Origin of the sequence: Ochrobactrum sp. AN78 (genome assembly GCF_029909885.1) — a bacterium.
GTDB classification, from domain to species: domain Bacteria; phylum Pseudomonadota; class Alphaproteobacteria; order Rhizobiales; family Rhizobiaceae; genus Brucella; species Brucella quorumnocens.
The window spans coordinates 57672-173014 of sequence record NZ_JASAMU010000003.1; the positions used below are offsets into that span (position 1 = coordinate 57672).

Sequence of the window (115343 nt, forward strand, 5' to 3'; positions counted from 1 at the left end):
TCTGTCCGAAGAAGCTGATCTGCCAGTTGCGGGTAAGGCCGATGGTCTGGTTGCCGTGGCAATTGATCCGCTTGATGGGTCCGGCAATGTTGGTCTTGGCGCACCGCTTGGCACCATTTTCTCGATCTTGCCTGCAGATACGGCGGAGCCTTTTCTCCAGCCGGGTAATCGCCAGATTGCAGCAGGCTATGTGTCGTTCGGTAACTCGGTTGATCTCGCTTTGTCGGTTGGCGAAGGCGTTATCTTTGCAACGCTCGATCCGGTCAGCGGCATCTTCCAGATCACCCGCAAGAATGTGACGCTTCCTGAGCACACGTCCGATCTCGCTTATAATGCATCCGTTTATCGTCATCTCTCGGCTGGCATGAAGGCCTATGTCGATGATTGCTACAACGGCAAGGACGGCCCGCGCGGACGCAATTTCAATATGCGCTGGTTGGGTGCAGCTGTCGGCGACATGCATCGCATCTTGCAGCGCGGCGGCATCTTCTTCTACGTAGACGATGCGCGCCCGGGCTATGAAAAAGGCCGTCTACGCCTCGTTTATGAAGCCAATCCGATTGCTTTCCTCAGCCAGCAGGCTGGTGGCAAGGCGACCAACGGTTCCACACCGATCCTCGACATCGTCCCGGAAACCTATCACGAGCGCAGTGCGCTGGTGTTCGGCGTCGCGGAAGAAGTCGACGTTCTCGGTGAGTATTACGCGCGTTCGCGCAACTAATTAGGAGATATTAACATGGCGCGTATTACGCTGCGGCAATTGCTCGACCACGCTGCTGAACACAGCTATGGCGTTCCGGCATTTAACATCAACAACATGGAACAGGCACTCGCCATCATGGAAGCGGCGGATGCGACCAATGCACCGGTAATCCTGCAAGCTTCGCGCGGTGCACGTTCCTATGCAAACGATATCATGCTGCGCCACATGATGGATGCAGTCACAGAAATCTATCCGCATATTCCGGTTTGCGTACATCTCGATCACGGCAATGAAGCTGCTACTTGCATGACTGCAATTCAGGCAGGCTTTACCTCCGTCATGATGGACGGCTCGCTCAAGGCTGACGGCAAGACGCCTGCTGACTGGGATTACAACGTCTCGGTTACGCGTCAGGTCAGCGAAATGTCCCATCTGGGTGGCATTTCGGTCGAAGGTGAGCTGGGTGTTCTCGGTTCGCTCGAAACCGGCATGGGCGAAGCAGAAGACGGCCATGGTGCGGAAGGTCAGCTGTCGCATGACCAGCTTCTCACCGATCCGGATGAAGCTGTGAAATTCGTGCGTGAAACCAAGGTCGATGCACTGGCAATCGCTATGGGCACTTCGCACGGCGCTTATAAGTTCAGCCGCAAGCCCGACGGTTCAGTGCTGGCGATGAATGTGATCGAAGAAATCCATCGTAAGCTTCCAAACACGCATCTTGTCATGCATGGTTCGTCTTCGGTGCCGGAAGATTTGCAGGAAATCATCAACAAGTATGGCGGCAAGATGAAGCCAACCTGGGGTGTGCCTGTTGAAGAAATCCAGCGCGGTATCAAGCATGGCGTGCGCAAAATCAACATCGACACCGATAACCGCATGGCGCTGACGGGCCAGATCCGCCGCGTGTTGCAGGAAGATCCGAGCGAGTTCGATCCGCGCAAGTATCTCAAGCCAGCAATGGCGGCGATGACCAAGCTTTGCAAGGATCGTTTCGAGCAGTTCGGCACCGCTGGTCATGCTCAGTCAATTCGTCCGATCCCACTTGCGGATATGGCCAAGCGTTATAGCGATGGTTCGCTGGACCCGAAGTTCAGCTAAATCCATTCGCTTAAAAGCAAAAAAGCGGCGGGGAAACCCGCCGCTTTTTTGTGTTTCAAAGTGTCCGAAAATCAGCGCTTGTTGTACTTGGCGTCGACTTCGTTGATCGCATCAACATTGCCAGCCGAACGGCCGTTTTCGTCAAAGGTCTGGGCAAGGAACGCATCAGCAATGGTCTTTGCAACTTCCGAACCGATAACGCGTGCGCCCATGGTGATGATCTGCGCGTTGTTGGAGAGTGCTGCACGTTCTGCCGAATAGGTGTCGTGGGTCAGCGCTGCGCGGATGCCCGGAACCTTGTTGGCTGCAATGCAAACACCGATACCGGTGCCGCAAACGAGAATTGCGCGGTCATAGGTTCCGTCGAGAACTGCGGATGCTACGCGGTCCGAGAGGGTGGCGTAGAACGCATCTGCGCCAGCGTCCGTGTGGGAGATTTCGGATACTTCAAAGCGATCCTTGAGATGATCGGCAAGAACCTTGGCCAGACCTTCACCGGCGCTATCGCCTGCTACTGCTACTTTCATGGGGGAGACTCCTTTAATTGGATTGAATCTGTCTGGCGCACTTGTCCAGAATGTCGAGATAGCCTTCCACGTTCCATGCCGAACGGCCAATGAACAGGCCGTCGATATGCGGGCAGGCAATGAGTTCTTCGCAGTTGTCGGGATTGACCGAGCCGCCATAGAGGCAAGGCACGCGACGACCAAGGATACCTTCTGCAACAGCAATAATTTCGGCCTGGCGGGCATCGGCGTAATCTGCCGAGGCTGGAATGCCATTTTCACCAATCGCCCAGACAGGCTCATAGGCAAACAGGATTTCAGCTTTTTTCTGTTCGTCCGAAAGCTTGAAAAGTGCGCCGCGCACTTCTTCAGCAAGCACTTCCGCAGCGCGTCCGCTTTCGCGGTCTTCGAGCGTTTCACCAATGCAGATAAGCGGGATCAGGCCGTTACGCACGGCTGCTTCAACCTTTAGGCCAACAGTTTCATTGGTTTCACCGAAATGTTCGCGACGCTCGGAATGGCCGAGTTCGACGATATCGAGATTGCAATCCTTGAGCATCAATGGCGATATTTCGCCGGTCCATGCGCCCTGATCAGCCCAATGCATGTTCTGCGCGCCGACCTTGACGGATGTTTCCGACAAGATTTCCTTCACTTCACGAACATAGGTAAAGGGTGGAATGACAAAGCGCTGAATGTCCGCTGAACGACCAGCATCGGCCTCTTTCAGTACGGTCGCGAAAACGCGTGCTTCCGCAAGCGTCTTGTTCATTTTCCAGCTCGTACCAACCCAGAATTTGGCCAAGAATTTGGACATGCTCGAATGCTCTTTCTTATCGTGTTTTATTCTGCAATTGTCAGTTTGATGCCTGCCGGCTCAAGTTCGGCCACAAGTACATCGCCCGGTGATTTATCCGTAATGATGGCATCAAAATCGCCAAGGTCGGCCATCACATGCAAGGCCGTGCGGCGAAAACGCTGATGATTGACCAGCAGGCATGTGCGGGTTGCCGACGCAGTCATGGCGCGCTTGGTACGGACGACGTTTTCATCCATATGGTAGACGAGACGTCCATTGACCGCAGGCGCGGAAATGAAGGCAATATCTGCGCTGAGTTTTGACAGGGCTTCTTCGGTCAGTAGGCCAAAGAACGCATTGAACTTTGCCGAAAATACGCCGCCGAGCGCGATCAGATTGATGCCGCCTTCGCCCTTGAGATTTTCGATTATGACCGCATTGTTGGTAATCACCGTCAGCGGACGCTTTTCAATCAGCATACTGCCAAGAACTGCGGCGGTTGATCCATCATTGATCATGACGGTCATGCCGGGCTCAATGAGCTCCAGAGCGGCGCGGCCCATCTCAATCTTGGCTTCATTGTCCTGCTGAACACGAAAGCGGAAATCGCTCTCGAACTGAGAGCCGGCATCCATAGTCGCCCCACCGCGCACTTTGCGCAGCACGCCGGACTCTTCAAGCGAATCCAGATCACGATGAATGGTCATCTTGGAGACTGCAAAACGCTCGGAAAGATCATCGAGATCGACTGCATGATTTTCAATCAGCAGATTGATGATCGCCTGTCTTCGTTCGTCGCGTTTCACGGAATTTCCGATCTCAGAACATGTTTGTTTATCGCACAAACTTAAATCACAAAATCACAAAACAATCCATATAAAATGTGATTTTGTGATATTTTGTTGATCGATGTTTATCGAGCCGTTTGCTAATGCAGAAGTATCCTTGCAGTGCGTTCATCCGTGATGAGGCCATAAAGACGACCGCTTTTCAGTACAGCGCGAATGGCTTCTGCCTTTGAAAGACCGCCTGCCAGACCAATGATGCGGCTCATATCGGCGTTTTCAACCGACGCAGCAATGGTTCGGGCCGTCAGCCCGGTTTCAAGACGCGTGCCATTGCTATCAAAGAAGTGACCAAGCATTTCGCCGACGGCACCACGCTCCGCGATCTCTTCCATTTCGGAGAGGTCGATCACACCGGAAGTGACGAGCTGTGCATGGGCATCGACTGTGCCTATACCGACGATTTTCAGCTCTGCACGGCAGCCCATTTCGAAAACGCTGGTCACGCCCTTTTGCGCCAGCAGCACTTCACGGTCTTCCGCAGTATTGGCGAAGAATGGCACCGGCATCACATAGGCTGGCCTGCCGGTCTTTTCAGCGATGCGGTGCATCACGTCATGCGGGTTAGCAGCAAAATTTCTGGTAAGGCCACCGAGCAGCGAGACGAACTGCAAATCCTTTGCGCCAACACGTGGCATGTGATTGACCGCCGCAGAAAGTGTGCGACCGTGACCAAGGCCGATCACCTCGTGATCGCCATGCTCGATTTCGCGACGCAGAAATTCTGCACCGGCATTGCCGAGCGATAGAAGAGGTAAGGCTTCTTCACCGAGATCAGGCGCGACTTCGCAATATTCGAGATTATATTTTTCTGCGAGCCGATTTTCGAGGTCGATACATTCGGTGATGTCACCGTCGATCGTCACTTTGACCGCGCCGTCAGCGACCGCCTTGGCAATAAGACGGTGTGCTTTTACGGAAGGTATTCCAAGCCGCTTTGCCACTGCAGACTGTGTCATCCCGGCGACGAAGTGAAGCCAGGCTGCACGAAGGGCTAAGGAATCGTCTGAATCTGCCATTTTCGCGCTGCCTGCTCCCGATTCTTTATATTTTTCCTATGCTTATATCTTCAGGTCCGCAGCGCCCGTGTCAATGTGCGGGGCCCAGAAGGCCACACTTTCCGCAATCTGTGGAATAACTTCACGGTCGTTCGGCTCACGTTCCTTGAACGACAGCTCAAGGCAGATTTCATTGTCCACCGCACCACCTTCGGCAAAGGCTTTGAGCAGCGGCTCCGGCTGAATGCGGCCCTTGGCGTTGAAAGCTGCAGTGAAAGGACGATGACCGCCCTTGTCCATCAGGCTCTGCTTGATGTGAATGATCGGCGAGACCTTGGGCACTGCTCGCGCCCATGCATAGGGGTCGAAATCATCCGGGTTCGACGAGGTCACATCGCCATGATCAATATCGGCCATCATCCACATCGGGACTGCCATATCGGCGGCGGTGAGACGGTCCTGAAGCTTGATGCTTTCCGCTATAGTATCGCCAAATTCGCGGCCAATGCTCATTGGCTCCCAGAAGACATAGTCGAGTCCGGCTTTCGCAGCATGTTCCGCCACCTCGGCCCAACAGTCGATTGCGGTTTTGATCAGGTCTTCACGACGGATTGGATCGTCAAAATCTTTGTAAGTGAAAATCGCAAACTGCGTGCCGACTGACTTGCCGCCGAGATCACCGATGATATCGGCAAATGTCTTGAACCAGTCGACATAATAACGGCGCACTTCTGCATCCGGGTGGCCGAAATGGTTGAGACGACCATAAGGGCCGGTCATGCCGGATGTGACGCGAACGCCAGTGCGCTGCAGCGCCTTGTCCATATCGCGGGTGAGGCGACGAATGGTTGACGCCTGCCAGCTTGGATTGATGAACTCATGTGTCAGCTGGAGGTCGCGCAGGCGCAGATCACGCGCAACCGTTTCGATCAGATCATCCGGCTCTGCAAAGCGGTTCACAAGTGGATTGGTATTGAGCGATAATGTCAGAGCCATGATAACCTCAAGCAGAAACTTTGGCGTTGTCGAACCATGCGATGAAAGCAGCGCGTTCGGCTTCGGTCAGGTGCAAATAATGTTTGGTGCGGCGATAGAGAATGTCATTTGCCGTCTTCGCCCATTCTTTGGCTACCAGATAGCGAACTTCTGCTTCGTAAAGATTGCCGCCAAAATGCTTACCAAGGCCCGCAAGATCACTCACGCCAATGACAATGTCTTTTGTTCGCGCACCATAGAGGCGTCCATAATGCTGGACCAGCTTGCGCGGCATCCATGGATAGTTGTCACGCAGGCTGTTGGCGAAGGTTTCGTAATCCGCATTTGGAATTTCGCCGCCCGGTAATGGCGCGTCATGCGTCCAGTCGCCGCCCATTTTCGGGAAGATGTGCTTGAGGCGATGCATACCGCGCTCTGCAAGCTCGCGGAATGTGGTGATCTTGCCACCAAAAACGTTGAGCAATGGCGCGTCGTTGGTCTCATCCAGATCAAAAACATAATCTCGCGTAACGGCGGAAGGGTTGCCCTTGCCATCGTCAAACAGCGGACGCACGCCAGAGAAGCTATGCAGCACGTCTTCGCGGCGCAGCTTTTCCTTGAAATAGCGATTGACTGCGGTGAGCAGGTAATCAATTTCTTTTTCGTCTGCGCTGACGTCTTCGGCGCGGCCTTCATAAGCGATGTCAGTGGTGCCGATGAGCGCCTTGTCGCCTTCATATGGATTGATGAAGATCACGCGCTTGTCGTGGTTCTGAACCAGGTAGGCATTCGCACCCGACCAGAACTTTGGCACGATGATGTGGCTACCCTTGACCAGGCGCACATTGCGCGAAGAATTCGAACCAGCCACATTGGTGATAACGTCAGTAACCCACGGACCTGCGCAATTGACGATGCAGCGCGCGCGGAAGCTGCGCACTTCGCCGGTATCCCGGTTCTTGGTTTCGATAACCCAGCCGCCTTTTTCGCGACGCGCGGACGTAACCGGCGTGCGGGTCAGAATGGTGGCACCTTTTTCGGCGGCACCTACTGCATTGAGCACGACGAGACGGGCGTCATCGACCCAGCAATCTGAATATTCAAAGCCCCTTGTATATTGATCAAGGATCGGCGTGCCTTCCGGGTCGCGCTTCAAATCTAGCGTGCGGGTGCCGGGTAGCTTTTTGCGACCACCGAGATGATCGTAGAGGAACAGGCCGAGGCGTACCAACCACGCCGGGCGATCCTGCGGGCTGTGCGGCAGAACAAAGCGCATCGGCCAGATGATATGCGGTGCGGCATTGAGCAGAACTTCGCGCTCGATCAAAGCTTCGCGAACCAGACGGAATTCGTAATATTCTAGATAGCGCAGGCCACCATGCACAAGCTTGCCGGAGCGGGAGGAGGTACCTTCCGCGAGATCGTCTTTTTCCGCCAGCACAACCTTGAGGCCGCGCCCAGCCGCATCGCGAGCTACACCCGCGCCATTGATACCGCCGCCAATCACAAACAGATCGTAGGTTTCCGGTTCAGCCATCTCATGCTCCTTCGGATGCCGGAACTCCGGCAAAATAATATGTAATTACAGCCGATTGTCGAATTATCTGTCGGCTGCAAGCTTGTCCCAGATGGGCGCCAGAGCTAGTCGGGCGTCCTTATAGGCGGTGAAAAGCTCTTCATAGCGCTGTGCCTGCGCGGCATCAGGCGCTTCGCCCGATCCGAGCAGAGGCGCGACCCATTCTGCGATGCAATCATCCATGCAAGGATAAGCGCCGATTGCGACAGCGGCCATCATTGCAGCGCCTGCAGCCCCCGCTTCTTCGCGCGAGGAGACACGAACCGGCGCATTGACTGCGGCGGAAAGCGTGCTGCGAAGCGCACGTGAACGTGCAGCACCACCTGTCAGGCGCAGTTCCGCTGGCATGCCGCCCATGGCCGCATAACAATCGCGTGTTGCCATGCCGAGACCTTCAACGACCGAGCGCACCAATTCAGGGAAACGGTCGCGGCTTGAAAGGCCGATAAAGCCCGCACGGGCAAAAGCGTTGACGAAAGGTCCGCGTTCTCCAGCTTCGGAAATATAAGGATGATAAAGCAACGCGCCGGGGCGGCTCATATTGAACCACTCATCAAGGCGGGGAATCAGATCGTTCAAGCTGACTTTTTTGTCTGCGGTCGACATGAGATCGGCTGCAATCTGCAAAATCCAGTCGATATTGATCGTCGCGCCCATATTGGTCTGAACCTGGGTGACAATACCCGGGATTGGCAGCGCAATCACATAACCCGTGCCTTCGGCATTCAGGTGAATGTCGGCAACTGGCTTTGCGCGCATATGCACGCCCGTCGATCCGATAGTCGAGCAACCGGCATCTGCGGTGCCGCAATAAACGCCAGCGCCAAGAGCCGTCATGACCATATCAACATAGCCGAGACTCACCGGCGTACCGGCCAGAAGACCAGTCGCAGCGGCCGCTTCGGGGGATAGCGGATGCTGTGTCAGAGTGCCGTCCACGATTTCGGGCAGCAGACCACGGCGCTTTTTCAGACCGAGCGCTTCAATAACCACATCGTCATATTGGCGATTGCGGAAATTTCCGAATGTGAAACTGGCTTCCGAAGGGTCTGTGGCGCGGACGCCGGTGAGATTGAGATAAAGCCAGTCCTTGCAGTGAAGGGCGACTTCGGCATTATCGAGCAGTTCCGGCACGAAACTGTCCATATGCGCCATTTGTGTGCCTTGCTGGCAGGTATTGAGGCCGGTTCCGGTCGCTTCAAAGCGCGCGCGGTTCATCGGGCCTGCTGCAAGTTTTGTAACAGTATTGGCGGCGCGCGCGTCGAGCCAGATCCAGGCATCGCCAACCGGCTTATTGTCGCGACCAACAAGCCATGTGCCGTCACCCTGACCGGTGACGGAAATAGCGGCAGTGCGCTCGCTTAAGCCGGGAACTTTTTCTGACAGGCCGCGCAATGCGCTTACGCAGTCTTCCCATGTCTGGGACAAAGACTGAGTCGCGGCACCATGTTCTCCGGTTTCGTATGTATTGCGGACAGCCGCCGATTCCAGTTGACGACCGCTAAGATCGAACGCCACTGCCTTGACGACGGATGTGCCCGCGTCGATACCGATGATTATATCACCCTTACCACGCATGACTGAAATACGCTTTCCCAAAGTGCTCATTCAGGGACATTTGGATTCCTCCCGCGACTATAATTCTGTCGCTCGCGGCTCTTATTTTAATGAAAAAGAGCTGTTGCGTATGATCGAGATAACATAACGGTATCGAACTGTCTGTAAAATTTTCGTGGGTAAGCATTTTTTTTCAACAAAAGGTGATTGCCACGAAATTCTCGACCTGCAATTTCGCTCTTTCTTATATGGTTTCGTCGGTATTACGGCAGCGATTATGAGGTAGAAGAAAGTTATGTATATGTTTTTAAATGATAAATTTAGATAATCCCGGTGTGGGCGAAGTTGTATGGAAACAAAGTCGGCTCGCTGTACTCATCATCTAAGGCTGTCTTTTGACGATGGATTCCCTTGCCTTATTGTGAGTTTTTGGACTGCAATTGTTCAAAATGGGGCGAGTTTCAAAAACAGCTGATTGACAGATATTGGTGTTTATAACATGATTATTGAAGTTGATAACATGCCGCTATCATAGCATATGGTTGCGGCGCATCTGTTTCCAAGCTGCGCGGAGGGTCGGAGCCAGGGAACTATGTGGAGGTCGTTATGATTGAATTTCTCACTCCCATGGCCGCCTGTGCGAAAATCCGTTTAGCCGTCGCTGGCCGGGTGCCTTATCGCGGGTGCAGTTTACAAGCGGTGTAAGTTCCGCCGCGTAATCCGTTTTTTACAACGACAATCCGGCAGAATTTGCTGAAGGCGTTTGATTATGAGTACACAAGCTAATCAAGTTTCACAGAAGCCAGCCAAGCTGAACCGCGCAGTCCTTTGGAGTGTGGTCGCTGCGGTGGTGGTTGTCGGTGCGATTGGATTTGACACCAAGGTCGTGAAGATCGGTTCAGATGCCGACGTGCGCCAGCAGGCCTTCTCCCCTGAAGCCTACGGCGCTACGGAATTTCCGAAAGTTAAGGCAAGCGTTGAAGAGCGCGCTGCCGATGCAGTTGAAGTTGGCACCGCACTTGCTGCTGACAAGGATGCCGCCGGCAAGAAGTATGGCGTTGGCAGTGTGAACCCGGTCATTTCGATCAAGTTCACGGGCACCGTTGAAGAGCGCAAGTCGAACTATAATGTCATCAAGGTCGATGGTTTCCCTGAAGGCATGGCAATCCGGGTCCAGACTGGTCCGGCCGTAAATGGTACTGATTTGCGCGATGCAACTGGCACGATCGAATTTGGTCAGTTCAAGAATCAGATCGAATTCCAGAATGCAGGTTCTGCTCTCAACAATGAGATGAAGAAGCAGGTTCTCGAAGGTGTTGACGTCAACAATCTCGTTGGCAAGACAGTGTCGGTGACGGGCGTTTTCAAGCTGGTCAATCCGAAGAACTGGCTGGTTACCCCAGTGGGGTTTGAAGTAAAATGACACTTCAGACCAAAATTGAAGGCAAGCACGGCGAAGTCGTTCTTTCCGCACATGACGTAGCCAAGGCTTATGGGCGTATCAACGCGCTTAAGGGTGTGAATTTCGAAATCCGTCGCGGTCAGGTCACCACGCTTTTTGGCGAAAACGGTGCTGGCAAGTCGACGTTGATGAAGGTTCTGTCGGGTGTTATTCAGCCGACCTCTGGCACGATTATTCTCGATGGTGAGCCGGTTTCGTTCAATTCCTCCTCGGAAGCGCGCGATCGCGGTATTTCGATCATTCACCAGGAACTGAGCCTCGCGCCCAATATGAATGTGCGCGACAATATCTTCATGGGTCGCGAAATTCGCGGTTCAACCGGTGTCAATTTTGCGGAAGAAGAACGCCTGACCCGCGAACTTCTGACAGAACTCGAAGAAGATATCGATCCGCTCACGCCTGTCGAAGAGCTTCGTCTCGGCCAACAGCAGGTCGTCGAAATCGCACGTGCACTTTCGGTCAATTCCCGCATTCTGATCATGGATGAGCCGACTTCGGCGCTCAGTGCATCGGAAGTTGAAGTGCTGTTCAAGGTCATTCGTGATCTGACAGCGCGTGGCGTGGCGATTGTTTACATTTCTCACCATCTCGAAGAAGCCCTGCAGATCACCGATCATGCCGTGGTGCTGCGTGATGGTGCGATGACCGCTTATGCACCGCGTGCTGAGATTGATCTTGAATGGATCGTTCGCAACATGGTGGGCGAGAACTTCGATCTCGGTTCGCCTCCGACCGGCTACGAATGGGGCGATGTCGCTCTCTCGGTTGAAAACCTCACAGTTCAAGACCCAACAGGCGGCGATTTCGCACTTGTCGATAATATGTCGCTGAAAGTCCGCGCTGGTGAGATCGTCTGTATCTATGGCCTGATGGGTGCCGGTCGTACCGAGCTGCTTGAAACTGTTGCAGGACGTCTCAAGGCCAGTGCTGGTAACATTCTTCTCAAGGGACAGGATGTGGCTGGCCTCACGATTGCTCAGCGCATTGACAGAGGCCTGGTCCTGGTCCCGGAAGATCGTCAGCGCGACGGTCTGGTGCAGACCATGACGGTTGGCCGAAACCTTTCGCTTGCAAGCATTGGCGAAATGACGAAAGGCCTTTTCACGTCAACGAAACGTGAGAAGAACATCGTCGATCAGTCGATTAAGAACGTTCACATCAAGACGGACGGTGGCGACGCCGCAATCGGATCGCTCTCAGGCGGCAACCAGCAGAAGGTCGTTATCGGCAAGATGCTGGCGACTGAGCCAAAGGTCATTCTGCTGGATGAGCCAAGCCGCGGTATCGACATTGGTGCGAAGGCCGAAGTGTTCAAGCTGCTGGCTGAAAAGGCCAAAGACGGACTTGCGGTCGTCTACACGACATCTGAAGTCGGCGAATGCCTCAGCATCGCTCATCGTATCATCGTTATGCACCGTGGACGCATCTCAGCCGAATTCGGTTCTGATGTCTCCAAGGAAAAGATCATGGCCGCCTCGGGCGAGTCCCTGGTTGGTCACTAAAGCATTTCCAGCAAAAGTGCGACGCGGTTTTGCGTTGGATAATGCGAAAAATGCCAGAGCATAATCCTGAGACGTCGTTCGACTTTTCAGACAAGGTTATGGGTTAAAACAAAGAGTTAGAGCATCGGTTCGGTCTTACCGCCCGCAAATGCTGTTGATTATGGAGCACTGATAGAATGTCAGTCACGAGCACAAAAGAAAAGGCGGCGTCCACTGGGACAAAGCGCAAAACCAGCATCGTGCATTTGCTGCTCGAAGGCCGTGCGTTCTTTGCGTTAATCGCGATTATTGCGGTCTTCTCGTTCCTTTCGCCTTATTATTTTACAATCAATAACTTCCTCATCATGTCATCGCATGTGGCCATTTTCGGCCTGCTGGCAATTGGCATGCTGCTGGTTATCCTCAATGGCGGTATCGATCTTTCGGTCGGTTCAACACTCGGTCTTGCAGGTGTTGTTGCTGGCTTCCTGATGCAAGGTGTCAATCTTCCGGAACTGGGTATTATTCTCTATTTCCCGGTTTGGGCGGTTGTCCTCATCACCTGTGCTTTGGGTGCATTTGTCGGTGCCATCAACGGTGTTCTGATCGCTTATCTGCGCGTTCCGGCCTTCGTGGCAACGCTCGGCGTACTGTATTGCGCGCGCGGTGTGGCACTTCTGATGACTAATGGTCTCACCTACAACAATCTCGGGGGGCGTCCCGAACTCGGTAATACCGGCTTTGAGTGGCTCGGCTTCAATACGCTTTTTGGTGTGCCGATCGGCGTGCTTGTACTGGCTGTTCTCGCCATCATCGTTGCAGTCGTGCTGAACCGCACGGCATTTGGCCGCTGGCTCTATGCGTCCGGTGGTAATGAACGCGCAGCTGAACTTTCCGGCGTTCCGGTCAAGCGCGTACAGATCTCGGTCTATGTGATCTCTGGTATTTGTGCCGCAATCGCTGGTCTGGTTCTGTCTTCACAGCTGACTTCTGCAGGCCCAACCGCCGGCACCACTTACGAACTGACGGCAATCGCCGCAGTCGTAATCGGCGGCGCAGCACTGACGGGTGGTCGCGGTACCATTCAGGGTACGCTTCTGGGTGCTTTCGTTATCGGCTTCCTCTCCGATGGCCTCGTGATCATCGGTGTATCATCCTACTGGCAGACTGTTTTTACCGGTGCGGTTATCGTGCTCGCAGTTCTGCTCAACAGCATTCAATACTCCCGGCGTTGATAATTACGGCTCCGCCCACCGTTCCGGGCGGAGCTGGTTCTTCGGGGGTATCGAAAGGTTCCAAGACGGCGATATCAGTTTGAAATTTCGCCCACTGGAAATGGTAACGCCGGGCAACCGGCATAACTCAACGATAATTTTTACGGGAGTGAGACATGTTTAAGAAGGGTATGCGCGTTCTGTTTGCTGCTGCTGCAGCACTGCCGCTTATTGCCAGCTCGGCTTGGGCCGAAGGTCTGATCTCAATCGTGGTCAACGATCCTTCGAACCCATACTGGTACACCGAAGGGGAAATCGCCAAGAAGACCGCTGAAGGCCTCGGCTATTCTGCTGTTGTTGGCGGCCACAAGGGCGACACCAACACCGAAAGCAACCTGATCGACACCGCGATCACCAACAAGTCGGTCGCGATCATTCTTGATCCGGCCAATGCTGACGGCTCGGTTGGCGCAGTCAAGCGCGCTGTTGCAGCTGGCATTCCAGTGTTCCTCGTAAACGCTGAAATCAATCAGGAAGGCCTTGCAAAGGCACAGCTCGTTTCCAACAATGCACAGGGTGCTGCACTTGGTGCAACGCAGTGGGTTGAGAGCGTTGGTGAAGAAGGCAAGTATGTTGAGCTGTTCGGTTCGCCGTCGGACAACAATGCCGCCACTCGTTCGAACGGCTATGAAACCGTTCTTTCGCAGTACCCAGACCTCGTAAAGGCTGGTCAGGATGTTGCCAACTGGAACCGTACTCAGGGTCACGACAAGATGCAGGCTTTGCTTCAGGCAAACCCAGACATCATCGGCGTTATCTCCGGTAACGACGAAATGGCTCTCGGTGCAATCGCTGCTCTGAAGAAGGCTGGCAAGCTGGATAAGGTTAAGGTTGGCGGTTTCGACGGTTCGCCCGACGCTGTTGCGGCCATCAAGGCCGGTGAACTTCAGTACACCGTTCTGCAGCCAGTTGCGATCTTCTCGGAAGCTGCTGTCAAGCAGGCCGACAACTTCATCAAGACCGGCAAGACCGGCGTTGACCAGGAAAAGCAGCTTTTCGATTGCTTCCTGATCACCAAGGACAATGTAGACAAGTACACTGCTCCTTTCGTTCTTGAACAGTAAGACCTGACAAGATGGGGCGCGGGCTTGATCCCGCGCTCCACTCCGCATTTTTCGTACCGATGCTATGAATCGGGACCGGTCAATAAACTGAGCGGGCTGGGGACGAGTGGTAAGCATGGTCACAAGCAACAAAGCAAGCATAGACAACCTGATGACAGAGCAGGTGCCGAACGATAGCCGGCACGCACGTCAGTTGGTTCGCCGCCAGCAGATTGCTGAAATGATTATGTCCGAAGGATCGGTAAGGATCGAAGATCTGACCGAACGTTTCGGCATCAGCCTGATGACTGCGCACAGAGATGTTGACGAACTCGTCAGTCGCGGTCTGTTTCGCAAGGCGCGCGGCGTTGTTTCCGCAGCACCGACTAGCCTTATTGAAGCGAGCGACCTCTATCGCGTTGCGCGTCAATCCGAAGAAAAGAAACTGATTGCTGAAGCCGCGATGCAGTTCGTAGAGCCCGGTCAGGCCATTTTCTTCGATGACTCAACAACTGTCCTTCAAATGGTTCCCTATCTTGCCGACAAGGGACCGCTGACGGTCATTACCAATTCGCTGATCCTGATGAATGAAGTGCGCGACATGAAAGATGTCACGCTGCTCGGTCTCGGTGGTCAACTTTATAACTGGTGCAATGCCTTTGTCGGCGGCATGACGATCCATGAAATCCGCCGTCTGCGTGCCGATGTGGCTTTCATTTCGATCTCGGCGATTATGGACGATCTGCTGTTTCACCAGTCACCCGAAATGGTTGAAACCAAGCGTGCCATGCTGGAAAGCGCTGCAAAGCGCGTGCTGTTGACCGATCACACAAAGTTTGAGCGCCGGGCGCTGCATAATTTTGGTGCGCTGAGTGATTTTGATGTCGTAATTGTCGATGACAAGACTCCGCATGAACATATCGAACGCATGCAGTCGCAGAACATCAATGTGGTTATCGCCAGTTCTGGCGGAACAAGAGAATAAGCCTCAGTACTTCATCGCATACATATCAGGAAATACGATCCATGCCGTCTCTGTTGGGAATTGATAGCGGACTGACCGTCACCAAAGCCGTATTGTTCGATATTGATGGCACAACGCTTTCTGTCGCCCGTCGCCGTGTTGCGCAATCCTTCCCGCGCCCACGCCATGTCGAGCGCGATATGGATGAATTCTGGAATGCAACTGCCGATGCAATTGCTGAAGCACTCGCAAAAAGTGGACGCCCTGCATCTGACATTCTAGCCATTGCCACCACCGCCCATGGTGACGGCATCTACATGCTCGATAGGGATCGCCGCCCGCTTGGTAAAGGCATTCTGTCGCTGGATAGCCGTGCCGTTGATGTGGCTGAGCGCTGGGTGAACAGCCCTGTCGCAGAACAGTCGATTGCGATCACCGGTCAGCTGCCGCACGCCTCTGCACCGTCCGCCATTCTGGCCTGGGTTAAGGAAAATGAGCCTGAACGCTATGGGCGCATCGGGCATGTCATTGCCTGCAAGGATTGGCTGCGTTTCTGCCTGACGGGCGAAGTCGGCACTGATCGTACCGAGGCATCGACGTCTTTCACTGATTACAAAACGCAAGACTATTCGAAAGACGCGCTCAAACTTTTCGGCCTCGAGGCACTTTGGGATGCGCTGCCTCCCATGTCGCGTTCGGATGAGATCATTGGCGGTGTTTCGCAAGAATGCGCAAACCGTACCGGGCTTGTTGCTGGAACACCTGTTGTTGGCGGTCTACATGATGTCACTGCGTCGGCATTGGGTGTGGGCGGTCTTAAGATCGGTACGGTTGCGGTTGTGGCTGGCACCTATTCGATCAATGAAACGCTGTCGTCCAAACCAAATGTCGACAAAAGCTGGTTCTGCCGCAATGGGATTGCACCCGGCGAATGGAACAACATGTCCATTTCGCCTGCTTCCACGGCAAACTACGATTGGTTCCTCGACAAGCTCTGCCCGGCAGAACGGCGTGAAGCGGAAGAAACCGGTCGGTCAATCCACGATATGCTGCGTCCGGAGATCGATGCTGCTTTGGCCAAGCCGTCGACAGCGCTATTCCATCCTTATTTGTTTGGCTCGCCATATGGTGCGATGGCAAGCGGCGCGTTCTTCGGTCTTCGCGGCTGGCAGGAACGTGGCGATATGCTGCGCGCTGTTTGGGAAGGCATTGCCTTCAACCACCGCATTCATGTCGATCATCTGAAAGAAGGCTTTGCAATTTCCGCAGCGCGCCTCACAGGTGGTGTTTCGCGCAGCCCGTCATTCGCACAGATGTTTGCCAATGTGCTGGGTATGCCGGTCACAGTCACTGAAACGGATGAAGCGGCTGCATGGGGGGCTGCTCTATGTGCAGGCAAGGGCGCGGGCGTTTTCACAGATGTTTATAGCGATCCGCGCGATCTTGATGCAATTGGCCGGACCTACACACCGGATGCGGTGCGCAGCGAGCAGTATGAAAAGCGCTATGCGCTGTTCAGGGAAATCGCATCTGCACTTGGACCGATCTGGCCCAAGATCGACGCCTTAACAGATTGAAATATGCCGCGCTCGTTTGCGCGATGACGATGTAAAGACAGTGAAATGAACGATTTCGTAAACAGCGCCCAAATGAAGAACCGTATCAGCCAACTCGAAGCTGACGGTGTTGATGTGCTCATTCTGGGCGCAGGCATCAATGGCGCGGGTCTCTATCGCGATCTGAGTGAACAGGGCGTGAGCTGCTTGATCGTTGATAAGGGCGATTTTGGTTCCGGCACGAGTGCTGCCCCGTCACGCCTCATTCACGGGGGTCTCAAATATCTCGAAACCGGTGAATTCGGTCTGGTTGCTCAATCGACGGTCGAGCGTAATATCCTGTTGAAAAATGCGCCGCATAATGTCCAGCCGCTGCCGACCTTTATTCCGGTTTTCTCGTGGACCAAGGGCATTACCGCTGCACTCAGGACTTTGTTTGGCTCAACCACCGCTCCACGCAGCCGTGGCGCTGTGCTGATCAAAATCGGTCTCGGGCTTTACGATTATTTTGGTGCGCGTGAACGCGTTATGCCAAAGCATAATTTTCTCTTCAAGAAGAGTGCCTTGAAGGAAATGCCCTATATGACCACGTCTATCGTTGGGGGTGGCATTTATTATGATGCATGGGTGAGTAAGCCGGAACGTCTGGTTTATGAGCTTGTCAGCGACGGCGTGAAAGCCAATCCAAAGAACGCAGCGGCCAATTTCAGCTCCATTGTTGCGGCCAGCGACGGCGCAGTGAGCTTTGAAGGGCCGGATGGTGCTGCTTTCACGGTGAAGCCAAAGATCGTCATCAATGCTGCTGGTCCGTGGATCGATCATGTCAACGCGGCGCTTGGTAAAGAAACCAAGATGATCGGCGGCACCAAGGGGTCGCATATCCTGATCGATCACCCGGAACTGGTCAAAAGTCTCAAGGGCCGCATGATCTATTTTGAGGCGGATGATGGTCGTATCTGCCTTGTCTATGATTATCATGGTCTGGCGCTGGTCGGTTCGACGGATATTCCGGCAAACAATCCGGATGAGGTTTTCGCGGAAGACAAGGAAATCGATTACTTCATCGAAAGCCTGCGTTCGCTGCTGCCGAAGCTGAAGTTCGATCGCAGCCAGATCGTCTACACATATAGCGGCATTCGCCCGCTGCCTGCCTCCAATGCGTCGGAACCGGGGCTTATCAGCCGGGACCACTCCGCGCCGGTTATTGAGCCGGATGCAGGCCGTCCGTTTGCGATCATTTCGCTGGTTGGTGGTAAGTGGACGACGTTCCGCGGTTTCGCGGAAGAAGTGGCAGATACGGTACTAAAGCGTTTTGGTCGCGAGCGTCTCAAATCAACCCGCACTTTGACCATCGGCGGCGGCAAGGATTACCCGACTGATGACCGGGCAAGCGCCGCATGGGTGGCGAAACACGCCAAGGAAACCGGGCTTGCAGCCGAACGCGTCGAGACACTTTTGCAGCGCTACGGCACGACTGCCTTGCCGATCATTCAGGACGAAGCCAAAGTTGGCGTTACACTTCTGCCTGACACAGACAGCATAAGCCGTGCGGAAATTGCGTGGATTGCGCGCAATGAGCTGGTCGTTCATCTCTCCGATGTAGTATTGCGACGCACGACGCTGGCGATTGATGGCGCGCTGTCGAATGCCAATCTGATCGCAATTGCTGATATCCTTGGCATTGAATTTGGCTGGGATGCTGCACGCAAGGCGCAGGAGCTAGAGCTTGTTATTGCTGAGCTTTCAAAACGCCACGGCATGAAGCTTGGCGAGCAGCCAGCGAAACGCCGCTAGAGCAGGGTGCATGTCGTTGTCCCGAAACCGGTTCCCACTTTTGGGAAACATGCTTTAAAATATTCAAGTCAAATTGATAAACGCCGGTCATTTGATCGGCGTTTTGCTATTTCTTTGCAAGGTCACGACGCTATCTTATGCGCTGACAGGAGAACGCTATGGAAATCAAAAGAAATGGATCGACACCATCCGGTGTTGGCCCCGCAGACTGGTTTACGGGCCAGGTTCGCATTGATCCGTTGTTTTCGCCCAATGATGCACGGCGTGCTGCCGCAGCAACAGTTACATTTGAGCCGGGTGCCCGCACTGCCTGGCACACGCATCCGCTCGGACAAACGCTGATTGTTACTTCTGGATTAGGCCTGGTGCAGCGCGAAGGCGGTCCGATTGAGGAAATTCGACCCGGCGATGTTGTCTGGTTTGAACCGGGTGAAAAGCATTGGCACGGCGCGTCGCCACAAAATGCGATGAGCCATATCGCAACGCAGGAACAGCTCGACGGCAAGGTTGTCGACTGGATGGAGCATGTGACGGACGCTCAATATCCGAGTGTCTAAATGAACAAACGGGCCATTGGCCCGTTTTTTAGATCGCGCCCGACTGCACGCCATAGGGCGGCAATGATATAATCTTGCTGCCTGCAACCACTACGTCCTGTTGATGCGATGTGATATTGACCAGCCAGACCTTCTCTTCCACCGCCATTGCCAGAACGCCCGATGGACGCGAAGATTGGCACGGCTTGAAGTTTTTCCCGGCAAGCTGTGCAAGCACTTTTACAGCATTGAACAAAGGGCGCTTGCCGCCAGCAACTGTCGGTTCGTTTTCGCCCGCAACAAGCCCGAACGGGCCGGTGAGGGCGGAGAGTGTCAGGCTATCGAGGCCAGCATTCAGCACAGATATGGCATATGCCATTGCAAAGCTTTCCGCGAATTTTCCATTATGGCGCGGATCGCGATTGGCCATCGCAATGCGCTTGCCATTCGGGTTTTCCATCGTCCTGCTGCCATAAGGGTTCTGGCGCATGGGGATAGTCGACAGCCCGATGCGATAGGGCTTGTCGCCGTAGATTGCGCGCACCGAACGGGTAATGAAAGGCAGCGCCTCCAGTGTTTGCATGACGCTCAGGTCGTCGGCTGCATGGACAATCGGATTGGTGCAGTGAGTGACAAAATCAATAAGCTCGCCCGGAACGCGCTTGCGATTAAGTTCGGTGAAATAGCTCAGCATTCCGCCGCCAAGCCGCACATTCGGGAAGGCTGCTCTTGCTGCGGCATAAACATCTTCAAGCGGCGGGCAGGGTGGCCATTCACTGCCGGGCGGTGTTGACTGCCGATCTATAGCCGGTGAAACAATAATTGCATCCGGCTTAAATCCGGCGACTTTCATGTCTGCTGCAATCTCGTTCATTTCCTCGATCAGAGACTTTGCGCAAGGCAATGCAATTTCAAGCGAAACGCGCCCTTCATGTCGAGCTGCAAGAGCTGCAAAGTAGATGAAAGCTGATCCATCGTGTCCGGCCAAAGGATCGTAATGAAATAACAAATCCTGCGGGGCTATTTCCTGAAGTAGCTCTGTTGCAGCTAAACTGGCCTTGGCTTCTTTTGGCGTGATGATGATGCCGATATTTGGCATCCTGCCGCTTAGGTCGCCGAGCGTGATGCTCACCGGCTCCGCATTCGTGCCCGCTTGTGACGCTGCTTTGCGTGTATCGCGAATACTGAGCACGATGCGCTGATGCTGAGGCTTGGAGGCTTCGATCTGGTAAGGCCATGGCAAAGCCAGCGGACGCACATAGGTCTTGTAAGATGCATCAGACCAGTTGCGCTGGTCTTCCATCTCAAAAGTATCGCCTTCCATACGGCACTCGGCTGAAACGCCGGAGATAACCTCATGGGTGATAGCGCGCATGTCCATAAGAGGCTGCCATGGCTCGATCAGGTCGGGCAAATGGGTTTCGTTGAGCGTTCCATCGACGTACTCGACGCTAACAGGCGAGCCTGCCACGCCGACGATTGGATGCAGAATGCAGAAGCCGCAACGGTTGGTTTCAAAGCCTGTCGCTGTATTCGCTACGGCATCAAAAGTGAGCGTACCGCCAATCTCTGCCTGAATGCGAACATCAATGGTGAGTTGGGTCGCATCCGGTCCTTCGCAACGTGCCTGATAGGTGACGATAAAGCCGCTGTCGTTTTGCTCAACATTCAGATCATGGATTTCCGGGTTGTAGGTTCCCCAGTCTTGATCCCGCACCAGATAGGAAACAGCGCGCAGAACCTCGACGCCATCATATTTGATGGTTCGTAGATTGCCATCGCTCAGATCAACCGAAAGCAAACCTGCCTTGAGATGCTGAGGCGGGGTTTCAGCTTCACGAGTGCCATAAAGCAGGAAGGGATCGGCACTGTTCATTTTAGCAATGCCGTCACATCAACACGATTACCGCTGGCCGCACTGTCATAGGCGGCTTCGACAAGCGCGAAAGTCTTGAGATTATCCGCACCCGATGTCGAGGTTTCTTCGCGAGTTTCCAGCTTGTCCACCCAATGCTGCTGAATGGCAAAAACGCTTTCCTGAATATTGTGCCATGGACGTGAGGCCCATGAGAGCAGTTTTGGCGAAACATCGGAAACTGTGGTGCCGTTCGGCGTAATCACCTCAAGGCGATAGCCCCGATAAAGACGGATCGAGCCTTGCGTGCCATCGAGCTCAATAAGCGTTTCCGGGAAAGGATCGGTTTCGAGCTTGGTGGCATAGCTTACGTCGACAATGGAGGTAGCATCATTTTCATGATCCATAAGAATGGTCGCTACGTCCTCGCCCTTGATTTTCGGGTTGACGCGCTTGGTGCGTGCAACAAGGCTGGTCACATCACCCAGAATAAAGCGCGCAATATCAAGCGTATGAATGCCTAAGTCTTCAATGATGAAACGTTCACCCTCTGCAAGATAAGGCTGGCCAGAAAACACGTCGAAGCCGGAGCGGAAGGAGAAACGTCCCCAGAATGGCGTGCCGATGACACCACTGTCGAGTGCCTTGCGCACTGCCTGAATAGGCGTCTGCCAGCGGAAGTTTTCATGCACCATAAGCGGAATACCTGCTTCATCGCAGACCTTCACCATGGCCTTTGCATCATCAAGCGTTTTGGCAAAAGGCTTCTGGCAGATTGCTGGCACCTTGTGCGCAGCCGCAAGTTCCACCAGCACACGATGGCTTGAAACCGTGGTGGCGATATCGACAAAATCGATGCCGCCATCTGCAAACAGCGCCTCCGCATCCGTGTAGCGGCGTTCGATCCCAAACTGGTCGCCGACAATCTTCAACCGCTCAGCATCGCGGTCGCAGATTGCCACGATCTTGGCACCCGAAACGTCATTCCATGCATGCATCTGGTTGATTGCGAAGAAACCGCAGCCGATCAGAGCGCCATTCAATTCTGCCATTTTTAACCCGCTTTTGCCATTTGCATGAGTGTAACGCGCTGCTGGAGGCGGCGCTGTGCCTGATCGACCACCACGGCAATGATGATGACAAGGCCCTTGATGACCATCTGCCAGAAGGACGATACGCCCATCATGACCAGACCGTCGGAGAGAATACCGATGACGAATGCACCGATGATTGTGCCGCCAATGGTGCCGCGTCCGCCTGACATCGAAGTGCCGCCGAGAACGGCTGCTGCAATGGCGTTCAGCTCGAAGGAGTTGCCAGTTGCCGGATGCGATGACATCAGTTCGGACGAGATGATAAGCCCGGCGATTGCAGCACAGAAGCCCGAAAACATATAAACGAACATCTTTACGCGGTCGACGCGGATACCCGACATGCGTGCCGCACGTTCATTGCCGCCGACTGCGAAAATCTGGCGACCAAGCGGCGTGTATCGCGCGATATAGGCCGCGGCCAAAGCGACGACGATCAGAATCCAGATCGATACCGGAAGACCGAGAATGCTACCCGATCCGAGGAACGCGAAGCCGGTTGTGCCCAGGTCTTCGCGGCCTACAAGGTTCGGGAAGGTCTGGCCGTCCGAGGATAAAAGTGCCAGGCCGCGCGCCACATACAAGGTGCCGAGTGTCGCGATGAACGGCGCGACATTCAATTTGGTGATCAACAGCCCGTTTATGAAGCCAACCGCGACACCAACGGCCAGTGTGATCAGCGATATTTCGATGATGTTGAAATAGATCGTATAGCCGACACCAAGGTCAACGCCATAGATCAGCAGGCCACCGGCAACCATACCGCAAAGCCCGACGATGGAGCCCACCGAGAGATCGATGCCGCCCGTGATGATGACGAAGGTCATGCCCATCGCAAGGAATGCGTTAAGGGCTACGTGCTTCGACATCAAGATCAGGTTGGCGGCAGAAAGGAAATTTGGCGCTGCGAATGAGAAGAAGATAAACACAGCGAAAAGCGCGATGAAGGTTCTCAGTTTCATCAGCGTCAGCAGGGCCGAGCCGCTGTTAAAGGTTGAGTCAGTGGCCGCCGCCGTTGTGTTGGCTGTCATGACGCGAGTTCCCTTGTTTGTTTGTTGTGGTCGTTGTCATGCGTATGTCCGTGGCCTTTGGCCGAAGCGGCAACGATGTCGGCTTCCGTCGCTTTATCGCGGTCGAATATGGCAATCAGCTTCCCATTGCTGAGCACCGCGATGCGATCGGAGAGCGCCATGACTTCTTCCAGATCAGAGGTTGAAAAAAGAATGGAAAGACCCTCGGCGGCAAGCCTGCGCATGGTGCGGAAGACGTCCGCCTTTGCGCCCACATCAATGCCGCGCGATGGCTCGTCCATCAGGAGAACTTTTGGATTGGTCATCAGCGCCTTGCCGATGACGACCTTCTGCTGGTTGCCACCTGACATTGAAGTGACTTCAAAATCCGGGTTGGGTGCCTTGATCGAAAGGTCCTTGATGGCTTCCTGAATGGCCTGCTTTTCACGCTTTGGCGTGATGTGGAAGAAGCGGGCCAGACGGTCGAGGCTTGCCAGTGTCAGATTGTTGGCAATCGACAATATCTGCACCAGACCTTCGCGCTGACGGTCTTCCGGAATGAGCGCAAGACCGCGCCGGATACGACGGGTGGTGTCGCGCTCCTTCACTTGCTCGCCATCAATATAGATCTTACCAGTGGAATGCCCATGCTGGCCCATCACGCATTCGAAGAACTCGGAGCGCCCCGCGCCCATCAGGCCGTAAATGCCCAAAACTTCGCCTGCGCGCACACTCAGCGATACATCATCGACTGCCAATCCGCCGGTTGGGCGGGGTAGGGTGATGTTTTCAGCACGAAACCGCTCTGCACCGATCTTGTGGGTCACAGGCTTTGCAAAATCCTTGGCATCGGAGCCAATCATCGAACGCACAATCCATTGCGTATCGATATTCTTGATCTCTTCCTGCCCGGTGATTTTTCCATCACGCAAAACGGTGATGTAATCGCCGATCCGCATCAGTTCTTCGAGACGATGCGAAATATAGACGATTGCGACGCCCTGACTTTTCAGTTCGGCAATCACCTTGAAAAGAATGTCGACTTCGGCTGCAGAAAGTGCGGATGTTGGCTCGTCCATAATGACAATGCGTGCATCAATCGAGATTGCCTTTGCGATTTCGACAAGCTGCTGCTGACCAATCGGCAAATCGGCGACAAGCGTATTTGCACTGATGCCTGCATCGAGTCGGTCGAGGTATTCGTTGGCTTTTACAACCTGCGCCTTGTGGTCGATACCGCGCAACCCGCGCATGATTTCGCGTGTGGCAAAGATATTCTCTGCCACCGACATGTTTGAAAACAGGTTCAGTTCTTGAAAGATCATCGCAATACCGCGCTTTTGCGCGTCGGCTGGACTGTCGAATGACACTTCCTCTCCATCGAGAATAATCTTCCCCATGGTTGGGCGTTCAACGCCAGCGATGATTTTCATCAGCGTGGATTTGCCAGCACCGTTTTCACCGACAAGCACATTGACCGAGCCGCGACGCAATTCGAGATTGGCACGCTTGACCGCGATAATGCCCGAGTAAACCTTGGAAACATCCTCAAGCTTGAGGACGATATCGTCCTTTGGGTTCATTTCCGTCTCCATCGCTTATTTCTCCAAAGAGATGGAAACTGGCGTGACAAGAGGAAGCTGTCCCTTCGATGGCAACGGGAAAGCACCTTCGGCTTTCACCTTCATGCCAACCAGATCTTCGCGCGGAAGCTTTGAAAGAACATCGTCATTGACGCGGGTGTTGAACGCCTTGCCAAACTGAGCCCAGTCGATCTGATTGCGAAACTCGTTGAAGTTCACAAAGGAGAGGCTGTCGCGGATTGCGCTGCCGCGAACCGTCGGCCCGATCTGCACACGTGCATCGGCCTTGCCATCGCCATTGCTGTCGACATCAACATATGCTGCGCGCGATTTCGTTTCGGCGGCGACCACAGTGCCTTCAAGCTTGGCTGCAAAAGTCCAGGGGGCATTGCCCTGCTTTTCGCGATGGCCGTATTTTGCTCCAGCGGCATCCGCATCTGCGTTTGCTGCCTGCATCACTTCATCAAGCGTTGTAGTTTTCTCGGCAAAAAACGGCTTAACTTTTGAGTCCCAGATGTCGGCAACCGAACGATCGGGATTGAAATTATCGCCGCGTGCTTCTGCGGCTTCTTCTGCTGTCGGAGTCTTGATGATTTTGCAGCCCGAAAGCGCGACACCGCAGGCCAGCAGGATAATGGAAGCTGACTTCAGCACTGACATGAATTTATCCTTGGTATTAGGAACATATGGGGAGCGCTAACATTGTCGGCGCTCCCGATGTCGCAAGCCTTGGGAGTTAGTCCTTCAAAGCGAAGGTTTCGAGCTTGTCTGCATTGTCAGGATTGATGAGGACGCAGTCCATTAGCTGCTTTTCTTCAGCAGAACCCTTACCGGTCTTGATATATTCGTCAGCCTGTACGACAGCCATCTGTGCTTGAGCGTAAGCTGGCTGAAGAACAGTTGCCTTGATGCCGCCAGCCTTGATGGAGTCCCGCACATCGTTGGAGCCGTCAAAGCCGACAACGATAACGTCCTTGCGACCTGCAGCTTCAAGCGCTGCCCATGCACCCATAGCCATGGTGTCGTTGCCGGAAATCACGCCCTTGATATCAGGGTTTGCCTGCAGAATGCTCTGCATCTTGGTGAAAGCTTCAGTCTGGCTCCAGTTGGCAGACTGCTGCGCAACCATCTTCATGTCTGGATATTCGTCGATGACGTCGTGATAGCCCTTGGAGCGGGTGCCAGCATTGAGATCGGATTCGCGACCAAGCAGCTCGACATAATTGCCGGCTTCGCCCATCAGCTTGACGAATTCTTCAGCGCCGAGCTGAGCGCCCTGATAGTTGTTCGAAACGATCTGCGAAACAGCAACACCCGAGGCATTGATTTCACGGTCGATCAGGAACGAAGGGATCTTCGCGTCCTTGGCCTTCTGAACGGCCGCAATCGATGCTTCCGAACCGGCATTGTCGAGGATGATCGCCTTTGCGCCACGGCCGATGGCCGTATCGACAAGCTGCGACTGCTTGGTCGCGTCGTCATCATGCTGAAGGATCAGCGTATCGTAACCAAGCTCCTTGGCCTTGGCTTCCGCGCCGACAGCTTCGGCTTTATAGAATGGATTGTCATGCGATGGTGTGATGATCGCGATAAGATCGGCAGCCCAGGCTGGCATGACAACGCTGCCTGCCAATGTTGCCGAGACGGCTGCAATCGCAAAACCGCGCGCAATTTTCCTGCGTGTAAACTTCATGTAGACCTCCCAATAAGCCCCGTTTCCCAAAAGGGCGGTAAGTGGGGAGGGCTTGCGCCCTCCCAAGTGACGTCACGTAATGCGACGGATGCTTTCTGCGATTTCTTCCGGTTCGAAAACGTTCTTCCAGTCATCGCGCATCAGCGCAGGAATGCCGAATTCGATTGCCTTGTTGCAGGCATCGGAGAATACGCCCTGAACTTCGCCAAAAATGACGGCGCCGAGAACATTCATGTGGCCAAGCAGGAAGTCGCGAGCAGCTTCTTCAGGAACGCCGCGACGAACGCTTTCGTCCATGGCCTGCTTCATGACGACCAGAAGCGAAGCGCAAACGGTTTCCGAAAGGCCCGGCTCGAGGATTGCGAGCTGCTCGACGGTTACGCGGTGCGAACGCATGACAGGTGCCCAGATGACCTTGGCGATTTCTTCACCAAGCGCATAGGCTTCTTCTGGACCCTGCATCAGAGCTGAAACGATGTGCTGCTTGGCAAACAGACCGCCGAAATGGTCCTTCTTTGCCTGCATGTCTGTTTCATCGTTGAAGATCGGCGGATGGCAAGGATGCGTCACGAAATAGGTAAGGTCTGCGCGTTCTGGCAGATGACCGGCGAATGGCGCAGCTGCGTCGAGCGCAATAACCATTGTGCCTGGCTTCAGCTTGTCAACGATGCCTGCAGCAACCTTGCCGATGATGGTATCCGGCACAGCCAGAATGACGACTTCAGCGCCTTCGAGACCTGCATCAGCATCGATGGTGTCGATGCCGAGGTCGTTCTTCAGGCGTGCCTTGCCTGCGTCGCTGACTTCGATGTGACGTACGTCAAAGCGTGAACCCTTGAGGTTCTTGGCCAGACGGTAGCCCATCTTGCCGCCCGCTCCGAACAAAGCGATAGCTGTCATGATTGTAGTTCCTTCCCAGACTTTTGGTAGCTCAACTGGTATAACCAGTCAATGAGTATTCCAGATTCAAGCGGTCAACCCGTCGCGAATCTGACTGAAGTAACCGTCAGAACCGACCTGACCGCCCTTGAGGGCAACCTGCAGGCCGTTGGTGGCGGCGTGAGCGCCGTGTGCCGTGCAAAGCGGCGACCCCGGAGTTTGTGGAAGCGGCAAAAGCGTGGTGAGTGCATCGACATGCAATTCACGCAATGCGTGGCTGGAAGTGTCGCCGCCTGCAATGACTGCGCGGGTAAGACTTTCGCGCTCAACAAGGCTGCGGAGGATGAAGCCGAGGCTGCGCGCCAGCTGGTGGCGGCTGCCTGCGATCTTATCAATTTCTGTGCCGCGATCAGCCGACGGGCCAAGGGCGGTGTTGAGGATCACACTGTTGCCCTGCTTGAGCGCCTTCTGGCCTTCAGCAATGGCAGCTTCGATTGCCTGATTGCCGTTTTCGCCCAAAAGATCGAGCGGGTTGAGATCAATGCCGGTAAAGCCCGATGCGGTCGCATGACGAATCTGACGTTCTGTCGTCGGAGAGACGCTTCCTGAAACGACCGCGATGCGGTCAGCCTTGCCCGGAAGTGGAAACTCCTTTTTCGTACCGATCAGTCCGGCCTTGGCCCAAGCGGCCAGAAGCGCATATTCAACGCCGGACGAACCAGCGACAAACCAGCCTTCACGGGCACGCAAACGCCAGAGCTGTTCGCCTGCGTGCAACTGGCTTTCATGGCTATCAACGTCGAGGAGCAACATGCCGTCAGCATCTTTGACAATCGCGTTTACACGTTCATTCGCATCGGCTGCTGAAAGCGCTACGAGATCAGCAAGCACAGTTTTAAGCGCTGTCTGCTGAGCCAGATGCACGCGCAGGTCTGCTTCATGCATAGGCGTGACCGGATGGCGGCTCATGACCGGATGACGGTCGATGCGATAGGTTTCGCCCTGATAGGCGGCGAACAAATTTCCGAAAGATGTGTAACGCTTGAGCTGCGGCGCACCGACAACCAACGGCACATAGGCCTGATTGAAGATTGCTTTGCCGATTTCAACTGCCTTGCCGATATTGCCGACATGCGGTGCGGAATCGAATGTCGAGCAGACCTTGTAATGGGCAATCGCAGCATTGAGGCTTTTGAGCCAGTTGAATGCGGGCGTGAGGTGTTCCTGCATCCATTCCGGCGTTTCGCTGCGGCTGGTGCCTGCAAGGCCGATGGCTTTGCAGTGCGAAAAGCGTGCAAGCAGCGTCTCATCTGGCACATTCATAAACAGAACAGTGTCGACTCCATTGGAAGCAAGTGCCTCCATGACATCAGTCGAGCCGGTGAGGTCGTCACCGTAATAGGACAATAGCAATTCGTTGGAGGCCTGTGACATTACTCGCCACCTTTTCCGAATTTTGCGAGCGAGGCTGCAAGTTCAGGGTGATCTGCAGCAAATGTTTCAAGCGGGATACCAGCGACTGCTGCTTCCCATGCCTGCTGCACGGCGCGAACACCAGCAGCCGGGCCACCCGGATGGCTGACAATGCCGCCACCGCACAGATAAAGCAGGTCCGTGGTGCGGCCTGTACGTTCATAGGTTTCAGGCGCCTGTCCGCCCCACTGACCGGAACCGGCAACGGGAAGCGGGCAGTCGGCAGGCGTGAACAATGGCGTGCTGACAGCCTTGAACGAATTGACGAAGCTTTCGTCCGGCTCCCAATATTTCACACGAATGCCGTTGATCTGGAACTGATCGACACCGAGCAGGCGCCAGAACTGCTGATAGACGCGGAAATCCATACCAGCGCCTGGATTGCGGGTCAGGACGTCCCAGCCATTGCGGTGGGCGTGGAGCACGAGGCCTGAGCGCTTGCGCAGGAAGCTCATGCCGCCGAAGCCAACCGAATTGATGTTGACCACGGCGCAATTGCCGCCAGCTTTCAATACCATGTCATGGTTGCGCATCATGACATCGGGATCGGCATGGGAGATGCCAAAGGCATACATGACCTTTTTGCCGGTCTTCTGCTCGTGATCAAGAATGCGCGGCATGATCGCTTCAATGCGCTCTTTGAGCGGCGAATAGGCCGGGCTCATCAGTTTTTCATCGTCCTTGATGAAATCGACGCCGGATTCGATCAATTCGCCGACGAGTTCTGCGGTCTCATGCGGACGCAAACCAAGGGCTGGCTTGACGATGGTGCCGATGATCGGGCGCTTTTCAACGCCCGTGAGGCGACGGCTTCCGGCAATCCCGAACTGTGGTCCGGGATGGGCTGTACGAAATGCATCCGGCAGCTTCATATCGACAACGCGAATGCCGGTCATGCCCTTGATCGAGTAAACGCCGCCAACGGCAATCGTCATCAGCGCTGCAAGGTCGGTGCCGATAGCATCAAGCGGAAAGGCAATATCGACATCGGCGCGCTTGATCGGCCCGTGACCGGATTCAAGCTCTGGCCAAGCAGGCACGCTCGCATCTTCAAGCGGCCGAATTTCCAGTACGCGCGCTGCGACGCGCGCCTTCAGCTCTTCTGTTTCTCCGGGAACGGCGACGAAAGTACCGGTCGACTGATCGCTCGCGATCTTGGCTGCCATCTGTTCGATGCTGCCGGTGGTCTCAATGCGATAGGTCAAACAGATGTTCATCGGAATTGTCGTCACTCACTGTTTTTGCTGCGCCTGAGACATGTGCATAGTTGATAAGCGCATGGTGTTTGAGTGCTAACTGGTATAATGAGTATTCCAACATCTGCAAGTGGAAAATTGTTAGCCCAGTCACGAGAGCGTGGGTAACGGCTTTCCTCGAGGCATTTGAACATGCATAAGAGAGAAAAGCTCATGAGTAGTGAGATGCAATGACCCAACCAATCGAACCCATCATTCGCCGCAAACTGTCCGACGAAGTTTTCGACCGGCTCGAAAACATGATTACGTCCGGTGAATTGACGCCGGGCGACGAAATGCCGTCCGAGCGTGTTCTGATGGAGCGTTTTGGCGTCGGACGTCCCGCGATCCGCGAGGCGATGCAGTCACTTGCCAAGATGGGACTGGTCAATATCTCGCATGGTGAGCGCGCCAAGGTTTTGAAACTGACTGCCCGTTCGATCTTGCAGCAAGTCGACCCGACGGCGAAGATCATGCTGGCGCAATCCCTGGATACGCTGGAGCATCTCAAAAGCGCGCGTATTTTCTTCGAGCGCGGTATTGCCCGTGAAGCAGCGCAGAAGGCCAGCGAACAAGACGTTGCGGACCTTCGCGCAATCGTGGAGCGCCAGCGGGAATCGCTGGGTGATGCCGATGCGTTCATTTCCGCCGATATGGAATTTCATATTCGGATCGCGAAAATTTCTGGCAATCCGATCTTCGTTGGCGTCAGTGAAGCGATGCTCGCCTGGCTGCGTGAATATCACACGCATATGCTGATCTGGACGGGTAAAGAAAAATACACACTCGTCGAGCACGAAGAAATTATCGAGATGCTTGCCGCTAAAAACTCGGACGGTGCAGAAGCTGCGATGCTGCACCATCTCGAGCGTTCGCGCGCGCTTTATACGAAGTAACAGTCTTTACAATGGTTCCAATTAAGACTGTATCGTTGGAACCGCTGCAGCTATTTGTTTTTACGCATTATCCTACTCAAAACCGCTTCGCACTTTTTGCTGCAAATGCTTTAAGTTTTAGTTCTCAGGAATGTTCTCTCTGAAGATCACCTGAACGCGTGGCGGCTGTGGGTCGAATGATTGGCCTTTGATGCTGCTGATAAGTGCCATCAGTGCTTCACGCGCTTCAACGCGCGGGTTCTGATCAATGACAGCATCCATGGTGCCATTCAGCAGCAGGCGTTTGGTGCTTTCGGTCAGTTCATGCCCAATGAATATAACTGAATCCGATTTACCGGAATCCATCAAAGCCTGACCGATGCCCTGATTGCCAGCGCCTAGATTATATATGCCTGCAAGGTCCGGGTGGCGCTCGAGCATCGCGATAGTCTCAGTATAAGCCTTCTCGCGACTGTCTTCGATCTCTTTCAATTCAACGATATTTAGTTGCGGAAACTCCTCCGCGATCACGCGCCGAAAGCCCATCTCGCGCTCTTCATGTCCGCGATAGGAAAGCGATCCGGCGAATAATGCGACCTTGTTTCCTGCCGCTCGCCCCAAAAACCTGCCAAGGATATAGCCGCCAAGCCGGCCTGCTGCGCGATTGTCGATGCCAATATAGCCAACGCGTGGCACATGTAGAATGTCTGACGCAATCGTTACGATATGCGCACCGGATTCAGCGAGAGCACGCATGGCTTCACGCACTGTCGGGTGATCCAGCGCAATCACGCCAACGCCTTGCGCCTGTCCCTTGAGGCTTTCCAGCGCCTGCGCCAGCGTATCCGGGTTGAAGCCTTCAACACTATGGATGGTCAGGTCAATTTCAGGCTTCAGCGCGGCCTGCCTGACAATCTGATCGCGCAGATTGGCGATGAAGGTGTTGGTTCCTGCAGGCAATACGAAGTCCAGCTTCATCCGCTCAGTGGGTGCTGCATTGCGAGGCGCGCTGCCGGGAAGGTAGCCAAGATTGCGTGCGGCTTCGAGCACGATTTCCCGCGTGCGCTCTTTCACGCCATCGCGATTGTTGAGAACACGGTCAACGGTCGCACTTGATACACCGGCAGCCTTGGCAATGTCGCTCAATGTTGATCGCAAATCCCGTCCCTCACAGAAATGATGTAAAATGATGTATTTCGATTTGAAAATGATGCAAGTCTTATGCGTCATCGGATGGGTGTTTTCCTCATCAATTCCCGTCGATGTATCCGAAATACATCAAAATACATCATTTTATGCCAAATGCAGTTGGGCTCCTCAGTAGATCAGGCGTTAGTGGCGATAAAAGATGCAAAATGATGTAAAATGATTTTATATGATGTTGACACTCAAGTGAATTGCCTTCATCAATCCTCACCATATCAATGGAGGTTGATATTTCTCATCGAGGGAAGCGGTGTTGGGCCCCTGCTTTTTGGCAAGGATTGACTGCTTCAAACAGCGCGCTGGTCTCAGCGTGGCGATGGGAAACTGATAGCGGGAGGTTCAAATGAGTACAGCGCAGGGTTTCACACCTGATCCGCCGGTTCGTGTTCGGGATTTTAAAATCGGTTGTATCGGTGCCGGCATGATCATGGCCGAGTGTCATCTCGCCGCTTATAAGGAAGCGGGCTTTAAGATCGGGGCAATTGCCTCGCGCACAAAGGCAAGGGCCGAAGAGGTCGCCAGGCGCTGGGAGATTGCTACGGTTCACGACACGCCGGAAGCACTGATTGGCGATGAAGCAATCGAAATCCTCGACATCGCGTATCCGCCGGATCAACAGCCTGCACTTATTCGCAAAGCGCTTGCACAGCCGCATATCAAGGGTATTCTTGCGCAAAAGCCACTGGCTCTGACGCTCGAGGAAGCGATTGCCCTGCGCGATGAGGCCGCAAAAGCTGGCAAAATCCTCTCGGTCAATCAGAACATGCGCTACGACCAATCAATGCGTGTGTTGAAGCAAATTCTCGACAATGGCGAGCTTGGCACGCCTGTAATGGCGACAATCGAGATGCGGGCGATCCCGCATTGGCAAGGTTTTCTCGAAGACTATGACCGCCTGACACTATCCAACATGAGCGTTCATCATCTCGATGTGTTGCGGTTTCTATTCGGCGAGCCTGAAACCATCACGACACTGACGCGAACTGATCCACGCACCAAGTTTGCGCACAAGGACGGCATCACCGTTTCGACATTGATGTTCCCAAGCGGCGTCATGGCGGTCTCGATGGAGGATGTGTGGTCAGGGCCGCGCGAAGAAGGTTTTGACAGCGATATTTACATCAAATGGCGCGTCGAAGGCACCGATGGTGTGGCGCAAGGCACGATTGGTTGGCCGGATGGTTCTCCATCAACACTAACGTATGCTTCCAAGAAGACAACCGGCGGCAAATGGGTGAGCCCGAAATGGGAAACCATGTGGTTCCCGCATGCTTTCATTGGTGTGATGGAGCAGCTGCAATACGCCATTCAGTCTGGCGAACCGCCAGCACTGTCAGTGGCAGACAATGTGAAAACGGTTGCGCTCATCGAGGCCGGTTACAAGTCGATTGATGAGGGCCGGACGGTCAGATTGTCCGAGATATCAATTAAGTAAACGAGCGCATCCCGAAAATTGTGAAGCGGTTTTCGGAAAAGATGCGCGTTAACAAATAATCTTAACGGGAGGGTTTCGATCATGATGCAGGTGGGTATTTTCAGCGGCTATTTTCCTTATTCGCTTGAGGAAACAGCCAAAAAAATCCGGGCGCTCGATTTCAACACGGTCCAGCTGGACATGCACTTCAAGGACATCGATCTCAGCGCCGGTCAAATCACCACGGATAAATGCGTCAAGATCCGCGAGACATTCCGCGATCATAACCTGCCGATTTCATGCATTTCCGGCTATACGAACATCATTCATCCGGACAAGGGTGAGCGCGAGCGTCGCGTCGGTTATCTCAAAGAGATTATCCGCCACGCGCAATATCTCGGAACGCCCTATGTGATTTCTGAAACAGGTACTTACAACACTGAGTCTGACTGGGTGCATCACCCGAAAAACAAGACCGAAGAAGGCTTTGAAGAATGCCGCAAGGTCATCGCTGACCTCTCGCAGTTTGCCTATGATCATGGCGCGGTTTTCCTGCTCGAGACCTATGTGAACAATGTGGTCGGCTCGGTTGAGGAAACGGTAAAGATGTTTGCTCAGGTTGATCATCCGGGTCTTGGCCTGCTGATGGACCCGACCAACTATTTCGAGACGCACAATATCGACCGGATGGATGAAATTCTCAATCAGGTCTTCGATACGCTGAGCGACAAGATCAAGATCGGTCATGCGAAAGACGTCAAGCGCTCAGGCGATGACAAGAGCGAGAAGCACGCCGATATTGGCGATGCTGAAGCACTTGAAAGCCATACTTTCCGCGGCGTTGGCGAAATCGAATTGCCCGCTCCGGGTCTTGGTTCACTGAACTATGACCTTTATCTCAAGCGTCTTGCGCAGAAACACCCGAACATTCCGATGATTATCGAACATCTCGACGAGGCTGATGTGCCGCGTGCGAAGAAGTTCCTTGATGGCAAACTGCGCGCGCAGGGACTTTAAAACTACCTAGGGCGGGGTGAGGCGGCCGGTGCTACAAACAAGCGTTTACACACTGGCCGCCTTTTGAATGAAATGGCTGTACGCCGCAGTATTTAAGGTGCGAACATGGTGAAGCTTTACGGAGAGGCGAGATCGCGTCGCGATATCGCCGCGAGCAGTGGCTCTTTTGCGCAATTTGCAGGCGTGCGCCTGATGACGCTGGAAGACGGATTGGAACGCGGCATAAGAATGCTGGAGTTTCGTTCGGGCACCGGCCTGCGCTTTACCGTACTGGTTGATCGCGCCTTGGATATTGCAGATTGCGATTATCGCGGCATGGCTATCGGCTGGAATTCACCATCTGGCTTCCGCCATCCGGGCCTGCATGAATATGAAGGTGAGGGTGGCCTCGGCTGGATGCGCTCTTTCTCGGGCCTGATGATCACATGCGGTCTCGATCATATCCTCTTCATGTATGACGAGGCGGCGGATCATTATAATTACAAACCGCGAGAGATGATCAAGCATTCCATTCATGGTCGCGTTGGCACCATTCCGGCGAAACTCACCGGCTATGGCGAGCGTTGGGAAGGGGACGAATGTTTTCTCTGGTGCGAGGGTGTCGTCACTCAGGGAACCGTTTTCGGCGAGCATCTTGAATTGACGCGCCGCATCGAAATCAAGGCTGGCACCAACGATATCAAGCTGACGGATCGTGTGACCAATCGCGGCTTTTATCGAACGCCGCATATGTATTGTTATCACATCAATGTCGGCCATCCGGTTCTGGCTGAGGGGTCGCGCTATCTCGCTCCCATCAAGGATGTTGTCTGGGCGGCGCATGCGGGCGAGGATTACCAAAAGCAGAGCGTCGGTTATCGCTCAATGCCTGCGCCGCAAATGCAGTTTCATGAACAGGTCTGGCAGCATGAAATGGGAGCGGATGCCAATGGCGAAGTGCCGGTCGCGCTGGTCAATGACAGGCTTGGTATCGGCTTTGAGGTTGTCACCCGCAAGGATCAGTTCCCCTGCATGTATGAGTGGCAGAACCTGCAGGCTGGGCAATATGCACTTGGCATTGAACCGGCAACCAACCACGTCCTTGGGCATGGAGCTGCGCGTGAACGCAATGAGCTGATCTGGCTCGAACATGGCGAGGAGCGTCGCTACGATAGTACGTTCCGTATCCTTGCAAATACCTCGGAAATTGTGGCAAGCGAGGCTCGAATTGTGGCGATTTGCAGGCAACCTGATGGCGATTATCCGGCACCATCAGGTAATCACATTACCATTGGAGGCCGCTCATGAGCGGTGCACCCATGTTTTCAGTAGCGGGGAAAACCATTCTCTATACAGGCGCCGCCGGTGGTTTGGGTCTTGAGACAACCTTGAATTTCCTGCGTGCCGGCGCGCGGGTTGTCGCCATTGATCACGATTCGAAAAAGATCGAGGAGCTGAGAAAGAAAACAGCGCTTGAGAACCTTGACGGACTTTCTATTCACGCGCTTGATCTGTCTGATTTGTCAGCACTTCGCCCTGCATTAGAGGCTATTTCCAATGACGTCGGTGGCTTTGATGTTGTGATTAACAATGCCGCGATTTATCCATCAAAGCCGTTTGAAGAATACACGCTTGAGGAAATGCAGAAGGTGCAGCACATCAATGTTGATGCGGGCATCGTCTGCGTTCAGGTGGCGCTGCCTCATATGCGGAAAAAGGGCTGGGGCCGTATTATCAATATCGCCAGTGTTACAGCCTATGGCGGCTGGGCACAGCTCTCGCCTTATGTGCAATCGAAGGGGGCTCTGATCGGGCTTGCGCGCGCCTGGGCACGTGAATTCGGTGCCTATGGCATTACCGTCAATGCGGTTTCTCCGGGGGCATTTCCTACAGACGCAGAAAAAATCCATCCTGATCCAGAAGGCTATACGCGCTATGTGTTGGACCATCAGTCGGTGAAACGCCGTGGTTCCGCCCATGATATTGCTTCCGCTTTGATGTTTCTTGCTTCTGAAGAAGCAGGATTTATCACCGGCCAGACCTTGAATGTCGATGGCGGATGGGTGATGCATTAGGGAACGAATTTGCATTGGAGGAATGCGTGAGGAAACTTTATCTGGCGGTCGGGTCGCTTAATCGCGAAGCCCCTTATTTTCAGGGTGCACGTGGCGAAGGCCTTTCCATCTACGCATTCGATACGACGACAGGTGAAGCTCAGCGCATTTGCGGCACAAGTTCGGTCGACAATCCGACATTTCTAAGCGTCGATCCAGATTCAGGCGTCATTTACGCCAATTCGGAAGTGTTCAACTGGTATGAAGGCACTGTTACTGCCTATCGATTTGATGCTGGGCGTGGTGAGCTTGTTTATCTCAACAAGCAGGCCTGCCAGGGCAGCATATCGGCCTATAACATGGTCACGCACGACAGAAAATTTGTGCTGGTTGCCAATTATGCCATGGGAACGGGTGGCCCGGATCAATCGCTGGTCGCATTGCCGATCTTAGCCGATGGTTGTTTGGGGCCGGTAAAAGGTTCTGTTCGTCACGAGGGAGTGCTTGGACCAATCACCGATCGGCAGGAACGAAGCCATCCGCATTGTGTGGTTGAAACGCCAGAGGGCGGCATCTTTCTCGCTGCCGATCTTGGCCTTGATGAAATCATAGCTTACCGATTGGATGATGAGGGTGCGTTTGAGCGCCTCAGCAGTGTTGCTGTTATAGCAGGCTCCGGGCCTCGGCATATTGCGCAGCATCCGAATAGCCGTTTTGTCTATGTGTCCAACGAACTTGATTCCAGCGTTTCGCTTATTCATCGTGACGGCACTCAGTTGAGCCTTGGCCAAACTCTGCCAAGCGTACCTGCGGACATCGAATCTCATGGTGCAGATATTCATCTGACACCCGATGGGCGGTTTCTCTACTGTTCGAACCGTGGGCCGGACAGCATCACGGCATTTCGTGTGGATCAGGAAAATGGCAGCTTGGTTGAGATCGGCCAGAGCTTTACGGGTGGAAAAACACCGCGTAATTTTGCTGTGACACCAGATGGTGGATGGCTTCTGGCCGCGAACCAGAACGGAGATTGCATCGCAATTTTCACAATCGACAAGGAGACGGGCATCTTGAACGATACTGGCAAGCGCATCGAAATTGGCACTCCCGTCTGTGTGAGGCCGTTCTATCTGTGAGCGGTGAAACCGGTCTTCCACGAAAGCAACGCCGTAAGGGCTCTGGCGTGACCATGGCCGATGTGGCTGCGGCTGCAGGCGTGTCGATGCAGACGGTCTCGCGGGCACTCCGCTTTCCAGATTCGGTAATGCCTGAAAAGCGCAAGGCTATTCAGGACGCGATTGAGAAAACCCATTACGTCCATAATCTCGCTGCAAGCCACCTTGCTTCACATAAGAGCAATACGGTCGCAGCAATTATCCCGACGCTCTCAGCTTCTGTTTTTGCAGAAACCATCCAACATTTTTCCGATGTTCTGCACAATGCGGGATATCAGATTTTCTTGGGTAATACGGATTATCGCCCGGAGCGCGAGGAAGAGATTATCCGCAGTCTGTTGGGCCGTCGTCCGGATGGAATTTTCCTCATCGGTACACATCACAGCAAGCGCAGCGTGGCGCTGCTCAGACGGGCTGCCATACCTGTCGTTGAGGGCTGGGATTTTACAGACAAACCGATTGATCGGCTGGTTGGATTTTCGAATACGGCTGCGATTGGTGAGATGGTTGATCATCTGATTAATGTAGGCAGGCGTTATATTGTTTTCGCAGGTGTTGTCAGAAAAGGTGACAGCCGTGCAGCCGAGCGTCGCGCCGGGTTCAAGGCGGCGATGGAGCGGCTATTTCCAGACGAAAAGCCACGCATCACTGTGGCGACCGAAATGCCGATTGCCATGGCTTCGGGCGTTGATCTTTTGCGTAGGGCACTCGCGCAATATCCGGAAGCTGATGCTGTCATGTTTTCGAGCGATATTCTGGCGTCAGGCGCGCTGCTGGAAACGCAGCGCATCGGCATCAAGGTGCCGCAACGCTTAGCGATTACCGGCTTTGGTGACTTTGAATTATCACGCCATCTGCTACCGCCATTAACGACGGTTGCGGTGCCTTCGGCAGAAATTGGACGACAGGCGGGTGAGCTTTTGCTGCAAGCCATGCGCGGTGAGACATCGGCAAATACCATCGTCGATGTCGGCTTTGAGCTGAAGATCAGAGCCAGTGGGTAGAATGTGTTTCGATCTGACTGAATCGGGTCGGCATTCAAGTGTTTGTTTTCATGCTCTCTTTCCCATAATGCGGTTCCCTGTTCGGGAAGACCACTAGCGCACCTCGAATTATGCTCTTTATTCGTTGCCTCGAAAGATGAGCGCTAATTTTAAATTCAATGATAGCTCGATGTTTCGCATTTATATCTGTTGTGATTCATAAAATATGTTAGCGCTCACTCTGGACAATCAGAAAATATCCGATAGGTTCAGCGCAAATGGATTTGAACAGGGAGGAGGCAGCTATGGGTGTTTTATCAGGTTATCGGGTGCTGGATTGTTCGATTGCCATGGCAGGGCCGTTTGCAGCGCAGCGGTTGGGTGATCTGGGCGCCGATGTTGTCAAAGTTGAGCCGACAACGGGTGAATGGCAGCGCCATGTGGCTGCAGGCGGTGCTGAAGGCAACAGGGTCAATGTCTCGTTTCTGTCGCTCAACCGTAACAAGCGTTCACTCGCAGTCGATCTGAAATCCACGGACGGCAAACAGGTTCTTATGGACTTGGTCAAAACGGCTGATGTCTTTTTGCAGAACTATCGTCCGGGCGTCGCAAATCGTCTCGGCGTGGATTACGAGTCGCTCTCCAAGATCAATCCGAAGCTGATCTATGTTTCGATTTCCGGTTACGGCGAAGATGGCCCTTATGTCCAGCGTCCGGGACAGGATCTGGTTTTACAGGGCATGTCGGGGGCAATGCTTTCGGCAGGGCGTGAAGGCGAGCCGCCGACTGCCGCCGGGCAATATCTCGTTGATGCCATCACGGCTTATAACGCCTTTGAGGGTGCGCTGGCCGCGCTTCTCCATCGCGAACGTACGGGCGAAGGCCAGCTAGTTCAGGTCAATATGCTGGATGCGATCACCACCATCCAGATGCAGGAGCTTTCGGTTTTCACGGTTGGGGGCAAGCCACAGACCCGCTCTGCAGAACCGCATGCACATGTTTACATCCGCGCGCCTTACGGTGCTTTTGCAACGTCTGATGGATTTATCATTGTCGCTTTCCCAAAGCTGAAAACGCTGGGTGAAGTGATCGGCGAAGACAGCTTCCTCACCATGAATGACGAGGTCGATACATGGGCGCGCCGCGATGAAATCTTTGCCAAAACGCGAGATAAGCTGAAGGCAAAAACCTCTGCAGAATGGCTGGAACTTTTGCGTGCTGCCGATATCTGGTGCGGCCCTGTTTATGGTTATTCCGATCTCGTTGAGGACGAACAGATCAAACATAACGGCACGTTTGTGGAATACCAGCATCCGACTGAAGGCAAAGTGAAAACGCCGGGTTTCCCGATCCGTTTCTCCAAAACACCATCGACGGTTGATCGCGGCGCGCCAATCACCGGGCAGGACACGCGCGATATCCTGGCAGAAGCAGGATATGCGGCGGATAAGATCGCAGCGCTTGAGCAGTCCGGCGTTATCGTTTCAGGAAACCTCTGAAATGCAGGTGATTAACGCTCTCACCTGGGATCATCCGCGTGGTTATAACGCGCTGGCTGCAGCTGCAAAACTACCGCAGACGGTCAATTCAGGCTTGGATATCCGTTGGAATAAGCAGCCGCTTGAAGGCTTTGAATCGCATCCGATTGCCGATCTTTGCGCCCGCTATGATCTCGTGGTTCTCGATCACCCGCACGTAGGAGAAGCCATTTCCGGCAACTGCCTTCTTTCTTTGGAGGATGTGTTTGGCGATGAAATCGTTGCGAGATTGGCCAGTGCAAGCATCGGCCCGTCACTGACGAGCTATCGCTTTGCGGGAAAGCACTGGGCGCTGCCGCTTGATGCCGCTACGCAGGTCATGGCATTGCGGCCCGATCTTTTGGCCAATGTACCGACGACTTGGGACGAGGTTGTGCGCCTATCGCGTGAAAGTGGCAATGTGGCGCTTTCGCTCGCTGGTCCCCATGCCTGTCTGTCATTCTTGTCCATAGCAGCGGCTCTTGGCGAGCCGCCAGTAGAAAAAGACCCGGACATTCTTGTGTCAGATGCAGTTGGTCGCAAGGTTTACGATCTCATGTCGGAACTTGCAGCGCGCAGCCCGGCATCGGTCAGGCAGAAAAATCCTATCGGTATTCTTGGCCATATGGCGGGGCATGACGATGTGGCTCTATGCCCGCTCGTTTACGGCTATGTGAACTATGCCGCTCCGCAAAACGGTCATCCTCTGGCTTTCCACAATGCACCGCGCGCTCGTGCTGATGGACATCCGGGTTCGACATTAGGCGGCACTGGCATCGGAATTTCGCGCCGTTGTAATGTTACACCAGAACTTAAAACTCATCTTTTGTGGCTTATGAGCCAGGAAGCGCAGTCCAGGTTCATTCCAGATCATGAAGGGCAACCCTCGCGCCGCGATGCCTGGCATGACGAGCGCGTGAATGCGCATTGGGGCGATTTTTATCGCAACACGGCAGACACGCTCGAGCAAGCCTATGTGCGCCCGCGTCACAACGGATACATCGCCTTTCAGGGCCAAGCGTCAGCGCTTCTGGGTACAGCTTTTGATGAGCGACGTCCTGCAATCGATGTGTTGAGCGAATTGCAATCTCTTTATGCGGCTTCGCGTGCAAATGCCGGTGAAAGGTGAGTTTCCCATGACTGAAGATGTAAAATTTGAGATTGATGGCGCCGTTGCCATTATCACGTTGAACCGCCCGCAAAAACTCAACGCCGTCACGCCGGAAATGGCCGACGCAATCGTTGCTGCCGTTACGGAATGCAATGACAGCGAAACGATCCGTTGCGTCATCCTGACGGGCGCTGGTGAGCGCGCTTTTTGCGCGGGTTCTGACATTCGCGAACTCGATACTTATGAGACGCCGTGGCAGTTCCGCAATCGGCCGGATTATTGCGATGCATTTCGTGCGCTGCTCAAACCATCAATTGCAGCCGTCAATGGCTATGCGTTTGGCGGCGGGCTTGAAACCGCAATGTCGTGCGATATCCGAATTGCTTCTGAAAACGCCCAGTTTGCAGCACCTGAAATCAAGCTCGGCTGGATTGGCGGTGGCGGCATGGCGGCACATCTGGCGCATTCCATCGGTGCATCCAATGCAGCACTTATGATTATGACCGGCGATCCGATAGCCGCAGATAAAGCCGAGCGTTGGGGACTTATAAGCGAAGTCGTATCGCAGGCCGATCTGCTTAAGCGCGCCCGTGAAATCGCCGATGTGATCGCCTCGCGCGCGCCGATTGCCGCAGAAACCGCGAAACTCAATCTCAAGGCTGCTGTTTCGATGCCGCTTGAAAAAGCAATCGAATATGAGCGCGATCTGCAAACAATCTGTTTTGCCACGGCCGACGCACAGGAGGGTCGTGCTGCCTTCAAGGAGAAAAGGGCACCGTTTTTTCATCGACGCTAACAGGGCTGGGGGGCTTTAGAACGCACCCTGAAAAGCTGTTTTCGGGATGCGTAGCAATACAAAATGTTAGAGCGGCGATCTCAATCGATCAGATCGAAACACGCTCTAGCTCGTCAAATCGAGGGAGAGGGATTTTGACAACCGAAACCATGGGCAAGCAAAAGGCGCTTGGCAGTACGATATTTGCCAGCACCATCGGTACAGTCGTCGAGTGGTACGACTTCATTCTGTATGCGACAGCTGCCGCGCTTATCTTCAACCATCTGTTCTTTCCGCAATTTGACCCGACAACGGGTATCATTGCGTCTTTCGCGACTTATACGGTTGGCTTTCTGGTGCGTCCGCTGGGCGGCATCGTGTTTGGCTGGATGGGTGACCGCATCGGGCGCAAGCCGGTGCTGATGATTACGCTTTTGATGATGGGTATCAGTACCACATTGATCGGCTGTCTGCCGACCTATGACACGATCGGCATTTGGGCACCGATACTTCTGCTTCTGCTGCGCGTTGTTCAGGGGCTTGGCGCGGGTGCTGAATATGCGGGTGCCGTGGTTATGGCAGGCGAGATCGCCGGTGGCCGCCGTGGTTTCTTTGCAAGTCTTCCTGCGGCTGCTGTCGATGTCGCTACAATTTTGGCGGCAGGTATTTTTGCTCTTTTCACGCTGTTGCCTGAAGATGACTTTATGAGCTGGGGTTGGCGTATCCCGTTCCTGCTAAGTGGTCTGGTGCTGTTTCTCGGCGTTTACATCCGTCAGAAAGTTCCGGAATCGCCGGAGTTCGTGCAGGTTAAGGAAGAGCGTCGCGACGCTAAATTGCCAGTACTCGAAGTGCTACGTGATCATCCACGGACCATGCTTGCCGCAATGGGTGCGAATCTTGCTCCCAATCTGTCTTATGTCTTCCAGACATTTACGCTGGCCTATGCCACGTCGAAACTCGGGTTCCCGCGCGAAATCATTCTGACGGGCGTCATGCTTTCAAGTGCGTTTGGCGCTGTGATGTGTGTGGTTTTTGGCGCATTGTCTGACCGTGTCGGACGTGTGCCGATCATGGCTTTGGGATCGGCTGCCGCAGCAATCTATTCGCTGGTCTACTTCCAGTTGTTGGGTGCCGGTACACCATGGACGGCAGTGGTGCTGATCATCATTGGACATGCAATTGGTGCACGATCATCCTTTGGTGTTCAGCCAGCCTTTTATTGCGATATTTTCCCCACGGAAGTTCGCTACAGCGCGATAGCATTCGCACGAGAAGTGACGGGTGCCATCTTTGTTGGCCCACTGCCGCTCCTCGCGACCGCTCTGGTGAGCTGGTATGGTTCTGCCTGGCCTGTCGCAATCATCACAGCAATCTATTGCCTGATCACGACAGTATCCGTTTTATGCGTCGAGAAAGCACAAAAGCTCGACGCGGAAGCCAGAGAGAGGCGCGGTCTCATAGAGCAGGAAGCGTAGTTTCCTAAAGTCACTACGCCCCCATATCTAAAAATTGCTCTGACCGGATTTTCCGGTCAGAGCTTTCCAGCGAAAGCTGCGTTCAGCAGATCAAGCGCGCCCTGCTTGGTCAGTTCAATCGGATTGCCACCAGCCGTTGGGTCAACGATAGCCATCTCGGCTATCAGGTCTTTGCGAGCCGCATCCATTTCAAGCCCTTTGACAAATTCCGGCAATGTATTCGGGACGCCGAGGTCTTTGCGCAGCTTCAGGATGGCATCAACAAAGCCGTCGAAACCGCCTTCAATGCCAAGATAATCGGCAAGACGTTCAATGCGCTTTTCAATAACCGCCCGGTTATGGTGCAGGACATAAGGCATGAAGACAGCATTGGTCATGCCGTGATGTGTGTCGTAAAGCGCACCAATAGGGTGAGATAGCGAGTGGATTGCACCAAGCCCCTTCTGGAAAGCAGTGGCACCCATGGAAGCCGCCGCCATCAGGTTGGCACGCGCTTCGATATCCGAGCCATCGGCATAGGCCTTGGGCAGATTTTCAAACACAAGACGAATGCCTTCAACAGCGATACCATCTGCCATCGGATGAAAGCCGGGCGCGCAATAGGCTTCCAAGCAATGAGCGAGCGCATCCATGCCGGTGCCGACCGTGATGAAAGGTGGCATGCCAGTCGAGAGTTCCGGATCGGCAATGACGGTCACGGGCAGCATTTTCGGATGGAAAATAACCTTCTTGGTGTGGGTTGCTTCATTGGTCAGAACGCCAGCGCGACCAACTTCCGAGCCCGTTCCAGCGGTCGTTGGTACGGCGATGATCGGTGCGATTGCGTTGCTGTCAGCGCGGGTCCACCAATCGCCAATGTCTTCGAAATCCCAGACGTCGCGGGTCTGGCCAGCCTGAAAGGCGATGAGTTTGCCAAGATCAAGCGCCGAGCCGCCACCAAATGCAATCACACCATCATGCTTGCCTTCATTGAAAACCTTGACGCCAGCATAAAGATTGCTCTCAACCGGATTGGGCTTAACGTCGGAAAAGACCGCGTATTTTACGCCTGCTTGATCAAGAATGGCGAGTGTGGAAGCAACCACCGGCAGCTTTGCGAGGCCCGGATCGGTGACGAAGAGTGGTCGTTCGATGCCTGCTGCTTTCAGCACGGCGGGCAGTTCCTTGATGCGGCCCGGTCCGAAAAGCACGGTGGTCGGGAAATTCCATTTGGCAGTCAAAGTGGTCATGTCGATCGCTTTCAAGATATTCAAAAAAGATCAGATTTTTTCACGCAGGTGGAAGGACTTAGGCCGCGTGAGATTGCCGTAACCGATAGGTGAAAGGGCAGCGCCCTTGCCAGTATCCTTTACGCCGGTCCACACAAGTGCGGGGTCGAGATAATCACAGCGGTTCATGAACACGGTTCCGGTTTCAATGCTGTCGCCAAGTGCTGCCGCGTGATCGGTATCGGTCGTCCAGAGTGAAGCGGTGAGGCCATAAATACTGTCGTTCATCAGTGCCAGTGCCTCCTCATCGTTGCGCACCTTCATGATGCCAACGATGGGGCCGAAGCTTTCTTCACGCATGACGCTCATCTGATGATCGACATTGGTGAGCACTTCGGGAGCAATATAAGGCGAACCGGCAATGTCGTTGTCGACTGTCATGTTCACATGGGCTTTCGCGCCTTTGCGTAATGCTTCGGCCTTCTGCTCGCGAATGAGATCGGCAAAACGCGCCTGCGCCATTGGTCCAAGCGTTGTTGCGTTATCCAGCGGATTGCCGACGACATATTGCTTCGTGAGATCAATAAAGCCGTCAACAAACCGATCATATACGGCTTCATGCACGTAAATACGTTCGATACCGCAGCAGCACTGACCCGAATTGAAGAATGCGCCATCAACCAGATTGGCGACTGCATGATCGAGATTGACGTCCGGCAATACATAGGCCGGGTCTTTTCCGCCAAGTTCCAGCCCTAGCGACATGAACGTTCCGGCCGCAGCCTTTTCAATCGCGCGACCGCCACCGACCGAGCCGGTGAAATTGACATGGTCGATGCTGCCGGCTGCGAGCAGCTTCTCGGTTGACGCATGATCGAGCACAATGTTCTGGAACACACCTTTCGGAATGCCTGCTTTCTCAAAAGCCTGCGCGAAACGCTCACCGGTCAGCAGTGTCTGTGTGGCATGTTTGAGGATCACGCTGTTGCCTGCCATCAATGCGGGGATGATGGTATTGACGGCTGTGAGATAAGGATAATTCCACGGTGCAATCACCATCACGACACCAAGCGGAACATGCTTCACATAACGCCGGAAGCCATCCTTCTGTGCAGGCACATAATGGGCCAGCGCTTCTTCGGCAATGTCGATCATGTACTGGCCGCGCTCTTGAACACCGCCATTTTCGCCGCCATAGCGCGTTGGGCGGCCCATCTGCCAGGCAATTTCAGGAATGATGGCCTCCTGCATTGCGGCGAGTGCATCCAATGCTGCACGACAATAGCTGGCTCGTTCAGCGATGCTTAACTGAGCCCAGCCGACCTGAGCCTGCCGTGCTGCAGTGACTGCCGCGTTGATCGCGGCGTCGCTCGCATAAGGGCGCTCCGCATAAATTGAGCCATCAATTGGGGAGATGATCTTGGCAGTGCCACTCATCGGGCAGTTCCTTTGTATGAAGTCATTCTGTATTTCAGTCTGTTTTGGAGCCACAGGTCAATAGCGTTCAAAGCCACGATGCAGTTCCCAATCGGTGACGCGGCGGTCATATTCAATCTGCTCCCAATGAGCGGTGTGGACATAGTGATTGACCACACCTTCACCGAGCGCTTCCTTGAGGAAATCTGAGTTTTTGAGCGCTTCGGCAGCTTCGCGTAAGGTGTAGGGGATTTCCTTCAGCTTCACGGCTGCATAGGCGTCGCCAACGAAAGGCTCATCAAGCTCCAGCTTTTCGTCCACGCCCCTAAGACCGGCAGCAATGAGGGCCGCAAAGGCAAGATATGGATTGAGGTCCGCGCCGCCGATACGGCATTCGATCCGAATACCCTTGGTGCCTTCTCCGCAAAGCCGGAAGCCTGCAGTGCGGTTGTCCTGACTCCACATGATTTTGGTTGGCGCGAAAGTGCCTGCCTGAAAGCGCTTATAGGAGTTGATATAAGGCGCTAGGAAATAAGTGTAATCGGCAGCATATTTCAGCTGACCCGCGACCCAGGACCGCATCAGCGGCGTCATGGTGTAGGGTGCTTGGGGGTCAAAGAACAGTGGCTCTTTTCCGTCTGCACTCCATATGGAATTGTGCACATGGCTCGAACTACCGGCCTTGGCGTAATCATATTTGGCCATGAAAGTGATGCATTTGCCATGCGCATCGGCGATTTCTTTCATAGCGTTTTTCATAACGACATGACGGTCGGCCATTTCAAGCGCTTCGGCATAGCGCACGTTGAGTTCCTGCTGGCCTGGGCCCCACTCGCCCTTGGAGTTTTCAACCGGAATACCGGCAGCCCCGAGATGATTGCGCATGGCGCGCAGCACCTGTTCTTCCTTGGTGGTCAGATGGATTACATAATCCTGAACGTAAGGAGAGGCGGTGTCCATATCCTGCCAATGTTTGGCACGGGCGGTTTTATAGGTTTCGTCGAAAAGATAAAACTCAAGTTCGGACGCGAAATAGGCGCGATATCCGCGCTCATGCAAGCGTGCGAGCTGCTTCTTGAGGATGGCGCGCGGTGAATGCGCGAGGTCTTTATGGTCGTGATGATCAAGCACGTCACAAAGCACAATGGCCGTTTTTTCCAACCAGGGCGCAAGACGCAAGGTGGAGAGGTCTGGCTTCATGACGAAATCGCCGTAACCCTTGTCCCAGCTCGCCGCTTCATAGCCCGGAACCGGCTCCATATCGATGTCATTGGCCAGAAGATAATTGCAGCCATGCGTTTCGTCATGGGCGGTTTCCACAAAGAAGCTCGCGTAGAAGCGTTTGCCAATCAGGCGGCCCTGCATGTCTACAAAACATGCAAGAACGGTATCAATTTCATCATTTGCAACGGCTTTTTTCAATCTGTCGAAAGTCAACTGGTCGGCCATTTATGCTTCGCTCCTCACGGGAAAAATGAGAGGGCGCCGCGCCAAAGCGCGGCGCCATATTCGTCAGGTGTAGCGGTATGGAGCACCGGCGTTGCGCATGGTTTCCTGATATTTTTTCAGGATTGCGACAACTTTGGCATTGCGCTCGCTCTGTTTGGCAACGTCGTCCCAGAACTCAAGCGCAGCATCTTCAATCTGCTTCCATTCGGATTCGGGAATGGTGGTGAGTTCCAGCTTGCCGCCGGTGGTCCGATAATGGGCTTCACCCCACCAATACCAATGCTGGCGATGGTAGTGCGAGGAATCCATTGCTAACCGGAAAAGTGTCTTCAGATGGTCCGGCACAGCGTCCCATTTTTCGGTATTCGCGAAATAGGAACCGGCCCATGCGCCATTGATATTGTTGGTAAGGTAATACTTGTTGATGTCCGCCCAACCAACCGTATAGGCCTCCGTCGCGCCGCACCAGGCAACGCCGTCGAGTTCGCCGGTCTGGATGGCGACTTCGATGTCTTCCCATGGCAATGTGACCGGAACAACGCCGAATTTTGTAAGGAAGCGACCGCCGGTGGGGAAGGTGAAGACGCGCAAGCCTTTAAGATCGGCAACGCTGCGGATCGGCTTTGTCGTCACAAAATTGCACGGGTCCCATGAACCGGCGCTGAGCCATGTTACACCGGGGATTTCGTTATAGGCTTCTTCCCAGATTTCGTTAAGACCATGCCAGTTGAAGAGTGCCGGTACGTCGAGACTATAGCGCGACGCAAACGGAAAATAGGCCCCGAACACGGCGACATCGACTGGGGATGCCATCGAGTCATCATCGCTTTGTGCGGCATCGATTGTACCGGATTGCACGGCGCGGAAAAGCTCCCCCTGTGGGACAAGCTGATCGGCGGTGTAGAGCTCGATCACCATTTCGCCATTTGCTGCCTTGTTGAAGGCATCGATAGACGGCTTGATGACGTGTTCTGCGAGTGCCGGACCCGCATAGGTCTGAAGACGCCACTTGATTGGGCTCTGAGCCCGCACATAAGGCGTTGCAAGTGTCGTGGCGCCAATGGCACCGACAGTGGTTAGCCCGGCCTTTTTGAGAAAGTCGCGTTTGTTAAGCTTGTTATTCTCACTCATGCCCATTCTCCCATTAAGTGTTTGAAGTTCCCTGCTATTTTAACGGCTTGGCCATTAGCGGCTCTTTTGACCGTTCATGCTTATGCGTTCTCCCTTCGAGATCCTGTTATCGGCCCATGTACCAGTTAGGCAACCACATCGCGATCTGTGGAAAGATCATCAGAATGATAATGGTCAGCACCATGAGGAAGAAGAATGGCACGATGGATCGATAAATATCCATCAGCGTCACATCCTTTGGTGCCAACGCTCGCATCATGAAGAGATTGTACCCGAATGGCGGCGTGATGTACGCGATCTGACAAGTGATCGTATAGAGAATGCCAAACCAGATGGGATTGAAACCAAGGCTCTTCACCAACGGGATATACAGAGGTGCCACAATGACCAGCATGGCGGTGTCATCGAGGAACATGCCCAATATGATGAAAGAGAAAAGCATTAGGATCAGAATCGTCCAGGGCGACAAATCAAAAGTACCAAGCAAAAGCCGCTCGATTGCTTTGACCGCGCCAAGACCGTCATAGACCGACGAGAAGCAAAGGGCCGCCAGAATGATCCAGAGGAACATGCAGGTGATGGTCAGCGTATTGCGGGTCGTGGTCTCCCAAACAACTTTCGTCAGACGCTTGCTGAACAACGCTGCGAGAGTTGCCAGCAGAGCACCAACGGCTGAGCTTTCAACGAGGCTTGTAACACCCGTGAGAAACAGCCCCATCATGGTGCCAAAGATGACAAGTGGAAGTAGACCTACCCGCAGGGACGAGATGCGTTCGCCCCAGGTAATCCGTTCCAGCTCTTCCTTGGGCAAGGTCGGTCCAAGCTCGGGATTTATGCGGCAGCGTATGTAAATGTAGATGGCGAAAAGTGCTGCCATCAGCAAGCCTGGGCCGATGCCTGCCAGCCAGAGCTGCAAGACCGGCTGTCGGGCGATCATGGCGTAAAGTACCAGCACTACGCTTGGTGGGATCAGAATGCCGAGTGAACTGCCAGCCTGAATGACGCCTGTCACCATAACCTTGTTGTAACCACGCTTAAGAAGTTCAGGCAGAGCGACGGTTGCACCAATTGCCATGCCAGCGACGCTCAATCCGTTCATGCAGGAAATGATGACCATCAGGCCGATGGTGCCCAAGGCCAGCCCGCCGCGAATGCCTCCAAACCACACATGGAACATACGATAGAGATTGCTGGCGATGCCGGATTCCGACAGCATATAGCCCATGAATACAAAGAACGGCACGGTTATGAGCGGATACCAATTCAACACCGCGAATGTGGCATTGTAGGGCATCTCGAACGAGCCTTTGCCCCAGAGCAGAAGTGCGGCGATTGTGCCCACAAATCCGATCACGCCGAAGACGCGCTGACCCGTCATCAGCAGCACCATCATCGTGGCGAACATAAAAAGCGTTATGAATTCCGAGCTCATATGTGGTGGCCTTCCTCAATCGCAGGGCCTGCAACAGTGCTAATTGGCTTGCCGCGTAACGACGCCCAATCCTTGAAGAAGTTCGAGATGCACTGCAGAAGGAGGAGAAAGATGCCCACCGTCATGATGAGTTTGATCGGCCACAAGACCGGTGCCCAGGCCGTATAATTCTTCTGGCTATAGACGATCGCGTAATTGGTGGATGAGATGCCACCCATCACCATCACTCCCAGATAGAAGATGATGAAGAGGATGGTGATCATGTCGGTGATCGCCTTCCTGCGCGGGCTCAGGCGATCAAAGAACAGATCCATACGCACATGCGCGCCCTGTTGCATAGCATAGGCTCCGCCCAGCAGATAATAGGCAGAAAGAAGGAACTGGGACATTTCCAGCACCCAGTTTACCGGCACACCCAGTACAACGCGCGAAAAGGTTGAATAGAGAAGGCAGGCTCCAAGTACGAAAAACAGATACATGGCAAAGCGCCCGACATAATAATTCAGCGCATCAACATATTTGACGAATAGTCTGATCGGCTTCGGCATTTCCCGCTCCTTCAGGCCTTCGGTCTGGTGAGTTGGAGTTGAGGGTCCAGCGTCTTCGCAATATCCGTGAAGATGGTTGCAAGTCGTGCTGCCCAGGCGTCTTGTGTGTCTTTGCTTGTGATTTCGTTGTTGCGGAGCTCAATCATCACGCAAGGCATATTGCGCGGCCGTGCATGGCGCTCCAGCGTGTAATAGACCCGATCTGCAGGTGAATATGGCTCATTCACTCCGACATTGAGGGCCTTATCCCGCTTCAAAGCAGCGATTAGTGGTGCGGCGATACGGTCATCCCGATCATGAATAATGCCGATCTGCCAGGGGCGCGAAACACCGCGATAGATCGGTGTGAAAGAATGGATCGTAACCACCCATGATGCCTGACCGCGCGCTGCGCGGGCATTGATGACCTCTTCAATGCGGCGGTGAAACGGCCTGTGCGACAGATCAATCCGCGCGGTTCTTTCCATAGAGCCGAGTTCATGGTTGCCGGGAACAACTGTCGTTTCGCTAATCTCAGGAATAAGATCCCGCGCATCGAGAGGCCGGTTACAATCGATAAGCAAACGTGAAAGGCCGGCTTCAACAAGAGGGGCATCAAGTGCGGCGCTTAAATGCCGTGCGATCTCAACCGCGCCAGGGTCCCATGCGATATGCGCGTTGAGAGCTTCTGCGTCGAGCCCAAGCCCGTCGAAACTATCCGGTATAAAATTAGATGCGTGCTCGCAAACGAAGAGATAGGGGCTTTCCCCCTTCTCGTTCACAACAAAATACGGCTCAAAAGACACAGCTCCAGTAGCCGCGCGAATATCTCGCTCGTCCGTCATTCTGCTTGTTCCCCGCGCTGTAACTTATGTTACGTTTTTTACGTTTATGCGCTATTGCGGATTATTTGATACGCCGTATGATAATTTGTCAAACACAATTTTGCCCAAATTGGAAAAGAGCTGCCAGAATGGAAAATGCCGCAATGACGAGCACCAGCGTCGCGGAACTGATTAACGAACGCATTGACGCCATGCCCGCGGGTGAACGCAGTGCGGCGCAGACCTTGATTGCGAATTATCCCATGCTGGGACTTAAGACAGTGGCCGAGTTTTCCGCACAGGCGGGTGTTAGTTCGCCCACGATCCTGCGGTTCGTTAACCGCCTTGGTTTTCAGAATTACCCCGATTTTCAAGCTCGGTTGCAGGATGAACTTGCAGCTCAGCTTCAGTCCCCGCACCATCGTAACGAGCATCCCGAAAAGGGCAGGGATGCTGCTTATCCGGCCGTGGAACATACGCTGGAGAATATCCGCGAGACCTTCCGTCATCTGGGCGAGAAGCAATTGCGACAGGTGGTTTCGGCACTCAGCAATTCCAAGGGTAATGTCTATCTGATCGGCGGGCGCTTCACTGACCCGATTGCACAATATATGGCGGCGCATATGTCGATCATTCGCCCGCATGTGTTTCATCTGGGCGGACAGGAAAGTGTGTGGCGAGATCGCTTGCTGGATATGGGCAAACGGGATGTTCTGGTCGTCTTCGATATACGCCGTTATCAGGACAGTCTGTTGAAGCTTGCTGAGAAAGCAAGGGGGCGAGGCGTTGAAGTCGTCCTGATTACGGATCAGTGGCTTTCACCCATCGCGCGCGTGGCACGCCACGTATTGGCAGGCCGTATTACCGTGCCTTCCGCATGGGACTCATCGGCAGCGCTTTTCGTGCTGGCTGAAACAATTATCCGCGAAATGACGCGGGCTTTGGAGCAGGATAGTGCTGCGCGCATCGCTGAACTTGAAGCACTCCGCTAGATACTTTCTTATAAAGAACCTAACGTTTTTGATGGCCTCCGCCATCTATTTTCCCGCACGTGAGATGCGCCGATCTGATCGATAATACTTTGATAATATTATAAATTAATCTGATTCCATCGGATGGTGAGGCCGGGTTTCTTATGGCCAAATTCTCACAATATTACCCTCTTGGATAAGCCAGAGACGTTTCTTTCTCGCGCAAAAGCGCGGAAAAGAAGCTTGACTCAACTTATGACATAAGTCATATGACAGATGCTGTGTCAGCCTGATGAGGATCAGGGCAGAATAAAAGGCACTGCGGGAGGAAATGTCGAAGTGCCATGGGACGGTGCTTGGGCAGAAAAAGCTGGAGGAAATCATGATCTCGAAATTGTTGAAGCGTTTTGCGCTTGCTGCAACTTTCGCTTCTGCCTTGTGCGCTGGTGCATCATCAGTCATGGCGCAATCTTTGTCTGACATTACCGGAAAAGGAACTGTCACGGTCGGTGTGCTGACAGGCATTCCGCCATACGACACGGTTGATGCAAGCGGCAAAACCGACGGGTTTCTCGTCGAAGTCGCACGTGATGCGGCAAAGGCACTCGGCGTTAATCTGGAAGTCGTGCCGGTAAATAATGCTTCGCGCTCGGCAGCGCTTGAGTCCGGTCGTGTAGACTTTCTGATTGCGCAGATGACAGCAACGCCAGAACGCGCCAAAACCTTTCTGATGACCAACCCTTATGGCGCTTATGAAATGCGCTTCATTGCTGCAAAAGACCTCAAGGTTGAATCTTTGCAGGACCTTGCAGGCAAGCGCATCTCGGTGCCGAAGGGCAGTACGCAGGATGTTGCGGTAAGTGGTTATGGCATCGAAGGGCTTGAAGTTGTCCGTTTCGATGATGATGCGCTTGCAATGCAGGCGCTGATTTCGGGGCAGGTTGATGCCACAGCAGCAGTTGCAACGGTTGCCGAAGACATCATCAAAAAGCGGAACCTCACCAATCTTGAAATCAAGAAAGATGTGCCGATCTTTACGCTCTACTGGTCTATGGCCACGCGCAAGGATGCATTTGAGCTTCATCAGTGGCTGAATAATTTCATCTACTACGAAGAAGTTACGGGCCGTCTGAATGAACTCCATCAAAAGTGGATTGGTGGCCCAATTCCGGGTGGAAAACTCCCGTCATTCTAAGCCCTTTCTGTCTGATCGGCGTCGCATGCCGAAATGTATGCGACAGCCCGTTCCTTCATGCCGTGTTCCTTGTGCGATGTTTGGATCGACCGAAGAATAAGCATAAAAGTTAAAGTGTTACGGCGTCTCGTCATCTCTTTTAGCGCCGCTGTTAACTCTGAAAGATCAACACAATGGCCTATGTGATGGACTTCGCTCCGGTGTTTGCCCGAGCTCCAGAGCTTGTAACCGGCGCAATCAACACGATAATTCTGTCTGCGGAGGCGATCGCTATCGGCCTGACGATCGGTCTTGCTGTGGCTCTGCTGCGGTTCAACGGTCCGCGTTGGGGCAGGAATATCGGCGCGATCTACGTCGAAGCATTCCGCAACACACCGCTTCTGGTGCAACTCTTCCTGATTTATTTCGGTTTGCCTTATACAGGGATCAAACTCGATGCCAATCAGGCAGCAATTTTTGCGGTGTCGCTCAATCTTGGCGCCTATTCGGCGGAGATATTTCGCGCTGGTCTGGTTGCAATTCCGAAGACCCAGATTCAGGCTGGACTGGCACTTGGTTTGTCGCAGCTGCAGGTCATGCGCTATGTGGTTTTGGTTCCAGCCTTGCAGATTGTGTATCCTGCACTAACGGGACAGCTGACGCTGACTTTGTTGGGCACTTCAATTGTGTCGGCGGTTTCAGCAAAAGAACTGACCATGGCGGCGGGGACCATCGAGTCCCAGACGTTCAGAAGTCTTGAAACCTTCCTGATCGTGGCTGCCATCTATATTTGTATCACCTTCTTTTTCCGCTTCATCTACATGCTGTTTGGCCTTTGGCTGTTCCGCCGCCGCGTGGATGTCAGCAATGAGACGGCTGCATTGATGCTCGACGTACAGGAGCAAAAGCCATGATCCAGTCATTCGGATGGACAAGCATACAGTTCCTGATCCAAGGCCTTTGGTGGACGGTCGGCCTTTCACTCATCACTTTTGTCTGCGGCGGTTTTCTGGGATTGCTCTTTGCGCTGGGTCGCTCGCTGGGACCAAAATGGCTGCGCTGGATCATCATGGGCTATATCCAGCTCGTGCAGGCAACGCCGCTTCTGATCCTGTTGTTCCTGTCGTTCTACGGCTTGAGCTTCCTTGGGTTCTACTTCCCGCCACTGGCTGCCGCAGCGATCTCGCTGACGATTTATACGACGGCCTTTTTGGCGGATATCTGGCGCGGATGTATTGAATCCATTCCGCGTGCCCAGTGGGAAGCCTCGGATTCACTCGCGCTCAGCGGACCACAAACCCTGCGTTATGTGATCTTGCCGCAAGCATTCCGCATCGCTCTCGGACCAACTGTTGGTTTCATGGTGCAGGTGATCAAGAATACCTCGGTAACGGCCCTGATCGGCTTTGTCGAACTCACCCGTGCCGGACAGCTTCTGAATAATATGACCTTCCAGCCTTTCCACGTCTTTCTGACTGTTGCGGTGATGTATTTCGCCCTTTGCTATCCGTTGTCGTGGTGGAGCGAGAAATTAAAGGAGCAGAAAAATGCCAGCGCTGCGCATTGATAACCTGCAAAAGTCTTTCGGATCTCTTACTGTGTTGAAGGGCGTGAACCTTTCGGTCGAACCGGGCGAAACAGTCGCGGTAATCGGGCGGTCCGGTTCGGGCAAGAGCACCATGCTTCGCTGCATCAATGGGCTTGAGTTGTTTGACGCCGGGTCGATTGAGGTGGTTGGACACAAGCTGGATGGCACCAACAAACGCCTGCGCGATTTGCGCAAGGAGGTGGGGATGGTGTTCCAGAGCTATAATCTGTTCCCCCATTTAACGGTCGCTGAAAATATCAAGCTGGCGCCACGCATCGTCAAAAACGTGCCCAAGGCGGAGCAAGATGCGCTGGTCGATGAAGTGTTGTCGAAAGTCGGCCTGCTTGAGAAGAAAAACGCTTATCCGGATTCCCTATCCGGCGGGCAACAGCAGCGCGCAGCGATTGCCAGATCATTGGCGATGAAGCCGAAAGTCATGCTGTTTGACGAAGTGACCTCGGCGCTTGATCCGGAGCTGACCGGTGAGGTTTTGAAGACCATAGCCGAACTCGCCAAAACTGGCATGACCATGCTTCTAGTCACGCATGAGATGGGTTTTGCCCGTCGTGTCGCGACCCATACCGTTTTCATGCACGAGGGCAAAGTCTGGGAGGCTGGCCTTTCAGAAGACCTTTTCGCAAATCCTAAAACGCCGGAGTTGCAGGCCTTTATTGCCTCCGACGTGAAGTGATCCAACTAAATTCTATTCCCCACATAACAACTGACTCAAGGAGAGAGCAGTGCCTGTAGTTGAAAATCTTAAACTGGCCGAAAAGCTACGCAATGGCGAAGCGACATTCGGTACGACATTCTACACCGGTTCGACGACAGCAATCGAAGTTGCTGGCAACTGGGGTCTGGATTTCGCATTCATTGACGCCGAACATACACCGGTCAATGTCGATACTCATATGGAAAAGCTGGTGATGGCAGCGCTTCTGTCGGGTATTGCGCCGCTGGTTCGCGTTCGCGGCACCAATGAATGGGATATCCGCAAGTCGCTCGAAATCGGCGCAACCGGCGTTATCGTACCGCAGGTCAATACAGCGGAACAGGCCCGCGCTATCGTGCGCGCTGCAAAATTCCCACCTTATGGTCGTCGTGGTGGTGATGCGTCCTGCCGTGCCGCAGGATTTGCCGGACCGGGCTTTCAATGGTCGTCCTACATGGAACGTGAGAACGCCAATAAGCTTGTAATCCCAATGGCTGAGAGCTTTGAATTCTTCGACAATATCGATGAAATTCTCGATGTCGAAGGCATTGACGTCATCAACTTCGGCCCAGCCGATTACTCAATCTCGCGCCGCATTTCCATCGACTATTCGATGTCGCATCCGGAAGTCGACGAGAAGCTGAGCGAGCTCATTGAGAAGTGCCATGCGCGCGACATCAAGGTTATGGCCCCATGCATTCCGCCGGTTGCTGAAAGCGTGACTGCGCTCAAGAAGAAGGGCGTGGACATGATCATCATGGGCAATGATGTGATGTTCCTCAATGAAGGAAACCGTCGCGCACGCGAAGCCATCGACACGTCGGCCAAGGCATAAAATCTGCGAGGAGAACACAATAATGACTGATATTTTTAGCGTCAAAGACCGCGTTGCGGTTGTAACAGGCGGACTTGGGCAGCTGGGAACGCAGTTTTCCAAGTCGCTGGCCGAAGCCGGTGCAAAAGTGGCGATCTTCAGCCGTCGCCCGTTCACACGTGAGCAGATTGCTGAAAAGTTTCCCGGACTTGAAGACCGCATTCGTGTCTATGAAGCAAGCGTCACGGATAAGGCCGCGCTGGAAGCTGCGACCAAGCAGTTGATCGCCGATTGGGGTGTGCCACATGTGCTTGTCAACAATGCGGGCATCGATTCAAAGCCAGACGGTTCAGCAGAGCAGAATGCACCGTTCGAGGTCTATCCGCAGAAATTCTGGGATGACATCATCGATACCAACCTCACCGGCGTTATGCTGACCAGTCAAGTTATCGGCAGCCACATGGCTTCTGAAGGCCGGGGTTCGATCATCAATGTTGGCTCGATCTATGGTCTGGTTTCACCCAATCAGGCACTTTACGCCTATCGTGAAAAGCGCGATGGCGTTCCCTTTATCAAGGCTATTTCCTATGCGGCTTCCAAGTCGGGCCTGATCAATCTTACGCGCTATCTTGGCACCTATTGGGGTGAAAAGAACGTTCGTGTGAACCTGATTTCGTTTGGTGGTGTGAAGACCGCAAGTTTCGATAAGGAATTCATCGATGCCTTCCTTGATCGCGTGCCAATGCGTCGTCAGGCCGAGATCAATGAATATAACGGCATCATCCGTTTCTTGGCATCCGATGCTTCGTCTTACATGACCGGTTCGAATGTCGTGGTGGATGGTGGCTTTACAGCTTGGTAATTGTTGAGGTTTTCCCTGACTGAATGGGAGCCGGATTTGCTTGCGAACATGTCGAAAACTTGACATATAATGCGATTTTACATATGACATATGTCATAACTCTAATTTATAAAGAAGTGCCTTATCTCGGGCTTCGGAGCTGTAAAATGGTGATAGGTTCGGTCTCTCCACATGTCGATCGCGGCAAGCTGCATATGCATATTGTTGCAACGATCGAGGCACGCATTCTGTCAGGGGAACTTCAAGTTGGAGAACGTCTTCCATCAGAAGCGGAAATTGGCAGGACATTCGGTGTCAGCACGCGATCCGTTCGCGAAGCCATGCAGGTTCTTGAGACCAAAGGTCTTGTGCGCCGCAAGCATGGTGAGCGAGCCGAGGTGGTACGGGATGATGTGGGCGAATTCATGGATTCGCTTGTCTCGTCTGTTGGATCACTCTTTGCGCGTGATTCCTCCTATCTCGTTCAGGCAATGGATGTACGTCGTCTGATCGAAGTGGATGTGGCTGGGCGTCTTGCATCGGGTGAGGGGCAGTTGCGCGATGGCGTCACAGCAGCGCTCGATGTCATGCGCCAGTCTGCCGGGGATAATGATTTTTCCCGCTTCGCAGAGGGCGATGCGGCCTTTCATAGGGCGCTGGTTCAGTCTTTGGGCAATGAAATTCTGTCTTCCTTACATGCAAACCTGCACTCGCTGATTTCAGAAGTGATCAAGGTTTCAAGCCGGGTCCCGCGCAAGAAGTTGAGTGCGGGGCTTGCAGAACATGAGAATATTTACGGGCTGATCGCAGCAGGTAAAGCCGGTGATGCGCGCGAAGCAATGCGTGAACACATCACCAACAGCACAGCTTATCTCGAACAGGCGATCAGACAATCCAGAAACAGGCCTGAAACGGGCTAAAACGGAAGAACGAAACAATGAGCAGCTATGATTATTCGCGCGTCAACTGGGATGCCATCAAGCGTCTTTCGCGCTGGTACTCCGGCGACATTCAGGACGTCATGGACAAGCACGGCTTCTATGGCTTTCTGCAGGGTCTCAGCCTGCAAAGCGTGTTGAAGCCTGGTCAGGTTATTTGCGGTCCCGTTCACACTGTTCTTTATGAAAAAAGCACACGGACCGGTCAGCCACAGGATGTCTATCACGGCACGATTGATTCAGTCGTTGATGGCGGTATTTTGCTGGTGGATGCGTCTTGTGCCGAAGGCTCGGGTACAGGCGAGCTGATGTCGACAGGTGCAAAAACAGCAGGCGCCGCTGCAACCATCGTCAATGGCACGGTACGCGATATCGCCGAAGTGAAGAAGCTCGACTACCCGCTGTTCGCGCGCGGTGTAAGTCCGGTCGGTGTATCAGGACGAATGGAGCCAACCAAGTCGCAGGTTGAGCTGAACATCAATGGCGTTCGCGTGCGTCCGGGCGATGTGATCTTCGCTGATATCTCCGGTGTCGTGGTTATCCCGGAAGAACTGGTTGCTGTCATAGCGGACGACGCAGATGCCAATGGCGATGGTGAAATCCAATGCCGTGAACGCATTTTGTCGGGTGAGAAGCTGCAGAGCGTCTGGCCTTTGGGATCAACCGGTCCTGTCTGATCAGAGCAGTTGAACTGCTTGTTGAGGACAAAGCATCGGTTCCAGAGGAGGAGACCACATGCAGGATATCATTCTTGTCGCCAACGGTGACTTGCGTGAAAGCGCAAACATTCAATGCTGGCCCGAACAGGCCAATATGGAAAGCCGCCTTGTAGCGGCAATCGAAAAACTGGGTCGGAAAGCGTCGCGCGGACATGGCGTTGATCCAAAAACCGGCCACGGTTTCATCGCAACGCAAAAGCAGGGCATTGAGGTCTTCTCCAAGATTGATCGAGATGCGCCACTGATTGTTGCCGAGGCAGTCTGGCAATATTCACAGAACGTTCTTGCCGGATTGATTGCTCATCGCGGGCCAATCCTGACAGTTGCCAACTGGTCGGGAACTTATCCTGGCTTGGTTGGGCTGCTCAATCTCAACGGATCGCTGACCAAGGCGGGTGTTGAATATGCGTCGTTGTGGAGCGAGGATTTCACGGACCAGTGGTTTCTCGATAAGCTTGATGAATGGCTGAAAACCGGCAAGATTGCCTCACATGATACATCCCATGTGACGCCGTTTGATAACGCGCATGTGCCGCCGCATCTGGTCGAACAGGCTTCGCACATCGCCAAAGACCTCATTGAAAATCGATCCATTATGGGCATTTTTGATGAAGGCTGCATGGGAATGTATAATGCGATCATTCCCGATGAACTGTTGTTTCCATTGGGCGTCTTCAAAGAGCGTCTTTCACAGTCAGCGCTTTATCATGCGGCAATCAATGTTTCGCAGGATGAGGCCCGGCAGGCTTATCAATGGTTGCTCGATGCCGGGATGACCTTTCATCTTGGCAAAGACGATGCGCAGGAGTTGACAGAAGCGCAGGTGATTGGTCAATGCCAGACCTATATCGCTGCAGTGCGCATGGCAGAGCAGTTTGGGTGCGAAACAATTGGCATTCAATATCAGCAGGGTTTGAGAGACTTGCTCCCGGCGTCCGATCTTGTTGAAGGGCTGCTCAACAATGACGATCGCCCGCCAGTACGAAATGCGGAAGGGAAGATCATCCGTGATGGCAAGGCTGTGGTTCACTTCAATGAGGTGGATGAATGCGCCGGTCTTGATGCTTTGATGATCAACCGTCTGCATCGCGCTCTTGGGGAACCTGTCGAAACGACACTCCATGATCTGCGTTGGGGCGATGCGGATCATGGTGGCACGACGGGCGATTACGTCTGGGTGTTCGAGATTTCAGGTGCAGCACCACCGGCGCATCATGAGGGCGGTTATCGTGGCTCGGATTCTGTGCGCCAGCCACCGATGTTCTTCGCCAAAGGTGGAGGCACCCTGCGCGGCATTGCCAGGCCGGGTGAACTCATATGGTCGCGTATCTATGTTGAAGACGGGCGTCTCAAAATGGATATTGGCCGCGGACAAGCGGTGTCGCTCTCTCCAGAAGAGACCGAAAGGCGCTGGAACCTTACCAATCGCGAATGGCCGATGATGCATGGCGTCCTTTATGGCGTCACCCGTGATCAGATGATGGCGCGTCACAAGGCCAACCACATTCAGGTTGTCTATGCGAGTGACGCATCTGCAGCGGATGATGCGATGCTGGCCAAGGCAAGTCTCGCGCATCAGCTGGGCATTGAGGTTCATCTTTGCGGGACGCGCGCGAACGGTTCTCCATTGCAATAGAACAGTAAAAAATCGGTTCCGATTTTCTGGCCGATGTTGTAGCCAAGACCCTGCGTGGCGCGCTGATTTTAGCGCGCCACGTCTCGGATGGGAGGCATAAAGTGGACGTATTTCTGGGTGTTGATGTCGGCACGGGCAGTGCGCGGGCAGGGCTGTTTACACGCGATGGAGCATTACTTGCGAGTGCTAAGCAAAATATTCGTATGTGGAAGCAGGGCTCGAATATCGTCGAGCAATCCTCGGAAAATATCTGGCAGGCTGTTTGCAACTCAGTGGCGGCAGCGCTGAAGCAGGCAAAAATTGCCCCGGAATCCGTCAAAGGCATTGGCTTTGATGCCACCTGTTCGCTGGTTATTCTCGACAAAGAGGGCAATCCATTGCCCGCGAGCCCTGCAGGAGAAGCGGAACGAAATATCATCGTCTGGATGGATCATCGTGCCCGCGAACAAGCCGAACGCATCAACGCGACAGCCCATCCCGTTTTGAAATATGTAGGTGGCCGCATTTCGCCAGAAATGGAAACACCGAAGCTGCTCTGGTTGAAGGAAAACAACCCTCAAACCTTCAATGCCGCTGGCCTTTTTTTCGATTTGCCTGATTATCTCACCTATCGTGCAACTGGTAGCCATTCGCGCTCACTCTGTACGGTGGTTTGCAAATGGACCTATCTTGGCCATGAAAAACGCTGGGATGAAGACTATTTCCGCACTATCGGTCTTGGTGTGCTGGCCGATGAAGGTTTTGCCCGCATAGGAACTGACATCGTTGATATTGCGACCCCATTGGGGCAGGGCCTGACTGAGCAGGCTGCAAAGGAACTTGGACTTCTTGCTGGTACGGCTGTCGGCGCCTCTCTAATCGATGCCCATGCAGGTGGTGTAGGCACCATTGCAGGCAGTGCGGATAGCGATAGCGCTGTCGATATGCGCTCACGGCTGGCGCTGATTATCGGCACCTCCGCCTGCACGATGAGTGTTACAGAGAAGCCTGCCTTTGTGGATGGCGTCTGGGGTCCTTATTGTGGTGCGATGATGCCTGGCCTCTGGCTCAATGAAGGCGGGCAGTCGGCATTTGGTGCAGCGACTGATTATCTGGTTGGTATGCATCCTTACAAGGCCGAGGCCGAGAAGGAAGCGGCAGCCAAAGGCCTGTCGCTCCTCGATTATCTTGAACAACTCGCTATCGATGCTGCGGGGGAGCTTTCAAAAGTGGCGCTTCTGGCAAAGGGGCTTCATGTCGTGCCGGAGTTTTTGGGCAATCGTGCACCAGATGCCGATCCCGAAGCCACTGGCACGATCACGGGTATCAAGCTTGATGCATCCCGCGAGAATCTGGTTCATCTGTTCGTCGCTGGCCTTTGCGGACTGGCTTATGGCACAGCAGACATTCTAGACGCACTGACTGCCAAGGATATTCCCATCCGCTCGATAATCGTCAGTGGAGGCGCTGCACGAAGCGCGCTCATGCGCCGGATATTGGCCGATGCAACGGGACTGGAAGTGGCCCTGCCGACTTCAGCAGAACCAGTTCTGCTTGGCTCTGGCATTGCAGGTGCGAGCGCTTTTGAGAAAAGCGATTTGTCTCAAGTTGCAGCCAGCATGAGCGCCATTGCTGAAACAATTGAGCCGCAGAAAGGCTTGGTCAGCGAATTCCATGCTGCCAAGCGCGATATCTACAAAGATCTAAAGCGCAGCGAGCTCGCTGCGCGTCGGTTAATGCAGAAGTTCTGATCGGGATTATTTCCCTGCCTTCGGCGCTTTGAAGACGGGAAGTGGGTAAGTTTTGCCAAGAACGATCCCCGCTTCTCGTAAAACGTTTTCCGGCGCCGCAAACGGCTTGTGGATCCAGCGATCTGGCAGGGATGCGATTTCCGGCACCCATTCGCGCACATATGCACCACCGGTATCGAACTTATCACCCTGTAGAACGGGATTGAACACGCGGAAATAGGGGGCCGCATCCATGCCGCATCCAGCAACCCATTGCCAGCTCCCCGGATTGCTGGCGATATCGGCATCAACAAGCGTATCCCAGAACCATTTTTCGCCTTCACGCCAGTCGATCTGCATATTTTTGCTCAACACGGATGCCACCAGCATTCGCACACGGTTATGCATCCAGCCTGTCGCCCAGAGCTGTCGCATACCGGCATCAATCATCGGAATACCGGTATTACCCTTCTTCCATGCCCCCAGTGCTTGCGGGTTACTTTGCCACTGAATATCGGCAAGCGTGTTGCGCATATCGTTTTCGGCAATGTCAGGACGATAATAGAGCTGGTGATAATGGAAATCGCGCCAGATCAGTTCGGAAAGAAACTTCTCGCCACCGGTCTGGGTGTTTGGATGCTCATCCATCAACGACAGCGTTGCGTACCATGCCTGTCGTGGGCTGATCTCTCCAAAGCGGAGGTGCGGCGAGAGTTTGGAGGTTCCTTCGACATCAGGACGGTCACGATCGCCAGCATAGTTTTGAATAGTTTCATCGAAGAAATGATATAATTGATCAATAGCCGCCGCTTCGCCTATTTCCCACAAACCAATCATCTTTTTTGACCAGAACGGTTGCTTGTAAGCTTCCCGCTTTTGCCTGCCCGTAGATTGCTCGGCTTTCCAGTCAGACGAGGAGAGTGGTCGGGTTACACCCTGCTGACGTAGCGTTCTGGCATAGGGTGTGAAGACCTGATAAGGACCGCCGCCACCTGTTTTGATCTCCCATGGTTCCGACAGAAGATTGCCAGCAAAGGATTCAACATTGAGGCCTTTGTCTTTTAATGTGGATTTGACGATTGAATCAACGTCCCGTTCCTGCGGAGCATAACGCCGGTTCCAGAAAACGGCATCAAAGCCGTTTTCTTCGATCAGTTTTTCGATGATATCGAGTGCTTCGCCTCGCGCTACAAGCAAATTGACATTGCGTTCGTTGAGACTCTTTTCAAGCGAATTAAGGCTCTGCTCCAGCCACCAAAGCACAGCTCCGCCGGGCGAGCGCAATTGCTGATTGGTCTCATGTACATAAAGCGCTGTGATCTTGCCACCGAGCTTAACTGCGGCATGAAGGGCAGGGTTGTCGGCAAGACGCAGATCGTTGCGCAACCAGACAAGCACATTCGCAGTCATAGAATAATCCTTATTTGACAGGCTTCAAAAGATAGTGCCCGACACCCCAGACGTCACCATTTTCATGGCCAAATAGCCCGGCAGTTGCGAGAAAGAAAAGCCGCCAGCGGCGTTCCCAGAGGCCAGCATCCTGCACGTAAACCTGTTGCAGAATTGGCCTGATCTGATCAATCGAATTGTCGAAATTCTTGAGCCAATCCAAAGCTGTTTGCTGATAATGCCTGCCCGACCATCGCCAGTCCTGTTCGACCGTGAAGAGATCGCCGAAGCGGTGGGGAAGATCGAAGGCGGGCATGATGCCACCGGTGAAGAAGTGATGGGCAATCCAGTCGGCAGGATTTTCATGATTGAAGCGATAGGAGCGATCGCGGTGGGTGAAGACATGGATGAACAGTCTGCCATCCGCATGAAGCCATCCGCGGACGCGTTCAAACAATGATTGCCAGTTCGACATATGTTCGAACATCTCAACCGAAACCACCCGATCAAAGCGCTGGTCGATTGAAAAGCCGTTCATATCTGCTGTGATGACCGTGAGGTTTTTAAGACCACGCGTCGCTGCCTGTGCTTCGATATAGGTGCGCTGTGGTGCAGAATTGGAGACTGAAACGACGTGGGAATTGGGGAAGTTCTCAGCGAGATAAAGCGACAGGGAACCCCAGCCGCAGCCAAGCTCCAGAATATTCATTCCGTCCCTGAGGTCGGCATGGCGCACTGTTTCGCTTAGCGCATAGGTTTCGGCGTGTTCGAGGGTGGTGTTTTTATCGGGATAGAGACAGCAGGAATATTTGCGCTGTGGCCCCAGCGCCAGTTCAAAGAAATGCGGGGGCAATTCATAATGCTGGCGATTGGCGTCATCGGTATGGGTGGCAACAGGAAAATTCTTCATGGTTTGAAGAAAATCCTGTTCGATATCTTCCGGCGTTTCCGCCAGCCGTCGCTTGGTGCGGCCACAGAGATAATCGATACCGGCTAGCGTGATCGTGTCACTCAGAGGAACGCGTTCTGCAGCATTGATTGCATATGCCAGCATATTCATGTTGAGGCTCCTGATCCGTGTGAATTGTTTCGGGGTCCGGGGAAAAACGCATTGACGCGATGTTGAAGAGCGCGGAATTTTTCACCGCGCGATTTCAGCATGTGTTCTTCGAGCGGCGGGATGCCTGAGACATGCACCAGCAGCCAATACATCTGAATAGGCGCGAGCAACGACAGCCAACTCCATGGCGAGGCGGTGATCGCCATCAGTGGCCATGCGCACCAGAACAGCCATTCGAAGAAATAGTTTGGATGTCGCGAATAGGCCCATAGACCTGTTTCGCAGACTTCGGTTTTGGCCTCTGATGTTTTGCGAAACTGTGCGAGCTGCGCGTCAGAAAGCGCTTCGCCCGTGAGCGCTATTGCGATGACTGCAACCGCGATAGCGTCCCAAAAATGCGGAAAGTCGGGTCGGCTTATTACGGCAAGATAGACTGCCAGAACCAGAATGAATGCGGCCGATGCCTGTATTTGTAAAAACCAGAAAAGGCGCTTTGAAGCATCAGCGCCCCATTCTTTCATAAGCTTTGCATAACGCGGGTCTTCACCATGTCCCATGCTTCTCTGGGTAATGTGCAAACCAAGACGCAGCGACCACATAAGAATAAGGAGCAGGATCGCTGAACGGCGCTGCCACGACGCATTTGCTAGAAGGACGGCGATAACAGACCCCACACCCACTGAGAACGACCAAATCGCATCGATCCAGCCGCTTTTGCCGGTCTTCTGCTGAAGCGCCCATGCAAAAACCATGATGGCAGACAGGCTTATCGCGACAATCAAAAGCAGACCGAGTTGCATGACAGACCTTTGGTCATGAGTGCATTTCCTACATGCAATACGTTCAGTCTTGCCTTTTGGTTTCCTTAGTCCGCTGAAAAAATGAAAAAATTTCGGCACAGGATTGAACCAATTCCCTTCTCAAAACGTAAGACGATGAAAATGCAGCAAAGACACTGCAAAGAGAGGGACTTATGGATATCACGAACCATCCGGGCAGCTCTAAACGTCTCAAGATCGCGGTTATCGGCAGCGGGATTTCCGGATTGTCGGCTGCGTGGCTCCTCTCGCAACGCCATGATGTCACTGTGTTTGAAGCGGCAAACCGCATCGGCGGGCACAGCAACACTGTCGAATTTGCAAGCAGCGCCGGAAGCGTCGCGGTTGATACGGGGTTCATTGTCTATAATGAAGTAACCTATCCAAACCTGACAGCACTCTTCCGCACGCTAGAAGTCCCTACAGTCTCATCAAACATGTCTTTTGCGGTTTCAGTCGGAAATGGCGCCTACGAATATTCGGGCGGTACGGGACTGGGTTTACTCGCCCAACGCTCCAATCTCGTAAGCCCACGCTTCTGGTCGATGATCCGCGATCTTTTGCGCTTTTATCGCAATGCGCCCAAAGATATGGAAATGATGGGCAGCATTTCACTTGATGATTATTTGACACGAAATGGTTATGGCAGAGCGTTTCGTGAGGACCATCTTTATCCAATGGCGGCTGCGATCTGGTCCACGCCTGCCATGGAGGTCGGGCGCTATCCGGCTGCAAGCTTTGTGCGCTTTTGCTGCAATCATGGCTTGCTTGATCTGCGGGGGCGCCCGATTTGGCAAACGGTGGAAGGCGGTAGCCGCGAATATGTGAAGCGTATCACGAAGCCTTATGCGGACAACATCAAACTCTCAACACCGATTAAAACAGTGCGGCGCTCTGGAAATGCTGTGGAGCTGGTCGATGGAAACGGTGTTTCCTACGCATTTGATGATGTGGTTATCGCAACCCATGCTGATCAGGCGCTACGAATGCTTTCCGATCCAAGCGTTGAGGAAAGCCACATTCTTGGGGCATTTCAATATTCCCGCAATGAAGCTGTGCTTCACCGCGATGCCTCGCTTATGCCCAAGCGCCGCGCAGCATGGTCGAGCTGGAATTATCTGACCAATTCAGCAACGGGACCATCGCAGCCATCTATTACCTATTGGATGAACCGCTTGCAGCCATTGGGCGCAGCTCCTGATACGTTTGTTACGCTCAACCCATGTCGTGCGCTGCGTGAGGATCTGGTCATCCGCCGCGAGATCTATGAGCATCCAATTTTCGACATGGCGACCGATCGCGCGCAGAAGGAAATCTGGTCTTTGCAAGGCCGACGGCGGACATGGTTCTGCGGGGCGCATTTTGGCTCAGGCTTTCATGAAGACGGTCTTCAGGCAGGATTGGCGGTTGCCGAAGACTTGGGCGGATTGCGCCGTCCATGGCAGGTAGAGCAGGAAAGTGCACGCATCGTCCGCCATGCTGTACCCACCAGGGAAAGGGCGCTGGCATGACCGAGCTCTTCCAATCTGCGCTTTTTCCCGGCCACGTCACCCATACGCGCTTGCGGCCAAAGGTTCATAAGCTTGGCTACAAGATTTATTCGCTATTGCTTGATCTAGACGAGTTGGAAGCCCTTCACAGCAGGTTGAGGCTGTTTTCGGTCAATCGCTTCAATCTCTTTTCTTTCCACGAGAAAGACAGAGGTAACGGTTCAGTGACACCGCTTCGCGAGCAGGTGGAAGATGCCATGCGCGGTGCAGGCATTGAGCCGGATGGCGGTGCCATTCGATTGCTCACAATGCCGCGGATTCTTGGTTGGGCGTTCAATCCGCTCAGCGTCTTCTTTTGCTACAATCGCGGGGGCGAGTTGACGGCCATTTTGTGGGAAGTCGACAATACGTTCAAACAGCGCCACGGCTATATGATCCCTGTCGATGGCGAGCAGAACGGTCGGATCGTTCAGAGCTGTGACAAGGCGTTTTACGTCTCACCCTTCATGGACATGAAGCTGCGCTATGAGTTTGAAGTGCTGTCACCGGCAGACAAACTCATGATCAGGATCAACAGCTTCGATGATGAAGGGCTGTTGCTGACTGCACGTCATCTCGCCCGCCGGGTAAAGTTGAGCGATGCAGCGCTGTTACGTGCCTTTTTTACCATCCCGTTTCTCACCTTGCGTGTTGTCGGCGGCATCCACTGGGAAGCGCTGAAAATTTGGGCGAAAGGCATAGGGTTTCGTAAGCGCCCGCAGCCACCACAGTTTCCCGTCACCCATATTCGGACTGAAAATCCACCGCAGAGGAACAGGGCAGCATGAGCCAGCTAGACGATTTCTCTCATTTTCCGGCTGCGCCCACGTCGGTTCATGCAGGCTTGAGCCCATCCTCGCGCATATTGCGGCGACTGCTCAATCAGGTCCGTCATGGTCGTTTGGTCATTGCACTGCCTTCGGGAAAAATTATTTCAGCACAAGGAACCGTCCCCGGTCCTGAAGCCAACATTGCAATCAAAAGCTGGCGCTCGCTGCGCCGTCTGTTGACCGGCGGCGATATCGGTTTTGCTCAAGCCTATATTGATGGTGATTGGGAAACACCTGATCTGACGTCCGTCATCCGTTTTGCAGCCCGCAATCGCGACACGTTGCTTTCCACTTTGCGCGGATCACGCTGGATGCGGCTGATGCATCGGTTGGGACATTTGCTCAATGCCAATACAAAGCGCGGCAGCCGCAAAAACATTGAGGCTCACTACGATCTCGGCAATGATTTTTATCGCCGCTGGCTTGATCCATCGATGCTCTATTCATCGGCGATCTGGAACGAAAAGACGCCCACACTTGAAACTGCGCAGGAATATAAGTTGCAGTGCATTAGAGAAAAGCTGGCACTCGAAGGCGGCGAAAAAATTCTGGAAATCGGCTGCGGTTGGGGTGCCCTTGCGGGCTATCTGGCGGAACATGGCGACGCATACGTAACTGGTATCACCTTGTCTCCGTCTCAGCTTGCATGGGCGAATGCAGGGGTGGCTGAGACCGGCCAAAGCGATGCAGTTGATCTGCATCTTCAGGATTACCGCGATGTTGAAGGTCAGTTCGACCGCATCGTCTCCATCGAAATGTTTGAGGCAGTTGGTGAAGCCTATTGGCCTGATTATTTTGCGACGCTGAAGCGTTGTCTCAAGGCAGATGGTCGTGCCGTGTTGCAGATTATTTCGATAGAGGATGCCCGCTTTGAGGATTATCGCCGCAAGGCAGATTTCATCCAGAAATTCATTTTCCCGGGCGGATTTCTGCCTTCAGACAAGGTGTTGGACCGGCATCTCGCCAAGGCCGGACTGGTGCTGAAAGAGGTGGAGCACTTCGGCCACTCCTATGCCCAGACCCTTGCTGAATGGCGTCATCGTTTCGTGTCCAACTGGTCGGAAATCGAAAAGCTTGGCTTTGATCATCGGTTCCGGCGGCTGTGGGAATATTACCTTTGCTATTGCGAAGGCGGGTTTAAGGAAGGCGCGATCAATGTCGGCCTTTATACGATTGAGCATGAATAAAAATCGGGTCCACTGATGCAGGAGGCGTCGATGAAATGGATGCTGACGATTACCATGATGATACTGTTATTTCCCGTTTCGGCGCAGGCTACTGATATTAGTGGTAACTGGGCGCGGGGCGATGGCAAGGCGCGCGTTCGCATTGCCAAATGCGGCAAGGATATCTGCGCTACCAACACGTGGATCAAGCCCGGAACAGCCAAGGAAAAGACCGGTGACCGACTGGTCATGAGCATTAATCAAACGGCGGACGGCCAGTATTCGGGCACTGCTTTCGATCCGCAACGTAATCTGACCTACAAAATCAGCGTGAAGGTGGACGGCGATAAAATGACGACTAATGGCTGCGTTCTAGCAGGTCTTTTATGCCGGAATGTCGGTTGGTCCCGTATTAATTAAGAGAGCGATGATATTGATGAAAACCTATTTCACCGCCTATCTGGTCACAGCAATCGCCTTTCTTGCTATTGATTCAGTCTGGCTCTCCAACATGGCAAATGTGTTCTATCGTCCTGTCATGGGCGATATGCTTGCGCCCGGTTTTCGCCTGGCACCGGCTATTGTTTTCTATGTGATCTTCGTGTTCGGACTGGTGTTTTTTGCGGTACGCCCGGGCCTTTTGGCTGGTAGCGCCACCGTAACGGTTGTTCATGGTGCTCTTTTGGGGTTTGTCGCCTACGCAACATACGATCTGACCAATCAGGCGACCTTAAAGAACTGGTCGTGGACTCTGACGATTGCTGACTTGATCTGGGGCACTGTCCTCTCTGCGGTGTCGGCCTATATTGGCTATTGGGTAACATCGCGGATCAGCGGATAGATTGGAATAAACATATGCAGAAATTGGGTCTTCTAGCCGTCTTCGCCTTCATCATTGTTGTCATTGGAATGGCAATCGGTATCGGCTTTCCGCCGGGCGAATGGTATGCGTCTTTGCAGAAGCCTTGGTTTACGCCGCCCAATGCAGCCTTCGGCCCTATCTGGACGATATTATATATCTTCATAGCCATTGCCGGGTGGCGTACCTGGATAAGCGATACGGGCTGGCAGCGTCGCGGACCTTGGTTTGGTCAGATGGTGCTGAATTTTCTATGGTCACCAATCTTTTTCGGGGCGCATCTGACAGTGCTGGGACTGATCGTCATTATTGGCGTTTGGCTTTGTGTGCTGCTGTTTATCATTCGTGCATGGCGGCCGGATCGAATATCGGCGCTGTTGTTTGTGCCGTATCTCGTTTGGCTATCGCTTGCGACTGCTTTGAACGCAGCAATTATCGCCCTGAACTAGAGCATTTTCAGTTTAAATTGAATCATTTAAATGCTTTATCTATTTGTTTTTACTGAATCTTGTTCCGAAATCCGGTTCCCACTTTTCGGGATGCGCTCTAAATGAAAAAGGCGGCAAGAGTGCCGCCTTTTTTAAATCCCAATCAAAGGCTGGACCATCCGCATCAGCCAGCTCTGGAATTTGAGCGGGGCATCAGTCACCGCAAGACATATGCAATCACCACCGGGTGACGCAATCGGCTGATGCACCAGATCGGCATCTGCCTCTTCGATATCCCCACGCGCAAAAAGGCCAGTTCCGTCGTGAAAACTACCGCTGAGTACCAGCGTCAACTCGCGTCCGCCATGACCATGTTCAGGCACTGGCTTGCCAGCGGGAATTCTGAGCAAGCGCACATTGGTTTCACCATCATTGATCGCAATAGGCACCTGATAGGCGCCACGCCCAAGCGATTTCCATTTCAGATCTGGCAGATCGCCACCGACATAAGATCGAAGAGGCTCCGGCAGAATTGCGGGTGTTGCAATGGGAGCTGAGGTTTTTGTTGGCTTTGGTTCGCGCAGGGATGGGTTTGCAAGCTTGCTTTTAATAGCGCCCCACGAACCCTCTTTGATTTCTTGTGGTTCGACGGTGTCCAGAAGCTGCCCGCCGATATGCTCAAAATGATTCAAACGCGAACGACATGCAGGGCAAAGCGCCAGATGTGTTGCGACAGCAATGCTCCAGCCTTCGGCAAGAGTGCCTGTAGCATAGCTTGAAAGAAGTTCGTCGCTAAGATGATGGTTGATATTCATCAGCGTTCTCCCGAATTATCGAGCGCTGCGCGCAATTTGGTGAACGCGAGCCGCAAGCGGGATTTTACCGTTCCCAAGGGGAGGTTGAGCTTCTTTGCTATGGCGCTATGTGTACTTTCTTCGAAATAAGCCAGTTCCAGCAAAGCACATTGTTCTTTCGGCAGGTCGGCCATGGCAGCACGCAATTGGCTCGCCGATTGTTGCTCCGCAATCTTCACATCGGCGGGTTGCTCCTCGTCAGGCACAAAGGCAGGGTCTGTGGAATCAAACTCTGGTCGGCGGGTGCGACGTATCGCATCAATGCGTTGATTGCGTGCAATCCTGAAAATCCAGGTCGACAAGGCTCCCTTTGAATAATCGAACTGGTCTGCCTTGTTCCAGACCGTAATCATTGTTTCTTGCATCAATTCTTCCGCTGTTTGCGTATCGGCAGACAGTTTGGCCATATAGGCTTTAACGCGCGGTGCGAAATGTTTGAAAATCGCCTCAAATGCGTCCACGTCACGCCGAGAACTGACCGCCAGCATCAATTCCTCCAGAGAGGGCTGATTTTCAGAAGCAGTCCGTTCGTTCATCCCTATTGAATCCCGTATGCTCAAACGTGGCAATGCCAGAAGCTGCAAATTGCGCTGTGCTTTCTTGTGCCACGTCTGTGAGCCGAAGGAAACGTTTGTATTCATGAAGCCTCATACGAAGGCTTTCTGAAATTGGATCACACAGCAGGGTAAGAGGCTTCAGTTTATTGTTTTTAAAGGTCTCGGTTCCGCAATTGGATGGCGCTCAACATATTGGCCGCGTTCGAGCAGCAATGTGGTGGCTTTATCGTAATTGACAGCTTTTGAAAAAGCATAACCCTGACCCAACTGGCACCCCATCTGCTGGAGCGTTTCGGCGAGAGCCATGGTCTCTACACCCTCTGCGACCAGCTTGATTTTCAGGTCGCCAGCGATCTGCACAATGCCTTTCACAATCGCCACACTCGGGTCGCCCGGCGCGAGCCTGCACACAAACGACTTATCGATTTTAATGATATCGACGGGAACGGTGAGGAGATGAGCCAAAGCGGCAAAGCCTGTGCCAAAATCGTCAAGCGCGATGCGGACGCCTAGCAAACGGAGGTTTCGAATGCCCGATGCGACAACATCATCTCGTTGGCCGATATAGGCGTTTTCTGTCACTTCGATAATAAGATGGCTGAGTGGCACATCGTAGCGACCAAAGGTCTTTGAAATGAAGGCAGCAAGATCGCCCACATAGAAGTCGGCCGCCGTGACGTTTACACCGACATGCTGAACTGGCAGTCCCATGTCGAGCCAGCGCCGTATGTCCTGCGCGACGATCGTGAGCATATACTGTGTTATCTCGGATGCGATATGCACATCCGAGAACGACTCCTGAAATACCGACGCTGGCAGTATGTCGCCAGACTTTGTGGTCATGCGGCTCAGTGCTTCAAAGCCGATAACTTCTCTCGTATCGAGCCGCATCAAAGGCTGATAATGGGCGGTGATGCGCTTTTCATCGAGTGCTTCGCGCACTTCCCGTATTGAATTGCGTCGATGGACGATGCGCGTGTCGACATTGGGCTGATAACGCACAAACCCGCCGCGCGCATTTTCTTTGGCGTGATAGAGCGCAAAATCAGCATTGCGTCGTACGATCAGCGGTTGTGTGTCTTGCGCAGCGAGAACTGCGCCGCCGATTGTCACGCGGGGCAGGATTGTCTGGCCGTCAAATTCGACGGGCGAGGAGAGTGCACTGAAAATCAGTTCTGCAGTCTGGTCAAGGTCATAAAGCGCGTTATGGCTCTGGATGACGACTGTAAACTCGTCACCGCCAGTACGGAAGGTGATGTCTGGTGCCATTGATGCTGAAATGCGGCTTGCGATGGTGTTAATCAGAAAATCGCCGACTTCATGGCCAAAGGTATCGTTTGTGACCTTCAGATTGTCGATATCGATGACAAACAACGCCCAACTCCCCGCCAATTCACAGCGCAATTGTGAAAGGGCGTCGTCGAAGGCGGCGCGATTGGGAAGCGCTGTCTGCTCGTCAACAGTCGCCCGGCGCTCATAATTGAGAATGCGCATTTCGCGCGCCATCGCGAGATTACAGAGAGTTGCACCTGTATCGATGACTTCTCTTTCGTAAGCCGAGGGCATGTGTTTTTTGTGAAAATAGACGGCCAGCGCGCCGACTACATCTCCCGCTTCGTTGTGCACTGGCACTGAACTGCACGCGAGCAAACCAAATGGCAGCACGCATTTTTTGTATGTTGCCCATTTCGGATCATTCTCGATGTCGTCAACACTAATGGGAGCGTTATGATAAATCGCGCTTCCGCAAGAGCCTACTTCTGGTCCGACAACGGTTCCGTCAAGCACGTCGCTATAACTGTCGGGGATGCTGGGTGCTGCAAGCAAATGCATCATGCCTGCGCTATCGACAGAACAAACCATCGCACTGGCATCTGCGATCAGCGTCTCCATTTCAAGACACAGCCGCATAAGCGTCTGCTTCAGAGGCTTACCCCTTGCGATCAGCTCAAGAACAGAGTTCTGGAATTTAAGCACACGGGTTCCCCATAGTTCTTTTGTTTGCGTGCGTTCTGTCAGTCTGCACGCTATAGCCTTTTTCGGAGGCCTGTCTTTAGAGAACGTCTATTATAGTTACTTGTCTTTATTATTTCAGCCCGGGAACTGACGATAACACTCTTCAGCGATCTGGCGCAGCTGATCGCGCGATATTTCTCCGCTTACTGCGTAACCGAGTTCGCCGTCGATCCAGTAGAAGGTTTCCACCCCATCGTTTGAGGCAAAACGGAAGCTCGTGTCACGATTTTCGGGATTTCGGCCGACAATAACTGAAAGACGTTTTCCGGTCGCATCTTCATACATGAAGAACGCCCCGGGTTTGCTATCGACAGGCAGAAGTCGGCCGCCGACAAGCTGAAAGCCAAGTGCGTTGAGATCAGGAACTTTAAAGTCGGGAATATCAAGCCTTTTCCCGAGCCATGTTGCCAGATGTGCCTCTTCCTCGGAGAAGACTTCGACCGGATGGCGCACTTCGCTTGCATAGACAAGGTAAGCGGCCTGTGCCTGTTCCGGCAGGGTTTCCACATTTGCAATCTGTCTTGGCTCGTCATAGAGGCGAGAGCCCATAAAGCCGCCAATACAACCGATGGCCAAGGCGGTCAGGATAGATGCGGCAATTGCCCCGCGATATTGCCAATTGTGTTGTTTGGTCGTTGAGCGGATCAGTCCGACATCACTGGTTTTTTCGAGCGCATAACCGCCAAATAGCTGTCTGATGCCCTCGTTCTGCTTGCGCCATTCCTCAACCAATGCGGCCTGTTCGGGGTTGTTCTGAAGAGCTTTGGCGATACGAGCTCTTTCGTCATCGGACAATTGATCATCCACGAAACTAAGGAGTTCCACTTCACTTATCGGAGAGTTGCGTTGCGTCATTTGTTTCTCCGAAGCGTTACGACATTTGCGCCGTTCATGTGTTCCCCAAGGCGTTGCCGTGCACGCGAAAGGCGCGACATGACCGTGCCAACGGGGATTTTAAGTATCCCCGCTGCCTCGCCATAGCTGTACCCCTCGACAACAACCAACATCAACACTGCGCGATTATCTTCTGACAGACTGTTGATTGCCACTTCAAGCTGCTGCAATTGAAATGGATCTTCGTCCGTGGTGGCGGCGCTTATGTTCTCGGCTGCGTCCAGCGTTTCATACTGGGTGCGCGCTTTGCTTTTATATCTGTTTCGATAAAGATTGGTCATGATCGTGAGTATCCACCCACGCAGATTGAGGCCACGCCATTGGCCGCGCCGAGATAGCGCTTTGGTCACGCAGTCCTGCAGCAAATCCTCGCCCTCGGCATCGGATTTTGCAAGACTACGCGAATAGCGCCGCATGATCGGCAGGAGGGCCAGAAGCTGGCCCTCAAAACTGTCGGGAGTGGGGCGGGTCACATCAGCCTCATGGCTTTGCGACGTGCCAGACTCCACTAACGCCATCTCCAGTGACGTCGCCGGCCTTTTTGTCCTTTATCCAGTAGTAAAGCGGCATTCCATCTTTCGCCCATTGCTCGCTACCATCCTTACGCTTCACAAGAGTATATGCGCCAGAAGCTTTGTCGCCTTTTGCTGCCATAAATGGCGGCCAGTTGGTTGCACAAGTATCATAGCAGCTCGACATGCCTTTACTGTCTTTGTCAAAAGTGTAGAGCGTCATGCTTTTTGCGCCCGTTAGTACCGAGCCTTTGGAGCTGTCCATTGTCTTGACTGCGGGGGCGGCCAATACGGAAGATGCCGCCACCGCCGCAATTGCAAGAACAGACATAAACGTTGCGGTTTTCATGATTACCTCACACGAGTTTCCAATCGCGAGATGCGATATGACGTAAGACAATCGGAAGGCCTATTTTATTCCCGTAACTCGAATAAATATACGATTTTCTGACCTAACTCATTCTTTAGTAAGGGGAAAATTAGAGGTGCTTTGATTTTACCCAATTACACGCTATATATGTAGCTACTTATATTATAGATAGCTATACAATGCCTAAGGCCAAGCAAGAACTCGAAGCCGCATTCACGATGGGCCTTTCCACGGCAGCCCGGAAAATGCGCAACCTTTTCGACTCCCGCGTGCGTGAGCGGGGCCTGACACTTGCGCGTGCCCGTGTGCTTCTGCTTCTTGCGGAACAAAGAGATTGGAACCAACGTGAACTGGCAGATGCACTCGAAATCGAGCACCCGTCTGTGGTTCGTCTGCTCGATGGTTTGGAAAAGCAGGGGCTTATTTATCGTGCTGCAGTAGAAGGGGATCGGCGCGCCAAGCGCATTGAGCTCACGGATGAAGCACAGGCACAGGTCAAGCAGCTTCAGGATGTCACTCAAGCCATCCGTGCAGAACTCTTGCAACGGATCGACCAGAAGTCACTTGAAACCGCACTCTCCGTTCTTCACGAAATCAGCCAGACCGTTGAAACGGCGCTGACTGAAAAAGCCAAGTGATGCGCGATGTCGGACAGAAGCGACGATAAACCGACAGCAACGAACGAGCCACCTTCCACGGCGCAGGCTGCAGCGCCCGCGGTTCCGCATATGCCGGTTTATATGTCTGCAATCTATATTGCAGCGTCGGTCCTCATGTGGTCGACACGTGGCCTGAGCATGTATTTCATTTCGGCCAACACGCAGCAGATACAGGGTTCGCTCGGCGCGACATTGACCGAAACCTCGTGGCTGATTGCGGCCTATATGGCGCCCTATGCGAGCCTCACCATTTTGCTGGTCAAGATACGCACACAGTTTGGGCTTCGCCGTTTTGCTGAAATCGCTATCGCAATCTTTCTCGCGTCATCACTTCTACATTTGCTGGTCTATGATATCTGGTCGGCCATTCCAATCCGGTTCATCGCTGGCGCTGCTGCCGCTCCCGTTTCGACCATCGGTTTTCTCTATATGCTCGAGGCCTTTCCGCCTGCTAAGAAGATGACCTGGGGTCTAAGTCTTGCGCTCACCTGTTCTGCGGCGGCAGGTCCGTTCGCGCGTGTGATTTCGCCGATGTTGTTTGATATCGGGCAATGGCAGCAGCTTTATATGGTCGAAATCGGTCTTTCGCTTGCCGCCTTTTCTGTGGTGTACGTTTTACCGATGACGCAGGTTCCACGCGCAAAAGTGCTACATTGGCTGGATTTTGTCGCCTATGGATTGATTGCCATCGGCTTCGGCCTTCTGGCTGTCATTCTCGTCCAGGGCAAAAATTATTGGTGGTTCGAAGCGCCTTGGATTGGCGTCTGCCTCGCCATTTCTATCGCAGCTCTTGCCTGCGCTGTGGCGATTGAAGTTAACCGCGAACAGCCGCTGATGAACCTTCATTGGCTATTTTCGCCGGAAATTCTGCGCTTCACACTGATCTTGTTCGTGTTTCGCATTGTACTGGCCGAGCAGACAACTGGTGCTGTGGGGCTGTTTCAGGCATTTGGCCTGCAGGATGGCCAAAGTCAGGGGCTTTATCTTATCATCCTTGCTGCATCGCTGGCGGGTGGCCTTGTGTGTGGCATGTGGATGAGCCTTGAGCGCGTCTCGACCATCTTCGGACTGGCGTTGATCTTCATCGCAATTGGCGCATTTATGGATAGCCATGCGACCAATCTGACACGGCCACACAATGCCTATCTCAGTCAGGCATTGATTGCTTTTGGTGGCGCATTGTTTCTGCCTCCGGCTATGCTGACAGGCATCAGCAAGGCGATGAAGCAGGGGCCAACTTACATGACGAGCTTCATCGTCATCTTCCTGTTCACGCAGAATATTGGTGGTCTGATTGGCTCAGCGGTGTTCAGCACATTCATTTCGATCCGCGAGAAGTATCATTCGGCTCATCTGGTCGAACAGCTCGTGATGTCTAATCCGGTGGTTGCGCAGCGTGTTCAGGCGCTTTCAGGCAGCTATTCAAAGGTCCTCGCCGATCAGGGGCTGACCAAGGCCGAAGGGCTGGTTCTTCTCGGTCAGCAGGTCACACGCGAAGCAACGGTGCTGTCTTACAATGATGCATTTCTTGCGATTTCAGTCATTGCGGTTTTCTCGCTCGGATGTCTGATCGCCTATCGACTTTTTGAAAATATGCAAATCCGCCGCCATCCAGAAGTGACGGCAAGTTAATTTAATCGACGAGTGTTTGAACATGTCAGTTGGAAAACAATATATTCGCGGCGGCTTAGCCCTTATCATCGGCCTTGCAGGCGTTTTGATGGTTCTTTGGGCGTGGCAATTGCCGCCATTCAAGCACAGTGTCGAGACGACGGATAATGCCTATGTCCGTGGACAGGTAACAATCATCAGCCCACAAGTCGCAGGCTATGTAACCAAGGTCGATGCGAACGATTATCAGGTGGTCAAGCAGGGGCAGCTTCTGTTTGAGATCGACAGCCGAAGCTACCAGCAAAAGCTGGATCAGGCAGAGGCATCGCTTGCCACCAAGAAGGCGGCGCTGGCCAATTCACAGCAAAGCCAACGTTCCGCTGAAGCAATAATTCAGTCGCGGCAGGCACAGATTTCAGGCGCTAATGCTGCTTTGGAAGTTGCGCAGGCCAATGCCAAGCGTGTTGAAGCCTTGCTGCCTCGTGGTGTAACGACGCAAAGTTCCGCAGATACTGCGCATGGCACTTTGCTTCAGGCGCAGGCAACAGTTGCGGAAGCCGAAGCCGCTCTGGCTGTCGCAAAGCAAGATCTTCAATCCATTATCGTTAATCGTGAGAGCCTTAACGCCGATATCGCCAGCGCGGAAGCTACGGTAGAACTTGCAAAGATAGATCTTCAGAATACCAGGATCATTGCCCCGCGTGATGGTAAGCTGGGTGAAGTTGGTGTTCGTCTCGGACAATATGTGACGGCGGGCACTCAGCTTGTCTCGCTGGTGCCCAACACCAAATGGGTTATTGCAAACTTCAAAGAAACCCAGCTTTACGGCATGAAGGTTGGTCAGCCTGTGACCTTTACGGTTGATGCGCTGCGTCATGCCGAACTAAGGGGCCACTTGGAGGCATTTGCGCCAGCAGCCGGATCGGAATTCAGCGTTATCAAATCCGATAATGCCACCGGCAATTTCACCAAGATTACCCAGCGATTGTCCGTGCGCATAGCCATAGATAACGGCCAGCCGGATGCCGATCTGCTGGCACCTGGCATGTCTGTCGTGGTTCGGGTCGATACTGCGGCGAATTAGCAAGCCCACCGATTAGCCGTGGCTGGCATCATTTGGCACCAACGGCGTGACCTTTTTGATCTTGTCGCGATGGAATATGAACAGTCCGGCAAGCACGATGATGGCGGCTCCGATGAGGGTTTGCTGATCGGGCAAGTCGTTGAAAAACATCCATCCGAAAATGATCGCCCAAAGTAACAGCGTATATTGCAACGGTGCCAGTTCAGATGCCGGGGCAAGCTTGAGTGCGCGGGTGATCAGCAAATGTGCAAGACAAGCAACGATCCCGAGCAGTAGCAAGGCCAGCAACTCGCCTGTGGTGAACGGGGTCCAATGCCCAATGCTGAGGACTGCGCCAACAACAAGACAGCCCAATGTCTGCCACGTCACCAGCGTTGCATCGGGCGTCGAACGTAGCACGCGGCCAAGTACAAGCGTCATAGCAAAAGAAATACTACCGAGAAGACCGAACACTGACGGCCATGAGAGCATCGCCGAAGAGGGGCGCAGAGCGATGATGACGCCGATGAAGCCGATGAAGACGGCAAGCCAACGCCGCCAGCCGATACGTTCACCAAGCAGGAAATGGGAGAGTGCTGCAACATAGATTGGTCCGGCCATGTAGAAGGTCATGACGTCGGCCAAGGGGAGGAATGTAACGGCCGCGTAGAACAAGGCGGTATCAGCAGTTGCCAAAACGACGCGTGCCAGCTGCAGCGAAGGCTGTTGTACTTGAAACAGTACCGTGATTGGCTGTCGTGACAACATCGGGCCGAGCACAAAGAACGCGCCAAAGGAGCGGATCAACAAAACTTGACCGACTGAAAAACTCGCCACAAGCCATTTGCCCATGGCGTCGTTCAAAGCGAACATGAAATCGCCGAGCAGCATCAAAAGAATGCCAGCCAATACAGCGTTGCCGCCCACGGCTAAAGCCGCTTTTTTGTTCATGATTTAGGGGTGCTCCGACCACTGGTTCAACGCGTTCTCGCGCGCAAATCCATTGCTGAAGTTTGCCGGATAATCTCGCTGCATGTTTGAATGAGAACTGCTTACTCCTCGCATTATGCCTTTGCAAGATGGTCGGTGCCTAACGCACCTCAGAACAAGCCTTCTCAAGTGGCTCGCCGTGAGCTATAGCGGCTTCGCTTCACTGTGAGGTCATCATGAATTCTGGAAACGCTGAGTCGAAGCCGATCTTCGGGATTGCACTCGCCTCCGCAGGTTACGCCTGCTTCGCTCTGCAAGACGCCATCGTCAAATGGCTCGTTGCCGATTATGCGGTTCCGCAAATTCTTTTCATGCGAAGCCTCGTCATTGTGATCATCACCGGTAGCCTTGCTTGGCGCCTTGGTCATCCTTCCGTCTTCAAAAGCAAATATCGTAATACGCTTGTTCTGCGGGCTGGTTTGATGCTGCTTGCCTGGCTGCTCTTTTATAATGCAGCTCGCCATCTCGGCCTTGCGGAACTGACGACGCTCTATTTCTCAGCACCGATTATGGTGATGTTCCTGTCGATCTTCATTCTCAAAGAAAAGATTGGGGTGGGGCGCTGGGTTGCGTGTTTTGGAGGGTTCGTGGGCGTACTCATCGCCGCCAACCCGACCCATTCGCCACATCTGATACCCGCTGCGATGTGCGTGGTCGCAGGCTTTTGCTGGGCTTTGAGCACGATCCTTATCCGCCTTGTCAGCAGAACCGAGACAACTTTGACCCAGATGTGGGCGACGAGTTTGCTGTTTGGTATCGCTTGCGCGGTTTCCTTCCCATGGGTCTGGAAGACACCCGACGCATCAGCGTGGGTCTTGATGATTGGCCTTGGTCTTGTTGCAACGGTTGGACAATATCTTCTTTATGAAGGTTTCCGTCATGCGCCAGCCTCGGCGCTTGCACCAACAGAGTTCACCGGTCTTATCTGGGCATTCCTCTACGGTTATGCGATCTGGGCAGAAGTTCCGGCATCAAATGTTGCATTCGGAGCGGTGTTGATTGTCTGCTCCAGCCTTGTGCTTGTCGCGTGGGAGAAGAGGGCGGTACGAGTGCGCGCCGTCCAGCCAGGTTGATGGGCAACGCACCGCTTCAAATGTGCTTTCGGGTTGATATTCAAAGAGGCATGCTTTTCGGTTGAGAAAGTTTGATGTATCGACGCACATCACTGGAGACCGAAATGCTAACCACGTCCTCTCAAGATTCGGTACTAAAACAACGCTTTGAGAAACATCGATCAGAATTAACCCGTTCTGAGTTGGCTGTTATCGAGCACTTGTTGTCGATGCCAGTCGAAGAAATGATATTTCAGAACGCTGAAGATATTGCTTCCAAGAGCGGAACCAGTGATGCGACGGTTATCCGTGCTGCCCGGCGTCTGGGGTTTAGCGGCCTGCCGGAATTGAAGCGGCTTTGCAGTCGCCCGATTGCCAAGACGCAGCCAACGACGGAGCGCCTCTCGCAGCGCTTTCGTGCCACAGGCGATGACCTATCGGTCATCAAAACGCGCGTTTTTGAAACGGCGCGCGAAATTGTAACCTCCACCGAAGAAAAGCTGGAAGCCAATGCGCTTGCGCAGGCAATGCAGGTGCTTGAGCAAGCTGACACCATTTGGTGCATCGGTATCGGTCGTTCCGAAGTTGAAGCAAAGCATTGCTCCATAGCATTGAGCCGTGTTGGTTTGCGAACACGGGTCAGTGGCGAGGCTGGTTTTTCGCTTGCTAATGAGCTGATCGATTTGCGTTCGGGCGATGTGATTGTGCTGTTTCATGCAACACGTGAAACCAAAGAATTTAAGCTCATCCTTGATCAGTTTGCAGGAATAGGCTGCCACGTTATCCTCGTTTGCGGCGTACAGCTCCGTGATGCTTATCAGGACAAGGTGGCTGCGGTTTTGTGCTGTGTCGGCTCTGCGACAGGGCTTGCCAGCTGGACTGTTGGCGCCATCGTCGTTTCCGAGACTTTGGCCTATAGTATTGCGACAAAAAACCAACAGCGAGCGCTAGACACAAAAAAGAAATTGGCTGATTTTCGAAGCCGTCTGGCGTAAATCATCTGCGCTGGCGCGTTGTTGGTGTTGAGAAAACTATTTAATATCAGCTAATTATGTCGATCTCGCTTGGGCTGTTCACTGCCGGGGGCTTTTTCTAACATCGCAATCCTGCCCTCATCGAAAAAAGATGAGGAATATGGTAATGTTTATTGAAATTCTCACTTCAGTAATGTAGTAGTCACAACATTGCCGCAATCGGCGGTGACCCAATTCCTGTTTTTGAGGCGCAGCAGATGAAACGTTATCCTGAGATATTGTCCTGACATAACGTCATGACAGCAGGGCATTTTGTCTGACCTGCAACGCTTCCAGTTTCCTTCCGAAAATCAATGTCCAAATGCAAAACGCCGTTTTGCAGTGGCCACGTGCAACCTTTTTCCGCTTCGAGGAACTTCGATGGTTCGCTATCGCAATATCGCCAGAGCAGCCCTGTTGACTTCAGCTGCCGTTCTTCCCTTCCATGCATTCGCTCAGGATACCGATAGTGGCCAAAAGGTCGATGCGGGCAGTGGAATTGTGCTGGATGCCATTACGGTGGTGGGAAACTGGCTTGATACGCCAAACAAGGAAAAGATGCTCAAGCATCCGGGTGCGCGAACGATTGTCGACCGCAAAGAGTTTGAGGAACGTGGCGCGCAGGATATTCGCGACGCACTCAATCAGATCCCCGGCGTCCAGGTGCAGGAAAGCAATGGCACTGGCGGCAGCGATGTTTCGTTAAATCTCGGTGTTCGCGGTTTGACATCGCGTCTGTCGCCGCGCTCGACGGTTCTGATGGACGGTATCCCACTGTCATATGCGCCTTATGGACAGCCGCAGTTGTCGCTGTTTCCGCTGACTTTGGGCAATGTGGAGACGATTGACGTCGTCCGTGGTGCAGGCTCGGTGCGCTATGGTCCGCAGAATGTTGGCGGCATCATCAATTTCGCCACCCACCCAATTCCAGAAGATTTCACAGCGCGTTTCTCGGCAGGTGCGGAGATGAATGGCGGCACTAAGGCAACACCTAGCGTGCTGATCGGTGGCACCAATGCTGACGGTTTTGGCGCAGCTCTTCTTTATTCCGGTATTCATGGCACGGGTTATCGCGACAGCAACGATCGCACCGATATTGATGACCTCATCCTGAAGGGCAAATATGAGCTCTCGGACACGGATACGCTGAGCGTTCAGTATCACCATTATACTGGCAAGGGTAAAATGCCGGGCGGGCTTACAACCGCTGAATTCGCAGACGACCCTTTCCAGTCAACGCGCCGATATGATGAATTCACCGGACGCCGTAACGATATTTCTCTGCGTTATCAGCACAATGATGGCGTCAACAATCTCGAAATTCTTGGCTATTACGTCAGTTCATTCCGTGGCAGCCATGTTGAGCAGCAGGGCACAGGCGTAAACGCAGGACGCTATCGTCTGACATCTGCACCACGTGATTATTCATATTACGGCATTGAGCCGCGTTATTCGCGTGTGATTGAACTGGGTGACACAACCCATGAAGTCACAGTTGGGTATCGCTATCTCTCCGAAGAAAGCTCGGAAGTTGCAGCGCGAACGGCATTTTATAACCGTGCATCGGGCGTCAATCCTTACGCGCTTCCCATGAACACCTATCAGACGAGCGACGGCGGATCGACCGCACACGCTGTCTATATCGATGACAAGATCCAGTATGGAAACTGGACGATCACGCCGGGTGTTCGTTATGAGATGATCAGCACCAACAACACAGTGACCGATTTCAGCAACGGCACCGTGACGGGTCAGAAATCACCAGAGCTGAATGCCAAAGAAGCACTGCCAACGCTTTCGGTTGCCTACCAGGTCAACGATGTCTGGAGTGTCTTTGCAAATGCTGGCGTGTCTTTTGGCCCGCAGCAATATAGCCAGCTGGCTTCGACAACCGAAGGTCTCCAGCCTGAAAAAGCGAAGACCTATGAAGTCGGGACGCATTACGAAGGCGACAGCCTGAGTGCCGAGTTTACCGCCTTCTACATCGACTTTGACAAGGAACTTTATCTGGGCCGCACGATTGTTGGAGAGGGCATCTGGACCAATCTTGGTGCAACCGAACACAACGGTATTGAAGCTGCGGCTCGTTATGATCTTGGCGGAGTTTCGCAAGCGCTTGAAGGCCTGTCGATTTATGGCAATTATACCTACACGCAGGCAACCTATAGCGCAGGTGCGTTCAAGGGGAAGGATCTTCCGTTCTACTCTCGCCACACTGGAATGATCGGTGCGAGTTACCGTTACGAGGATTGGTTGTTCAACGCTGACGTGACTGCCCAATCCAAGCAGCGCTCCCCGGGGACTGCAACGGATGGCGCAACCTATGTGACCGAAGAGGATGCAACGGGCCGGCTTGGCGATATTCCGGGTTATGGGCTGGTCAATCTTCGCGTTGCTTATCAGCCCGAGGATATGAAATACGCTCCAAAATTCGCCTTTGGTGTTAAGAACCTTTTTAACAAAGAGTATTTCACGCGGGCGACCGACAACAATGGCGGCAAATTCGTCGGTCAACCACGGACATTCTTTGTGAATGCATCGGTTACATTCTAAGAGCTGAAAATCATATGGCAGGCATCAACCGTCGCGAATTCAATGTCGCGTTCATGAGCATGATCATAGCGCTAGCGGGAACTGCTTCTTATCCCGCTTTGGCCGATGATGACGTTCGCTCGATAAAACATGAAGTCGGATCAACTGAGATCACGGGCAAGCCGACGCGTGTCATTGCGCTTGAGTTTTCGTTTTTGCAGACCCTTGATGTATTGGGCGTTGTTCCTGTTGGGATATCGGACGACAATCAGGCGGCACGCGTCGAGCAATTGCTTGGCAGAAAGATCGACTATGCGTCGGTCGGTACGCGTCTTGAACCCAATCTGGAGCTGATCAGTATGCTCTCGCCGGATCTGATCATTGCGGATGTGACAAGACACTCTGCCGTTTATCAGCAGTTGAGTTCGATTGCGCCGACCATCGTGCTCAACAGCTGGGAAGGTGACTACGACACCATCAAGTCTTCGGTTATCACGATTGCAGAAGCGCTCGGTGAGCGTGCCAAGGGCGATGAAACGATTGCGCGACATACGGAAATCATGTCGAAAATTATCGCTCAGATTCCGACCAATGAGCAGCGACGCATTCTGCTTGCCGTGGCGACGCCGGATTCGCTTAGTCTTCATACATCGTCTTCGTTCACAGGCTCTGTCTTCAAAGCGATGGGGCTGCCACCGGCCATCCAGTCGGATAAGCCGGTGGAGAGTGGTGCAAATCTTGAGCGCCTGATTGCTGTGAGCCCAGAGATTTTACTTATCGGTGCCGATCCGGGTGGCACTGTTGTGGATCAGTGGAAAGACAACAGTGCCTGGACCAATATTCCGGCCGTTCAAAACAAAGTGGCGTTTGAAATTGATCGCACACAATTTGTGCGCTTCCGCGGGTTAAAGATTGCGGAACTGCTCGCTCAGGAAGTGCTCGCCAAAGTCTATGGCGGGAAGTGAGCAGTCTTGACGATTGAGACCGGGCAGAAGCAGAGGTCGAGCTTGATTAATCCCGTGTTTCTCGGAGTAATCCTGTTTGCTTTTCTGTGTTTGACACTTCTTGCAAGCGTTGCCTTCGGCGTCTCCGATCTTTCGATAGGTCGTGCCTTACAGCTGTTGTTTCAGCCCGATGGTTCGGCGCAAAGCGCGCTTGTCTGGGATATACGTCTGCCGCGTGCAGTGCTTGCAACGCTGGTAGGAGCTAATCTGGCCGTTGCAGGTGTACTCATACAGACCCTGACGCGCAATCCACTCGCCTCACCACAAACATTCGGCATCAATGCCGGGGCATCGCTGGCCATTGTGATCTGCCTCATCGCATTTCCGTCATTTCGTGGTGGCGGAACTGTCTGGCCAGCTTTCCTTGGTGCGGCAATTGTCGGCTTTGCGATGTGGATGCTGGCGATTTCAGGACGGATGAGTGACATCAAACTGGCGCTTGCGGGTATTTCGATCCAGCTTGTTCTCTCGGCTTTGGTACAGGCGATCCTGATCGCCAATAATTCTGCACAAGACATAGTCTATTGGCTGGCGGGTTCGCTCAATGCGGCCCAATGGTCTAAGGTTTGGATCATACTGCCGTTTTCGCTTTTAGGCGGGTGCATTGCTCTACTCGGCTCACGCCATTTCGGCATTCTGGCACTTGATCAGAATACGGGCGCTTCGCTGGGACAGAATGCCCAGCGGGTCGGCGGGGTTGCAGCGCTGCTCATTGTTATTCTGGCAGGTTCTGCGGTGGCAGTGAGCGGGCCCATTGGCTTTATCGGATTGCTCATACCTCATGCAGTGCGGCGTCTGGTCGGTGCGGATCAGACGAGCGTCATTGCACTGTCGGCAATTGCTGGTCCTCTATTGCTGAATGCATCGGATTTGTTGGGTCGCGTTCTGGCATTTCCGGCCGAAGTACCAGTCGGAATTGTGACGGCACTGATTGGCGCACCGGCATTCCTTGTCATTCTTTACGGCCGGCGGCTCAAATGAAGACAGCTGTGGAACACCAAGCTGACCGGCGCGCATTCATGACATGCAGTCTCATCTTTGTGCTGCTTGTTGCGGCCTCTATTCTCAGCATCATGGTCGGTGCTGTGCGTTTGAGCCTCGCCGATATCTTGACAGCCATCAGCGGTGGCAAGAACGCCTTTATCGTCATGCAGTATCGCTTGCCGCGTGTCGGCGTCAGTATTTTAGCGGGCGGGGCATTTGGCTTGGCGGGTGCATTCCTACAGGGAGCGCTACGCAATCCTCTGGCGTCACCTGATGTCGTTGGCATTACAAAATGGGCGGGGTTAGGGGCATTCTGTGCCGCGATGCTGGCACCTCCCGCATGGAGCGTCTGGGCCATTCCGCTTGGTGTGATTATCGGAGCCTTGCTGGGGGCGGCAACGCTTTTCCTGATTGCGCGACAGTTCGGCGGCAGCATTACGGCGTTGGTTCTGACTGGGGTAGCCGCTGGAATGATGGCACACGCATTGATGCAATATATGATGGTTTTATTTCCAACGCGGGCTGATCAATCCATGATCTGGCTTGCAGGCAGCGTTTATGGCCGGACTCTAAAGGACGTTGCCATTCTGGCGATCTGGCTTTTTGCCTGTCTTCCACTGGTAATTTTTGCTGCGAGTAAACTCGACGCAAGCGGCTTTGGCGACGATACGTTGACCAGCATCGGTTTGCCGCCGACTATGTTGCGCGGTGGGTTGGTATTCACTTCTGTCCTGCTTTCTGCAGGTGCGGTCGCGGCGGTCGGAAGTATGGGCTTTCTTGGTTTGCTTGCACCACATATCGGTCGGCTGCTGGTCGGCTCACGCAGTCGCTATCTGGTTCCTGCCAGCGCGTTGCTGGGCGCTTTGGCGTTATGTCTTGCGGATTTGATTGGGCGCGTGATTGCTCTGCCAAACGAAATACCTGCAGGCATTGTTGCGGCAGTGGTCGGTGGGCCCTATCTCGTCTTTCTACTTATCAAGGAGACAAGCCGAAATGGCTGATATCCACCCTTCACGGCTTTATGCCCGCAACATTACCGTTGGCTATGCGCAGGCCGAGGTCCTGAAGGATGCTGATGTAGTTATTCCTGATGGTCAGATCACGGCCGTTGTGGGTGCTAATGGTTGTGGGAAATCAACCTTGCTACGTGCACTTGCGCGCCTCATTCAGCCAACACAGGGTGCTATACATCTTGATGGCAAGCCACTTTCGTCGATGACGAGCAAGTCTGTCGCACAACAGCTGGCTTTTTTGCCCCAAAATCCGGTTTCGCCTGATGGTTTGACCGTGCGGCAGCTATGCCGGTTTGGACGTCATCCGCATAAAGGGTTTCTGTCACCTCTTACAAAACATGATGAAGATCTGGTCGAGCAAGCACTGGCTGCAACCGGATTGAACGAGTTTGCGGAACGACAGCTCGATCAGCTTTCTGGCGGTCAGCGACAGCGCGCCTGGATCGCCATGGCGCTGGTTCAGGAAACGCCGCTATTATTACTCGATGAACCAACGACCTATCTTGATATTGCCCATCAGCTTGAAGTTCTTGAGCTTCTCAAAAAACTTAATCAGGAACGCGGTCGCACCATTGTCATGGTCGTGCATGATCTAAATCACGCTGCCCAATATGCACACCATCTGATCGCAATCAGCGAAGGCCGTGTTTATGCTGCGGGATCACCCGCGCAGCTTCTGACATCGAAACTCGTAAAAGCAGTGTTCGGGATAGAGGCTCTGGTCGTCCCGCACCCTGTCTATGGAACCCCGCACTGCTTCCCCATTGCCTAGTGGTAGTGCCAATCACTCATGAACGATGAGTTGAAACCACGTATCCAGAAAGCGGCTGCGCTTCAGTCCATCCAGATAGACAAGAAGTTCCGGCCCAAGCTCGACTGGCTGGAGCGAGGTCAATTCTGAGGGGCTTGCTTCGGATGCCAGACCAGTCTTTTCCAGTATGTCCTGACCGGCTTGAGAAAGCAGGAGTGTGATGGCTTGCTCGGCAATGTTAGAGTGCTTGCTTCGGTCAGGAATGAGTGCTGTCCAGGGCAGGGCGACCACGTAATCCTGTGGCATGATCACGGCGAACTCTTTCGGATCGTAATGCCACTTGCTGATGTCCGACAGCGGAACGTTATAGGCCAGATCGATCCGGCCGGACGATAACGCCTGCAACAGGTCTTCACTATTTTCATAGATACGCGCTTGAGAAACACCGAAGGCGCGAACAATGCGCCAGAACAGTGGCGACCGTATAGAATCCTGCGCTGCCAGCGTATAGCTGACGTTGTCGATACCGATGTTTACAAGCCCCACACGGCGCTGAAAACGTGAGAGGTTTTGTTCCAGCAAGCGTGCCAGTTCGATGCGCGTCGTAGGCAATTCATTGTCCAGAGCGCTGCGTCTGACAACGCTCACGGCAGGATCAAAACCAATGCTGAAAAGCTCATTTCGCCAGTGCGCCTGCGCTGGCAATCCAGCGTTACGAGCGATGGCGGTTCTTTGCTGCGCTCCACCCTCATTGGCGATGAGAACGGCAAGGTCGGGCGTAGAAAGAATGACGAGGTCAGCCGCACTTGCTTCATCTGCACCTGCGAGAAGCCGCGATGTCCATTCACCTGGTCTGATCTGTCGATAGACGATGTTCATGCCGGGTAATTGCTCGGCCAATCCGGTTGTCACAGGTTTGAGTGTTTCCGGGGCAATGTCGCCAACAATCCGGAATTCGGGCCGAGACGCTGGGTCATTCTGCGCGTGCGACTCGTGCCATGAGGACCCGATCAGCATCAGAAAGGCGTAAAGGTGTATGATCGCGCGCCTCATGGGTTTGACCCTTCGAGGGGTGCAGTTGGCAGAGTTACGACAACACTTGTTCCGCCACCCTGTCGATCTCGCAATTCGATATGTCCGCCAAGCGCTTCGGCGACCATCTTTGCAATCGATAATCCAAGGCCGGAGCCGGGTTTGGTTTGATCCGCGCGGACGAAGCGCTCAAAGGCACTCTCTTTAATTTCAGGCGGGAGGCCGAGGCCCCTGTCATGGACGCAGAGTTCGATCATGCCATTCTTCTCGTGCAGATCGATAACGATTGGACCGGATGCATGGATGAGAGCGTTTTCGACGATGTTGCGGACCATCTCGCGAAGGCTGATTGTTTCGCCGTGTACATAAAGCGGGTTATCGGGAGCATTGAGGCTGATCGTCTCGTGCAAATCCTGATAGCTTCCTTCAGCGCGCAATCTGCGAATTGCTTCCTGAGCGACCTGACGCAGATCGAGAATTTCGAGGTTGCGCGACTGAATACTGTGCAGGGTTGTTGCTTCAGACAAAAGCTGATTGGCGAGCAAGCTGGCGCTGATGGAATTGGCGTGGATACGCGTCAGGATTTCCTGTTTCCGGCGTTCGTCGGTTTCTTCCAGAGACAACTCCGTCAAGGCGCGTAATGCTGTTAGTGGCGTGCGCATCTGATGAGCAGCATCGGCGGTGACAAGTTTCAACCCGGCAAGCACGGTATTCAGGCGATCCATGAAATCATTGAGTGCAGACACAAGCGCACTTACTTCTTTGGGGATGGGGCCTGAAACGGGACTTAAATCTGATGAAGATCGCTGACGAAGGTCAGATTCAACGGTACGTAGTGGTCGAAATGCAAGTCTGATTGCCAGCCAGATAAGGGCCAAGGCTAACAGCGCGACGCCAAAAGCAGGCAATATCGTGTTGAGGCTTAATTGCAGCGTAAGTTGCCGCCGTGCCTCACGGGTTTCGCCGACCAGAACATCAACCCAGCCGCCGCCTTTAGCGTCACTGTGATAACGAGCTACAGCGGCAATCCGTACCTTTTCGCCGCGATAGACACTATCACTCAGGCGAAGTCGGCTATTGCTACCATGTTCAATCTCTAGCCCCAGAATGGGCGAGCCGGTAAGCAGACTGCCATCGGGCGCGACGACGCGATAAAAAATGCGGTTGAGCCGCGATGTGCCAAGAATGGCAAAGGCGGAATGGGGGAGATCTACACTAAGCGCGCCATCCTGCAATGTAATTGTGTCGGCGATGGAAAGCGCTGCTGCCCCAAGCACACGATCAAAGGCTTCATCGGCAGCGCGGTGTGCATACCAGCGGCCCAGAAAAAATAGCAAAACAGTCACAGTGAGCAGAGTCATGCCGCCGCCGATGAGAATACGGCGCTGGATTGAATATTCTCTGTTTGCTGTTGCTTGGGCCATCATTGCTGGGTTGTCTTGGAACGCAGGAGATAACCAACCCCACGCTGTGTCACGATTTCCACGTCGCTGTTTTCCAGTTTCTTTCTGACGCGTGAGATCAGCAATTCGATAGCGTTGGGTGTTCCAGTGTCATCGTGGCCGAACAGCTTGAGCACAAGCATATCCTTAGGCACCGTGACGTTAACGCGGGTTGCAAGCATTTCTAACACATCAAACTCACGCCGTCCGAAGTCGAGCGGCTGGTCGCCTTCCATTACTGATCTTTGGGTCAAATTGATCGATAGTTTGCCAATTCGCAAAATCGGTTGCGCGACCCCCATGTGTCGCCTTGCAACCGCCCTGATCCGGGCAACGAGTTCTCTGAGATCAAAAGGTTTGACCAGATAATCATCGGCACCGAGTTCCAAAAGATCGATCTTGTCGGCGATCTGGTTACGGGCAGTAATGACAAGGACGGGGCAGGACAGTGAACGTTCGCGCATACTGCGCAGGATCGCAAAACCATCGCGGCCAGGAAGGTTGATGTCCAGCACAACCAGATCAAATGAGCCGTTCACAGCCAACTCTTCGCCTTGTACGCCGTCATAGACAGTCGTGACGGCATAGCCTTCCTTCTCAAGCTTTGATGCAATAGCAAACGCAATATCGATTGTGTCTTCTACGAGAAGGATGCGCATGTTGTGTTCAATTTCAATGTTCTTGAGACGACAGGATTCTGACAGTTAGAATTGCTAGTATCTGAGGTAATACTGGATGAGGCTGTAGCGCTTGTAACATAGCAAGTGCGCAGGGGAGGAAAAAATGTTCTGGCGCGGTTTGGCATGTCGTATTGGCATAGCCTTGTTTGGCCTTCAACTATGCATCGCTCATGCGTATGCTGTTGATGCTGCTTGCGCCTATCGCGGTGCGCTAGACGAGCGCTATTGTGATGAGAACCGCGATCTTGTTGCTGATACCCCCAAAGACTCTTCTCAATGGCGTGACCCGCAGACGCTTGTCTGGGCCTATTCGCCTATCGAAGACCCAGCAGTTTATGCCCGTCTTTTCAAGCCTTTCACGCAGCATCTGGAAGCCTGCCTCGGTCGGCAAATTGTTTATTATCCAATTCAGTCGAGCGCTGACGAAATTGAGGCAATGCGTTCGGGCCGACTGCATTTTGCGGGCTTCTCAACCGGCCCGACAATTGAAGCGGTTAATCGGGCGGGTGCGGTACCTTTCGCAGCTAAGGGCACAGGCGACCAGATGCGCGGCTACCGGTTGGTTGCGGTTGTGCGTGCCGATTCCCCCTATGAGACGCTCAGCGATCTTAAAGGAAAGCGCATTGCGCACGCCTCACTGTTCTCAAACTCAGGAAATGTTGCTCCACGTGCGCTCTTTCCCAAAGAAGGCCTGACACCGGGACAGGACTACGCGCCGATCATGTCTGGCGGACACGACAAGTCGATCCTTGGAGTGGTCGCCGGTGATTATGATACGGCCGCTGTCGCGTCAGATGTGCTGGAACGCATGATTGACCGTGGGTTGGTCAAACGCGAAGCATTGCGCGTGATCTACGAGAGCGATCTGTTTCCGACCTCTTCCTTTGCCTATGCCCATAATCTTGCGCCATCGCTTGTGACTGAGATGAAGCGTTGCTTTTTCAATTTCACATTCACCTCGGAAATGAAGGCAGAATTTCAGGGCGACGATCACTTCATTCCCATCGATTACGGCTCAGCATGGTCTGTTGTCCGTGAGGTAAGTGAAAAGGCAGGCGCGCCGCCCCCATAGTTTCGCTCAACAACGAGCGGAAGTTTTCGCATGGCATTCTTCATACGCCAGCTCCCGCAGCAAGCCAGAAAATCCTCCAGTCGAAATCCTCGCGGGTTTCGACAAGGGCAGCTTCGGCTCAAAGTGGATAAAATCATGAGTTATTACAAACAACTGACTTACAAATATAAGGTCTACAATGCAGATCCCACGACGTTGATCGGGGTTCTGCTTGCGGTCGCATTTGCTTATCTGATCGCAGCGCCCATCGTGTTGTTGTTGTCGGATGCGGTGCTGGTTCAGTTCGCTGATCGGGCTCGTTCCGGCCAGCAGATTGGTGAGCTGACCTTTTACTACTTCAATCGGGCATTCTTCTCGGCAATCTCCACGGATGTGTTCTGGCGGCCGCTTTGGAATACGGCAATCATAGCCCTTGGTTCGATTGTGTTTGCGCTTGTTACGGGCATTCCGCTGGCATGGCTTTTAAGCCGCACAAATTTGCCCGGCAAAAAGTGGTTCTCGACGGCATTGATCGTTCCTTACATGCTGCCATCGTGGACCTTCGCACTGGCTTGGCTGACCCTGTTTAAAAACCGCACCACCGGTGGTCAGCCAAGCTGGATGGAGGCGTTGGGCTTTTCGCCACCTGATTGGCTTGCCTATGGCATGTTGCCGATCACACTCATTCTGGCGATGCACTACACGCCGTTCGTAATTCTGCTGTTTGGCAACGCGTTGCGTCAGTTTGATTCCACGTTGGAAGATTCGGCTCGTGTCATGGGCGCAGGCAAATTATTGATCGCGCGCCGCATCATTCTGCCACTCATGCTGCCGTCGCTTGTTTCGGCTTCAACACTGATTTTCGCGAAGTGCCTCGGTGACTTCGGCGTCGCCTATATTCTGGGCGTGCCGATCGGCTTTGACGTGCTGGCAACGTCCCTGTTCCGTGCAATCTCGACCAGTCAGGCTGGCATGAGCGCAGTTCTCGCGGCAACCATTGTTGTCTTGGGCAGCATCTCGATCTTCCTCGATATGTATCTGCTCAAGGAAGCCCGTCGTTTCGTGACGATTGGCAATAAAGGTTCGATGAACCGTCAGACTGATCTTGGACGTTTCCGTGTGCCTGCATTCAGCTTTGCCTTGCTGATGTTTGTTGTTAGCGCGTTTATTCCGCTAATGGCACTGCTGCTGACCACTGTCATGCGTGTTCCGGGCGTGTTTACGCTTGATAATTTCACGCTGGATTTCTGGATCGGAACCGATCTCAACACTACCGCGATGAGCAATGGCATTTTGCTGACGGGCGAGTTCTGGAAAGCAACCTGGAACACACTCTGGATTGTTGGCTCTGCCGCGATCGGTGCAGGCTTCCTTGGTCTGCTGGTTGGGTATGTCGTTGCGCGCACACCGGTTTCTCTGGTTGGAAGCTTCCTGCGACAGGTGACTTTCCTGCCCTACCTGGTGCCGGGCATTGCCTTTGCCGCAGCTTATCTCACGATGTTTGCAGTGCAGCGTGGTCCACTTCCGGCCCTTTACGGAACGCCGATCCTGCTGGTTCTCGCGATCCTTGCCGATCAGATGCCATTCGCATCGCGTGCGGGTATCTCGGCAATGATGCAGCTTGGCAAAGCCCCCGAAGAAGCGGCTCAGATCGCGGGTGCCGGTTTCTGGCGTCGCCTCGTTTCTATCGTGGCGCCAATCCAAAAAGGCTCTCTGGTTTCCGGAATTCTGCTGCCGTTCATCTCGGGAATCAAGGGCTTGAGCCTTGTTGTCGTGTTGGCTGTTCCGGGTACTGACGTTCTCACCACCTATGCATTGCGCCTTGTCGATTACAGCTACAGTCAGGCCGCAAATGCAGTTGTTTTGATGATCTGCGTCATTGCCTTTGGCGGCACGGTCATCGTTCAAAAACTCACCAACAGCAAATTGTCTGACGGATTGGGAGGCAAATAATGTCCAGCATTACTATTCGCGATGTCAGAAAGAGTTACGGCAAAGCTGCCCGCGCCGCAGTTGAAAAACTTTCCCTCGAGATTCCAAAGTCGGAGTTTCTCTGCCTGCTCGGACCTTCGGGCTGCGGAAAGACGACAACGCTGCGCATGATCGCGGGGCTGGAATATCCAACTGAAGGCCAAATTCTGGTCGACGGCAAAAAAATCGTTTCGGTGGACGATGGTATCTATGTGCCGCCAGAAAAGCGCGGCATGGGGCTGGTGTTCCAGAACTATGCCCTCTGGCCGCACATGACTGTGGAGCAGAACGTCGAGTTCGGTTTGAAGCTGCATAAGGTCGCTAAGGCCGAACGTCAGCGTATTGTCGATGACGTCTTGCAGAAGCTTGGAATTGAGCGTTATCGCGACCGACTGCCTGCGCAAATGTCCGGTGGCCAGCAGCAGCGCGTGGCGCTCGCCCGTATGCTGGCGCTCAAGCCTGACATCATTTTGCTGGATGAGCCCCTCTCTAATCTAGATGCCAAACTGCGCCTCGAAATGCGTGCAGAGCTTAAGCGCATTCATCAGGAAATGGGCTCGACAGTTGTGTTTGTGACCCATGATCAGTGGGAGGCAATGACATTGGCTACCACCATTGCGGTGATGAGCGAAGGTGAGTTGCAGCAGCTTGGGACGCCTGATGACATTTATGAACGTCCGGCTAATCGCTTTGTAGCTGAGTTCATAGGCAACCTGCCAATCAACATCACAGAGCTGAACGACAGCAACAATGGCGCACTGGCGACATGGGCTCGCGATTATCTGAAGGCTCAGAATTTTGCGGCAAGCGGTGTTGGATCTGTTGGCATTCGGCCCGAATCCGTGCGCCTGAGTGACAAGCCGATTGAACACGGATGCGTCGCCAAAGTGGTCGATATCGTCCCGACCGGCGGCAGCTGGATCGTCGAATTGTCGGTTCATGGCGAGCAGTATTTTGCCATCGCTTCAGATGCTCCCGCTCAAAAGGCTGGCGATGAAATCTGGTTCCACGTCGAACGCAGTCACGTCCATGTGTTCGACAAAGAAGGCAAGCGTATCAGCGGCTGATTAAAGCGTGGCAAACGCCGAAGCCGCTGCGTGATCTCAAATATTAATCATCAACGTTGGAGGAAATAATGACTTTAACCCTTCGCACTTATGCTGCTCTCTCTTTGAGTGCCGCACTTCTGGCGAGCACTGCAGTTTTTGCCGAGCCTGCTGCTGAGATCGGCATCAAGGATGCGGATTACTCGCTCGAAGCTCTGATCGAAGCCGCCAAGAAAGAGCCGGGCATCACTGTTGTGGATGCGACTGGCAAGATCGTGACCATGGCCGAGGCTTTCACCACCAAATACGGTGTTAAGGCCACTGGCGTGAAGATGAACGGTCAGAACCAGGAGCAGGTCATTCTGCGTGAAGCGGCGGCGAACAATGTTCGTACAGACGTTTTCAACATGAGCAATCTGCCTTCGGTAACGTCGGAAATCATCGTTCAGGGTGCAGGCCTCAGCTGGCTTCCGGTCGATCTTAAGGATCAGATTCCTGCTCAATATCAGAATCCTGCGATCACCAGCCTAAACCCGTGGGTTTGGACATATAACTCGGACGTTCACGGTGATAAATGCCCGGTCGACAATATCTGGGCGCTGACCACTGAAGAGTGGAAAGGCCGTATAGCAATTCCTGATCCACTTCTGCGCAACGAAACGATGTTCTGGTTCAATCAGATTGCCGAACATGACGACGAAGCCATGCGCAAGGCTTATGAAGAGTTTTTCGGTGAGCCGCTGAAGACAGAAGAAGCCAGCGCGACCGCAGAATGGGTCAAGCGTTTCGCTAAAAACCGCCCGACTGTCACCCGCAGCGACACGGAAGTTGGTCCAATCATTGGTGCCAAGGGTCAGGAAAAGCCGTTCATGGGTTTCCTCAGCACCGCCATTTATCGTGATGCCAAGAAAAACGGTTACACGATGGGCATTTGTGCCGATATGAAGCCGTGGGTAGGTCAGTTGACGCCGCGTGTTGCCGTCATCGCATCGGGCACCAAAAGCCCGAATGCTGCAAAGCTCTTCGTTCATTACATGATGACAGAAGAGGGCATGGCGCCACAGCTGGCAGACGGAAAGATTTCGTCGAACAAGAACGCAAAAATTCCTGAAGGGGAAGTTTCAGGCATCGTGAAGGTGATCGATAAGCTTTACGTTCCGCATTCTGAAACCTCCGAAAGTGACTATTCCAAACTTCAGGATTGGCAGGACTTCTGGACTATTAATTCACGCTGAGACTTGATTCAGCCAGACTGAATGGCAAGAGGGCGGTCCACGCCCTCTTGCATCCACACTTCATGCAAACAAGGCCTTGTTTGCGGCTTATTCATCGTTAGAGTTAGTTTAGTCGACCGCATTTACCCATTTAGGTAACTGGCCGGCAAGAAGCAGCCATCCGGCTTTTAAGCGAAGGTATCCCAATGAAGACGGCAGCATTTACTCTCACTGTATTTGCTTTCTGCGTGGGTTCGGCGCATGCATCGAGCCCCGCTGCTTGGGAAGCGCTTCATACTAAAGTTATCAGCTCATGCATGGCCAAATCGGCGATGGTCAGCCCATTCGTTTCCGAGCCTGTCGATTTCGATGATAGTGTCGGCAAGGTTGCGTTGCTGTTGCGCGAGGGATCGACCCGTAATCGCAAGCAGCCCAAAGATACCACCGTCATTTGTCTCTATGATAAGCGTTCTGGCAAAGTCGCAATCGAAGAAATTCAGTGGAAGAAAAACTGAACGTTTTCCGCTTGTCCGTCCTATTAAAAGATACGGCTAGAATTTTGAATTTATTCACATTCCAGAGACGGTTGACGGAAGTTCGTCACGTACCAATCGTGACCTGATCTGCGTGTGTAGAAGGTATAGAAGCACTCGGTGTGCTCTATATATCCCGGAGTTTCAGTTCCTTTATAACGTTCGCCGCGCCGCGTTTCACGCACCTCACCATTAAACTCGCTTGCCACGGCCTGTGTCTTGGTTCGCCGCCATTGATAGGCCTGTTCGTTTGCGCTTAGCTTGTAAACATTATCGGGCGGACCATAGTCCAACATGACGCTGCTGATCGGCGTTCCAATATAAGATTTCATGACTTGTGACGCACAGGCTGTCAGCAAAATCGTCCCGCCCAGTGCAACTATTCCCGACAACGATACAGGTAATAATCTGGATGCCATGTTTGTTCCTATTGATTGCTGTTTGTTACAGCAACGATATGGATCAACATTGCACGCACATTGCGCGTCGATGTTGCGACGGCTCCACAAAGTTGCTCGGAATGCCTATTGCAAGATGCTAGATAGTGGCCGCTGCCAATTGCAATGTAGTCGCAATGTTGAGTGGCTATTGGGGACGAGGGCAAAAACTGGCCTCTGAGGGACAACCATTGCGTATCTTGCTTCTTGAAGATGAACCTGAAATGGCGCGTGCCCTGCTTGAGGCGTTGCGACGGCATGATGTTCTGGTTGACCATGTTGGGACCATTGCTGATGCCGATGCCCTGGCGCGCGATGGCAATTATGATGCGCTGGTTCTGGATCGTCGTCTTCCCGATGGAGAGGGGCTAAATCTGGTCGCCTCGCTTCGTCAAAGCAAGCTTTCTGTGCCTATTCTGGTCTTGACGGCACTCGGCAGCGTAGACCATCGCGTTGATGGCCTCGATGCCGGTGCTGACGACTATCTTGCCAAGCCTTTCGCGATTGAGGAATTGCTCGCGCGGTTGCGGGCGCTCCGGCGACGCGGCTCTTCGCTGTCTGATAAGTATCTGAGCTTTGGAAATCTGATAATCGATCCACGTAGCAATCAGGTCAGTGTGCACGACAGCATTATTGAGTTTCCACGCCGCGAATATCTCGCTTTGGAGGCCCTCATGCGACGACCGAACCGCATTGTGGCGAGATCAAATCTCGTGGAGGCCGTTTACACGCTTGATGACGAGATAGAGTCAAATGCTCTCGACGCTCACATTTCTCGCATTCGCAAAAAGCTCGCTCAGGCCAACGCCACAGTTGAGATAAGAGCTGTGCGAAACATAGGCTATCTCATCCGGTCGAAAGCATGAAGAAAGAACGTAGTCGGTCGTTACGATGGGCACTGATGAAGCGACTGTTTGTGTTGCAGGCGTTTCTTCTAGTGCTTTTTGTCGTTCTGCTTGTCGGGTGGATCTGGATTATCAATCCAGAGCTGGAAGACGCCAATGAAGAAGCTGTTCGTGTCGTTGCAGAAAGCGTGATGAAGGACGGCCAAGGGCGTGTTCAACTGCTGGAGACACCTGAACTTACCCAATTAAAACAGCAATATCCCGATCTTTGGTTCATTGTGCGGGACGATAAAGAGATTGTCTTGCAGTACGGCAGGATACCTTGGGCAGGCCTCGACACAGCTTTCCCATGGACGATTGACCGGGCGCGTGTGCAGACCGCGAATACGACGCGTGCGACTGTAGAAAACCGTAAGACCTCTGTCGGAAAATTACAGGTGATCGCTGCGACCGAGAAGGGATTCGACAATGAAGGGATCAGTCTCTGGATCAGCATGCAGGTCGATTTGGCTAAATATCCGGACGGTGAAATTCACTGGACGAATGTGTTGCCCGGTTTGGGATTGATCGTCCTTATAGCCGTTGTGCCTATGCTCGTTCTGACAAGTATTGCGACACTGATTGTTACGCCGCGAGCTGTTGGCCGCTCTCTGCGGGGACTCATGCAAACGGTCAAACAGGCGCAGGGGATCAATTTTGAAAATCGATCAGCTCGCATTGATCGATCCAAAGTTCCACAAGAGATTATCCCGCTGGTGGATGCCTTCAATACCGCACTCTCCAAACTGGATGAAGGATATAATCGCCGAAACCGGTTTCTGGCCGATGCTGCGCATGAATTAAGGACGCCGATTGCGATTGCTCGCACCCGAGCTGACCTGCTGGCCGATGACGATGTCAGCAGGCAATTGCGGTCTGATATTGATCGCCTCGCACGCGTGGCGCATCAGCTTCTGGAGATGCAGGCTATAGGTGTGGTTGAACTGCGTACAGAACGCCAGGATCTGAATAACCTTGTTCAGCGGTTGGCTGCCGATCTTGCACCGCTGGCACTCGATGCTGGTTACGATTTTGATTTCGAACCAAGCAATGAAGAGGCCATTTTTACGGTCCAAACGTCGATCATCGAGATGGCTGTGGTTAATCTCATCCGCAATGCAATCGATCATGCTGGCGGTAAGGGCTTAATAATTATCAAGGTCAGTGCATCCGGAACTATTGACGTTTGTGATGAGGGTGCAGGCATTCCGCTGTCAGAGCGGGAGCATGTGTTTGAGCCGTTTCGCCGTATAAATACCCATTCATCGGGGGCAGGTCTTGGATTGAACTTGGTGCAAAAAGCAGCGGAAATTCACGGCGGAAAAGTTTTGTTTTTTGATCTGAAACCGGGCTTTTGCGTCCGCCTGCAAATTAGGTCCGTCGCTGAACGCACGGTGGATAGCGTACGAGAATAAGGAAGCCAAACGATATGGCTTGTAGATGCAATGCTTACTATTTAGTTAAAGAATCACCAGTAACTAGATCAATATAATAAATAAATTCTCTGAAATAATTATTTATGCAATCTAGACGCAACTCTCGCGATGAGAATGGCAGCATCTTCTGAATTAGTCAGTGCATCGTGCTGGCCGGCTTGGAAGATCAACAGGAGCCAACTTCTGGTTCTTCAACGCGAACTGAAACCTTGTAAGCGTCAGTCAATGGCGCGCAGGTTTCGTCTGGAGTTATACCATGTCTTTCATCGCAAAACCACTTGCGGCCGCGACCGTTTCTATCGCGCTTGCAACAACCGCATATGCTGCTGATCTCAGCAATAATTCATCGGGATCGTTCGAATACGAAACACCACCGGCATTCTCATGGAGTGGCGCATATATTGGCGCGCATGGGGGCTTCGCTTCTCCAAAGATCAACCCTTTCAATGGCGGAAAAGGTATGACCGGCGGTGTGCAGGCTGGTTATAATCTTCAGTTTGGTCCGGGGGTCATCGGTGCTGAGCTTGAAGGCTCGTATATGGGTAATGAAGCGCGCGTGCCACATGGTCGTTTGAAAGAACGCTTTCGTGGAGCAGCCAAAGCCAAGGCTGGTCTGTCGTTTGACCAATCGCTCATTTATGGCACAGCCGGTCTAACCATGACAAAGTTCAAGGATGATGACGACGTTACCGGTCCGAGCGGCTGGAAGCCGGGCTATCTTTTGGGTGGTGGTATCGAGCAGGGATTTGGTGGCGGTCTGTCGGCAAAGATCGAATATAATTATGTGACCACCAAGGATGTCTCGACGACGACATCATATGGCACGAGCAAAACCAATGTGCATGATCACGTCATCAAGGCAGGCGTAAACTACCGCTTCTGATGCGGCTATTGGAACGCCTGTAACAGGGAAGGCGCTCAAACAAGCTCTACAGCTTTGGCTTCGAAAGTGACAATCCCCCACCAGTCACCGACGGAACGATATTCATTTACAAAGACTTAGAATTTGCTGCTCTCAATAAAGAAATTCATGAGAGACGGCTGTCAGTTATAACCGTCAGATTTTCATTTGCAGAAAGGCCGGAGGTGTATCCTCCGGCCTTAATACTTAGGCTTTTGTTTTGGCGACAGGATTATTCGCCCGGTGCCAGATGCGGAGCTTCAATCTTGGCACCTGCATGTTTCAATGGGCGTTCACCGCTCAACTTGCGGATCAGCACATAGAATACCGGTGTCATGAATATACCGAAGGCCGTCACGCCAATCATGCCTGCAAAGACCGCGATACCCATTGCCGAGCGCATTTCCGCACCCGCACCTGTCGAAATCACCAGCGGGACTACGCCCATGATGAAAGCAAGCGATGTCATCAGGATGGGGCGCAGACGCAGCCGGCTTGCTTCGATGGCTGCATCAACGGCACTTCGTCCTGACATTTCCAGTTCGCGCGCGAACTCGACGATGAGGATTGCGTTTTTCGCAGACAGCCCCACAAGCACTATTAAGCCGATCTGGGTGAAGACGTTGTTATCGCCTCCTGTCAGCCAGACGCCCGTCAGTGCCGCCATAATACCCATTGGCACGATCATGATGATCGACAGCGGCAGAGCAAGGCTTTCATATTGCGCAGCCAAAACCAGATAGACCAGCAGCAGTGCAAGCGGGAATACCAGGAAACCGGAATTACCAGCGAGGATCTGTTGATAGGTCAGATCAGTCCACTCGAAGGCAATGCCAGCAGGCAAGGTTTCGGCGGCGATCCGTTCAATGGCAGCCTGTGCCTGGCCGGACGAGAATCCGGGTGCGGGATTGCCGTTGATATCGGCAGAAAGGAAGCCGTTATAGCGAATTGCCCGTTCCGCACCTACCGTCTGGTCAACTTTCAGAAGCGCTGATAGCGGGATCATTTCTCCTGATTGTGAGCGCACTTTCAGCTTACCTATATCCTCGGAATGACTGCGGTAATTTGCATCCGCCTGGATTCGTACGCTGTAGGTGCGTCCGAAGGCATTGAAGTCATTGACATAAAGGGAACCCAGATAGATCTGCAGGGTTTCAAAAACATCCGTGACAGCAACGCCAAGCTGACGCGCTTTCACACGATCAAGATCGGCATAAAGCTGTGGTACGTTGACCTGGTAGCTCGAATAAAGACCAGCCAGTTCCGGTGTTTGATAGGCCTTGGCAAGGAACGCCTTCGTCGCATCATCCAGCGCCCGGAAGCCAAGTCCATTACGGTCCTCGAGCTGAAGCTTGAAGCCGCCAGTCGTACCCAGTCCCTGAACCGGTGGCGGCGGGAACATGGCGATAAAGGCATCCTGAATGGCACCAAACTGCTGGTTAAGCTGCATGGTGATGGCATTGGCCGAAAGATCAGGTGTCTTGCGTTCCTCGAACGGCTTCAAGGTTACGAAAACAATACCGGAGTTCGACGAGTTGGTGAAACCATTGATCGACAGGCCGGGGAAGGCGATAGCATTCGCGACACCTGGCTGCTTGAGCGCAATGTCGGTCATGCGACGGATCACGTCTTCCGAGCGGTCGAGCGTTGCCGCATCGGGCAATTGCGCGAAGCCGATCAGATATTGCTTGTCCTGTGCTGGAACGAAGCCGCCAGGTACTGCGCGGAACAGAACGAAGGTAACCCCCAGCAAGACGACATAAAGTCCCATCACCAGCGACTTGCGCGAGAGAATGCTGCCAACGCCGCGACCATAGGCGTTTGAACTTGCGCCAAAGGCTCGGTTAAAGCCACGGAAGAACCAGCCAAACAACTTGTCCATAATGCGGGTCAGACGGTCTTTCGGTGCATCATGGCCGCGCAGCAAAAGAGCAGCAAGAGCAGGCGAAAGCGTCAGTGAATTGAAGGCAGAGATCACTGTCGAGATCGCAATCGTCAGTGCAAACTGGCGATAGAACTGGCCGGTCAATCCGGTGATGAAGGCAAGCGGCACGAAGACTGCGACCAGCACCAGCGCGATTGCGATGATCGGCCCAGACACTTCCTTCATGGCACGATAGGTGGCCTCTACCGGTGATAACCCTTGCTCGATGTTACGCTCGACGTTTTCCACCACCACAATGGCATCATCGACTACGATACCGATGGCAAGTACGAGACCGAAAAGGCTGAGTGCATTGATGGAGAAGCCAAATATATACATTACCGCAAACGTACCGACGATGGAGACGGGTACGGCAACCAGCGGGATGATCGAGGCACGCCATGTTTGCAGAAACAGGATAACCACGATCACGACGAGAACGATGGCTTCAAGCAGAGTGTGAACCACGGACTCAATAGAGGCCTTCACGAACTGCGTGGTGTCATAGACGATATCGAAATCGACGCCTTCAGGCATTGATTTCTTCAAGTCTGCCATGGCTGCATGAATGTTTTCAGAGATTTCCAAAGCATTGGAACCCGGTGCCTGAAAAACGCCCATACCCACTGCCGACTTATTGTCGAGAAGTGAGCGCAGCGAATAATCTGCAGCACCCATTTCAACGCGGGCAACGTCACCAAGACGGGTGATTTCACCTTCACTACCCGATTTCACGACGATATTGGCGAAGTCTTCGGGGTTCTGGAGGCGGCCTTGTGCGTTGACGGAAAGCTGCATGTCGAGGCCCGGAACGGAAGGCGAAGCGCCGATGACGCCTGCTGCAGCCTGAACGTTTTGCTGACGCACAGCATTGGCGATATCGCCAGCTGAAAGTCCGCGCTCTGCTGCCTTTTGCGGGTCGATCCATACACGCATCGAATAATCGCCGCCGCCGAATATCTGCACCTGTCCGACGCCCGGGATACGAGCCAGACGGTCTTTGACTTTGAGGACGGCGTAGTTGCGCAGATAGTTCACGTCATACTGGCCATTGGGCGAGATGAGGTGAACAACAAGCGTCAGGTCGGGCGAGCTTTTAGCTGTCGTGACACCAAGCGTACGCACTTCCGCAGGCAGGCGCGGTTCGGCCTGCGAAATACGGTTTTGCACAAGCTGTTGGGCCTGATCGGGATCGGTACCAAGCGCGAAAGTGACGGTCAATGTCATGACGCCGTCAGCCGTCGCCTGGCTCTGCATGTAGAGCATGCCTTCGACGCCGTTGATCTGTTCTTCAAGCGGTGTTGCCACCGTTTCGGAAATTACGGCGGGATTAGCGCCTGGATACTGCGCGCGTACCACGATCTGTGGTGGCACGACTTCCGGATATTCTGAGATCGGCAGACCCGTCATGCCGAGCAGGCCGCCGACGAAGATCAGGACCGACAGAACGCCAGCGAAGACCGGGCGGTCGACGAAAAAGCGTGAAAAGTTCATCTTTTTATCCCCCTTAAGCGGGAAAGCAAAAACTCTCCTGTCCCGCGAGAATATGGATTCTCGCGGGTCGAATAGGCTGAGTTCGTTGCATTACGCGCAGGGCTTTGAGCTTGCGCCGTTTCAATCAGTTTTTAGCAAGCGTTTCCGTCACCGGCTGCGGTGCTACGACGACACCCGGACGAATGCGCTGAAGGCCGTTGACGACGATGTTTTCACCTGCCTTCAGGCCGCTTTCAACAATGCGCAAACCGTCATAATTACGGCCGAGCACCACTTGTCGATATTCAACCTTGTTGTCGGCTCCCACAACGAAGACAAACTTCTTGTCCTGATCAGATGAGATAGCACGATCGCTGACCACGAGCTTTTGATCAGGGTCCGGTTCACCAAAGCGGATGCGGACGAACTGACCCGGAATGAGCCTGCCATCTGGATTGTCGATGGCTGCACGAACACGGATTGTTCCGGTGGTAGCGTCCACTTCGTTGTTGATGAGCTGGATATGGCCGGAAATTGGTGTGCCGTCATCTGCTGCCGTGCCGATCTGAACCGGGATGCGCTCGATAGCACTACCGCCGGGCGATGTGGCAAGCTTAGCAAGCGCTTTAGTAACGACTTCCTCATTGGCGCTGAAGCTTGCATAGATCGGATCGACCGAAACAAGTGTTGTCAGAACCGGAGAAGCCGAACTTGCGGCAACGAGATTGCCTGCGGTGACATCCAGCCGTCCGACACGACCAGAGATAGGTGCGCGTACTTCGGTATATTGGAGGTCGAGTTCGGCAGAACGAAGTGCTGCCTTGGCTGAACGAAGGCTCGCTTGTGCCTCATCATAAGCGCTTGAACGCTGATCGAGACCACTCTGAGCGATTGTACGCGTTGTTACCAGCTGACGTCCACGTTCAAGCTCGGTTTTGGCCAGTGCTGTGCGCGCTTCTTCGGCAGAAACTTGCGCTTTGGCTTTGTCGACAGCTGCTGCGTAAGGTTCCGGATCAATGGTGATCAGAAGATCGCCTTGCTTGACGAGGCTGCCTTCGCGGAAATGCGCTTTCTGAATCGCGCCGCCGACGCGTGGGCGAATTTCGACGCGTTCGATTGCTTCCAGACGACCGGAAAACTCTTCCCAGCTGTTGATCGAGCGGGATTCCGCCTGGGTAACCGAAACAGGAACAGCAGGCGGAGGAGCGGAAACGTCGGTAGCCGCGTCAGCATTAAGGTGCGGAGCGCCAAAGAAAATGGCACCGCCACCTGCTGCAGACAATAGGATACCGAGGCCGGCGCCCCATAGGGCCCGGCGGACAATGTTCGATGTCATGTTATATCTCCTAACCGGTGGGGGCCGGTTTCATTTTGAACCTCAGTCCGACGGTTGGGAGACCATACGAGCTGAGGCTAAGCTGCGATTTGCTTTGCGCCTGATTGCCGGAAAAAATCGGAAAACAGGTCAATTAGTTTGTGTTCCTGCGGCGACCACTCCGTACCCACCACTTTATTTTCAGGTATCCACCCGGCTTTTCCGGGCAGAATATGCGACTGAACCTTCACACCTGCCTGCCGCAGACGCTCGGCATAAGCCTGCGTTTCATCCCGCATCGGGCATTGGGCGCTGGACACGAGCAGAGTTGGCACTAGCCCCGCCAGACGCGTACAAAGTGCGGGAGCGGCATAAGGGTGCGTAAACCCTGCGCACTCGCCAAGATAATTCTGCCAGCCATCCGCCATCGACTGCACTGCACTTTCCGGACAATACTTGCGGAAAGACGCCGTAGCGAGGCAGGGGTCGAGCATCGGCGAAAGCAATATCTGACCCTTGAGCTCTGTCAGATTTTGATCTCGCGCCATAAGCGCCAAACCAGCTGCAATGTTGCCACCCGCCTCTTCACCGGCGACGAACAGCATCGACTTCTTGTGCGCAAACTCCGGGCAACGCGCGCGCATCGAAGTCATAATTGAATAGGCTATCTCAAGTGCCGCCGGGAACGGATTGAGACAGGCCGATGAATATTCCGGCGAAACGACCACTGCACCTGCCTCGGCAAGTGTTTCAGCAACGCGCTCGCAGGCACCAAGACAGCTGACCGAAAAAGCTCCACCGTGGAGATGCAGTACCACTGGCGGCGGCGAAAGCAATTTGGCACCGCGATAGATGCGTGCCGTGCAGGTGGTATCGCCAGCCTGCATTGTTCCAACCGTGAATTTCTCGCACATCTTTCTTGCTTTCGTTACTAGGGGTCTGTTTTCGACATTTGCATTGCTTAGATTTAGGTGTCGGCAAATGTTGGAATCAAACCACTAGCGGCAAACTGCCATGGTGAGATATTATCATTGTCTATTATCTGGAATAGTCCCCTCAAATTGGTTACACTATCCATAATCTCGAACAATGATGGCTATTTAAAATGGATCAACTCTCGGCCATGCGCGCGTTTCTCCGGGTCGTTGAAACCGGAAATTTCACACGCGCTTCCGCGTCTCTCAATGTGCCCAAGGCCACAATCAGTAATCTTATCCAAGGGTTGGAAGCCCATCTTCGTACAAAACTCCTCAATCGTACGACCCGCCGTGTTCTCGTAACACCGGATGGCGCACTTTACTATGAGCGGGCTGCACGATTGCTTTCCGATCTGGAGGAACTGGATGGCAGTCTTTCGAGCGCTCAAACCCTGCCGAAAGGGCGGTTGCGCGTGGAAATGGCGAGTGCCGTTGCAAATCTCATCATCATTCCGGCTCTGCTTGAGTTTCATCAGCGCTATCCGGATATCCAGATTGACCTTGGCGTATCAGATCGTCCTGTCGATTATGTGGCAGAAAACGTTGACTGCGCGATTCGTATTGGTGATCTGACAGATCAGTCTCTGATCGCGCGACGCATTGGCGACATGCATTTCATCGCCTGCGCCTCAGCTGAATATCTTGACCGTTGTTCGGCACCGCAACATCCATCAGATTTGAGCAGAGACTGTTATGTCGTGGGATATTTCCGACCTTTGACTGGCCAACAGATGCCCTTTCATTTCAGGCGCGGCACTGAAGAGGTCGAGATCAGTGGCCGTTACATTGTAGCCGCCAATGAATCGACAACCTATCTCGCGGCAGCGCGGGCCGGGCTGGGTGTTGTGCAGGCTCCATTCTTCATGGTCCAGGACGACATCGAGAAAGGTACGTTGCGCCCGGTTTTGCAAGACTGGCAAATAGATCCCATGCCGATTCATCTTGTTTATCCACCAAATCGCCATCTTAGTAATCGTTTGCGCGTATTTGCCGATTGGGTGGTCAAGGTTGTGGCTCGCTCGCAAAATCTTGCACCAAGCGCAACAAACGGGTCAGTCCGATAAATGTCTGAAGACTCAAACAGGTTAATGATTGACTGCAGATATTGGTTCACTGCCGCGACATTTTCAGCGGCAGGTTCGCGAACCAGATTTTGAAGGGTATCATGTTCGGCGATGAGCGCCAGAAGCTTTTCATAGTGTGCCAATTGGCCCGTGAGCGCAGAAGATGCCAGACCTAAAGTATTTTCACTACGCTGATGCAATTCGTTCAGCGCGTTAAACATCGTGTGTTTTATGCCAAAAACAGCAATCAGGACCGATAGCAAAAAACCGAATATCTCCGATGTCTTCTCATTCTGCCTCTTCCCAGAATGGAATAGAAACATTACGTTTTAATCACATAGTATTCAGCGCTCTAACGGTGAAAGCGCTAATATTTCTTTCTGGCGAAGATTAACGAAGAGGTTTTTTCATTATTAACGGGCCATTCGATTGAGGGGCCGTAAATCTCATCACAACGCGAACGGTTCTTGATTTAACAGAAGTCTTGCTTGCGCATTCCATCAATGCCTGTTGGGCGCTAACAGCAAATTCCTCGCCGGCTTTGCGTACGGGCTGATAATCGACTGTCACAACGCGCAACAACTCACCGTCTGAGTTGTAAGTGACTTCAAATGTCGCTGATGCCCTCTGATAATCAACACCTTCAGGGAGTGTCCAACACTTGGTTGCCATTTCTGTCACTATTTCCGCATCCGTGGCAGCAAACGCGACGGCTGGGTTCAATGTGAGTGTGGCAATTCCAAGTAAGATCAAGTTTTTCATACGTCTCCCTTGCAGGCCAGTTTGGTTACTAACCTAGTATGAACAAGGTAGGTACGGACTGGACTGATTGCCAGCGTAATACACTGGATAGAGTGTGCGGTCGAGTTTAGAACAACCTGTGGACAATTTGTGCTTATCCTGTGGAGCGCTTTGTGGATAAGTCAGACTGGAAACTCCGATTAAAGGGCTGTTTTGTTTGGGTTGTCTCTGATTTCAATTTAAGGAACGGATCGTTCGGTATGTGTTCTCGGCGGCTGCTGTGAACAGACGGCCACACTCTTCGTTAGTGTGGCAGAGAGCCCTTCGTAGACTTCAACCGTTGGCGAGGCGGGGTCGGTGCAATCATGCTCGTATCGTTTGTTGCAGCCTCGCTTGGTGACTTGCTGGTGACTTTCGGTAAAAAGATTTGGGCTGCTGCCGTCGGTTGAACAGCGGCCAATTTTTCAAATAATTGCAAAGCCAAGTCGTTCAATAATATGTCCGAAACTCTGCTTCAACTATTGAATAATGCACGTCCCCGGCCAGTCTCTGCATGATCTGTTTGCGCAGCCAGCAATTGTAGTGGCAAGCACGATTAAGCAAATCATCGTTGTTATTGCTTTCATCGCGATTATCCCCGAGTAATTCCCATGCTGTATCAACTTGGACTTTTTTCAAGAAATGAGCAAGCCGTCAATATGATGCGTTTGTTGAGAATGTCTACTCGCTCGGAACGGTTCCCCACTCACCTATATTCCCATTTTCTCTTTAATTAAATCCAGCACTTGTCTAGATTAAGTAGTCTTAAGCAGGAGGGAGGGGCATGCTTAGAGACATATATCGACTTGTTATTGTCGATTGCTTGGTTTCCGAACCATTTAGCGCTCAGTCATTGGCGCCGTATTTGCCGCGAGTTGATGAGAAGAGAATAGCTGCATATCTCAGGTTAAATGCGTCAAAAAGTTCGCACAACCGGCATGCATTCTTCATTCGATACTATCGGGGATGGTATCGGTTAAATTATTTGAGGTTGGAGGATATTGAAGCTGCGGGCAAATAAACGGGATTTATTCCTCCGGGTCCGTTCCCGCATAACCGTTCGCCATTCCAGCAGCGTCGATCTTAATAGCGTTCGCAACCTCTGTCTCATGCCAACCTGCTGCCTTGGCAACTTCGATCAGGTCACTAATGCCGGGCGTCGATTTTCCAGTTCTTCCAGCGTTCGTCATTCTCCTAATTGAGCAGCCATAAACGGTGCTGACCTCTCATAGTGGTGCCTGCACAGCCCACAGGAGAAGCGAACGACATTCGTGTGTCGCAAACTTCTCAAGATCGTTTTCATTTTATGATCGTTGGTTTCCAGCCACGCGCAAAGCCCATCGACATAGCAAGGCTGGCGTACTCGATTTCTTTGACGAGAAAGTCTCTGTCTTTCAAAAGCGATTCGATTGCGGCCCGTACATCGCCCTTGTGATAGGCCAGCACCAATTCAATTTCTTCGTCGTATTCATTCTCTTGCACAACTGCATTCATTGTTCTGCTCCGTTAAAAGCAGACACACACGCCACCACGCGTATCTGTGTTTATGTGAATGTTCTTATTTTGTTCACATCAGCAAAAGAGTCAAGCATGTTGCGTGGATTTGCCGGGGTTTTTTGTAACCAGTTGTAATTGCAGGGAATCTATTTGCAACAAGACGCGACATGAAATGCCGCATAAACAAATAGCTCTGCTGGATTAATGCATTGATTTTAAATGGAAAAAAGTTGGAGGCCTCACCCGGAATCGAACCGGGGTGCAAGGATTTGCAGTCCTCTGCGTAACCACTCCGCCATGAGGCCATCCGTAAGAGGTCTGTCAAATCAGTCAGCGCCCTCTTGAGCAGTTCCAATATTGATCCAGACACGCTTCGTCAAGCGGTTAGCCGTGATTGATTTATTTTTCTCCAAGGCTTTGTTGCGCGTTCCTGAGAAGTGGGTCAATCCTCTGGGTCACGGTCGGCGGGCGTTTGCGGGCGCGCAAGATTACCTTTTGAAAACGTGTAGCCGGTTTCGACTGCGTTACGGCCGAACTTGTTGCGTAGGCGATCAATAGCACCTTCTGCGACAGCGCGTTTTGTGGCCTGTGTGTCGACCAGATCCGGCGGGTCGGCGCGGTCGTCTGATGAAAGTTCACCCACACCAATGCCAAGCAGCCGAAACTTGGTTCCATCCAGTTCTTTTTCCAGAAGCTGAAGGCCAGTACGGAAAATACGATCCGCAAGCTGAGTAGGGTCAGCCAGTTGGCGATTGCGTGTCCGCAACTTGAAGTCTTGTGTTTTAAGCTTGAGCACGACCGTCCGTCCGGCAATGTCACCAATCTTCAGGCGCTGCGATACCTTCTCAGACAGCGCGCGCAGGACAGGGACCAGATCGCTTGCTTGCGAGAGGTCTTTGTTGAATGTTGTTTCGGCTGAAACACTTTTCATATCATGTTCGGGTTCAACCTTGCGGCTATCTTGTCCGCGTGACAGCCTGAATAGCCGCTGACCCATTGTGCCATAGGCTTTCATCAGGGCACCTTCATCCATCGTCTGAAGTTGTCCGATTGTGCGAATGCCGTCGCTCTCGAGCTTGGTATTGAAGGATTTGCCTACACCCCAGATCATGCTGACCGGTTTGTTACGCAGAAAATCGAGCGCTTCGGCTTCGCCGATGACCGAAAATCCGCGCGGCTTTTCAAGGTCAGAGGCCACTTTGGCCAGATATTTGCAATAGGATAAACCAACCGAAATAGTGATGCCAATTTCTTCTTCGACACGTTTGGCAAAGCGCGCCAGCACAATCGCGGCCGGTGCACGATGCAGTCGCTCCGTACCTCCCAGATCGAGGAATGCCTCATCAATGGAAATGGGTTCGACGAGTGGAGTAAGATCGCGCATCAGTTGTCGAACTTCACGCCCTACGTGCGCATATTTCTCCATATTCGGTTTAACGACAACCGCTTCGGGGCAAGCTTCCAGCGCTTTGAACATTGGCATGGCAGACCGAACACCATGAATGCGCGCAATATAGCAAGCGGTCGAAACTACGCCACGCTTGCCACCACCAATGATAAGCGGTTTGTCGCGAAGCTCCGGATTATCCCTCTTTTCTACCGATGCATAAAAGGCGTCGCAATCGACATGGGCGAGCGACAGCTTGTAAAGCTCTGCATGGCGAACCAGACGTGGGCTGCCACAGGCGCGGCAGCGTCGCGTGGTTTCGAGTTTTTGCAGCGATAAACAATCGCGGCAGAAACCTTGTTCTGAACTATTTTCTGCGAATTGATCGGCCATAGCTGCGTGCGGTTTGATGAACATAAAAGGAACATCGTTTTATAGCACTAAAGCTTGGCAATGCCATCGTCACACTGATGTCCTGTCAGCTGTGCACTTGACATTGGCAAGGATATCACCAAGTTTAGCACTATGAACAACCGTTTTGCTTCCATACTCCATCGGGTTCAACCGATCACGGGATAGCAACCCTCGAGTCCTGCTCAGCGCAGAGGATTCCGGGGGACGGTTTGCCGCTTGCCTTCAAGCGGAATTACTAAAAGCGCTTTCTTCCAAAATTCAATCAGTTACTCCGGACCGGAATCGTTACGGAGAACAATTATCATTAGACAGCAGTGAGCTATCGTCATGAGCGTAAAGAATCGCAAGAAGCCTAAGATCGTCGTCAGCGACATCGATCACGAACGCCTGACAATTCTGGCCGGTAACGTCTCCGAAAAGCTGGAGGAAGTGGCCGAGGAATTGTTGCAGGAACTCGACCGCGCCAAGGTGGTGCCGCAGAAGAAACTGCCAGCGGATGTCGTTCATATGGGCTCGACTGTCGAATTTCGCTCCAATGACGGACACGAGCGTAAGGTAACGCTGGTTTATCCGGGCGAGGCGGATATTGCTCAGGGCAAGATTTCTATTCTGACGCCAATCGGCACGGCACTTATCGGCCTGACGCCAGGCCAATCCATGTCATGGATTGCACGCGACGGCAAAGCTCACGAGTTGAGCGTTTTGAGTGTGTCTGCTGCAGAAGTCGCAGGCGCAGAGTAAATTTTGGTAACGGCAAAAAAGCGCCTCGAAAGGGCGCTTTTTGTATTGGGGAGCAGTTGAGGCGGTCCAGCATTCGCTGTACCGTTCTAAAGATGCTGATTTAACCCACCAGGCAACAGTGAAGCGGCCCTTTCGATGCTCGCTGGATCGCGCCCGGTTTCCTCGCAAAAGCGCAGCAGGGTTGGTTCGTGGCTGAGATAAAATTGCAGGACGCCCGCCAGAAAACCCGGTTCTTGAGCCGCAGATCGAATTGATGAGACCTCGATCCCAGTGAGTGCGAGAAAGCGCGGCATCAGGTCCTTGTCCTGAGCCAGCCATACAAGCGCTTCGACTGCAAGGTTTTCTGCATCCGCTTGGCTCACGTGACTTTTCATCTGCTTCTCCGCTTTAAATCATTGTTTTGGCATTTGAGGTTCCGGAAAGGCCGTTTCCTGTTCTTCCGGGATATATCTTACAATAGCCGCGCGACAATGCGAGATTTGGCGAATATTTGCCATTCGTCAATGAAATGCGCTTAAACTATATAGGATCCATATCGGTGTGATGGGCAGAACAAACCTGTCTTTGAACAGGAAAGAATAAGGCCAGGGAATATTCGATGACCAAAAGTGTGATGATCGTCGAGGACAACGAACTTAATATGAAGTTGTTTCGCGATCTTATCGAAGCCAGCGGATATGAAACCATCAGGACCAGAAATGGTCTTGAGGCGCTTGATCTTGCCCGAGAGCACCGCCCTGATCTTATCTTGATGGATATTCAGCTTCCTGAAGTGTCCGGGCTGGAAGTGACGAAATGGCTCAAGGATGATGAAGAACTGCGCCACATACCGGTGATCGCAGTGACGGCCTTTGCCATGAAAGGCGATGAGGAGCGTATTCGTCAGGGAGGCTGTGAGGCCTATATATCCAAGCCGATTTCTGTTCCGCGTTTTATCGAGACCATAAAATCTTATCTGGGTGACGCCTGATCACTTCCAAGGCGGGGAAGTTTACGGCGTGAGGATCTGGGGGGCTAGGCAATCATGACGGCAAGAATTCTCGTCGTTGACGATGCGGAATCACACGTAAAGCTGCTGGAAGCTCTGCTCTTGCGCGAGTACTACGAGGTTGTGACCGCCAGTAACGGCGCAGAAGCCATCGAAATTTGCCTCGGTGGTCAGATTGATGTGGTCATTCTCGATGTCTTGCTGCCCGAAATGGATGGCTTTGAAGTTTGCCGCCGCTTGAAAGATGACCCACGCACAACCAATATTCCCGTTGTGATCCTGACGGGACTGGATAGCCCAGAAGATAAAATCAAGGGACTTGAAGCAGGCGCAGATGACTTCATGTCGAAGCCGGTCAAAGATCTTCAGCTGCTTTCCCGCGTCAAGAGCCTTGCCCGGCTCAAAATGGTTTCCGACGAATTGTTCCAGCGCACAGGCACGGTTGCCGACACGGAAGTGGAAGCGCTGCTTGTCACCAAGCTTTCTGGTCGGTTTGGGGGTGGAGAGGATGCCGCCCGCATTCTCGTTGTTGATGAGAACGAACTGGCTGCCGCTCGCCTTCGCATGATTCTGGGCGAGGACTATTTTGTCGATGTTGCTCATGACGCCAATGGTGCGCTGATCAAGGCGATTGAGAGTGACTATGACAGCATCGTTATTTCTGCCGATTTTACCTATTACGATCCGCTACGACTCTGTTCGCAAATGCGCACAATCGAGCGCACAAGGCTTGTGCCGATCATCCTGATCGTGAACGAAGATGAAGGCTCGCTGGTCGTCCGTGCCCTTGAGCTTGGCGTAAATGACTATGTGATGCGGCCGCTGGAGAAGCTTGAGCTTTATGCGCGGTTGCGCACGCAAATCAAGCGCAAGTGCTACAACGACCTTTTGCGTCAAAGCCTGCACCGTACAATCACCATGGCGGTGACAGACAGCCTCACAGGACTGCATAACCGTCGTTACCTCGATACACACATGCCGGTGCTGCTTTCGCGCGCTACGGGGCGTGAGCGGACTTTATCAGTCGTTATGATCGACTTTGACCATTTCAAGCGTGTGAACGACAAATATGGTCATGATGGTGGCGATGACGTGCTGCGGGAATTCGCGGTGCGGCTGCGCAAGAAGATTCGCGGTATGGATGTCATGTGCCGTTATGGCGGCGAGGAATTTGCAATCATCCTACCCGATACCGATATAATGGCTGCAGCTGCGGTGGCCGAACGTATTCGCGAAGCGGTGGCAGAAACGCCTTTCCTGCTGGCTGGTGGCAAGCATAAGATCAGTATGACGATCAGTATTGGTATCGCATCGCTGCGTCTTATGGGAGGCGACACTGCCGAGGCGCTCTTCTCAAGAACTGATGCTGCACTTTATGAAGCCAAGAAAAACGGTCGCAACAGGATTGCTCTGTCTGCTGCTTAGAGCGCATTCCGAAAAGTGCGAAGCGGCTTTCGGACAAGATGTGCGTCAAAAAAGTTAGGGCACATCCAACGCTTAAACGAAAAAAGCCGTCTCGTGAGAGACGGCTTTTTTGATTCCTGCC

At 53.3% G+C, this 115343-nt stretch carries 106 protein-coding genes and 1 tRNA gene (1 of these 107 only partly in view); 60 read left to right on the forward strand and 47 right to left on the reverse strand.

Annotation, left to right across the window (positions count from 1 at the left end; translation table 11 throughout):
• Together QBD00_RS07015 and fba are read left to right on the forward strand one after the other, a co-directional pair.
• On the forward strand, positions 1-721 hold the 3' portion of the coding sequence (locus QBD00_RS07015) for a class 1 fructose-bisphosphatase (protein ID WP_318579024.1). The gene continues 311 nt to the left of window position 1, outside the view; only the last 721 of its 1032 coding nucleotides appear in the window; its start codon lies off the left edge, out of view; it ends in the stop codon at positions 719-721.
• A 15-nt stretch (positions 722-736) separates the two neighbouring features.
• A complete protein-coding gene (gene fba, locus QBD00_RS07020) occupies positions 737-1801 on the forward strand; it encodes a class II fructose-bisphosphate aldolase (RefSeq protein WP_151092610.1) in 1065 nt (354 codons plus the stop codon).
• A gap of 71 nt (positions 1802-1872) precedes the next feature.
• Here fba and QBD00_RS07025 read toward each other — a convergent pair whose 3' ends face one another.
• From QBD00_RS07025 to QBD00_RS07055, 7 genes are all read right to left on the reverse strand, one after another.
• Positions 1873-2328, reverse strand: coding sequence for an RpiB/LacA/LacB family sugar-phosphate isomerase (locus QBD00_RS07025; RefSeq protein WP_151092612.1), 456 nt, complete (start codon positions 2326-2328; stop codon positions 1873-1875).
• Positions 2329-2341: 13 nt separating this feature from the next.
• On the reverse strand, positions 2342-3112 hold the full coding sequence (locus QBD00_RS07030) for a triose-phosphate isomerase (protein WP_318579282.1): 771 nt from the start codon (positions 3110-3112) through the stop codon (positions 2342-2344).
• A gap of 38 nt (positions 3113-3150) precedes the next feature.
• Entirely contained in the window at positions 3151-3912 is a 762-nt protein-coding gene (locus QBD00_RS07035) for a DeoR/GlpR family DNA-binding transcription regulator (RefSeq protein ID WP_151092614.1), read from the reverse strand.
• A gap of 122 nt (positions 3913-4034) precedes the next feature.
• Positions 4035-4970 (reverse strand): sugar-binding transcriptional regulator, encoded by a 936-nt coding sequence (locus tag QBD00_RS07040; protein WP_318579025.1) that lies wholly within the window; start codon positions 4968-4970, stop codon positions 4035-4037.
• 42 nt (positions 4971-5012) lie between these two features.
• Positions 5013-5945: a TIM barrel protein gene (locus QBD00_RS07045; RefSeq protein WP_318579026.1), complete on the reverse strand. Its 933-nt coding sequence runs from the start codon at positions 5943-5945 to the stop codon at positions 5013-5015.
• 7 nt (positions 5946-5952) lie between these two features.
• Positions 5953-7461, reverse strand: a complete 1509-nt coding sequence (locus QBD00_RS07050; protein ID WP_318579027.1) for a glycerol-3-phosphate dehydrogenase — start codon at positions 7459-7461, stop codon at positions 5953-5955.
• 63 nt (positions 7462-7524) lie between these two features.
• The gene (locus QBD00_RS07055; protein WP_318579283.1) at positions 7525-9078 is read right to left on the reverse strand and encodes an FGGY-family carbohydrate kinase; all 1554 of its coding nucleotides are present in this window, start codon (positions 9076-9078) and stop codon (positions 7525-7527) included.
• A 748-nt stretch (positions 9079-9826) separates the two neighbouring features.
• Between QBD00_RS07055 and QBD00_RS07060 the strand changes: the two genes are divergently transcribed.
• The 8 genes from QBD00_RS07060 to QBD00_RS07095 all read left to right on the forward strand — a co-directional run bounded on the left by QBD00_RS07060 (position 9827) and on the right by QBD00_RS07095 (position 19188).
• Complete coding sequence (locus tag QBD00_RS07060; RefSeq protein WP_318579028.1) at positions 9827-10480, forward strand: DUF2291 domain-containing protein; 654 nt, start codon at positions 9827-9829, stop codon at positions 10478-10480.
• Entirely contained in the window at positions 10477-12021 is a 1545-nt protein-coding gene (locus tag QBD00_RS07065; RefSeq protein WP_151092624.1) for a sugar ABC transporter ATP-binding protein, read from the forward strand. Before QBD00_RS07060 ends, QBD00_RS07065 begins: the two co-directional genes overlap by 4 nt.
• 176 nt (positions 12022-12197) lie before the next feature.
• The gene (locus QBD00_RS07070; RefSeq protein ID WP_151092626.1) at positions 12198-13235 is read left to right on the forward strand and encodes an ABC transporter permease; all 1038 of its coding nucleotides are present in this window, start codon (positions 12198-12200) and stop codon (positions 13233-13235) included.
• 155 nt (positions 13236-13390) lie between these two features.
• Positions 13391-14338 (forward strand): D-ribose ABC transporter substrate-binding protein, encoded by a 948-nt coding sequence (locus tag QBD00_RS07075; protein WP_095445619.1) that lies wholly within the window; start codon positions 13391-13393, stop codon positions 14336-14338.
• 115 nt (positions 14339-14453) lie between these two features.
• Positions 14454-15302, forward strand: coding sequence for a DeoR/GlpR family DNA-binding transcription regulator (locus tag QBD00_RS07080; RefSeq protein ID WP_318579029.1), 849 nt, complete (start codon positions 14454-14456; stop codon positions 15300-15302).
• A gap of 41 nt (positions 15303-15343) precedes the next feature.
• Positions 15344-16858, forward strand: coding sequence for an FGGY-family carbohydrate kinase (locus tag QBD00_RS07085; RefSeq protein WP_318579030.1), 1515 nt, complete (start codon positions 15344-15346; stop codon positions 16856-16858).
• Between the two features lie 45 nt (positions 16859-16903).
• Positions 16904-18631, forward strand: coding sequence for a glycerol-3-phosphate dehydrogenase/oxidase (locus tag QBD00_RS07090; protein WP_412534997.1), 1728 nt, complete (start codon positions 16904-16906; stop codon positions 18629-18631).
• 158 nt (positions 18632-18789) lie between these two features.
• The gene (locus QBD00_RS07095; protein ID WP_318579031.1) at positions 18790-19188 is read left to right on the forward strand and encodes a cupin domain-containing protein; all 399 of its coding nucleotides are present in this window, start codon (positions 18790-18792) and stop codon (positions 19186-19188) included.
• A 28-nt stretch (positions 19189-19216) separates the two neighbouring features.
• On the opposite strand, the gene QBD00_RS07100 is transcribed toward QBD00_RS07095, so the two are convergent.
• From QBD00_RS07100 to oiaX, 9 genes are all read right to left on the reverse strand, one after another.
• On the reverse strand, positions 19217-21043 hold the full coding sequence (locus QBD00_RS07100) for a hypothetical protein (RefSeq protein WP_318579032.1): 1827 nt from the start codon (positions 21041-21043) through the stop codon (positions 19217-19219).
• Positions 21040-22074: a Gfo/Idh/MocA family oxidoreductase gene (locus QBD00_RS07105; protein ID WP_318579033.1), complete on the reverse strand. Its 1035-nt coding sequence runs from the start codon at positions 22072-22074 to the stop codon at positions 21040-21042. Before QBD00_RS07105 ends, QBD00_RS07100 begins: the two co-directional genes overlap by 4 nt.
• A gap of 2 nt (positions 22075-22076) precedes the next feature.
• Positions 22077-23144, reverse strand: a complete 1068-nt coding sequence (locus QBD00_RS07110) for an ABC transporter permease (protein ID WP_264231921.1) — start codon at positions 23142-23144, stop codon at positions 22077-22079.
• Positions 23141-24718, reverse strand: coding sequence for a sugar ABC transporter ATP-binding protein (locus tag QBD00_RS07115; RefSeq protein ID WP_318579034.1), 1578 nt, complete (start codon positions 24716-24718; stop codon positions 23141-23143). Before QBD00_RS07115 ends, QBD00_RS07110 begins: the two co-directional genes overlap by 4 nt.
• Before the next feature lie 3 nt (positions 24719-24721).
• Entirely contained in the window at positions 24722-25366 is a 645-nt protein-coding gene (locus tag QBD00_RS07120; protein WP_318579035.1) for a DUF2291 family protein, read from the reverse strand.
• A gap of 76 nt (positions 25367-25442) precedes the next feature.
• The gene (locus QBD00_RS07125) at positions 25443-26399 is read right to left on the reverse strand and encodes a D-ribose ABC transporter substrate-binding protein (protein ID WP_318579036.1); all 957 of its coding nucleotides are present in this window, start codon (positions 26397-26399) and stop codon (positions 25443-25445) included.
• Positions 26400-26471: 72 nt separating this feature from the next.
• Entirely contained in the window at positions 26472-27299 is an 828-nt protein-coding gene (locus tag QBD00_RS07130; RefSeq protein ID WP_140022610.1) for a phosphogluconate dehydrogenase C-terminal domain-containing protein, read from the reverse strand.
• 66 nt (positions 27300-27365) lie between these two features.
• On the reverse strand, positions 27366-28712 hold the full coding sequence (locus QBD00_RS07135) for a four-carbon acid sugar kinase family protein (RefSeq protein WP_151092646.1): 1347 nt from the start codon (positions 28710-28712) through the stop codon (positions 27366-27368).
• Positions 28712-29968 carry a 3-oxo-isoapionate-4-phosphate decarboxylase OiaX gene (oiaX, locus tag QBD00_RS07140; protein ID WP_318579037.1) on the reverse strand — a complete coding sequence of 419 codons (1257 nt, stop codon included), beginning with the start codon at positions 29966-29968 and terminating at the stop codon, positions 28712-28714. Before oiaX ends, QBD00_RS07135 begins: the two co-directional genes overlap by 1 nt.
• 209 nt (positions 29969-30177) lie before the next feature.
• Between oiaX and QBD00_RS07145 the strand changes: the two genes are divergently transcribed.
• Complete coding sequence (locus tag QBD00_RS07145) at positions 30178-30882, forward strand: transcriptional regulator NanR (protein WP_264231924.1); 705 nt, start codon at positions 30178-30180, stop codon at positions 30880-30882.
• 117 nt (positions 30883-30999) lie between these two features.
• Here the strand turns inward: QBD00_RS07145 and QBD00_RS07150 are convergent, their stop codons facing one another.
• A complete protein-coding gene (locus QBD00_RS07150; RefSeq protein WP_318579285.1) occupies positions 31000-32019 on the reverse strand; it encodes a LacI family DNA-binding transcriptional regulator in 1020 nt (339 codons plus the stop codon).
• Between the two features lie 391 nt (positions 32020-32410).
• Between QBD00_RS07150 and QBD00_RS07155 the strand changes: the two genes are divergently transcribed.
• From QBD00_RS07155 to QBD00_RS07200, 10 genes are all read left to right on the forward strand, one after another.
• The gene (locus QBD00_RS07155) at positions 32411-33502 is read left to right on the forward strand and encodes a Gfo/Idh/MocA family oxidoreductase (RefSeq protein WP_318579038.1); all 1092 of its coding nucleotides are present in this window, start codon (positions 32411-32413) and stop codon (positions 33500-33502) included.
• A gap of 81 nt (positions 33503-33583) precedes the next feature.
• Positions 33584-34498, forward strand: a complete 915-nt coding sequence (locus QBD00_RS07160) for a sugar phosphate isomerase/epimerase family protein (protein WP_151092654.1) — start codon at positions 33584-33586, stop codon at positions 34496-34498.
• Between the two features lie 105 nt (positions 34499-34603).
• Positions 34604-35785 carry an aldose 1-epimerase family protein gene (locus tag QBD00_RS07165; RefSeq protein ID WP_318579039.1) on the forward strand — a complete coding sequence of 394 codons (1182 nt, stop codon included), beginning with the start codon at positions 34604-34606 and terminating at the stop codon, positions 35783-35785.
• Complete coding sequence (locus tag QBD00_RS07170) at positions 35782-36552, forward strand: SDR family NAD(P)-dependent oxidoreductase (RefSeq protein ID WP_318579040.1); 771 nt, start codon at positions 35782-35784, stop codon at positions 36550-36552. Before QBD00_RS07165 ends, QBD00_RS07170 begins: the two co-directional genes overlap by 4 nt.
• Before the next feature lie 26 nt (positions 36553-36578).
• On the forward strand, positions 36579-37667 hold the full coding sequence (locus tag QBD00_RS07175; RefSeq protein WP_318579041.1) for a lactonase family protein: 1089 nt from the start codon (positions 36579-36581) through the stop codon (positions 37665-37667).
• On the forward strand, positions 37664-38710 hold the full coding sequence (locus tag QBD00_RS07180; RefSeq protein ID WP_318579042.1) for a LacI family DNA-binding transcriptional regulator: 1047 nt from the start codon (positions 37664-37666) through the stop codon (positions 38708-38710). The genes QBD00_RS07175 and QBD00_RS07180 overlap by 4 nt, the downstream gene beginning before the upstream one ends.
• A gap of 284 nt (positions 38711-38994) precedes the next feature.
• Positions 38995-40188, forward strand: coding sequence for a CaiB/BaiF CoA-transferase family protein (locus tag QBD00_RS07185; RefSeq protein ID WP_318579043.1), 1194 nt, complete (start codon positions 38995-38997; stop codon positions 40186-40188).
• A 1-nt stretch (position 40189) separates the two neighbouring features.
• The gene (locus QBD00_RS07190) at positions 40190-41335 is read left to right on the forward strand and encodes an ABC transporter substrate-binding protein (RefSeq protein WP_318579044.1); all 1146 of its coding nucleotides are present in this window, start codon (positions 40190-40192) and stop codon (positions 41333-41335) included.
• Between the two features lie 7 nt (positions 41336-41342).
• Positions 41343-42113 (forward strand): enoyl-CoA hydratase/isomerase family protein, encoded by a 771-nt coding sequence (locus QBD00_RS07195; RefSeq protein WP_318579045.1) that lies wholly within the window; start codon positions 41343-41345, stop codon positions 42111-42113.
• A 134-nt stretch (positions 42114-42247) separates the two neighbouring features.
• A complete protein-coding gene (locus QBD00_RS07200) occupies positions 42248-43567 on the forward strand; it encodes an MFS transporter (protein WP_191793102.1) in 1320 nt (439 codons plus the stop codon).
• 56 nt (positions 43568-43623) lie between these two features.
• Here QBD00_RS07200 and QBD00_RS07205 read toward each other — a convergent pair whose 3' ends face one another.
• The 7 genes from QBD00_RS07205 to QBD00_RS07235 all read right to left on the reverse strand — a co-directional run bounded on the left by QBD00_RS07205 (position 43624) and on the right by QBD00_RS07235 (position 51575).
• Positions 43624-44796 (reverse strand): iron-containing alcohol dehydrogenase, encoded by a 1173-nt coding sequence (locus tag QBD00_RS07205; RefSeq protein WP_318579046.1) that lies wholly within the window; start codon positions 44794-44796, stop codon positions 43624-43626.
• Between the two features lie 30 nt (positions 44797-44826).
• Positions 44827-46212 (reverse strand): aldehyde dehydrogenase family protein, encoded by a 1386-nt coding sequence (locus QBD00_RS07210; RefSeq protein ID WP_318579047.1) that lies wholly within the window; start codon positions 46210-46212, stop codon positions 44827-44829.
• 57 nt (positions 46213-46269) lie between these two features.
• A complete protein-coding gene (locus QBD00_RS07215) occupies positions 46270-47640 on the reverse strand; it encodes a glutamine synthetase family protein (protein ID WP_264231936.1) in 1371 nt (456 codons plus the stop codon).
• Between the two features lie 63 nt (positions 47641-47703).
• Positions 47704-48771: a TRAP transporter substrate-binding protein gene (locus QBD00_RS07220; protein WP_151092685.1), complete on the reverse strand. Its 1068-nt coding sequence runs from the start codon at positions 48769-48771 to the stop codon at positions 47704-47706.
• A gap of 106 nt (positions 48772-48877) precedes the next feature.
• Complete coding sequence (locus tag QBD00_RS07225) at positions 48878-50203, reverse strand: TRAP transporter large permease (RefSeq protein ID WP_151092687.1); 1326 nt, start codon at positions 50201-50203, stop codon at positions 48878-48880.
• Positions 50200-50751, reverse strand: coding sequence for a TRAP transporter small permease subunit (locus tag QBD00_RS07230; RefSeq protein ID WP_151092689.1), 552 nt, complete (start codon positions 50749-50751; stop codon positions 50200-50202). The genes QBD00_RS07225 and QBD00_RS07230 overlap by 4 nt, the downstream gene beginning before the upstream one ends.
• Positions 50752-50762: 11 nt before the next feature.
• Entirely contained in the window at positions 50763-51575 is an 813-nt protein-coding gene (locus QBD00_RS07235) for an N-formylglutamate amidohydrolase (protein ID WP_151092691.1), read from the reverse strand.
• A 128-nt stretch (positions 51576-51703) separates the two neighbouring features.
• Here QBD00_RS07235 and QBD00_RS07240 point away from each other — a divergent pair, with 128 nt between their 5' ends.
• The 11 genes from QBD00_RS07240 to QBD00_RS07290 all read left to right on the forward strand — a co-directional run bounded on the left by QBD00_RS07240 (position 51704) and on the right by QBD00_RS07290 (position 62677).
• Positions 51704-52546 (forward strand): MurR/RpiR family transcriptional regulator, encoded by an 843-nt coding sequence (locus tag QBD00_RS07240; protein ID WP_095444106.1) that lies wholly within the window; start codon positions 51704-51706, stop codon positions 52544-52546.
• Positions 52547-52907: 361 nt separating this feature from the next.
• Positions 52908-53720 carry a transporter substrate-binding domain-containing protein gene (locus QBD00_RS07245; RefSeq protein WP_318579048.1) on the forward strand — a complete coding sequence of 271 codons (813 nt, stop codon included), beginning with the start codon at positions 52908-52910 and terminating at the stop codon, positions 53718-53720.
• Between the two features lie 173 nt (positions 53721-53893).
• Positions 53894-54613: an amino acid ABC transporter permease gene (locus QBD00_RS07250; protein ID WP_151092693.1), complete on the forward strand. Its 720-nt coding sequence runs from the start codon at positions 53894-53896 to the stop codon at positions 54611-54613.
• The gene (locus tag QBD00_RS07255) at positions 54610-55266 is read left to right on the forward strand and encodes an amino acid ABC transporter permease (RefSeq protein WP_024900186.1); all 657 of its coding nucleotides are present in this window, start codon (positions 54610-54612) and stop codon (positions 55264-55266) included. Before QBD00_RS07250 ends, QBD00_RS07255 begins: the two co-directional genes overlap by 4 nt.
• Positions 55247-55978 carry an amino acid ABC transporter ATP-binding protein gene (locus tag QBD00_RS07260; protein ID WP_318579049.1) on the forward strand — a complete coding sequence of 244 codons (732 nt, stop codon included), beginning with the start codon at positions 55247-55249 and terminating at the stop codon, positions 55976-55978. Before QBD00_RS07255 ends, QBD00_RS07260 begins: the two co-directional genes overlap by 20 nt.
• A 49-nt stretch (positions 55979-56027) precedes the next feature.
• Positions 56028-56834 carry an HpcH/HpaI aldolase family protein gene (locus QBD00_RS07265; protein ID WP_094576063.1) on the forward strand — a complete coding sequence of 269 codons (807 nt, stop codon included), beginning with the start codon at positions 56028-56030 and terminating at the stop codon, positions 56832-56834.
• A gap of 22 nt (positions 56835-56856) precedes the next feature.
• The gene (locus tag QBD00_RS07270; RefSeq protein WP_024900189.1) at positions 56857-57675 is read left to right on the forward strand and encodes an SDR family oxidoreductase; all 819 of its coding nucleotides are present in this window, start codon (positions 56857-56859) and stop codon (positions 57673-57675) included.
• Positions 57676-57821: 146 nt separating this feature from the next.
• The gene (locus QBD00_RS07275) at positions 57822-58574 is read left to right on the forward strand and encodes a FadR/GntR family transcriptional regulator (RefSeq protein ID WP_024900190.1); all 753 of its coding nucleotides are present in this window, start codon (positions 57822-57824) and stop codon (positions 58572-58574) included.
• Positions 58575-58591: 17 nt separating this feature from the next.
• Positions 58592-59269, forward strand: a complete 678-nt coding sequence (locus QBD00_RS07280) for an RraA family protein (RefSeq protein WP_024900191.1) — start codon at positions 58592-58594, stop codon at positions 59267-59269.
• 58 nt (positions 59270-59327) lie between these two features.
• Positions 59328-60947, forward strand: coding sequence for a fucose isomerase (locus QBD00_RS07285; protein ID WP_318579050.1), 1620 nt, complete (start codon positions 59328-59330; stop codon positions 60945-60947).
• A 101-nt stretch (positions 60948-61048) separates the two neighbouring features.
• Entirely contained in the window at positions 61049-62677 is a 1629-nt protein-coding gene (locus tag QBD00_RS07290) for an FGGY-family carbohydrate kinase (protein ID WP_318579051.1), read from the forward strand.
• A gap of 6 nt (positions 62678-62683) precedes the next feature.
• Here the strand turns inward: QBD00_RS07290 and QBD00_RS07295 are convergent, their stop codons facing one another.
• From QBD00_RS07295 to QBD00_RS07305, 3 genes are read right to left on the reverse strand one after another with little or no spacing between them, the layout of a single operon-like run.
• Positions 62684-64066, reverse strand: a complete 1383-nt coding sequence (locus QBD00_RS07295; RefSeq protein WP_318579052.1) for a deoxyribodipyrimidine photo-lyase — start codon at positions 64064-64066, stop codon at positions 62684-62686.
• A 10-nt stretch (positions 64067-64076) separates the two neighbouring features.
• Positions 64077-65105 carry a cyclopropane-fatty-acyl-phospholipid synthase family protein gene (locus QBD00_RS07300; protein WP_318579053.1) on the reverse strand — a complete coding sequence of 343 codons (1029 nt, stop codon included), beginning with the start codon at positions 65103-65105 and terminating at the stop codon, positions 64077-64079.
• Entirely contained in the window at positions 65102-65905 is an 804-nt protein-coding gene (locus QBD00_RS07305; protein WP_318579054.1) for a DUF1295 domain-containing protein, read from the reverse strand. The genes QBD00_RS07300 and QBD00_RS07305 overlap by 4 nt, the downstream gene beginning before the upstream one ends.
• 173 nt (positions 65906-66078) lie before the next feature.
• Between QBD00_RS07305 and QBD00_RS07310 the strand changes: the two genes are divergently transcribed.
• Genes QBD00_RS07310 through QBD00_RS07335 form a run of 6 tightly spaced genes read left to right on the forward strand, consistent with a single transcriptional unit; the run spans position 66079 to position 70756 of the window.
• Positions 66079-67434 (forward strand): NAD(P)/FAD-dependent oxidoreductase, encoded by a 1356-nt coding sequence (locus QBD00_RS07310; RefSeq protein WP_318579055.1) that lies wholly within the window; start codon positions 66079-66081, stop codon positions 67432-67434.
• Positions 67431-68240 carry a DUF1365 domain-containing protein gene (locus QBD00_RS07315; RefSeq protein WP_024900198.1) on the forward strand — a complete coding sequence of 270 codons (810 nt, stop codon included), beginning with the start codon at positions 67431-67433 and terminating at the stop codon, positions 68238-68240. The genes QBD00_RS07310 and QBD00_RS07315 overlap by 4 nt, the downstream gene beginning before the upstream one ends.
• The gene (locus tag QBD00_RS07320) at positions 68237-69469 is read left to right on the forward strand and encodes an SAM-dependent methyltransferase (RefSeq protein WP_264231951.1); all 1233 of its coding nucleotides are present in this window, start codon (positions 68237-68239) and stop codon (positions 69467-69469) included. The genes QBD00_RS07315 and QBD00_RS07320 overlap by 4 nt, the downstream gene beginning before the upstream one ends.
• Before the next feature lie 30 nt (positions 69470-69499).
• Positions 69500-69868 (forward strand): DUF2147 domain-containing protein, encoded by a 369-nt coding sequence (locus QBD00_RS07325; protein WP_318579056.1) that lies wholly within the window; start codon positions 69500-69502, stop codon positions 69866-69868.
• Positions 69869-69884: 16 nt separating this feature from the next.
• Positions 69885-70289, forward strand: a complete 405-nt coding sequence (locus QBD00_RS07330) for a DUF2177 family protein (RefSeq protein ID WP_151092713.1) — start codon at positions 69885-69887, stop codon at positions 70287-70289.
• A gap of 14 nt (positions 70290-70303) precedes the next feature.
• Positions 70304-70756, forward strand: a complete 453-nt coding sequence (locus tag QBD00_RS07335) for a TspO/MBR family protein (protein WP_095444122.1) — start codon at positions 70304-70306, stop codon at positions 70754-70756.
• Positions 70757-70887: 131 nt separating this feature from the next.
• Here QBD00_RS07335 and QBD00_RS07340 read toward each other — a convergent pair whose 3' ends face one another.
• From QBD00_RS07340 to QBD00_RS07365, 6 genes are all read right to left on the reverse strand, one after another.
• The gene (locus QBD00_RS07340; RefSeq protein ID WP_151092715.1) at positions 70888-71550 is read right to left on the reverse strand and encodes a ChrR family anti-sigma-E factor; all 663 of its coding nucleotides are present in this window, start codon (positions 71548-71550) and stop codon (positions 70888-70890) included.
• Entirely contained in the window at positions 71550-72125 is a 576-nt protein-coding gene (locus QBD00_RS07345; protein WP_318579286.1) for a sigma-70 family RNA polymerase sigma factor, read from the reverse strand. The genes QBD00_RS07340 and QBD00_RS07345 overlap by 1 nt, the downstream gene beginning before the upstream one ends.
• Before the next feature lie 159 nt (positions 72126-72284).
• Complete coding sequence (locus tag QBD00_RS07350; protein ID WP_318579057.1) at positions 72285-74123, reverse strand: GGDEF and EAL domain-containing protein; 1839 nt, start codon at positions 74121-74123, stop codon at positions 72285-72287.
• A 114-nt stretch (positions 74124-74237) separates the two neighbouring features.
• Positions 74238-75017: an anti-sigma factor gene (locus tag QBD00_RS07355; protein ID WP_318579058.1), complete on the reverse strand. Its 780-nt coding sequence runs from the start codon at positions 75015-75017 to the stop codon at positions 74238-74240.
• Entirely contained in the window at positions 75014-75565 is a 552-nt protein-coding gene (locus QBD00_RS07360) for an RNA polymerase sigma factor (RefSeq protein WP_318579059.1), read from the reverse strand. Before QBD00_RS07360 ends, QBD00_RS07355 begins: the two co-directional genes overlap by 4 nt.
• A complete protein-coding gene (locus QBD00_RS07365) occupies positions 75537-75917 on the reverse strand; it encodes a hypothetical protein (RefSeq protein ID WP_318579060.1) in 381 nt (126 codons plus the stop codon). The genes QBD00_RS07360 and QBD00_RS07365 overlap by 29 nt, the downstream gene beginning before the upstream one ends.
• 200 nt (positions 75918-76117) lie before the next feature.
• On the opposite strand from QBD00_RS07365, the gene QBD00_RS07370 reads away from it, so the two are divergent.
• From QBD00_RS07370 to QBD00_RS07380, 3 genes are read left to right on the forward strand one after another with little or no spacing between them, the layout of a single operon-like run.
• Entirely contained in the window at positions 76118-76576 is a 459-nt protein-coding gene (locus QBD00_RS07370) for a MarR family winged helix-turn-helix transcriptional regulator (protein ID WP_151092725.1), read from the forward strand.
• Between the two features lie 6 nt (positions 76577-76582).
• Positions 76583-78229 carry an MFS transporter gene (locus tag QBD00_RS07375; protein WP_412534998.1) on the forward strand — a complete coding sequence of 549 codons (1647 nt, stop codon included), beginning with the start codon at positions 76583-76585 and terminating at the stop codon, positions 78227-78229.
• A 22-nt stretch (positions 78230-78251) separates the two neighbouring features.
• Positions 78252-79292 (forward strand): HlyD family secretion protein, encoded by a 1041-nt coding sequence (locus QBD00_RS07380; RefSeq protein WP_318579061.1) that lies wholly within the window; start codon positions 78252-78254, stop codon positions 79290-79292.
• Positions 79293-79304: 12 nt separating this feature from the next.
• Here the strand turns inward: QBD00_RS07380 and QBD00_RS07385 are convergent, their stop codons facing one another.
• Positions 79305-80222, reverse strand: coding sequence for a DMT family transporter (locus QBD00_RS07385; RefSeq protein WP_318579062.1), 918 nt, complete (start codon positions 80220-80222; stop codon positions 79305-79307).
• 215 nt (positions 80223-80437) lie between these two features.
• Here QBD00_RS07385 and QBD00_RS07390 point away from each other — a divergent pair, with 215 nt between their 5' ends.
• From QBD00_RS07390 to QBD00_RS07420, 7 genes are all read left to right on the forward strand, one after another.
• Positions 80438-81334, forward strand: coding sequence for a DMT family transporter (locus tag QBD00_RS07390; protein ID WP_151092733.1), 897 nt, complete (start codon positions 80438-80440; stop codon positions 81332-81334).
• A 104-nt stretch (positions 81335-81438) separates the two neighbouring features.
• On the forward strand, positions 81439-82308 hold the full coding sequence (locus QBD00_RS07395; protein WP_318579063.1) for a MurR/RpiR family transcriptional regulator: 870 nt from the start codon (positions 81439-81441) through the stop codon (positions 82306-82308).
• Positions 82309-82707: 399 nt separating this feature from the next.
• Positions 82708-84879, forward strand: a complete 2172-nt coding sequence (locus QBD00_RS07400; RefSeq protein ID WP_318579064.1) for a TonB-dependent siderophore receptor — start codon at positions 82708-82710, stop codon at positions 84877-84879.
• Positions 84880-84893: 14 nt separating this feature from the next.
• Positions 84894-85823, forward strand: a complete 930-nt coding sequence (locus QBD00_RS07405; protein WP_318579065.1) for an ABC transporter substrate-binding protein — start codon at positions 84894-84896, stop codon at positions 85821-85823.
• Between the two features lie 6 nt (positions 85824-85829).
• Entirely contained in the window at positions 85830-86843 is a 1014-nt protein-coding gene (locus QBD00_RS07410; RefSeq protein ID WP_318579066.1) for an iron ABC transporter permease, read from the forward strand.
• Positions 86840-87847, forward strand: coding sequence for an iron ABC transporter permease (locus QBD00_RS07415; protein WP_318579067.1), 1008 nt, complete (start codon positions 86840-86842; stop codon positions 87845-87847). The genes QBD00_RS07410 and QBD00_RS07415 overlap by 4 nt, the downstream gene beginning before the upstream one ends.
• Entirely contained in the window at positions 87840-88631 is a 792-nt protein-coding gene (locus QBD00_RS07420) for an ABC transporter ATP-binding protein (RefSeq protein ID WP_318579068.1), read from the forward strand. The genes QBD00_RS07415 and QBD00_RS07420 overlap by 8 nt, the downstream gene beginning before the upstream one ends.
• Positions 88632-88643: 12 nt before the next feature.
• Here the strand turns inward: QBD00_RS07420 and QBD00_RS07425 are convergent, their stop codons facing one another.
• From QBD00_RS07425 to QBD00_RS07435, 3 genes are read right to left on the reverse strand one after another with little or no spacing between them, the layout of a single operon-like run.
• Positions 88644-89663, reverse strand: coding sequence for an ABC transporter substrate-binding protein (locus QBD00_RS07425; protein WP_318579069.1), 1020 nt, complete (start codon positions 89661-89663; stop codon positions 88644-88646).
• Positions 89660-91069 carry a sensor histidine kinase gene (locus QBD00_RS07430; protein WP_318579070.1) on the reverse strand — a complete coding sequence of 470 codons (1410 nt, stop codon included), beginning with the start codon at positions 91067-91069 and terminating at the stop codon, positions 89660-89662. Before QBD00_RS07430 ends, QBD00_RS07425 begins: the two co-directional genes overlap by 4 nt.
• A complete protein-coding gene (locus tag QBD00_RS07435; RefSeq protein ID WP_318579071.1) occupies positions 91066-91743 on the reverse strand; it encodes a response regulator transcription factor in 678 nt (225 codons plus the stop codon). Before QBD00_RS07435 ends, QBD00_RS07430 begins: the two co-directional genes overlap by 4 nt.
• Positions 91744-91867: 124 nt before the next feature.
• On the opposite strand from QBD00_RS07435, the gene phnD reads away from it, so the two are divergent.
• From phnD to QBD00_RS07460, 5 genes are all read left to right on the forward strand, one after another.
• Entirely contained in the window at positions 91868-92836 is a 969-nt protein-coding gene (gene phnD, locus QBD00_RS07440; protein ID WP_318579072.1) for a phosphate/phosphite/phosphonate ABC transporter substrate-binding protein, read from the forward strand.
• 135 nt (positions 92837-92971) lie between these two features.
• On the forward strand, positions 92972-94768 hold the full coding sequence (locus tag QBD00_RS07445; protein ID WP_191793113.1) for an ABC transporter permease: 1797 nt from the start codon (positions 92972-92974) through the stop codon (positions 94766-94768).
• Positions 94768-95853: an ABC transporter ATP-binding protein gene (locus QBD00_RS07450; RefSeq protein ID WP_318579073.1), complete on the forward strand. Its 1086-nt coding sequence runs from the start codon at positions 94768-94770 to the stop codon at positions 95851-95853. Before QBD00_RS07445 ends, QBD00_RS07450 begins: the two co-directional genes overlap by 1 nt.
• Positions 95854-95921: 68 nt before the next feature.
• A complete protein-coding gene (locus QBD00_RS07455) occupies positions 95922-97067 on the forward strand; it encodes an ABC transporter substrate-binding protein (RefSeq protein WP_318579074.1) in 1146 nt (381 codons plus the stop codon).
• Between the two features lie 296 nt (positions 97068-97363).
• Positions 97364-97561, forward strand: a complete 198-nt coding sequence (locus QBD00_RS07460; protein WP_318579075.1) for a hypothetical protein — start codon at positions 97364-97366, stop codon at positions 97559-97561.
• Between the two features lie 50 nt (positions 97562-97611).
• Here QBD00_RS07460 and QBD00_RS07465 read toward each other — a convergent pair whose 3' ends face one another.
• Complete coding sequence (locus tag QBD00_RS07465) at positions 97612-97998, reverse strand: hypothetical protein (RefSeq protein WP_318579076.1); 387 nt, start codon at positions 97996-97998, stop codon at positions 97612-97614.
• Between the two features lie 209 nt (positions 97999-98207).
• Here QBD00_RS07465 and QBD00_RS07470 point away from each other — a divergent pair, with 209 nt between their 5' ends.
• From QBD00_RS07470 to QBD00_RS07480, 3 genes are all read left to right on the forward strand, one after another.
• Positions 98208-98882, forward strand: coding sequence for a response regulator transcription factor (locus QBD00_RS07470; protein WP_318579077.1), 675 nt, complete (start codon positions 98208-98210; stop codon positions 98880-98882).
• Positions 98879-100315, forward strand: coding sequence for a HAMP domain-containing sensor histidine kinase (locus tag QBD00_RS07475; RefSeq protein WP_318579078.1), 1437 nt, complete (start codon positions 98879-98881; stop codon positions 100313-100315). The genes QBD00_RS07470 and QBD00_RS07475 overlap by 4 nt, the downstream gene beginning before the upstream one ends.
• Positions 100316-100592: 277 nt before the next feature.
• Entirely contained in the window at positions 100593-101219 is a 627-nt protein-coding gene (locus QBD00_RS07480; RefSeq protein WP_318579079.1) for an outer membrane protein, read from the forward strand.
• Between the two features lie 250 nt (positions 101220-101469).
• Here QBD00_RS07480 and QBD00_RS07485 read toward each other — a convergent pair whose 3' ends face one another.
• The 3 genes from QBD00_RS07485 to QBD00_RS07495 all read right to left on the reverse strand — a co-directional run bounded on the left by QBD00_RS07485 (position 101470) and on the right by QBD00_RS07495 (position 106863).
• Complete coding sequence (locus tag QBD00_RS07485; protein ID WP_151092767.1) at positions 101470-104655, reverse strand: efflux RND transporter permease subunit; 3186 nt, start codon at positions 104653-104655, stop codon at positions 101470-101472.
• Positions 104656-104779: 124 nt separating this feature from the next.
• Positions 104780-105970, reverse strand: coding sequence for an efflux RND transporter periplasmic adaptor subunit (locus QBD00_RS07490; protein ID WP_151092769.1), 1191 nt, complete (start codon positions 105968-105970; stop codon positions 104780-104782).
• A gap of 77 nt (positions 105971-106047) precedes the next feature.
• The gene (locus tag QBD00_RS07495) at positions 106048-106863 is read right to left on the reverse strand and encodes an alpha/beta hydrolase (protein ID WP_151092771.1); all 816 of its coding nucleotides are present in this window, start codon (positions 106861-106863) and stop codon (positions 106048-106050) included.
• Positions 106864-107054: 191 nt separating this feature from the next.
• Here QBD00_RS07495 and QBD00_RS07500 point away from each other — a divergent pair, with 191 nt between their 5' ends.
• A complete protein-coding gene (locus QBD00_RS07500; protein WP_191793117.1) occupies positions 107055-107990 on the forward strand; it encodes a LysR family transcriptional regulator in 936 nt (311 codons plus the stop codon).
• A 390-nt stretch (positions 107991-108380) separates the two neighbouring features.
• On the opposite strand, the gene QBD00_RS07505 is transcribed toward QBD00_RS07500, so the two are convergent.
• The 5 genes from QBD00_RS07505 to QBD00_RS07525 form a co-directional block, all read right to left on the reverse strand.
• Positions 108381-108752 carry a hypothetical protein gene (locus QBD00_RS07505; protein WP_191793118.1) on the reverse strand — a complete coding sequence of 124 codons (372 nt, stop codon included), beginning with the start codon at positions 108750-108752 and terminating at the stop codon, positions 108381-108383.
• 1046 nt (positions 108753-109798) lie between these two features.
• Complete coding sequence (locus QBD00_RS07510) at positions 109799-109960, reverse strand: hypothetical protein (RefSeq protein WP_191793119.1); 162 nt, start codon at positions 109958-109960, stop codon at positions 109799-109801.
• 109 nt (positions 109961-110069) lie between these two features.
• The gene (locus QBD00_RS07515; RefSeq protein WP_151092777.1) at positions 110070-110264 is read right to left on the reverse strand and encodes a CUE domain-containing protein; all 195 of its coding nucleotides are present in this window, start codon (positions 110262-110264) and stop codon (positions 110070-110072) included.
• 234 nt (positions 110265-110498) lie between these two features.
• A tRNA-Cys gene (locus QBD00_RS07520) sits at positions 110499-110572 on the reverse strand.
• Positions 110573-110709: 137 nt separating this feature from the next.
• Entirely contained in the window at positions 110710-112047 is a 1338-nt protein-coding gene (locus QBD00_RS07525; RefSeq protein WP_151092779.1) for a DNA polymerase IV, read from the reverse strand.
• Between the two features lie 348 nt (positions 112048-112395).
• Here QBD00_RS07525 and rnk point away from each other — a divergent pair, with 348 nt between their 5' ends.
• The gene (gene rnk, locus QBD00_RS07530) at positions 112396-112809 is read left to right on the forward strand and encodes a nucleoside diphosphate kinase regulator (protein ID WP_095444151.1); all 414 of its coding nucleotides are present in this window, start codon (positions 112396-112398) and stop codon (positions 112807-112809) included.
• Positions 112810-112895: 86 nt separating this feature from the next.
• Here rnk and QBD00_RS07535 read toward each other — a convergent pair whose 3' ends face one another.
• On the reverse strand, positions 112896-113183 hold the full coding sequence (locus tag QBD00_RS07535) for a DUF3572 domain-containing protein (protein WP_318579080.1): 288 nt from the start codon (positions 113181-113183) through the stop codon (positions 112896-112898).
• Between the two features lie 224 nt (positions 113184-113407).
• Here QBD00_RS07535 and QBD00_RS07540 point away from each other — a divergent pair, with 224 nt between their 5' ends.
• Positions 113408-113779, forward strand: coding sequence for a response regulator (locus QBD00_RS07540; protein ID WP_007878616.1), 372 nt, complete (start codon positions 113408-113410; stop codon positions 113777-113779).
• 54 nt (positions 113780-113833) lie between these two features.
• Positions 113834-115222, forward strand: a complete 1389-nt coding sequence (locus tag QBD00_RS07545; RefSeq protein ID WP_318579081.1) for a PleD family two-component system response regulator — start codon at positions 113834-113836, stop codon at positions 115220-115222.
• Positions 115223-115343: the final 121 nt, after the last annotated feature.

Coding starts and splice junctions, on each gene's coding strand:
- QBD00_RS07165 (WP_318579039.1), top strand. CDS start 34,604: ATGGTGAAGCTTTACGGAGAGGCGAGATCGCGTCGCGATATCGCCGCG.
- QBD00_RS07310 (WP_318579055.1), top strand. CDS start 66,079: ATGGATATCACGAACCATCCGGGCAGCTCTAAACGTCTCAAGATCGCG.
- QBD00_RS07260 (WP_318579049.1), top strand. CDS start 55,247: ATGCCAGCGCTGCGCATTGATAACCTGCAAAAGTCTTTCGGATCTCTT.
- QBD00_RS07510 (WP_191793119.1), bottom strand. CDS start 109,960: ATGACGAACGCTGGAAGAACTGGAAAATCGACGCCCGGCATTAGTGAC.
- QBD00_RS07300 (WP_318579053.1), bottom strand. CDS start 65,105: ATGAATATGCTGGCATATGCAATCAATGCTGCAGAACGCGTTCCTCTG.
- QBD00_RS07230 (WP_151092689.1), bottom strand. CDS start 50,751: ATGCCGAAGCCGATCAGACTATTCGTCAAATATGTTGATGCGCTGAAT.
- QBD00_RS07025 (WP_151092612.1), bottom strand. CDS start 2,328: ATGAAAGTAGCAGTAGCAGGCGATAGCGCCGGTGAAGGTCTGGCCAAG.
- QBD00_RS07130 (WP_140022610.1), bottom strand. CDS start 27,299: ATGACAGCTATCGCTTTGTTCGGAGCGGGCGGCAAGATGGGCTACCGT.
- QBD00_RS07280 (WP_024900191.1), top strand. CDS start 58,592: ATGAGCAGCTATGATTATTCGCGCGTCAACTGGGATGCCATCAAGCGT.
- QBD00_RS07090 (WP_412534997.1), top strand. CDS start 16,904: ATGAACGATTTCGTAAACAGCGCCCAAATGAAGAACCGTATCAGCCAA.
- phnD (WP_318579072.1), top strand. CDS start 91,868: ATGTTCTGGCGCGGTTTGGCATGTCGTATTGGCATAGCCTTGTTTGGC.
- QBD00_RS07075 (WP_095445619.1), top strand. CDS start 13,391: ATGTTTAAGAAGGGTATGCGCGTTCTGTTTGCTGCTGCTGCAGCACTG.
- QBD00_RS07325 (WP_318579056.1), top strand. CDS start 69,500: ATGAAATGGATGCTGACGATTACCATGATGATACTGTTATTTCCCGTT.
- QBD00_RS07475 (WP_318579078.1), top strand. CDS start 98,879: ATGAAGAAAGAACGTAGTCGGTCGTTACGATGGGCACTGATGAAGCGA.
- QBD00_RS07405 (WP_318579065.1), top strand. CDS start 84,894: ATGGCAGGCATCAACCGTCGCGAATTCAATGTCGCGTTCATGAGCATG.
- QBD00_RS07145 (WP_264231924.1), top strand. CDS start 30,178: ATGACCCAACCAATCGAACCCATCATTCGCCGCAAACTGTCCGACGAA.
- QBD00_RS07135 (WP_151092646.1), bottom strand. CDS start 28,712: ATGTCACAGGCCTCCAACGAATTGCTATTGTCCTATTACGGTGACGAC.
- QBD00_RS07085 (WP_318579030.1), top strand. CDS start 15,344: ATGCCGTCTCTGTTGGGAATTGATAGCGGACTGACCGTCACCAAAGCC.
- QBD00_RS07045 (WP_318579026.1), bottom strand. CDS start 5,945: ATGGCTCTGACATTATCGCTCAATACCAATCCACTTGTGAACCGCTTT.
- QBD00_RS07460 (WP_318579075.1), top strand. CDS start 97,364: ATGGCCAAATCGGCGATGGTCAGCCCATTCGTTTCCGAGCCTGTCGAT.
- QBD00_RS07275 (WP_024900190.1), top strand. CDS start 57,822: ATGGTGATAGGTTCGGTCTCTCCACATGTCGATCGCGGCAAGCTGCAT.
- QBD00_RS07220 (WP_151092685.1), bottom strand. CDS start 48,771: ATGAGTGAGAATAACAAGCTTAACAAACGCGACTTTCTCAAAAAGGCC.
- QBD00_RS07110 (WP_264231921.1), bottom strand. CDS start 23,144: ATGACAGCCAACACAACGGCGGCGGCCACTGACTCAACCTTTAACAGC.
- QBD00_RS07320 (WP_264231951.1), top strand. CDS start 68,237: ATGAGCCAGCTAGACGATTTCTCTCATTTTCCGGCTGCGCCCACGTCG.
- QBD00_RS07070 (WP_151092626.1), top strand. CDS start 12,198: ATGTCAGTCACGAGCACAAAAGAAAAGGCGGCGTCCACTGGGACAAAG.
- QBD00_RS07160 (WP_151092654.1), top strand. CDS start 33,584: ATGATGCAGGTGGGTATTTTCAGCGGCTATTTTCCTTATTCGCTTGAG.
- QBD00_RS07295 (WP_318579052.1), bottom strand. CDS start 64,066: ATGACTGCGAATGTGCTTGTCTGGTTGCGCAACGATCTGCGTCTTGCC.
- QBD00_RS07545 (WP_318579081.1), top strand. CDS start 113,834: ATGACGGCAAGAATTCTCGTCGTTGACGATGCGGAATCACACGTAAAG.
- QBD00_RS07095 (WP_318579031.1), top strand. CDS start 18,790: ATGGAAATCAAAAGAAATGGATCGACACCATCCGGTGTTGGCCCCGCA.
- QBD00_RS07515 (WP_151092777.1), bottom strand. CDS start 110,264: ATGAATGCAGTTGTGCAAGAGAATGAATACGACGAAGAAATTGAATTG.
- QBD00_RS07355 (WP_318579058.1), bottom strand. CDS start 75,017: ATGACGCAACGCAACTCTCCGATAAGTGAAGTGGAACTCCTTAGTTTC.
- QBD00_RS07105 (WP_318579033.1), bottom strand. CDS start 22,074: ATGGCAGAATTGAATGGCGCTCTGATCGGCTGCGGTTTCTTCGCAATC.
- QBD00_RS07170 (WP_318579040.1), top strand. CDS start 35,782: ATGAGCGGTGCACCCATGTTTTCAGTAGCGGGGAAAACCATTCTCTAT.
- QBD00_RS07340 (WP_151092715.1), bottom strand. CDS start 71,550: ATGAATATCAACCATCATCTTAGCGACGAACTTCTTTCAAGCTATGCT.
- QBD00_RS07370 (WP_151092725.1), top strand. CDS start 76,118: ATGCCTAAGGCCAAGCAAGAACTCGAAGCCGCATTCACGATGGGCCTT.
- QBD00_RS07235 (WP_151092691.1), bottom strand. CDS start 51,575: ATGACGGACGAGCGAGATATTCGCGCGGCTACTGGAGCTGTGTCTTTT.
- QBD00_RS07490 (WP_151092769.1), bottom strand. CDS start 105,970: ATGACATCGAACATTGTCCGCCGGGCCCTATGGGGCGCCGGCCTCGGT.
- QBD00_RS07420 (WP_318579068.1), top strand. CDS start 87,840: ATGGCTGATATCCACCCTTCACGGCTTTATGCCCGCAACATTACCGTT.
- QBD00_RS07250 (WP_151092693.1), top strand. CDS start 53,894: ATGGCCTATGTGATGGACTTCGCTCCGGTGTTTGCCCGAGCTCCAGAG.
- QBD00_RS07210 (WP_318579047.1), bottom strand. CDS start 46,212: ATGAGTGGCACTGCCAAGATCATCTCCCCAATTGATGGCTCAATTTAT.
- QBD00_RS07465 (WP_318579076.1), bottom strand. CDS start 97,998: ATGGCATCCAGATTATTACCTGTATCGTTGTCGGGAATAGTTGCACTG.
- QBD00_RS07395 (WP_318579063.1), top strand. CDS start 81,439: ATGCTAACCACGTCCTCTCAAGATTCGGTACTAAAACAACGCTTTGAG.
- QBD00_RS07335 (WP_095444122.1), top strand. CDS start 70,304: ATGCAGAAATTGGGTCTTCTAGCCGTCTTCGCCTTCATCATTGTTGTC.
- QBD00_RS07525 (WP_151092779.1), bottom strand. CDS start 112,047: ATGGCCGATCAATTCGCAGAAAATAGTTCAGAACAAGGTTTCTGCCGC.
- QBD00_RS07540 (WP_007878616.1), top strand. CDS start 113,408: ATGACCAAAAGTGTGATGATCGTCGAGGACAACGAACTTAATATGAAG.
- QBD00_RS07225 (WP_151092687.1), bottom strand. CDS start 50,203: ATGAGCTCGGAATTCATAACGCTTTTTATGTTCGCCACGATGATGGTG.
- QBD00_RS07245 (WP_318579048.1), top strand. CDS start 52,908: ATGATCTCGAAATTGTTGAAGCGTTTTGCGCTTGCTGCAACTTTCGCT.
- QBD00_RS07215 (WP_264231936.1), bottom strand. CDS start 47,640: ATGGCCGACCAGTTGACTTTCGACAGATTGAAAAAAGCCGTTGCAAAT.
- QBD00_RS07185 (WP_318579043.1), top strand. CDS start 38,995: ATGGGTGTTTTATCAGGTTATCGGGTGCTGGATTGTTCGATTGCCATG.
- rnk (WP_095444151.1), top strand. CDS start 112,396: ATGAGCGTAAAGAATCGCAAGAAGCCTAAGATCGTCGTCAGCGACATC.
- QBD00_RS07445 (WP_191793113.1), top strand. CDS start 92,972: ATGAGTTATTACAAACAACTGACTTACAAATATAAGGTCTACAATGCA.
- QBD00_RS07495 (WP_151092771.1), bottom strand. CDS start 106,863: ATGTGCGAGAAATTCACGGTTGGAACAATGCAGGCTGGCGATACCACC.
- QBD00_RS07485 (WP_151092767.1), bottom strand. CDS start 104,655: ATGAACTTTTCACGCTTTTTCGTCGACCGCCCGGTCTTCGCTGGCGTT.
- QBD00_RS07120 (WP_318579035.1), bottom strand. CDS start 25,366: ATGTCAGTGCTGAAGTCAGCTTCCATTATCCTGCTGGCCTGCGGTGTC.
- QBD00_RS07500 (WP_191793117.1), top strand. CDS start 107,055: ATGGATCAACTCTCGGCCATGCGCGCGTTTCTCCGGGTCGTTGAAACC.
- QBD00_RS07375 (WP_412534998.1), top strand. CDS start 76,583: ATGTCGGACAGAAGCGACGATAAACCGACAGCAACGAACGAGCCACCT.
- QBD00_RS07040 (WP_318579025.1), bottom strand. CDS start 4,970: ATGGCAGATTCAGACGATTCCTTAGCCCTTCGTGCAGCCTGGCTTCAC.
- QBD00_RS07380 (WP_318579061.1), top strand. CDS start 78,252: ATGTCAGTTGGAAAACAATATATTCGCGGCGGCTTAGCCCTTATCATC.
- oiaX (WP_318579037.1), bottom strand. CDS start 29,968: ATGAACATCTGTTTGACCTATCGCATTGAGACCACCGGCAGCATCGAA.
- QBD00_RS07305 (WP_318579054.1), bottom strand. CDS start 65,905: ATGCAACTCGGTCTGCTTTTGATTGTCGCGATAAGCCTGTCTGCCATC.
- QBD00_RS07390 (WP_151092733.1), top strand. CDS start 80,438: ATGAATTCTGGAAACGCTGAGTCGAAGCCGATCTTCGGGATTGCACTC.
- QBD00_RS07315 (WP_024900198.1), top strand. CDS start 67,431: ATGACCGAGCTCTTCCAATCTGCGCTTTTTCCCGGCCACGTCACCCAT.
- QBD00_RS07115 (WP_318579034.1), bottom strand. CDS start 24,718: ATGGAGACGGAAATGAACCCAAAGGACGATATCGTCCTCAAGCTTGAG.
- QBD00_RS07050 (WP_318579027.1), bottom strand. CDS start 7,461: ATGGCTGAACCGGAAACCTACGATCTGTTTGTGATTGGCGGCGGTATC.
- QBD00_RS07450 (WP_318579073.1), top strand. CDS start 94,768: ATGTCCAGCATTACTATTCGCGATGTCAGAAAGAGTTACGGCAAAGCT.
- QBD00_RS07080 (WP_318579029.1), top strand. CDS start 14,454: ATGGTCACAAGCAACAAAGCAAGCATAGACAACCTGATGACAGAGCAG.
- QBD00_RS07505 (WP_191793118.1), bottom strand. CDS start 108,752: ATGAAAAACTTGATCTTACTTGGAATTGCCACACTCACATTGAACCCA.
- QBD00_RS07190 (WP_318579044.1), top strand. CDS start 40,190: ATGCAGGTGATTAACGCTCTCACCTGGGATCATCCGCGTGGTTATAAC.
- QBD00_RS07195 (WP_318579045.1), top strand. CDS start 41,343: ATGACTGAAGATGTAAAATTTGAGATTGATGGCGCCGTTGCCATTATC.
- QBD00_RS07270 (WP_024900189.1), top strand. CDS start 56,857: ATGACTGATATTTTTAGCGTCAAAGACCGCGTTGCGGTTGTAACAGGC.
- QBD00_RS07285 (WP_318579050.1), top strand. CDS start 59,328: ATGCAGGATATCATTCTTGTCGCCAACGGTGACTTGCGTGAAAGCGCA.
- QBD00_RS07055 (WP_318579283.1), bottom strand. CDS start 9,078: ATGCGTGGTAAGGGTGATATAATCATCGGTATCGACGCGGGCACATCC.
- QBD00_RS07155 (WP_318579038.1), top strand. CDS start 32,411: ATGAGTACAGCGCAGGGTTTCACACCTGATCCGCCGGTTCGTGTTCGG.
- QBD00_RS07535 (WP_318579080.1), bottom strand. CDS start 113,183: ATGAAAAGTCACGTGAGCCAAGCGGATGCAGAAAACCTTGCAGTCGAA.
- QBD00_RS07100 (WP_318579032.1), bottom strand. CDS start 21,043: ATGAACAGTGCCGATCCCTTCCTGCTTTATGGCACTCGTGAAGCTGAA.
- QBD00_RS07480 (WP_318579079.1), top strand. CDS start 100,593: ATGTCTTTCATCGCAAAACCACTTGCGGCCGCGACCGTTTCTATCGCG.
- QBD00_RS07065 (WP_151092624.1), top strand. CDS start 10,477: ATGACACTTCAGACCAAAATTGAAGGCAAGCACGGCGAAGTCGTTCTT.
- QBD00_RS07345 (WP_318579286.1), bottom strand. CDS start 72,125: ATGAACGAACGGACTGCTTCTGAAAATCAGCCCTCTCTGGAGGAATTG.
- QBD00_RS07330 (WP_151092713.1), top strand. CDS start 69,885: ATGAAAACCTATTTCACCGCCTATCTGGTCACAGCAATCGCCTTTCTT.
- QBD00_RS07435 (WP_318579071.1), bottom strand. CDS start 91,743: ATGCGCATCCTTCTCGTAGAAGACACAATCGATATTGCGTTTGCTATT.
- QBD00_RS07385 (WP_318579062.1), bottom strand. CDS start 80,222: ATGAACAAAAAAGCGGCTTTAGCCGTGGGCGGCAACGCTGTATTGGCT.
- QBD00_RS07425 (WP_318579069.1), bottom strand. CDS start 89,663: ATGAGGCGCGCGATCATACACCTTTACGCCTTTCTGATGCTGATCGGG.
- fba (WP_151092610.1), top strand. CDS start 737: ATGGCGCGTATTACGCTGCGGCAATTGCTCGACCACGCTGCTGAACAC.
- QBD00_RS07205 (WP_318579046.1), bottom strand. CDS start 44,796: ATGACCACTTTGACTGCCAAATGGAATTTCCCGACCACCGTGCTTTTC.
- QBD00_RS07240 (WP_095444106.1), top strand. CDS start 51,704: ATGGAAAATGCCGCAATGACGAGCACCAGCGTCGCGGAACTGATTAAC.
- QBD00_RS07060 (WP_318579028.1), top strand. CDS start 9,827: ATGAGTACACAAGCTAATCAAGTTTCACAGAAGCCAGCCAAGCTGAAC.
- QBD00_RS07400 (WP_318579064.1), top strand. CDS start 82,708: ATGGTTCGCTATCGCAATATCGCCAGAGCAGCCCTGTTGACTTCAGCT.
- QBD00_RS07455 (WP_318579074.1), top strand. CDS start 95,922: ATGACTTTAACCCTTCGCACTTATGCTGCTCTCTCTTTGAGTGCCGCA.
- QBD00_RS07415 (WP_318579067.1), top strand. CDS start 86,840: ATGAAGACAGCTGTGGAACACCAAGCTGACCGGCGCGCATTCATGACA.
- QBD00_RS07365 (WP_318579060.1), bottom strand. CDS start 75,917: ATGAAAACCGCAACGTTTATGTCTGTTCTTGCAATTGCGGCGGTGGCG.
- QBD00_RS07125 (WP_318579036.1), bottom strand. CDS start 26,399: ATGAAGTTTACACGCAGGAAAATTGCGCGCGGTTTTGCGATTGCAGCC.
- QBD00_RS07430 (WP_318579070.1), bottom strand. CDS start 91,069: ATGATGGCCCAAGCAACAGCAAACAGAGAATATTCAATCCAGCGCCGT.
- QBD00_RS07255 (WP_024900186.1), top strand. CDS start 54,610: ATGATCCAGTCATTCGGATGGACAAGCATACAGTTCCTGATCCAAGGC.